Origin of the sequence: Actinopolyspora alba, from assembly GCF_900112765.1 — a bacterium.
Lineage (GTDB): Bacteria > Actinomycetota > Actinomycetes > Mycobacteriales > Pseudonocardiaceae > Actinopolyspora > Actinopolyspora alba.
Genome location: NZ_FOMZ01000006.1, coordinates 1 through 115343, shown reverse-complemented (window position 1 = coordinate 115343; position 115343 = coordinate 1). Strand labels below are relative to the sequence as shown.

At 66.3% G+C, this 115343-nt stretch carries 103 protein-coding genes, 1 tRNA gene and 3 pseudogenes (1 of these 107 running past the window's edge); 61 read left to right on the top strand and 46 right to left on the bottom strand.

From position 1 onward, the window contains the following. Nucleotides 1-186, top strand: partial view of an ESX secretion-associated protein EspG gene (locus BM150_RS10405; protein WP_092926523.1) — the end only. It extends 597 nt beyond the left edge of the window; 186 of the gene's 783 nt are visible here — the last part of the coding sequence; the start codon falls outside the window, past its left edge; its stop codon occupies nt 184-186. Between the two features lie 105 nt (nt 187-291). Here the strand turns inward: BM150_RS10405 and BM150_RS10400 are convergent, their stop codons facing one another. Further along, nucleotides 292-522, bottom strand: a complete 231-nt coding sequence (locus BM150_RS10400) for a hypothetical protein (protein WP_092926521.1) — start codon at nt 520-522, stop codon at nt 292-294. Nucleotides 523-663: 141 nt separating this feature from the next. On the opposite strand from BM150_RS10400, the gene BM150_RS10395 reads away from it, so the two are divergent. Together BM150_RS10395 and BM150_RS10390 are read left to right on the top strand one after the other, a co-directional pair. Then, nucleotides 664-1554 carry a helix-turn-helix domain-containing protein gene (locus tag BM150_RS10395; protein WP_217641532.1) on the top strand — a complete coding sequence of 297 codons (891 nt, stop codon included), beginning with the start codon at nt 664-666 and terminating at the stop codon, nt 1552-1554. Nucleotides 1555-1558: 4 nt separating this feature from the next. Next, nucleotides 1559-1750: a DUF397 domain-containing protein gene (locus BM150_RS10390; RefSeq protein ID WP_245755411.1), complete on the top strand. Its 192-nt coding sequence runs from the start codon at nt 1559-1561 to the stop codon at nt 1748-1750. Between the two features lie 127 nt (nt 1751-1877). Here BM150_RS10390 and BM150_RS10385 read toward each other — a convergent pair whose 3' ends face one another. Next, nucleotides 1878-3614 carry an MFS transporter gene (locus BM150_RS10385; RefSeq protein ID WP_092926515.1) on the bottom strand — a complete coding sequence of 579 codons (1737 nt, stop codon included), beginning with the start codon at nt 3612-3614 and terminating at the stop codon, nt 1878-1880. 105 nt (nt 3615-3719) lie between these two features. On the opposite strand from BM150_RS10385, the gene BM150_RS10380 reads away from it, so the two are divergent. Further along, the gene (locus tag BM150_RS10380) at nt 3720-4373 is read left to right on the top strand and encodes a TetR family transcriptional regulator (RefSeq protein WP_092926513.1); all 654 of its coding nucleotides are present in this window, start codon (nt 3720-3722) and stop codon (nt 4371-4373) included. 28 nt (nt 4374-4401) lie between these two features. Here BM150_RS10380 and BM150_RS10375 read toward each other — a convergent pair whose 3' ends face one another. Continuing rightward, entirely contained in the window at nt 4402-5151 is a 750-nt protein-coding gene (locus BM150_RS10375) for a MerR family transcriptional regulator (protein WP_092926511.1), read from the bottom strand. A 43-nt stretch (nt 5152-5194) separates the two neighbouring features. Here BM150_RS10375 and BM150_RS10370 point away from each other — a divergent pair, with 43 nt between their 5' ends. Continuing rightward, nucleotides 5195-5683, top strand: coding sequence for a DUF6194 family protein (locus BM150_RS10370; RefSeq protein ID WP_092926509.1), 489 nt, complete (start codon nt 5195-5197; stop codon nt 5681-5683). 134 nt (nt 5684-5817) lie between these two features. On the opposite strand, the gene selD is transcribed toward BM150_RS10370, so the two are convergent. After that, nucleotides 5818-6831 (bottom strand): selenide, water dikinase SelD, encoded by a 1014-nt coding sequence (selD, locus tag BM150_RS10365; protein WP_092926507.1) that lies wholly within the window; start codon nt 6829-6831, stop codon nt 5818-5820. Nucleotides 6832-6892: 61 nt separating this feature from the next. Between selD and BM150_RS10360 the strand changes: the two genes are divergently transcribed. Further along, nucleotides 6893-6988 (top strand) — tRNA-Sec (locus tag BM150_RS10360). Between the two features lie 338 nt (nt 6989-7326). Here BM150_RS10360 and BM150_RS25245 read toward each other — a convergent pair. Continuing rightward, nucleotides 7327-7491, bottom strand: a pseudogene (locus BM150_RS25245) (DnaJ family domain-containing protein); the annotation flags it as partial. A gap of 315 nt (nt 7492-7806) precedes the next feature. On the opposite strand from BM150_RS25245, the pseudogene BM150_RS25045 reads away from it, so the two are divergent. From BM150_RS25045 to BM150_RS10330, 5 genes and pseudogenes are all read left to right on the top strand, one after another. Next, a pseudogene (locus BM150_RS25045) lies at nt 7807-8451 on the top strand (MBL fold metallo-hydrolase); the annotation flags it as partial. Continuing rightward, the gene (gene selA, locus BM150_RS10345; protein WP_425427417.1) at nt 8351-9640 is read left to right on the top strand and encodes an L-seryl-tRNA(Sec) selenium transferase; all 1290 of its coding nucleotides are present in this window, start codon (nt 8351-8353) and stop codon (nt 9638-9640) included. The pseudogene BM150_RS25045 and the gene selA, both read left to right, overlap by 101 nt. Further along, nucleotides 9631-11394 (top strand): selenocysteine-specific translation elongation factor, encoded by a 1764-nt coding sequence (gene selB, locus BM150_RS10340; protein WP_092926505.1) that lies wholly within the window; start codon nt 9631-9633, stop codon nt 11392-11394. Before selA ends, selB begins: the two co-directional genes overlap by 10 nt. Nucleotides 11395-11601: 207 nt before the next feature. Continuing rightward, complete coding sequence (ku, locus tag BM150_RS10335) at nt 11602-12639, top strand: non-homologous end joining protein Ku (protein WP_092926503.1); 1038 nt, start codon at nt 11602-11604, stop codon at nt 12637-12639. Between the two features lie 122 nt (nt 12640-12761). After that, the gene (locus BM150_RS10330; protein ID WP_092926501.1) at nt 12762-15290 is read left to right on the top strand and encodes an ATP-dependent Clp protease ATP-binding subunit; all 2529 of its coding nucleotides are present in this window, start codon (nt 12762-12764) and stop codon (nt 15288-15290) included. A gap of 163 nt (nt 15291-15453) precedes the next feature. Here BM150_RS10330 and BM150_RS10325 read toward each other — a convergent pair whose 3' ends face one another. Continuing rightward, complete coding sequence (locus tag BM150_RS10325) at nt 15454-16341, bottom strand: universal stress protein (RefSeq protein ID WP_092926499.1); 888 nt, start codon at nt 16339-16341, stop codon at nt 15454-15456. A 216-nt stretch (nt 16342-16557) separates the two neighbouring features. Then, nucleotides 16558-17460, bottom strand: coding sequence for a non-homologous end-joining DNA ligase (gene ligD, locus BM150_RS10320; protein ID WP_175496769.1), 903 nt, complete (start codon nt 17458-17460; stop codon nt 16558-16560). Between the two features lie 464 nt (nt 17461-17924). Here ligD and BM150_RS10315 point away from each other — a divergent pair, with 464 nt between their 5' ends. Together BM150_RS10315 and BM150_RS10310 are read left to right on the top strand one after the other, a co-directional pair. Further along, nucleotides 17925-18446 carry a hypothetical protein gene (locus BM150_RS10315; protein WP_092926495.1) on the top strand — a complete coding sequence of 174 codons (522 nt, stop codon included), beginning with the start codon at nt 17925-17927 and terminating at the stop codon, nt 18444-18446. Between the two features lie 143 nt (nt 18447-18589). Continuing rightward, complete coding sequence (locus tag BM150_RS10310; RefSeq protein ID WP_092926492.1) at nt 18590-18982, top strand: gamma-glutamylcyclotransferase family protein; 393 nt, start codon at nt 18590-18592, stop codon at nt 18980-18982. 5 nt (nt 18983-18987) lie between these two features. Here BM150_RS10310 and BM150_RS10305 read toward each other — a convergent pair whose 3' ends face one another. The 6 genes from BM150_RS10305 to BM150_RS10280 all read right to left on the bottom strand — a co-directional run bounded on the left by BM150_RS10305 (nt 18988) and on the right by BM150_RS10280 (nt 24685). After that, the gene (locus BM150_RS10305; RefSeq protein WP_092926490.1) at nt 18988-20493 is read right to left on the bottom strand and encodes an SDR family oxidoreductase; all 1506 of its coding nucleotides are present in this window, start codon (nt 20491-20493) and stop codon (nt 18988-18990) included. Between the two features lie 211 nt (nt 20494-20704). Further along, nucleotides 20705-20965, bottom strand: coding sequence for a DUF3040 domain-containing protein (locus tag BM150_RS10300; RefSeq protein WP_092926488.1), 261 nt, complete (start codon nt 20963-20965; stop codon nt 20705-20707). A 302-nt stretch (nt 20966-21267) separates the two neighbouring features. Continuing rightward, nucleotides 21268-21678, bottom strand: a complete 411-nt coding sequence (locus BM150_RS10295) for a cold-shock protein (protein WP_092926486.1) — start codon at nt 21676-21678, stop codon at nt 21268-21270. 297 nt (nt 21679-21975) lie between these two features. Then, complete coding sequence (locus tag BM150_RS10290) at nt 21976-22914, bottom strand: quinone oxidoreductase family protein (RefSeq protein ID WP_092926484.1); 939 nt, start codon at nt 22912-22914, stop codon at nt 21976-21978. Nucleotides 22915-23046: 132 nt separating this feature from the next. After that, entirely contained in the window at nt 23047-24057 is a 1011-nt protein-coding gene (locus BM150_RS10285; RefSeq protein ID WP_245755409.1) for an iron-siderophore ABC transporter substrate-binding protein, read from the bottom strand. Between the two features lie 334 nt (nt 24058-24391). After that, nucleotides 24392-24685: a WhiB family transcriptional regulator gene (locus tag BM150_RS10280; protein WP_092926482.1), complete on the bottom strand. Its 294-nt coding sequence runs from the start codon at nt 24683-24685 to the stop codon at nt 24392-24394. Nucleotides 24686-25395: 710 nt separating this feature from the next. Between BM150_RS10280 and BM150_RS10275 the strand changes: the two genes are divergently transcribed. Together BM150_RS10275 and BM150_RS10270 are read left to right on the top strand one after the other, a co-directional pair. Next, complete coding sequence (locus tag BM150_RS10275) at nt 25396-26043, top strand: response regulator (RefSeq protein ID WP_092926480.1); 648 nt, start codon at nt 25396-25398, stop codon at nt 26041-26043. A 187-nt stretch (nt 26044-26230) separates the two neighbouring features. Continuing rightward, nucleotides 26231-27913 (top strand): GAF domain-containing protein, encoded by a 1683-nt coding sequence (locus tag BM150_RS10270; RefSeq protein WP_092926906.1) that lies wholly within the window; start codon nt 26231-26233, stop codon nt 27911-27913. A gap of 51 nt (nt 27914-27964) precedes the next feature. Here BM150_RS10270 and BM150_RS10265 read toward each other — a convergent pair whose 3' ends face one another. Genes BM150_RS10265 through BM150_RS10255 form a run of 3 tightly spaced genes read right to left on the bottom strand, consistent with a single transcriptional unit; the run spans nt 27965 to nt 30128 of the window. Next, nucleotides 27965-28558, bottom strand: a complete 594-nt coding sequence (locus BM150_RS10265; protein ID WP_245755407.1) for a CBS domain-containing protein — start codon at nt 28556-28558, stop codon at nt 27965-27967. A gap of 27 nt (nt 28559-28585) precedes the next feature. After that, entirely contained in the window at nt 28586-29191 is a 606-nt protein-coding gene (locus tag BM150_RS10260) for an Rv1733c family protein (protein WP_092926904.1), read from the bottom strand. A 46-nt stretch (nt 29192-29237) separates the two neighbouring features. Then, nucleotides 29238-30128: a universal stress protein gene (locus BM150_RS10255; protein ID WP_092926476.1), complete on the bottom strand. Its 891-nt coding sequence runs from the start codon at nt 30126-30128 to the stop codon at nt 29238-29240. A 170-nt stretch (nt 30129-30298) separates the two neighbouring features. Between BM150_RS10255 and BM150_RS10250 the strand changes: the two genes are divergently transcribed. Then, on the top strand, nt 30299-30724 hold the full coding sequence (locus BM150_RS10250; protein ID WP_092926475.1) for a pyridoxamine 5'-phosphate oxidase family protein: 426 nt from the start codon (nt 30299-30301) through the stop codon (nt 30722-30724). 51 nt (nt 30725-30775) lie between these two features. Here BM150_RS10250 and BM150_RS10245 read toward each other — a convergent pair whose 3' ends face one another. Together BM150_RS10245 and BM150_RS10240 are read right to left on the bottom strand one after the other, a co-directional pair. After that, on the bottom strand, nt 30776-31657 hold the full coding sequence (locus tag BM150_RS10245) for a universal stress protein (protein WP_092926473.1): 882 nt from the start codon (nt 31655-31657) through the stop codon (nt 30776-30778). Nucleotides 31658-31736: 79 nt separating this feature from the next. After that, a complete protein-coding gene (locus tag BM150_RS10240) occupies nt 31737-33170 on the bottom strand; it encodes an endoglycoceramidase I (RefSeq protein WP_092926471.1) in 1434 nt (477 codons plus the stop codon). A gap of 311 nt (nt 33171-33481) precedes the next feature. Here BM150_RS10240 and BM150_RS10235 point away from each other — a divergent pair, with 311 nt between their 5' ends. The 4 genes from BM150_RS10235 (at nt 33482) to BM150_RS10220 (ending at nt 36502) form a co-directional block, all read left to right on the top strand. Then, a complete protein-coding gene (locus BM150_RS10235; RefSeq protein ID WP_092926469.1) occupies nt 33482-34303 on the top strand; it encodes a lipase family protein in 822 nt (273 codons plus the stop codon). A 110-nt stretch (nt 34304-34413) separates the two neighbouring features. After that, nucleotides 34414-34866, top strand: coding sequence for a universal stress protein (locus BM150_RS10230; RefSeq protein WP_092926467.1), 453 nt, complete (start codon nt 34414-34416; stop codon nt 34864-34866). Nucleotides 34867-34940: 74 nt separating this feature from the next. Then, nucleotides 34941-35378, top strand: a complete 438-nt coding sequence (locus BM150_RS10225) for a universal stress protein (RefSeq protein ID WP_092926465.1) — start codon at nt 34941-34943, stop codon at nt 35376-35378. A gap of 218 nt (nt 35379-35596) precedes the next feature. Next, a complete protein-coding gene (locus BM150_RS10220) occupies nt 35597-36502 on the top strand; it encodes a universal stress protein (protein WP_092926463.1) in 906 nt (301 codons plus the stop codon). Between the two features lie 179 nt (nt 36503-36681). On the opposite strand, the gene BM150_RS10215 is transcribed toward BM150_RS10220, so the two are convergent. Continuing rightward, complete coding sequence (locus BM150_RS10215; protein WP_092926902.1) at nt 36682-36951, bottom strand: DUF1876 domain-containing protein; 270 nt, start codon at nt 36949-36951, stop codon at nt 36682-36684. Between the two features lie 234 nt (nt 36952-37185). Next, nucleotides 37186-37620, bottom strand: a complete 435-nt coding sequence (locus tag BM150_RS10210) for a DUF7144 family membrane protein (RefSeq protein ID WP_092926461.1) — start codon at nt 37618-37620, stop codon at nt 37186-37188. Nucleotides 37621-37930: 310 nt separating this feature from the next. Between BM150_RS10210 and BM150_RS10205 the strand changes: the two genes are divergently transcribed. Continuing rightward, nucleotides 37931-38197: a DUF3040 domain-containing protein gene (locus tag BM150_RS10205; RefSeq protein ID WP_092926459.1), complete on the top strand. Its 267-nt coding sequence runs from the start codon at nt 37931-37933 to the stop codon at nt 38195-38197. A gap of 63 nt (nt 38198-38260) precedes the next feature. Here BM150_RS10205 and BM150_RS10200 read toward each other — a convergent pair whose 3' ends face one another. Together BM150_RS10200 and BM150_RS10195 are read right to left on the bottom strand one after the other, a co-directional pair. Beyond that, nucleotides 38261-39553, bottom strand: a complete 1293-nt coding sequence (locus tag BM150_RS10200) for an alpha-hydroxy-acid oxidizing protein (protein WP_092926457.1) — start codon at nt 39551-39553, stop codon at nt 38261-38263. Nucleotides 39554-39757: 204 nt separating this feature from the next. After that, complete coding sequence (locus tag BM150_RS10195; RefSeq protein ID WP_092926455.1) at nt 39758-41029, bottom strand: multidrug effflux MFS transporter; 1272 nt, start codon at nt 41027-41029, stop codon at nt 39758-39760. A gap of 528 nt (nt 41030-41557) precedes the next feature. Between BM150_RS10195 and BM150_RS10190 the strand changes: the two genes are divergently transcribed. Both BM150_RS10190 and erm read left to right on the top strand, forming a co-directional pair. Next, nucleotides 41558-42265 (top strand): SDR family NAD(P)-dependent oxidoreductase, encoded by a 708-nt coding sequence (locus BM150_RS10190; protein ID WP_217641530.1) that lies wholly within the window; start codon nt 41558-41560, stop codon nt 42263-42265. Between the two features lie 243 nt (nt 42266-42508). Then, nucleotides 42509-43363 (top strand): 23S ribosomal RNA methyltransferase Erm, encoded by an 855-nt coding sequence (gene erm / locus BM150_RS10185; protein ID WP_092926451.1) that lies wholly within the window; start codon nt 42509-42511, stop codon nt 43361-43363. A 122-nt stretch (nt 43364-43485) separates the two neighbouring features. Here the strand turns inward: erm and BM150_RS10180 are convergent, their stop codons facing one another. From BM150_RS10180 to BM150_RS10165, 4 genes are all read right to left on the bottom strand, one after another. After that, nucleotides 43486-43692 (bottom strand): hypothetical protein, encoded by a 207-nt coding sequence (locus BM150_RS10180; protein ID WP_092926449.1) that lies wholly within the window; start codon nt 43690-43692, stop codon nt 43486-43488. Between the two features lie 6 nt (nt 43693-43698). After that, on the bottom strand, nt 43699-44139 hold the full coding sequence (locus BM150_RS10175; RefSeq protein WP_092926447.1) for a GNAT family N-acetyltransferase: 441 nt from the start codon (nt 44137-44139) through the stop codon (nt 43699-43701). Nucleotides 44140-44292: 153 nt separating this feature from the next. Then, entirely contained in the window at nt 44293-44511 is a 219-nt protein-coding gene (locus BM150_RS10170; RefSeq protein WP_217641529.1) for a DUF397 domain-containing protein, read from the bottom strand. Between the two features lie 2 nt (nt 44512-44513). Beyond that, nucleotides 44514-44813, bottom strand: a complete 300-nt coding sequence (locus tag BM150_RS10165; protein WP_139219506.1) for a Scr1 family TA system antitoxin-like transcriptional regulator — start codon at nt 44811-44813, stop codon at nt 44514-44516. Here BM150_RS10165 and BM150_RS10160 point away from each other — a divergent pair. Continuing rightward, the gene (locus tag BM150_RS10160) at nt 44796-45107 is read left to right on the top strand and encodes a hypothetical protein (protein ID WP_139219505.1); all 312 of its coding nucleotides are present in this window, start codon (nt 44796-44798) and stop codon (nt 45105-45107) included. The two genes, BM150_RS10165 and BM150_RS10160, sit on opposite strands and share 18 nt — an antisense overlap. 74 nt (nt 45108-45181) lie before the next feature. Here BM150_RS10160 and BM150_RS25040 read toward each other — a convergent pair whose 3' ends face one another. From BM150_RS25040 to BM150_RS10130, 6 genes are all read right to left on the bottom strand, one after another. Further along, nucleotides 45182-45820, bottom strand: coding sequence for a class F sortase (locus BM150_RS25040; RefSeq protein ID WP_092926441.1), 639 nt, complete (start codon nt 45818-45820; stop codon nt 45182-45184). Then, nucleotides 45821-46276, bottom strand: coding sequence for an excalibur calcium-binding domain-containing protein (locus BM150_RS10150; protein WP_092926439.1), 456 nt, complete (start codon nt 46274-46276; stop codon nt 45821-45823). 317 nt (nt 46277-46593) lie between these two features. Continuing rightward, on the bottom strand, nt 46594-47601 hold the full coding sequence (locus BM150_RS10145) for a glycoside hydrolase family 5 protein (protein ID WP_092926437.1): 1008 nt from the start codon (nt 47599-47601) through the stop codon (nt 46594-46596). A 159-nt stretch (nt 47602-47760) separates the two neighbouring features. Then, nucleotides 47761-49698 carry a cellulase family glycosylhydrolase gene (locus tag BM150_RS10140; RefSeq protein WP_092926435.1) on the bottom strand — a complete coding sequence of 646 codons (1938 nt, stop codon included), beginning with the start codon at nt 49696-49698 and terminating at the stop codon, nt 47761-47763. Nucleotides 49699-49866: 168 nt separating this feature from the next. Then, on the bottom strand, nt 49867-50889 hold the full coding sequence (locus BM150_RS10135; protein ID WP_092926433.1) for a LacI family DNA-binding transcriptional regulator: 1023 nt from the start codon (nt 50887-50889) through the stop codon (nt 49867-49869). A gap of 220 nt (nt 50890-51109) precedes the next feature. After that, entirely contained in the window at nt 51110-52384 is a 1275-nt protein-coding gene (locus BM150_RS10130; protein ID WP_217641527.1) for an SGNH/GDSL hydrolase family protein, read from the bottom strand. A 185-nt stretch (nt 52385-52569) separates the two neighbouring features. On the opposite strand from BM150_RS10130, the gene BM150_RS10125 reads away from it, so the two are divergent. Then, on the top strand, nt 52570-53766 hold the full coding sequence (locus BM150_RS10125) for an amidohydrolase family protein (RefSeq protein WP_092926431.1): 1197 nt from the start codon (nt 52570-52572) through the stop codon (nt 53764-53766). Between the two features lie 167 nt (nt 53767-53933). Here the strand turns inward: BM150_RS10125 and BM150_RS10120 are convergent, their stop codons facing one another. Then, complete coding sequence (locus BM150_RS10120; RefSeq protein WP_092926429.1) at nt 53934-54950, bottom strand: class I fructose-bisphosphate aldolase; 1017 nt, start codon at nt 54948-54950, stop codon at nt 53934-53936. Nucleotides 54951-55476: 526 nt separating this feature from the next. On the opposite strand from BM150_RS10120, the gene BM150_RS10115 reads away from it, so the two are divergent. After that, entirely contained in the window at nt 55477-56685 is a 1209-nt protein-coding gene (locus tag BM150_RS10115; protein ID WP_092926427.1) for an AGE family epimerase/isomerase, read from the top strand. Nucleotides 56686-56708: 23 nt separating this feature from the next. On the opposite strand, the gene BM150_RS10110 is transcribed toward BM150_RS10115, so the two are convergent. The 5 genes from BM150_RS10110 to BM150_RS10090 all read right to left on the bottom strand — a co-directional run bounded on the left by BM150_RS10110 (nt 56709) and on the right by BM150_RS10090 (nt 62556). Further along, nucleotides 56709-57803, bottom strand: coding sequence for an ABC transporter ATP-binding protein (locus BM150_RS10110; protein WP_092926425.1), 1095 nt, complete (start codon nt 57801-57803; stop codon nt 56709-56711). 129 nt (nt 57804-57932) lie between these two features. Then, nucleotides 57933-59342, bottom strand: a complete 1410-nt coding sequence (locus BM150_RS10105; protein WP_092926423.1) for a GH1 family beta-glucosidase — start codon at nt 59340-59342, stop codon at nt 57933-57935. A gap of 88 nt (nt 59343-59430) precedes the next feature. Next, nucleotides 59431-60270, bottom strand: a complete 840-nt coding sequence (locus BM150_RS10100) for a carbohydrate ABC transporter permease (RefSeq protein ID WP_092926420.1) — start codon at nt 60268-60270, stop codon at nt 59431-59433. Next, on the bottom strand, nt 60263-61234 hold the full coding sequence (locus BM150_RS10095; RefSeq protein WP_092926418.1) for a carbohydrate ABC transporter permease: 972 nt from the start codon (nt 61232-61234) through the stop codon (nt 60263-60265). Before BM150_RS10095 ends, BM150_RS10100 begins: the two co-directional genes overlap by 8 nt. Further along, entirely contained in the window at nt 61231-62556 is a 1326-nt protein-coding gene (locus BM150_RS10090; protein ID WP_217641525.1) for an ABC transporter substrate-binding protein, read from the bottom strand. The genes BM150_RS10095 and BM150_RS10090 overlap by 4 nt, the downstream gene beginning before the upstream one ends. A gap of 525 nt (nt 62557-63081) precedes the next feature. On the opposite strand from BM150_RS10090, the pseudogene BM150_RS10085 reads away from it, so the two are divergent. The 3 genes and pseudogenes from BM150_RS10085 to BM150_RS10075 all read left to right on the top strand — a co-directional run. After that, nucleotides 63082-64422, top strand: a pseudogene (locus BM150_RS10085) (glycoside hydrolase family 6 protein); the annotation flags it as partial. A 360-nt stretch (nt 64423-64782) separates the two neighbouring features. Beyond that, nucleotides 64783-65454, top strand: a complete 672-nt coding sequence (locus BM150_RS10080; protein ID WP_092926416.1) for a lytic polysaccharide monooxygenase auxiliary activity family 9 protein — start codon at nt 64783-64785, stop codon at nt 65452-65454. A gap of 185 nt (nt 65455-65639) precedes the next feature. Continuing rightward, entirely contained in the window at nt 65640-66407 is a 768-nt protein-coding gene (locus BM150_RS10075; protein WP_092926414.1) for a GH12 family glycosyl hydrolase domain-containing protein, read from the top strand. A gap of 124 nt (nt 66408-66531) precedes the next feature. On the opposite strand, the gene BM150_RS10070 is transcribed toward BM150_RS10075, so the two are convergent. Next, complete coding sequence (locus BM150_RS10070) at nt 66532-67563, bottom strand: LacI family DNA-binding transcriptional regulator (protein ID WP_092926412.1); 1032 nt, start codon at nt 67561-67563, stop codon at nt 66532-66534. Between the two features lie 311 nt (nt 67564-67874). Between BM150_RS10070 and BM150_RS10065 the strand changes: the two genes are divergently transcribed. From BM150_RS10065 to BM150_RS09985, 17 genes are all read left to right on the top strand, one after another. After that, on the top strand, nt 67875-69269 hold the full coding sequence (locus BM150_RS10065; RefSeq protein WP_092926410.1) for an MFS transporter: 1395 nt from the start codon (nt 67875-67877) through the stop codon (nt 69267-69269). A 301-nt stretch (nt 69270-69570) separates the two neighbouring features. Then, the gene (locus tag BM150_RS10060; protein ID WP_092926408.1) at nt 69571-70728 is read left to right on the top strand and encodes a uroporphyrinogen-III synthase; all 1158 of its coding nucleotides are present in this window, start codon (nt 69571-69573) and stop codon (nt 70726-70728) included. Between the two features lie 315 nt (nt 70729-71043). After that, nucleotides 71044-72243: an ROK family protein gene (locus BM150_RS10055; RefSeq protein WP_092926892.1), complete on the top strand. Its 1200-nt coding sequence runs from the start codon at nt 71044-71046 to the stop codon at nt 72241-72243. 120 nt (nt 72244-72363) lie between these two features. Beyond that, nucleotides 72364-73875, top strand: coding sequence for a sugar ABC transporter ATP-binding protein (locus BM150_RS10050; RefSeq protein ID WP_092926406.1), 1512 nt, complete (start codon nt 72364-72366; stop codon nt 73873-73875). Next, entirely contained in the window at nt 73872-74903 is a 1032-nt protein-coding gene (locus BM150_RS10045; RefSeq protein ID WP_092926404.1) for an ABC transporter permease, read from the top strand. The genes BM150_RS10050 and BM150_RS10045 overlap by 4 nt, the downstream gene beginning before the upstream one ends. Before the next feature lie 57 nt (nt 74904-74960). Beyond that, nucleotides 74961-76025 (top strand): substrate-binding domain-containing protein, encoded by a 1065-nt coding sequence (locus BM150_RS10040; RefSeq protein ID WP_092926402.1) that lies wholly within the window; start codon nt 74961-74963, stop codon nt 76023-76025. A 109-nt stretch (nt 76026-76134) separates the two neighbouring features. Then, nucleotides 76135-77298, top strand: a complete 1164-nt coding sequence (locus tag BM150_RS10035) for a Gfo/Idh/MocA family protein (RefSeq protein WP_092926400.1) — start codon at nt 76135-76137, stop codon at nt 77296-77298. A 28-nt stretch (nt 77299-77326) separates the two neighbouring features. Further along, nucleotides 77327-78196, top strand: coding sequence for a sugar phosphate isomerase/epimerase family protein (locus BM150_RS10030; protein WP_092926398.1), 870 nt, complete (start codon nt 77327-77329; stop codon nt 78194-78196). A 290-nt stretch (nt 78197-78486) separates the two neighbouring features. Then, on the top strand, nt 78487-82767 hold the full coding sequence (locus BM150_RS10025) for a ThuA domain-containing protein (RefSeq protein ID WP_245755404.1): 4281 nt from the start codon (nt 78487-78489) through the stop codon (nt 82765-82767). A 137-nt stretch (nt 82768-82904) separates the two neighbouring features. Then, complete coding sequence (locus BM150_RS10020; protein ID WP_092926890.1) at nt 82905-84089, top strand: inositol-3-phosphate synthase; 1185 nt, start codon at nt 82905-82907, stop codon at nt 84087-84089. Continuing rightward, nucleotides 84086-84976 carry an SCO3242 family prenyltransferase gene (locus tag BM150_RS10015; RefSeq protein WP_175496766.1) on the top strand — a complete coding sequence of 297 codons (891 nt, stop codon included), beginning with the start codon at nt 84086-84088 and terminating at the stop codon, nt 84974-84976. The genes BM150_RS10020 and BM150_RS10015 overlap by 4 nt, the downstream gene beginning before the upstream one ends. A 65-nt stretch (nt 84977-85041) precedes the next feature. Then, nucleotides 85042-85881: a sugar phosphate isomerase/epimerase family protein gene (locus BM150_RS10010; protein WP_342752561.1), complete on the top strand. Its 840-nt coding sequence runs from the start codon at nt 85042-85044 to the stop codon at nt 85879-85881. Next, nucleotides 85878-86549 carry an EboA domain-containing protein gene (locus tag BM150_RS10005; RefSeq protein WP_175496765.1) on the top strand — a complete coding sequence of 224 codons (672 nt, stop codon included), beginning with the start codon at nt 85878-85880 and terminating at the stop codon, nt 86547-86549. The genes BM150_RS10010 and BM150_RS10005 overlap by 4 nt, the downstream gene beginning before the upstream one ends. Beyond that, on the top strand, nt 86549-87409 hold the full coding sequence (locus BM150_RS10000) for a TatD family hydrolase (RefSeq protein ID WP_092926390.1): 861 nt from the start codon (nt 86549-86551) through the stop codon (nt 87407-87409). Before BM150_RS10005 ends, BM150_RS10000 begins: the two co-directional genes overlap by 1 nt. Before the next feature lie 2 nt (nt 87410-87411). Then, nucleotides 87412-88575 carry a metabolite traffic protein EboE gene (gene eboE, locus BM150_RS09995; protein ID WP_092926886.1) on the top strand — a complete coding sequence of 388 codons (1164 nt, stop codon included), beginning with the start codon at nt 87412-87414 and terminating at the stop codon, nt 88573-88575. Continuing rightward, nucleotides 88572-89984 (top strand): alkaline phosphatase family protein, encoded by a 1413-nt coding sequence (locus tag BM150_RS09990; RefSeq protein WP_092926388.1) that lies wholly within the window; start codon nt 88572-88574, stop codon nt 89982-89984. Before eboE ends, BM150_RS09990 begins: the two co-directional genes overlap by 4 nt. A 24-nt stretch (nt 89985-90008) precedes the next feature. Then, a complete protein-coding gene (locus BM150_RS09985; RefSeq protein ID WP_092926884.1) occupies nt 90009-91019 on the top strand; it encodes a sugar phosphate isomerase/epimerase family protein in 1011 nt (336 codons plus the stop codon). A 265-nt stretch (nt 91020-91284) separates the two neighbouring features. Here BM150_RS09985 and BM150_RS09980 read toward each other — a convergent pair whose 3' ends face one another. Then, entirely contained in the window at nt 91285-92244 is a 960-nt protein-coding gene (locus BM150_RS09980; protein WP_092926386.1) for a ScbA/BarX family gamma-butyrolactone biosynthesis protein, read from the bottom strand. 174 nt (nt 92245-92418) lie between these two features. On the opposite strand from BM150_RS09980, the gene BM150_RS09975 reads away from it, so the two are divergent. After that, nucleotides 92419-93447: an MDR family NADP-dependent oxidoreductase gene (locus tag BM150_RS09975; RefSeq protein ID WP_245755401.1), complete on the top strand. Its 1029-nt coding sequence runs from the start codon at nt 92419-92421 to the stop codon at nt 93445-93447. A 37-nt stretch (nt 93448-93484) separates the two neighbouring features. Here the strand turns inward: BM150_RS09975 and BM150_RS09970 are convergent, their stop codons facing one another. From BM150_RS09970 to BM150_RS24095, 3 genes are all read right to left on the bottom strand, one after another. Then, on the bottom strand, nt 93485-94147 hold the full coding sequence (locus tag BM150_RS09970; RefSeq protein ID WP_092926382.1) for a ScbR family autoregulator-binding transcription factor: 663 nt from the start codon (nt 94145-94147) through the stop codon (nt 93485-93487). 83 nt (nt 94148-94230) lie between these two features. Next, nucleotides 94231-94917 carry a ScbR family autoregulator-binding transcription factor gene (locus BM150_RS09965; RefSeq protein WP_092926380.1) on the bottom strand — a complete coding sequence of 229 codons (687 nt, stop codon included), beginning with the start codon at nt 94915-94917 and terminating at the stop codon, nt 94231-94233. Nucleotides 94918-95189: 272 nt separating this feature from the next. Then, nucleotides 95190-96386, bottom strand: coding sequence for a glycosyltransferase (locus tag BM150_RS24095; RefSeq protein ID WP_175496764.1), 1197 nt, complete (start codon nt 96384-96386; stop codon nt 95190-95192). A 432-nt stretch (nt 96387-96818) separates the two neighbouring features. Between BM150_RS24095 and BM150_RS09955 the strand changes: the two genes are divergently transcribed. Beyond that, the gene (locus BM150_RS09955) at nt 96819-98438 is read left to right on the top strand and encodes an ATP-binding cassette domain-containing protein (RefSeq protein ID WP_092926378.1); all 1620 of its coding nucleotides are present in this window, start codon (nt 96819-96821) and stop codon (nt 98436-98438) included. 148 nt (nt 98439-98586) lie between these two features. Here the strand turns inward: BM150_RS09955 and BM150_RS09950 are convergent, their stop codons facing one another. After that, nucleotides 98587-100017 (bottom strand): FAD-binding oxidoreductase, encoded by a 1431-nt coding sequence (locus tag BM150_RS09950; RefSeq protein WP_092926880.1) that lies wholly within the window; start codon nt 100015-100017, stop codon nt 98587-98589. A gap of 318 nt (nt 100018-100335) precedes the next feature. Here BM150_RS09950 and BM150_RS09945 point away from each other — a divergent pair, with 318 nt between their 5' ends. Both BM150_RS09945 and BM150_RS09940 read left to right on the top strand, forming a co-directional pair. Beyond that, nucleotides 100336-100572, top strand: a complete 237-nt coding sequence (locus BM150_RS09945) for a hypothetical protein (protein ID WP_092926376.1) — start codon at nt 100336-100338, stop codon at nt 100570-100572. 443 nt (nt 100573-101015) lie between these two features. Next, nucleotides 101016-101762: a formate/nitrite transporter family protein gene (locus tag BM150_RS09940; RefSeq protein ID WP_092926374.1), complete on the top strand. Its 747-nt coding sequence runs from the start codon at nt 101016-101018 to the stop codon at nt 101760-101762. A 140-nt stretch (nt 101763-101902) separates the two neighbouring features. Here the strand turns inward: BM150_RS09940 and BM150_RS09935 are convergent, their stop codons facing one another. After that, on the bottom strand, nt 101903-102790 hold the full coding sequence (locus BM150_RS09935) for a mycobacterial-type methylenetetrahydrofolate reductase (protein WP_092926372.1): 888 nt from the start codon (nt 102788-102790) through the stop codon (nt 101903-101905). A 675-nt stretch (nt 102791-103465) separates the two neighbouring features. Here BM150_RS09935 and BM150_RS09930 point away from each other — a divergent pair. From BM150_RS09930 to BM150_RS09890, 8 genes are all read left to right on the top strand, one after another. Further along, entirely contained in the window at nt 103466-104182 is a 717-nt protein-coding gene (locus tag BM150_RS09930) for a sulfite exporter TauE/SafE family protein (RefSeq protein WP_217641522.1), read from the top strand. A 69-nt stretch (nt 104183-104251) separates the two neighbouring features. Then, nucleotides 104252-104764: an O-acetyl-ADP-ribose deacetylase gene (locus BM150_RS09925; RefSeq protein ID WP_092926370.1), complete on the top strand. Its 513-nt coding sequence runs from the start codon at nt 104252-104254 to the stop codon at nt 104762-104764. 287 nt (nt 104765-105051) lie between these two features. Then, a complete protein-coding gene (locus tag BM150_RS09920) occupies nt 105052-106545 on the top strand; it encodes a SulP family inorganic anion transporter (protein WP_425427415.1) in 1494 nt (497 codons plus the stop codon). Between the two features lie 410 nt (nt 106546-106955). Beyond that, complete coding sequence (locus tag BM150_RS09910; RefSeq protein ID WP_217641518.1) at nt 106956-108173, top strand: cytochrome P450; 1218 nt, start codon at nt 106956-106958, stop codon at nt 108171-108173. Between the two features lie 207 nt (nt 108174-108380). Further along, a complete protein-coding gene (locus BM150_RS09905; RefSeq protein WP_092926874.1) occupies nt 108381-109406 on the top strand; it encodes an MBL fold metallo-hydrolase in 1026 nt (341 codons plus the stop codon). A 410-nt stretch (nt 109407-109816) separates the two neighbouring features. Then, entirely contained in the window at nt 109817-110020 is a 204-nt protein-coding gene (locus tag BM150_RS09900; RefSeq protein ID WP_092626912.1) for a cold-shock protein, read from the top strand. 308 nt (nt 110021-110328) lie between these two features. Beyond that, nucleotides 110329-111078, top strand: a complete 750-nt coding sequence (locus BM150_RS09895) for a hypothetical protein (RefSeq protein ID WP_092926364.1) — start codon at nt 110329-110331, stop codon at nt 111076-111078. A gap of 117 nt (nt 111079-111195) precedes the next feature. Next, entirely contained in the window at nt 111196-111828 is a 633-nt protein-coding gene (locus BM150_RS09890) for a hypothetical protein (protein WP_092926362.1), read from the top strand. 145 nt (nt 111829-111973) lie between these two features. On the opposite strand, the gene BM150_RS09885 is transcribed toward BM150_RS09890, so the two are convergent. Then, entirely contained in the window at nt 111974-112465 is a 492-nt protein-coding gene (locus BM150_RS09885) for an SRPBCC family protein (RefSeq protein WP_092926360.1), read from the bottom strand. A 378-nt stretch (nt 112466-112843) separates the two neighbouring features. Between BM150_RS09885 and BM150_RS09875 the strand changes: the two genes are divergently transcribed. From BM150_RS09875 to BM150_RS09865, 3 genes are all read left to right on the top strand, one after another. After that, complete coding sequence (locus BM150_RS09875) at nt 112844-113869, top strand: NAD(P)-dependent oxidoreductase (protein ID WP_092926356.1); 1026 nt, start codon at nt 112844-112846, stop codon at nt 113867-113869. Then, the gene (locus BM150_RS09870) at nt 113866-115014 is read left to right on the top strand and encodes a DUF1015 family protein (RefSeq protein ID WP_092926354.1); all 1149 of its coding nucleotides are present in this window, start codon (nt 113866-113868) and stop codon (nt 115012-115014) included. Before BM150_RS09875 ends, BM150_RS09870 begins: the two co-directional genes overlap by 4 nt. Nucleotides 115015-115101: 87 nt before the next feature. Then, nucleotides 115102-115343 (top strand): helix-turn-helix domain-containing protein (locus tag BM150_RS09865; protein ID WP_139219503.1); only part of this gene is annotated, 242 nt, incomplete at its 3' end.

The window sequence follows — 115343 nt, the reverse complement described above, 5'->3', positions numbered from 1 at the left end:
ATGGACCGGCGCGGCAACCGTTCCAGGGCACCGATGGTGACCAACTGCTTCGCCACCCCCAACGGGTGGTACCTGATGGAGGAAACCATCCGCAGCGGGCGGGCGTGGACCACCTTCGCCCCGATCGACCGGAACCGGCTGGCGGAGCGGGTACGCGAGCTGGCCGGAACCATCGTGCCGGAGTGAGCCGTCGAGCTTGCCCGCTCCGGCTCCGGTGAGGACTCGATCGGGGCGCTCTTCCCGCTGCTCCCGTTCCGGAAGTACCGTCATCGAGCCGGCGGGGAACAGCGATCAGGGCTTGCCGACAACCACCTGTTCGGACAGGTTGACGGCGGCTTCCTGCAGGCCGGCACCGTGGAGTTCGTCCAGCCAGAACAGCGTGTCCAACAGCTGTCGCAGTTGATCGCTGTCCACTCGCAGCACGCTCTCGTCCTGCCGGATCTCCAGCTCGTGCAGGCCCGGCATGCTCAGGTACACCGCTGCCGTACCGCTGCCCGCTTCGACCAACCACTGCGCGCGCATCTGCCCCTCCCGAAGGTGACGGTTACCGAATCGATCACGTCGACAGGAAGGCTCGGCGGCTCCCCAGCGGTCACGCAACGACACTTTCGCGTGATCTCACTTCCTTGACCACTGGTCAACCGGTCAGGGTGCGGGCGAACGGTGACCGGCGAGGAAGGGGCGAGCATGGAACGACGCAGCGGAATTCCGGCACGGGTCAGACGGGTCTCCGGCGAGCTGCGGGAACTGCGGGACCGCAACGGGTTCAGCGCCGCCGAGGTGTCGAGGTCGCTGGGGATCTCGATGAGCAAGCTCAGCCGGATGGAGACGGGGACTCGCGGGCTGGCCGCCGACGACGTCGCGGCGCTGCTGGGGCTCTACCGCGTACCCACTCAGCGGCGCGAGGAGATCCTGGCGTTGGTGCGCAACGGCACGGACCGCAACTGGTGGCAAGTGCAGCACGCCGCGCTGCCCGCGATGTGGCAGGACCTGATGCGGTTCGAGGCCGAGGCCACCGCGATCCACGGCTGGGAAACGCAGTTCATCCCGGGACTGCTGCAGACGGACGAGTACGCCGAGGCGGTCATCCGGGGCACCACCCACGGCCTGCCGGAGCGCGAGGTCCAACGGCTGGTCGAGGCCCGCGTCGGCAGGCAGACCGTGCTGCTCGGCAGCCGCGCGCCAGGGTTGGAGGTGCTGCTGGACGAACCGGTGCTGCGCCGCCCGACCGCCGACTCCGGCGTGATGCGGCGGCAACTGCTGCGCCTGGCGGAGAGCAACCTGCGGCCGAACGTCACCGTCCGGGTGGTCCCGCAGCGGGCGGGGATCCACCCCGGCATGGAGGGGCCGTTCGTGCTGCTGGACTTCCCGAAGCAGCCGAACCTGGTCTACCTGGAGCACCGGGGCAACAGCGCGTTCCTGGAGCAGCCCGAGCACGTCGACGCCGCGGAACGCTCCCTGTGGCGGTTGCGCGAACTCGCGCTCACCCCGGATGATTCCGGCGAGATCATCGCGCGCCTCGCCGACGAACCGGCCGAGCACGAGAAGGAGTGAGTCCGTGGCATCCGTGAAGCACTGGCGCAAGAGCAGCCGAAGCAGCAGCCAGGCGAACTGCGTGGAGGTCGCCGCCACCGAGCACGGGGTCGCCGCGCGGGACTCCAAACGCCCGCACGGCGGCTCGCTGCTGTTCCCCCGCGCCCGGTGGAACGACTTCCTGCGCAGTCTCGCCCAGGACCGCGCCGGGAGCTGAACCGGCGATTTCGCGCGAAATTCACGCCGCTGCGTGCCACAACGCCCCACGGCGCGGCGATTTCGCGCGAAATCGACACCAGACCGTGATCACCACAACCGGCAGGGCGGTCACTGAATCGGCGCGGTCACTGCTCGGTGACAGCCGTGTCGGACCTCTCGGTGGCCCTGTCCGACCTGTCATTGGCGCTATCCGACCTCTCGGTGGCGCTGTCCGGTTCCTCGGACGCGCTCCGCTCCGTCTCGGACGAGGCCCGCACCTCGGCCGTCTCGGTGCGTCGCGTCTTGCCGGGCAGGAAGAACCACGCCACCAGCGCGGCCACCGCGATCAGCCCCGCCGAGGCCAGGTACGCGGTCTGCGAGGCGTTCATCCAGGCCACCGAGACCTCGTCGGCGAGCCGCTGCCCACGTGCGCCCAACGACTCGGCGACCATCATGCCGCCGGGCAGCGATTCCTCCGCGGTCTGCCGCAGCTGCTCGGGCAGCCCGGTCAGCGAGTCCGAGATCCGGGCCGCGTAGCTGCCACCCAGCACGCTGCCGAGTACGGCGACACCCAACGACGCCCCCACCTCGCGGGTGACGTCGTTGGTGGCCGAGCCCATCCCCGCGCGCTCACGGGGCACGTTGGCCATCAGCTGATCGGTGGCAGGCGCCATCGCAAGCGACATCCCCGCCGCCGTGCACGACAGCGGCAGCAGGATCTGCCAGTAGCCGGAGTCCACGGTCAACGTGCTGAGCCCGACCATGCCCAACGCCGCCAGCAGAAGTCCGACGGCGATGGTGTTACGCGGACCGAACCTGTCCACGATCCTGGAGACCTGCGGCGCGATGAGCATCATCATCACCGACATGGGCAGCATCGCGGTGGAAGCCATCAGCGGCGAGTAGCCGAACACGAGCTGCAGGGTCTGGCTCAGCGCGAAGAACACGCCGATCATCGCGAAGAACACCAGCGTCAACGCCACCGCCGAAGCGGAGAAGCCACGGCTGCGGAACAGCCGGACGTCCAGCATCGGATCGGCCACCCGGCGCTCCCAGAGCGCGAACAACGCCAGCAGCACCAGCCCCAGAGCCACCAGGGAAAGCGTGCGCGGTGACAGCCAGCCGACGTACTGCGCCTCGATCAGCGCGTAGACGGCGATCGTGATCCCGGCGGTGGACAGCAGCGCCCCCAGCAGGTCCAGCCCGCCGTGTCCGCCCTCGGTTCCGGTGTGCGACGGGATGTAGCGGATACCGGCGATCACGCCGATCACGACCACCGGCACGTTGATCACGAACACCGATTCCCAGGAGAAGTACTGCAACAGCACACCGGCGATCACCGGTCCCGCGGCGCTGCCCGCACCGGAGACGGCGGCCCAGATCCCGACCGCCTTGGTACGCTCCCCGCTGGGGAAGACACTGGTCAGAATGGACAGCGTCACAGGCATGATCATGGCGCCGCCCACACCGAGCAGGGCCCGTGCGGCGATCATCTCGGTGCTGGATCCCACGAACAGCCACACGTAGACCGACACCAGGCCGAACAGCACCATCCCGGCCTGCAGCATCCACTTGCGCCCGTAGCGGTCCGCTATCGAGGAGGTGGTGAACAGCAGACCGGCGAACACCAGCGCGTAGGCGTCCGAGAACCACTGCTGCGCCGAGGTGGAGGCCCCCAGCGCACGAGAGAGCTGGGGTAACGCGACGCTGAGCGAGGTGTTCGCGAGCATCGTGGCCGACAACGCCAGACACAGCACGAGCAGGGTCGCCCACCTGCGGCGGTAGACCCGCACGTCGATGCCCTCGGCCAGGGCACCCTCCTCTCCTTTGTCGGGTGTCGTCGCAGCACCCGTCGCCCCGTGGCGGGCGTCACCGTCGGACATGCGTGTCTCCTTTCCCCGCCCACAGAATATGGCAGTACTGCCATTTGTCATCGGTGACAACGGGCACAGTTGACGCTGAACTGCGATTTCGAGGAACCTGATGCCATGACCAGCGTTGCGGTGGATCCGACCGACGAAACGGAGGGCCAGGGCAGGCGAGCCGTCAAGGCGGCCAGGACCCGAGCGGGCATCGAGTCCGCGGCCCTGAAACTGTTCCGCGAACAGGGCTTCGAGGCCACGACCGTGGAACAGATAGCCCGTGCCGCCGACATCGCCCCCAGGACGTTCTTCCGGTACTTCCCCAGCAAGGACGCCGTGCTGTTCGGCGACCTCGGCAACGAACTCGAATACGTGCGCGAGGCGCTGAACGCGCGCGGCTCCGGGGAACACCCGATGCGCGCACTGGCTACGTCGATGCTCGACGCGGCCGACCGCATGGAGGCCGACCGCGAACAGCACCTGATGCGCGCCGAACTGCTGCACGTGCTGGAATCCACCGGCCAGTACGAGATGTATCTGATGCGGCAGCGCTGGATGCAGGACATGACCGAGCTGGTGGCCGAGCACATCGAAGCCGATCCCAGCTGCGACCCTCGTCCCGGCGCGTGGTCGATGACCATGGTCTCGTGCTTCGGTTCCGCGATGCACGCCTGGCTGACCCGGCGCGACGGCACCACGTTGCGCGAGATCCTCGTGGACGTGCTCAACAGCACCAACGAAGGACTCTGCCAGGTCACCGGGAAGGGCTCCGCGGACTGAGCTGAGCGGCTGCCTGGGTATCCGCAGGTCAGGGGTTCTCGGCAGCTGATCGGCTCAGGAGGTCGGCGATGTCCGTGCCGGCCCGGAGCAGCGCCTCGGATCTTGCGGCGATGGTTCGCAGGCGGTTCTGGAGAGCGTCACGAGCGTCTTCCGAGCCGTCGATGCTGTACAGGGAAGTCATGACCGCCCGCACTGCCGGGATCCGATAGCCGCCGGCACGGAGTGCGGCGACGATACGAGCGTCCCTGATCGCATCGGGCGGGTAGTAGCGCTTGCCCGTTCTTGCTCTTGCTGCTCGTTCGGGGACGATCAGTCCCTGTTGTTCCCAGAAGCGCAGGGTTGAGGAGCGCACTCCGATCGCGACAGCGAGCTCGGTGATGGTCATCGAATCTCCCGGCACGGGGGCGTCTTCGTATGCGCCTTCGTCGACGATGCTGTCGAGTGCGTGGAGCGCGGCGACCGTGTTGTCACGGGAGCGGGCGAGATCGACGTGGAGCGTGACGATCCTCGCGACAGCTTCGTCATACGGGAGATCGCTTATCTCGCGCATCGTGAAGCGGGCGGCGACGGGGCCGACCGCGATCGCCAGGTCGCGGTATGCGCGCAACGCGGTCAGGTGCAGAGCGGTGAACTGACGATATCCGTTGGGTCGGCGGAGCGCCGGCGGGATCACGTGAAGGCGTTCGAGGTCGCGGACCTGCTGCACGGAGTAGCCGACCGCCGCGGCCAAGCGCCTCGTCGTGTACGCCTCAGAGCCGGACTCGCTGTTGTCGTCCACGAGGCTTAACCCTCCACAAGCACTTCAAGGTCACACTTGAATCATGTCGATGGAACGAATCCTGTCGGAAATCAGAACCTACGATGGCGTCCTCGAGCTCGCGTCTCTGCCGGGGAGCGAACACCCCGAGATCTCGTGGGGCGATCACTTCTTCTACTACGCACCCGACGGACAGGTGCCACGCAACCGTCAGCCGTACGCGACGATCGTGACGAAGAACTACCCGGATGACACGGATTCTCACCTGGACGCAGCGGATCGCTGGCGGTTGAACCTCCATGTCGGGGCACGGGCATTCACCGAACTCATCGGACACGCTCCCAACGAGACGGACGCACCACGCGTGGACCACAGCGTCGAGGACGTGTTCCGCCCGCACCCGCTGTACGGCGCTTTCGGGTGGGTCTGCGTGGTGAATCCCGGCACTTCGACCCTCGAACGTGCGCTGGAGGCTCTCCGCGACGCGCATCTGGCTGACCGGCGACGTGTCGAGCGCAGGCAAAGCCGCAACGATTCCACGCTGAACGGATGAACGGCGGCATCGGCCCACCGGGAGACGCGAACAGGGAACCGTAACGGATCATCGCCGAAGAGCTCAGCGCTGCACCTGGGCGCGCGTCCGCTGACACTCGTCACGCACTGTGGCGGTAATGGGCGCACGCGCGCTCAGCGGACCGTGATGGCGTTCTCCTCGGCGCTGATCAGCCTTCCGATCACCGGGGCGTTCGGCAGCTCCCCCGCGACGAGCAGTCCCCCCGAAGTCTGCGCGTCGGCCAGCAGCAGCGCTTCGTCCTCGTCCACGCGGGACAGATCGGTGCACTCGCCCACCCAGCGCAGATTGCGGCGTGTCCCACCGCTGACGTACCCGCCGCGAACCGCCTCGCGCGCCCCCTCCAGATAGGGAACGGCGTTCGAGTCCAACACCGCGGAAACACCGCTGGCACGGGTGAGTTCGCGCAGATGCCCGAGCAGTCCGAACCCCGTGACGTCGGTGGCGCACTCGGCACCCACCGCCAGCGCGTCCCGCGCCGCCGTGTCGTTGAGGGTCGTCATCGCCTCGATCGCCTGCGGGAAAGCCTCTCCGGTGGCCTTGTGCCGGGTGTTGAGCACCCCGATGCCGAGCGGTTTGGTCAACGACAGCGGAGCACCGGGGGTTCCGGCGTCGTCGCGCAGCAGTCGAGTGGCAGCCGCCGTACCGGTCACGGCCATGCCGTACTTCGGCTCGGGGTCGTCGAGGCTGTGTCCACCGCCCACCGGGCACCCCGCGAGTTCCGCGACGTCCGCACCACCGCGCAGCACCCGTTCGGCCAGTTCCATCGGCAACGACTCACGTGGCCAGCCGAGCAGGTTCAACGCCACCAGCGGACGCGCACCCATCGCGTAGACGTCGGAGAGCGCGTTGGCCGCAGCGATGCGGCCCCAGTCGTAAGGGTCGTCGACCACAGGAGTGAAGAAATCAGCCGTGGCCACGATCGCGGTGTCGCCGTGCAGCCGCACCACGGCCGCGTCGTCCCCGGCACCGATCAGCACCTCACCGCCCGCCGGAGCGCCGCCGGAAAGCCCGGCACCGGTGACCATGGACTCCAGTTCACCGGCGGGGATCTTGCAGGCGCAGCCGCCACCGTGCGCGTAACGTGTCAGGCGGTAGTTTTCGGTCGTGACGGTCCCGGCATCGGTCATGCCCCGAAGCTAGTCCACGGGGTGGACAACGGCATGGCGGAACACGCGGGACGGCGGCACTGGAGGCGTAAGGGTGCCTGGTGGCCCCCGCGGTCTTCAAAACCGACGTGGCCGAGCAACTCGGTCAGGCGGGTTCGATTCCCGTCCGCCTCCGCCACGCACCAGCCTGCGCCACCAGGTGCGCGGCCCGCCGGAACGGCGACCATCCCCGGTCGCGGCCGGTTCGAACGCTCCTTCGGCGTCGGCACGCTCGGCCAGCGGAGCTGACTCGGTCTCGGCCGCGGCGGCACGCCGGTCACGCCAGCGGCGCACGACCTCCTCGACGTCCACGGGTGCGACCTTGACTCGTGGACCGCTGGGAGCCCGCAGCCACTCGGCGATACGCAGGTTGAGCTCACCGACCTGCTCGCGCACCGCCTGCTCGGAACGCAGCTCGTCCAAGGTCTCCGGGAGCCGCTCGATCTCCTTGCGCAACTGCACGGCGGGCGGCAGCAGTGCCTCAGTGGACAGCCCCTCCCGCTCGACGTACTTCTTGACCCAGGACAGTTCGCTCTCGTTGCCGAGGTCCGGAAGTGGCTTGCCGGTTCCGGGCAGATCGTCGAGCTCCCCGCGCTCCCTGGCAGTGCGAATCTGACGGTCGATCCAGCTCTCGAAGTCCATCCCCGGCGGTTTCCGTTCGGTCATGACCCGATTGTGCACCGGGGTCTCTTTTCGGATCATCCGTTGGATCGGTGTCTCGTGAGTGTTTCCTGTTGTGGATTTATTTCGATCAACACTGAAACAACAGTATAATCAAACAGCGAATTCCGCGCCGCGAGATCGAGGCTTTCCCGAAGTCCACTACGAACAGCTCTGTCGCGCGTCGACAGCTCGCCCTCCTGTCGCATACGCACGAATCGCGAGCAACAGCGCTTCAGCCGCTCGTGAACGGGGAGATCGCGGACCCGTGCGCGGACTACGCTCGATCACGAGGTTCATGACGGCGAGCTCCTGGAGGGGATCGGTGCCCGGGTCATCGCCACCCCGGGCCACACCCCCGGCAGCATCGCGCTGCACCTGGAAGAAGCCGGAGTACTGTTCACCGGCGACATCGCGGCCGAGTACGAGGGGCAGGTCGTTCTCGGGCCGTTCAACAACGACAGGGAACAGGCCCGACGTTCATTCCGACGGCTGGCGGGCCTGCGTTGCGACGTGGTCTGCTTCGGGCACGGCCAGCCCCTCGTCGATGATGCCACCACTACCCTGCACGAAGCGGCCACGGCGCGCTCCGTACCCGATCCCCTCGGCTGCCCCACGACGAAGGTCCTACTCTCCCCTTTTCGTGCCGTGCGAGTCGTGGTATCGAGGTCGACGCGGCAGAGTTCGGGGAAGCGAACCGCGAAACCACCCCGGAAGCACGTACCGGAATTGTTCCGGCAGCACCGGGCCGACATGCCGTGTCGAAAAGCTCCCCCGATACTCCCCGCTGCGTATCGTCACGAACGTGGACGAGCGGCGGAACATCCCTGCCACGGACCGGGTGCTCGACGACCCCCGGATAGCCGCGGCCGTCGAGCGCTTCGGCCGGGAACGGGTGAAACGCGCCGTCCACGACGCACAGCGACGCGCGCGGGCCAGTGAGGTCCCCGCCGATCAGGTGATCGCGGAAGCGGCGGCGAACCTGCCCACCTCGACCGGCGGTCCGCGCTCGGTGCTCAACGCCACGGGCGTACTGCTGCACACCAACCTGGGCCGCGCTCCCCTCTCGGAGGCCGCGGTGCTGGCCCTGCGGGAAGCCGCGGGAACCTGCGACGTCGAACTGGACCTCCACACCGGTCAGCGTGGTCGTCGCGGGGCGAGCGTCACGCGCGGCCTGCTCGACGCGGTCCCCGAGGCGGAGAGCGCGCACGTGGTGGGCAACGGGGCGGCCGCACTCACGCTGGCCGCCACCGCCCTGGCCGCGGGCCGTGAGATCGTGCTGGCACGCGGTGAGATGGTCGAGATCGGCGCCGGATTCCGCATACCCGACCTGTTGTGCTCCACCGGCGCGGGACTGCGCGAGGTCGGCACGACCAACCGTGTCGAGCTCGCCGACTACCGAGCGGCGATCGGAGCGGAAACCGGATTCGTGCTCAAGGTGCACCCGTCGAACTTCGTGATCAGCGGCTTCACCTCCGCTGTCGAGCCGGGCGAACTCCGCGGGCTGGACGTACCGCTGGTCGTCGACATCGGATCCGGACTGCTGGAACCGCACCCCAGGCTGCCGGACGAGCCCGACGCGCGCGGCACGCTGCGGGCGGGAGCGGACTTGGTGGTGGCCAGCTGTGACAAGCTGCTCGGCGGTCCGCAGGCCGGGCTGCTGCTCGGCAGGGCAGGCATCGTGGACAAGCTCCGGAGACATCCGCTGGCCCGGGCGCTACGTCCTGACAAGCTCACCCTGGCCGCGCTGCACGCGACGTTGCACGGACCTCCCACACCGACCGCGCGTGCGCTGGAACGCTCGCGGCGGGAACTGCGCGCCCGCGCCGAACGGATCGCGGAATCGTCGCGAGCATCGGGTGTGGCGGCGACGGCGGCGGACACCACCGCGGGCATCGGTGGTGGTGGAGCACCGGGAGTGGAGCTGCCCAGCGCGGCCGTCGTGCTGCCCGAGCACTGCTCCGAACGACTGCGCCGCACCGTGCCGCCGGTGCTGACCAGGATCGAACGGGGGAACTGCCTGGTCGACCTGTTCGCGCTGGCCCCGGAGCGGGACGAGGAACTGGTCGAGGCGATTCGCCAGAGTGCGCGGACGACGGATCCGGTCGTGGGAGGCCCGTCATGCGAGTGATCGCCACGGCAGGTCATGTGGACCACGGCAAGTCCACGCTCATCAAAGCCCTGACCGGCAGCGATCCGGACAGATGGGCCGAGGAACGACGTCGCGGGCTGACCATCGACCTGGGATTCGCGTGGACGACCCTGCCCGGTGGCGAGACGATGGCGTTCGTCGACGTGCCCGGTCATCAGCGATTCGTGCGCAACATGCTGGCCGGGGTCGGCGAGGTCGCGGGCGTGCTGTTCGTGGTGGCCGCCGACGAGGGATGGATGCCGCAGTCGGACGAGCACCTCGAGGCGTTGCACGCCCTGCGCGTGCGGCGGGGGGTACTGGCGATCACGCGCGGCGATCTCGCCGACCCGCGCCCCGCGCTGGAACAGGCACGACGGCGACTGGCGGGCAGCTCGCTGGCGGGACTTCCCGAAGTGGTGGTCAGTGGAACCACCGGGGCCGGGTTGCCCGAACTCACCGGGAAGCTCGACGACCTCGCGGGCCTGCTCCCGAATCCCGACCCCACCGCCGACGTGCGGCTGTGGCTGGACCGCTGCTTCAGCGTTCGAGGCGCGGGAACGGTGGTGACCGCGACGCTGTCCGCGGGCACGCTGACCCGAGGTGACGAACTCGTGGTGGCAGGAACCGGAAAACGCGTGACTGTCCGGGGACTGCGGAGCCTCGGTGAGGAGCACGAAACGGTCCGCGCGACGGCACGGGTCGCGCTGAACCTGCGCGGGGTGCACGCGGGGGAACTCGATCGCGGGGACGCGTTGCTGACACCGGGGGCGTGGCGGAGCACCGACCGGGTGGACGTGCTGTTGCGGGACGGGGGATCCGGCGAACTGCCCCGTGAACTGGGCATGCACATCGGTGCGGCCACGAGCGAGGTGCGGCTGCGGCCGTTGGGAGCGGACACCGCGCGACTTTCGCTGCGTGTCGGGCTTCCGCTGCGGATCGGTGACAACGCGCTGCTGCGGGACGCCGGACAGCACCGGATCCCTGCCGGGGTCCACGTTCTCGACGCGCGTCCACCGGAGTTGCGTCGTCGGGGCGCTGCCGCCGCCCGCGCTCGCGAGCTGGAGCGGGCGAGAGATCAGCCCGCAGGCGCCGTGCTGCTCGCGAGGGATCGCGCGATCCGCGCCTCGGAACTCCGCGTCTTGGGAGCGGCCCCTCCCCCACATGCCCTGGTGGCCGGGGACTGGCTGCTGGATCCGACCGCCCGGGACGAGTACGCGACACAGCTCGTCGAGCTCCTCGAAGGGGTTCACGGGGAGGACCCGATGGCGGACGGTCTCTCCGAGCAGGAAGCGGTACGGCAGCTGTGCCTGCCCCACGCATCGTTGCTGCCGCTGGTGCTGAACTCGGCGGCTGCCGCCGGGATCGGAACGGGCGACGGGAGGCTGCGGCTGCGAGGCCCCGAGCTGAGCGAGCACGTACGACGGGGCGTCACCGTTATCCGTGCTCGGCTGGCCCGGCACCCCTTCGACGCACCCACCGCGGCAGAACTCCGAGAACTCGGGCTGGACAGCGAACAACTCGGCGCGGCGAACAAGGCCGGTCAGCTGCTTCGGATCGGCGAGGGAATCCACCTGCTGCCGGGGGCGTTGCGGCGGGCACGGGACGTGCTGGCCGCACTGCCGGAACCGTTCACCCCGAGCGAGGCACGGGATGCCCTGGAAACGAGCCGCCGGGTGGTCGTCCCGTTGCTGGAGCGGCTCGCCCGCGAGGGCTACACCCGACGACTTCCCGACGGAACCCACCGAGTGCGCTGAACGGTCCCGACGGGGAACAACAACCGCCCACTCGCGTCCGGTAACCGGAAAACGCCGCAACGTAGCGGACCGAGCGGAAAGCGACACGAGGAGGTTTGCCGGGACGCGTCGGCTGGGCACCCAGCGCGCAGGGACGACGCGTGTCTCGCGGAGACGTGTCCTGCGGGATCACCGGCTGCGGGCCACCGACCGGGTGAGGAGGAAACCATGCCGCACAAGATCTGGGCGGGTTCGCTCAAGTTCGGTCTGGTGACCATTCCCGTCGGGTTGTACAGCGCCACCGAGGACCACGGCATCCGCTTCAACCAGTACGAGCGCGGAACCCACGACAGGGTGCGTTACCGCAGGATCAACGAGCGAACGGGTAAAGAGCTGGAAGGCGACGAGGTCGTCAGGGGGCTGGAGGTCGACGGCACGCTGGTCACGGTCGAGCAGCGCGAGCTCGACGACATCGCACCGGAACGTTCCGGAACGATCGAGATAGCGGAGTTCGTGGCGCTGTCCGAGATCGATCCCGTGTACTTCCAGAAGGCGTACTGGGTCGCCCCCGCCGACAGGCGGAACGCAAGGGGATACAGCCTGCTGCGTCGTGCGATGGCCGAGACCGAACGGGTGGGCATAGCCACCTTCGTGTTCCGCGGCAGGGAGTACCTGACCGCGCTGCGCCCCGAGAGCGAGGCGTTGGTGCTGCACACCATGTTCTTTCTCGACGAGATACGGGACCCCGCGAACGTGCTGGAGCACGCTCCGCCGGACGACTCGTACGGCTCGCGGGAACTGCGGCTGGCCGGCGATCTGATCAGGTCGATGAGCACCGCGTGGCACCCGGAGGAACACGTCGACACGCACACCGCCCGGATCGAACGACTGCTCGCGGACAAGGCGGCGGGACGTGCTCCCCGGAGCGGGACCGAGCACGTCGAAACTACCGCGACCGTGGACCTGGCCGAGGCACTGCGCCGCAGCACCGAACGCGCCCGCGCCGAGCGGAAGCACTCCGGGAGCGGGGGTGAGCGCGCGGACCGGGACGCCGAACGGCCGGAGACCGCACCGGTGTCCACCCTGACCCGCGAGGAACTGCGGAGACGAGCACGCGAGCTCGACATCCGGGGCAGATCCAAGCTCAACCGGGCCCAGCTGGAAAAGGCCATCACCGAATCACCCGGTGTGCACGGGGGTGGGCGGGCAACCGAGGAGGACACCGGAACCAGATCGCGGGGACGCCCCCGAAAAGCAAGGAGGTAACTCACCTTGAGCCCAACGGATGCGTTAGCCTTGAGCGAAACCGACGCAGGAATGGCGAACCGCGTCGCTCATGTTGAGCGAGACGCGATCCGCAACGAAGCGTGCGAACGAAAGAGGTAGTAATGACCAACTTCTTCGGTTCCGGTGGGCCCGGTTCGAGTCCGTTCGACGACTTCCTCGCCCGGTTTCTCGGCGGTCAGGGCAATACGCCGCGGCCGGTGCAACGTGTCGACATCACCCGTCTGATGACCCACCAGGCCCAGGAACTGATGGCTGCCGCCGCGCGGTTCACGGCCGAACACGGCGGACACGACCTGGACGCGCATCACCTGTTGTGGGCGGCGACCCAGACCGAGACGACGCGTTCGATGCTCGAACGGGCAGGGGCGGACCCCGCCGCGATCGCCCAGGGAGTCGAGCAGCAGCTGCCGCAGACCGAGAGCACCGACCAGCCGCCCGCGCTGACTCCGGCGGCCAAGCGGGCACTGCTGGACGCGCACCGGGTCGCCCGCGCGGTGGGCTCGTCCTACATCGGTCCGGATCACCTGCTGCTCGCGTTGGCGGCGAATCAGGAATCCACGGCGGGCCAGATGCTGGCGGCGGCCCACGTGACCCTGGAGTCGCTGCAGAGCGGGGCGTCCGCCCGCGGCTCCGGCGGTCAGCAGACCACCGAGGCGCAGCAGCACAGCCCGACCCCCACGCTGGACGAGTACGGCCAGGACCTGACCTCACGCGCCCGTGAGGGCGGACTGGACCCGGTCATCGGTCGCGAGTCGGAGATCGAGCAGACCGTGGAGGTGCTCTCGCGCCGCACGAAGAACAACCCGGTGCTCATCGGCGAGGCCGGGGTCGGCAAGACCTCGGTCGTGGAGGGCATCGCGCAGCGCATCGTCGACGGCGAGGTTCCCGACGTACTGGCGAACAAGCGAGTGGTGCAACTCGACGTGTCCGGGGTGGTCGCCGGTACCCGCTACCGGGGCGACTTCGAGGAACGGATGAACAAGATCATCGAGGAGATCAGCCAGCAGAGCGAGCAGCTGATCATCTTCATCGACGAACTGCACACCGTCGTCGGCGCGGGCGGATCCGAGGGTGCCGTGGACGCGGGCAACATGCTCAAGCCGAGACTGGCCCGGGGCGATCTGCACGTCGTCGGGGCCACGACACTGGACGAGTACCGCAAGAACATCGAGAAGGACGCCGCGCTGGAACGTCGCTTCCAGCGCATCGACGTCGCCGAACCCAGTGTCGAGGACACGGTCCAGATCATGCGGGGGTTGCGGGACCGCTACGAGGCGCATCACCAGGTGCGGTTCAGCGACGAGGCGATCAACGCCGCAGCCGAGCTCTCCGACCGCTACGTCACGGACCGCTACCTGCCGGACAAGGCCATCGACCTGCTCGATCAGGCCGGGGCGCGCAAACGACTGCGCACCCGTACCCCCACGACCGATGTCCGCGAGCTGGAGGAACAGGCCGAACAGCTCAGCAGGGACAAGGCCCAGGCGGTCACGAACGAGAACTACGAGCAGGCTTCGCAGCTGCGGGACGAGATCAACCAGGTGCAGACGAGGATCCGGCAGCAGCGGCACAGCCCCGACGGGATCCCGGAGGTCGGTTCGACGGACATCGCGGAGGTCGTGTCCCGGGCCACCGGAATCCCGGTCACGCAGCTGACCGAGGAGGAGAAGGGCAGGCTGATGCGGCTGGAGGAACAGCTGCACCACCGGGTCGTCGGTCAGGGCGAAGCGGTTCACGCGGTCTCCCGCGCGGTACGCCGCTCACGAACCGGCATGGGAGACCCGAACCGGCCGGTCGGCACCTTCCTGTTCCTGGGGCCGACCGGGGTAGGCAAGACCGAATTGGCCCGCGCGCTGGCCGAGTCGCTGTTCGGTGACCAGGACCGGATGATCCGGCTGGACATGAGCGAGTACCAGGAGGCGCACACCGCCAGTCGGATGGTCGGCGCTCCCCCGGGCTACGTCGGTTACGGCGAGGCGGGCCAGCTCACCGAGGAGGTCCGGCGCAGGCCCTACTCCGTGGTGCTGCTCGACGAGATCGAGAAGGCGCACATCGACGTGTTCAACATCCTGCTGCAGGTCATGGAGGACGGCCGCCTCACCGACGGCCAGGGGCGCACGGTGGACTTCCGGAACACGGTGCTGATCATGACCAGCAACCTCGGTTCGGACATCATCTCCAACCGTTCCGGGGTACTCGGGTTCAGCACCAGGGAGGAGGAACAGACCACCGAGGCGGCACGGGACCGGTTGATGGTTCGACTCCGTGATTCGTTCCGCCCCGAGTTCCTCAACCGGATCGACGAGATCGTGGTGTTCCGCAAACTGGAGTCGGACCAGCTGCGCAGCATCACCGAACTGTTGTTGGAGGAGACCAGGCAACGACTGCGGGCGCAGGGAATCGACATCACGTTCGAGTCGGACGCGGTGGACTGGCTGACCGAGCACGGCCACCAACCCGACTACGGTGCCCGCCCGCTGCGGCGGACCATCCAGCGCGAAGTGGACGACTCGATCTCGGACCTGCTGCTGGACGGGGAACTCGCCCACGGCCAACGCGTGGTCGTCGGAGCCGACCAGGACCGCCTGCGGTTCTCGGTGCAACCGCAACCGGCGGAGGCCTCCGCCTGATCGGGATTCCGGTCGGGACTCTCGACGGGTGAGGCCCCATTCCGGCCCCGCGGGGCCGATACCGGGTAACGGCGGGCGGCGATTCCGATCCGGAGTCGCCGCCCGTTCCCTCGTGGCTGTTCGTCCTCGTGCGGCCACCCGGCTATCCGGTTCGGGTGAGCACTCAGCGAGCCACGAGGACCGGACAGGGCGCGTGGTGCAGCAGTGTCTGGCTGGTCGATCCCAGCAGCAGCCCCGCCAGCCCGCCGCGACCACGTGCCCCCACCACCACCAGTTGGGCGTTGTCGGCCTGTTCCAGCAGCAGCCGTGCGGGTTTGCCGTAACCGACGACTTCGTGCACCGGCACGTCGGGATAGTCCTCCCGCCAGCCCGCCAGCACTTCGGCTAGTAGCCGCTGTTCGTCGGCGCGGACGGACTCCCAGGTCTTGTCCGCCTGCGCGCGGGTCCACAACTCCCCCACCACCAGGTCGTGCCAGGCATGCACCGCCATGATCCCGGTCGAGCGGGACGAGGCCATGTCGAACGCCCACCGCAGCGCGAGCTCGCCGGGACCGGAACCGTCCACACCGACGACGACGGGGAGGTCGGTGGGCTGCGCCCCCTCGTCGGGCTCGCGAACCACCGCCACCGGACACTGCCCGTGGTGTGTCAACGCGATCGCGACCGAACCCAGTATCACCCCACTGAAGCTGCCGAGACCACGGCTACCGACCACGACCAATCGTGCCGTGCTGGACTCGTCCAGCAGCACGGTGCGGGCGGATCCGGTACGTACGGCCGTGTCCACCACGAGTTCCGGATCCTCGGCGGCCGCGATTTCCCGAGCGTCGCGCAGCCAGTCGCTGACGAACTCCCGTGCCGTCTCGTTGGTGGGCTCCGGTGTGGCGGTTCCCAGCGTGTCGGGAACATAGCCCAGGGCGGAGACGTCCGCGTGCACCAACCGCAGCGGTGCCGAACGGTGGGATGCCTCGCGAGCCGCCCAACGCACGGCTTCGAAAGCGGTGGGAGAACCGTCGATTCCGACCAGAATCGGCTTCGCGATGGTAGACATGTCTCACTCCGGTGGTCGTGGCCTCGGTCCGGGCGGAGCTGGGTGTCGGCGCGGTGTCCCGAGCCCGCCGGAGCTGCCGGGAGCAGCGCCCGGAACCAACCATGACACCTGCCGGAGCGGGCCGCAGCGATCCGAAGGACCACCGCCCCGGGGAACTTCCCCCGCGAACGCTCAACGATCCGGCGGGTTGACGTGCGGAGCACTGCCAGGTGCGGTCTACCGCATCAGGGACAGCAGGCTCCGCGCGTGCGTGGCCGACCGAGCGTGATCCGCGAACTCGTCCCACGGGTCGCCGTAGGCACGCAACCGCGCGGGCATGTCGTGGATGGTGAACGCGGCCGGACCGACCGAGTCCAACTCCGACCACCACAGCGGAGCGGCGACCGGGGCACCGGTGCGGGCCCGCACCGCGTACGGCGCTACCGCGGTCTGGGCGTAGCCGTTGCGCAGATAGTCGACGAAAACGCGTTCGCCGCGTTCCTTCTTGCGCTGCTCGACGGTCAGCATCGCGGGCCGCCGCGCGGCCAACAGCCGGGCGACGCCGAGAGCCAGTTCGTGCGACTCGTCGAACGAGAGCTCGCCGCGTATCGGGGTGACCACGTGAAACCCGCGGGATCCGGTGGTCATCGGGAAGGGGACGAGGCCGAGTTCCTCCAGTGCCTCGCCGACCAGGCGAGCAGCGGTGCGCAGTGATTCGGGCTCGTCGACCGACGGATCGAGATCGAACACCAGCCGGTCCGGCACCGCCGGACGCTCCTGGGTGGACAACCACGGGTGAGGGGTCAGGCAGGCCTGCCCGGCGAGGTAGAGCAGTGTCGGAGCGTCACCACAGACCACGAGTTCGTTGTGCCCACCGCTCTTCTTGGCCACCCGGACGCGGCGGATCCACTCGGGGAAGAAATCCGGCACGTTGTGCTGCACGATACGCTCACCGTCGATGCCGTCCGGGAACCGCTCCATGACCATCGGACGGCCGCGCAGGTGGGGCAGCATCGTCGGAGCCACCTCGCGGTAGTAGGAGACGATCCGCTGCTTGGTGATCCCGTCGATGGGAAAGAGCACCTTCCCGGCACGGGAAACGTTGACGGACCTACCGTCGACGTCGAACGAGACGTTCAAGTATCCGCTCCGGACTGCTGGGCAACGGCTTACTGGAGCTTTCCGGTCGTGCTGCCCGAGGAGGCCGCCGAGCGGTGTCTTCCTCGGGGTCCCCTCGAGGATGCGACTGTGAGGCGAAACACGCCACCGGGGGCACACGTGCTTGACCCGCGACACGCCGCACCGAACAGCCGCGGGGTCACCCGGTGGCCGGTGGGTACGATTCGGTCGGTAACCATGAATATGCGAACATTCGAAGTATCACGCGAATGGACGTTGCGTTACCGCTGCCCCACTCGGTAGGCGCGAACGCCAACGCGGGACAGTCCAGCCGGGTGTGCGTACCGTTGTCGGCATCACCGTCACGTACCTCCGGTGGGAAGTGACAACTGGTTCGTGGGCCGAGCCACAACCGCAGAGGCTCCGGTTGGACGACACGTGACCTTTCGGTTACCGGCTACGACGCCGACGAGGGAAGGACCGAGGTGGATACCGAGACCGCGCAGACCGACGACCTTCGGCTCGTTGCGCTGCAAAGCGCCGTGAACTGCACCGACATGTTCGTCCGTTTCACCCTGAGCGAGTGGTCGCTGCGCCCGATGACCGACGAGGCGACAGCGGCGGCTACCCGGCTCGTCTCCGCCGTCGTCGAGCACTCGGATTCGCAGTCACCGGGGTTCGTCTCGGTCCGGCTGCGGATTCACGGCAACAATCTGGTGATCGAGGTCGAGGACGACCAGAGTGTGCTTCCGCCCGCTGTCTCGTCGAATCTCGCGGGTGTGCACACCGGTGTGGTTTCGCCCGAGGGACGGGGCCGCATCGTCTGGTGCGAGCTGGAACTGCCGCAGGGGATGCGTGCTTCCGACGTTCCGCTTCCTCGCCGGGATCCGAAGCGTTCCAACTCCTCCGAACAGTCGGAGGACCTTCCCGACGACGTCGATCCACAGGTGATGGAGCGGCTGCTGTCCGGGCTGAGCAAGCGCGACCCCGACTCCGATTCACAGTAACTCGGTAACTCCCGCTGGCACGCGGCCCGGTGACGCACCAAGCCGGTGATCACCGGTGGGGCTCTGCCCGGGAGTTTCCCGCCGGATCCGGGGATTGTGGGGCTGGGTGACCGTTTCGAGCGAGCCGTGTGGGAACGACGAACATGACACTCCCTCGACCCGACGAACAACGACCCCGGCGGGTCGCTGTTTACGGCACGTTGCGCAGCGCCGGCTCGGCCGGCGACCTCATGAGATCCTTGGCGAGCCTGCGGGAGAGCGACACTCTGCTCGCGGGACGGCTCTACGACACCGGGCAGGGGTATCCGGCTTTCGTCCCCACGGAGGCAGCTCCCGCGCCGAACGAGGGGATTCCCGCTGAGGTCTACGTACTGCGGGAACCGGAGCGGTCACTGCCGGTTCTGGACCGCTACGAAGGTCCGGAATACCTCCGCCGCGTCCGCACGCTCCGGGACCGTCGACGGTGCTGGGTCTACGTCTGGCGTGGTTCGGTGTCCGGCATGACCGAGCTCTCCCACGGTTGGTGCGAGTCCTGACGGATTCATCCGGCCCCGTGCGTGCCGGAAGAGCCCTCCGCGGGACGGTGCCGCCCGGTCGACTGCTCCGCCTCGCGAACGATGTTGCGTGCCATGCCCCCGAAAACGGCCCCGTGGAACGGGGCGACGGCCCACCAGTAGAGATGGCCGGACAGACCTCGGGGCACGAACACGGCCCGCTGGCGGTACACGGATCCCGAACCCGTGTCCGGACGGACACCCAGTTCGAGCCAGGCACGTCCGGGAAGCTTCATCTCGGCACGCAATCGCAGCAGCCTGCCGTCGTCGAGTTGCTCCACTCGCCACCAGTCCAGCGCGTCGCCGGTTCGGAGTTCGTGCGCGTCACGACGTCCTCTCCGGAGTCCCACACCTCCCGCGAGGCGATCGACCCAGCCCCGTGCCGCCCATGCCAACGGCATGGAGTACCAACCGTTGCGCCCTCCGATGCTTTCGATGACTCGCCAGACCGTCTCCGGTGCGGCCGATGTCCGGCGGACCCGAACATCGCGATAAGCGCTCCCGCCCGCCCACCGCGGATCGGAGGGCAACGGATCCGAAGGGGTGTTCCCGGAGGCATCGGACCAGCGGGTGTCCACCTGTCCGTTACGAACCCGGGCCAGAGCCAGGCGCACGGCCTGTTCGTACGAGAGCAGTCCCTGCTCGGGTGCGGCGACGTAGTCGTCGATGTCGTGTTCGGTACACACCGCCTCGTGCACCAACGAGTCGATCAGCGGAGCTCCGATCGATTTGGGTACGGGAGTGACTATGTTGATCCAGTGCGAGCTCAACCTGGGTGAAAGCACGCTCACCGGCAGCATCACGCGGCGCGGCAGTCCCGCGACCACCGCGTAGCGCCGCATCATCTGCTCGTAGGTGAGTACCTCCGGCCCACCGATGTCGAAGGTCCGGTTGAGCGAGTCCGGAATCTCGGCGGCACGAACCAGGTAGTGCAGCAGATCCCGGATCGCGATGGGCTGGACACGATTTCGCACCCATCGTGGGGTGACCATCACCGGCAGCCGTTCGGTGAGGTAACGCAGCATCTCGAAACTTGCCGATCCGGAGCCCAGCACGACAGCGGCCTGCAGCACGACGGCGGGCACGGGGCCCGAGAGAAAGATGTCTCCGACCTCGACACGCGAACCGAGGTGTTCGGAGAGTTCGCTCCGATCGGTCGGGTGCAGACCACCGAGATACACGATCCGTGAAACGCCGGCCTCCGCGGCCACTCGACTGGTTTCGGAAGCGCCCCGGCGGTCGCGTTCGGCGAAACCGGTTCCGGACATCGAGTGCACCAGGTAGTAGAGCACGTCAACACCGTGACAGGCGGCGCGCATGCTGCTCGGATCCAGCACGTCACCACGAACGACCTCGATCTGATCGGCCCAGGGGACGTCGCGGAGCTTGTCCGGATCGCGCACGAGACAGCGGACTCGATGACCATCGGCCAGCAGACGCGGCACGAGTCGACCGCCGATGTATCCCGTGGCACCGGTTACCAGGCACAGCATGTCGACATGATGACAAGGGAAAATGGTTCACGCATTCCCGTTCCACGTTGACGGGCAGCAGCGGATTCCCCCGGAACCGGGGAGGATTCCGTCGTGATTCGTGCCGGCCGATCGCACGGCGGAACGCGCGAGAACACCGAGAACGGATCCGGTCCCACCGCGAAGACACCGCGCGCCAACGACGATCACCGCCCGACTCGAAGAAGTCGGGTCAGGAACGGCCGCGCCAGTACCAGAAGGCCGATACTCCACCCGCCAGCACAGCGGCGAGCACGGCCGACCCGAACTCGGCGAGCACGAGCAGGGTCACCGAAAGCATCATCACGACGGCGGCCAGCACGAGCAACGGCGGAAACCTGCGCCGAATGGTTTTCGGTTTCCCCTGTGCCAGTCCACGGGCCAACTCGGGATCTTCCTGGCTCAGCCGGTTCTCGATCTCTTCCAGGCTGCGACGTTCGTACTTGCCCAACATCGGCAACCTCCCGTACCTGCCTGTCCGCGTTGCCGTCCTCCGGGGTAAGTAGTGTCACACCGGACGGGGGTGAACGACCAGCCCTCGCGACAGGAGAAATCTCGAAAATTTCCCGCTCCGGAGTGGCGGTTCGTCCTCTGGGTTCACCGAGGTACTCACGCGACGAAATCTCCCGCCGGACGCGCGGGCCGGCCCGTGCAGCCGGCGGGAGAAGGTTCGTCCCGGCAACTACGTGCCGACCACACGAGCCGACGCGTACGGAGGTTCGAACGGCAGGGAGTCACGGCAGGACTCGTCGCTCGTCACCGTCCGACCCAACCGTGTTCTTCGGCCAGTTTGAGCAGCCGTTGCCGAGCCTGCAGGATCTGACCACCCGTCATCGTGGGGATCGCACCCAGCAGTGCCTCGGTTATCTCGGCGGACAACTCATCGGGCGAGAGGACGTCGGAGTCCCCCTCCGAATCGGCCGGTGGCCTCCCAGCGGAGCCGCCGGCGGCGGATCGGGCGCCACCGGCAAGACGGACGTCCGAGGCCTTCAGTCCGCGTTCCCCGTCCTCGACGTTGAACTCGACGGTTGTGCCCGGAGAAATCAACCCCTCGTCCACCAACAGGTCGTTGACGTGGACGAAAACATCCTCACCACCACTTTCCGGCGACACGAACCCGAAGCCCCGGGAACTGTCGAACCGGATCACCTCACCCTTGATACCCATTACCTCGTTTCATCAACTCTGAACAGCGTGCGGGATCCCGCTGAAACGTTCCGGGCCGTCACACCACACGCGGTGTGAAAGCCAACGGACTCGCCCGTGGTACTTCCCAGCTCGTGCTCGACGACCCGACCGGACTTTGATCCAGCTGCCAAGTCCCGGTCGGCCACCGAGCTGTTCCGAATGGGCGGACTCGAGCTCTCGATACCCGGTGAATCCCGGTCAGTAATGTATCAGCGACAACTCGGCGACGACCGGACGCGTCCAGGGGCGTCCGGTCGTTCGTCGAACGGGGCTCGTTCAGGATTGGAAGTCGAGTACGAGACGTCCTCGCACTCCACCACCTTCCAGCCTGCGATGGGCCTCGTCGGCCCGCTCCGCCGGTAGGACGCTCGCGACTCGAAGGCTGAGCACTCCGCTCTCGACCTTCGCACGCAACAGGTCCAGCGCGGCGTTGTCCCGGGCGGCGTGGACCACGAGCACCCGGTGCACACGGATGTCACGTCCGGGATCGCCATTCCAACCGCGCACCACGGCGAGACCACCACCGTCACGGATGGCCGGGGCCACCTCACCGTCGAGCACTGCCCCGTCGGCCACTCCCGCCACGCCCTCGGGCACCAGTTCACGAATTCGCTCGGCCACATCCGCACCACGGCGTACCACCGCGTCCGCACCGAGATCACGTACCAGCTGCTCGTCAGCGGTTGACGCATCGGCGATCACGTACAACCCGCGGTCCTTGGCCAACTGAATGACATAGCCGCCGAAAGCCCCCGCGGCCCCCGTGACGGCCAGGGTCTCGCCCTCGGCCAGGTCGAGCTGCTCCAGCGCCAGATGAGCGGTCAACCCGTTCATCGGCAGTGTGGCGGCAGCGGCGAAATCGACTCCCTCCGGGATGGCCGCCACGGAATCCTCGGGAACCACGATCTCGTCGGCGTAGGCACCACCCCGTTCATCCACGGGGACCACTACGGCCATGACGCGATCCCCGGGTTGCCGAGTGGTCACGTCGGGACCAACCGCACTGATCACTCCGGCAGCGTCCATACCTGGTATGTAGGGCGGTTCCAGCCCAGCTGTGCGATGACCGCCCGCGCGCAGCACGGTGTCGGTCGGGTTCACCGCCGCGGCGTGCACCCGAATCCTGACCTCGCCCTCCTCGGGTTTCGGCTGCGCGACATCCACGGCGCGCAGCTTCTCGGGTCCGCCGAACTCGGTAACTCCAATAACTCGCATACCCCGCACAACCGTGCATCTGCCGTGAATCTTCCACCTGGGTGGGGATCTCCCGGGCCTGCGTCGGTGTTCGACGCCGGCCCGGGAAAGCCACGATCCGGCTGGGACGGAACACGTACTGGCGGAAACGGTTCAGGAATCGGCCACGTGCTCGGCGAAGACCGGAGCGACCTGCTGCAGCGCGTACTCCATGCCGCTGGCGGAACCGCTGGAGAAGGCATTGACGACCTCGGGATCGTCCAGAATGACGAGACGACCTTCTCGCGCGGCGGAGGTCCGGTTCAGCAGTTGGTCCTGCCACAGTTGCCGCGGACTACCGTTGATCGCGAAAACCACTGTCAGATCGGCGCTGAGCACGTCGAGCCGTTCCCGCGAGATGTCGACGTAGAAGCTGCCGGAACCCAGCTCGTCGATCTCGGGTTTGTTCGTCATCCCCAGTTCCCGCATGAAGCGAACCCGGGAGTCGCCGGTGAGATAAGCCCCGTACTGGTCGCTGCCGTAGTAGGCGCCCACCCCGACCGTCTTGTCCCGCAGCTGGGGGTGCTGGGACAGCGTTTCGGAGAACGCCCGCTCCACCTCGGCGATGCGGGCCTGCCCCGCATCGGACTTGCCCAGCGCTTTGGAAACCAGGTCGAGTTGCTGGCGCCAACTGGTGCCGTACGGAACGGTGTCAGCGGGAGGGGCGATCGTCGGCGCGATCTTCGACAGCGTTTGGTGTTTTTCCCGGGATCCGTCCGACCGGGTGTTGAGGATGAGGTCGGGTTCGAGCGAGGCGACCTTCTCGTAGTCGACCTCGTTGGTTCCCAGCATCTCGGGGGAGGCGGTGAACTCTCCCGCCGCCCAGGGGCCCACCCCGTTTCCGCCGAAATCGAGCCAATCGCTGACCCCGACCGGTTGAACGCCCAGATCCAGCGCGGTCTCAGCGTCCGACCAACCGAGTGCGACCACCCGCTCGGGCTTTTCCGGCACGGTGACCTCGCCGAACTTGGTCGAGACGGTGACCGGGAAGGCCGCGTTGTCGGCGGCTTCCTCCGTGGACTCACCCGAGGAGCCCCCCTGACCACATGCCGAAAGCGCGGTGGCCAACAACAACACGCTCAGTAAACCGCCGAGACGGCGTACGTTTCCGAGTCCGCTCCGCAACCCTGTCCTCCCGCTGTAGCGGCCGATGGTGGCGGTGTGGACGGGCCGAGCCCGGCCACACCCAACCAGTGCGAAGGTTAGCCTAACCTAGCGAACGGGGCCATCAGCAGCGGAGCCGATCACTCGAGGTGTTCGTCGCCCACGGAAGTGTCACGACGAGACGGCCCACCCGGATATCCGACGCGAAATCTCCCCTCCGATTCCCCCGGCGAGCCGCAGCCGGGCCGGGGAAAGCGGAAAACGTCTTGGTCACGATCGAAACGTCCGGGAAGAACGGGGCCGCGGCATGACGCGGAAGGGATGTTCGAGTCCGTCCTCGTCGACTTTCCGCGAATCACCGACGAGCCGCGGACTCGCGGGAATCGGCGACCCTCGCCGCACCACGAGCACGGCGCCCCGACTCGCGACGCTCCTCCGGAGTCATCCCACCGAAAATGCCGAAATCCAGTCCGGTACGCTGCGCGTAAGCGAGGCACTCGGAGCTGACCGGGCACTGGGCGCATATTTTCTTGGCCTGCCGCACCTGCTGCGCGCCCGGCCCCACCTCGGATACCGGGAAGAACAGTTCCGGATCCTCGTCGCGGCAGCTCGCGCGGTGCTGCCAATCGGTATTCGTGTTGTCCATCATGTGGCGCCTCCTCTCTTCTCGGGCGCGGTCGTGTGCCTGCCTGGTTGATCTGTTCGGGAGTCGTGCCCACGCATGGGCGCAAGCCGTGGCTGTGAAAAGGCCGCACGGACGCTACGTGCCGTTCACGTCGACGTCACGAGGATGGCGACCAACCTCACCCGCAACGTCGCGGAAACGGCGACAGTTCCGTTCCGGTCGCGTGTGTCGGCTCACAACGCCCCGCCCGATCGCACGGGAAACCCCGTCGAGCGGAAAAACCGGCCGGCGCGCAGCACATGTTTACCCTCGATCCGAGGATCTCGGGAAAACGCGCGCGCCGTCGCACCGCGAAATAACGCGGTAGCGCCCCTTCTGTTGTTGCCGCCGCATCCACCGTGATTACTACGAGGACCGACAACGCGATCACACTCACCGGACCACAAGCTTCCGGCGTCACGGCCGAACTACCACGGTAGCCACGTTTGCCTTGTTTGACCAGCACCGCGTTTCGCGAGCTCAAACCTTGACTGGCCCCAGTCGCCCTCGCAGAGTGGTAACCACAGCCGCGTGCTACTCACTACGGAGCAGACCGTGACAGCGGGCCGTACCAATGGCGGGGCTGCCAATCAACCGTACGAATGCTCACCCGCACGAAACTGATCGACTGCATCCTACACACCATTGGGCTCCGCCGTACACCGGTGATCGCCAAATCGATGGGGTGATATCGCATGATCACGGTGTTCCTGGTCGACAACCACGAAGTCGTCCGTCGTGGGGTCGCGGATCTGCTGGAATCGGATCCGGAACTGAAAGTGGTCGGTGAAGCGGCCACTGTCGCACGAGCGCTGGCCCGCGCCCCGGCCCTGCGGCCCGATTTGGCGGTGCTGGACGTGCGGCTTCCCGACGGCAACGGGGTTGAGCTGTGTCGGGAACTGCGTTCCGAGGTTCCCGGGCTGAACTGTTTGATGCTGACTTCGTTCACCGACGAAGAAGCGATGCTGCAGGCGATTCTGGCCGGAGCCGGTGGTTACGTCATCAAGGACGTGCAGGGGTTCGAACTGCTCTCGGCCGTGCACCGGGTGGGCTCGGGACATTCGATACTCGACAGCAGGGCGACGAGAACGGTGCTGAACCAACTGCGCAGTGGCGGGGATGGCTCGGAGGAACTCCCCCAGTTGTCCGAGCGCGAGCGGACCCTGCTGGACCTCATCGGGGAAGGGCTGACCAACCGTCAGATCGCGCAACGCATGTACCTGGCCGAGAAGACGGTCAAGAACTACGTCTCCCGCCTGTTGACAAAACTGGGACTGCAGCGTCGTACCCAGGCGGCCGTGCTGGCCACCCGATTGCGCGACCAACGACGGACTCCGCACTGAGGGTCAGTGCAAGCGGCTCGCCTCACACGAGTCGCCGGGAATAGCGTGGCGCTTCACCACTACCGACCACGGAACGTGAGATTGGCGGGGTGTCGCGACCGGTGGCATCGTGGGAAACGTGTCGGGCAGTGAATCGCCACACGGAGGATTCGGCGATTTTGCGCTTCCCCCCGGAACGCGAAACGCGCTGTCGCAGTCCCGTTCACGGGAACTTCTACGCGGTGCTTGGGAGCTCATCGAACGGGACAACGGTGCCGGTGACAGGGCGGACGTCCTGCTGGAAGCGATACTGGCGGTTTCCTCCGAGCTGGAACTGGACACGACGCTCCGGCGGATCGTCCAGGCGGCTACGGGGATCGTGGGAGCGAAGTACGGCGCACTGGGGGTACTGAATCCGGACGGTGACGGGCTGGCGGAATTCATATACGAGGGTATCGACGAAGAGACCCGCCACCGAATCGGCGAGTTGCCCCGTGGAAGGGGACTGCTGGGACTGCTGATCGATCACCCCGAGCCGGTGCGGCTGACGGAACTGTCCCGGCATCCCCAATCGGTGGGTTTTCCGGCGAGTCATCCTCGGATGCGGAGCTTTCTCGGTGTACCGATCCGGCTGCGTGACGAAGTGTTCGGCAATCTCTATCTCACCGAAAAGGTCGAGGGTGACGCCTTCACCGAGGCCGACGAGACGATGGTTCGTGCCCTCGCCGCCGCGGCGGGAATCGCGGTGGAGAACGCGCGACTTTACGAGCGTGCCCGGCTGCGGCAACGCTGGCAGGAAGCGACCAGTGAGATCCGTGCCGCGCTGCTGGCGGCCACCGATCCCGTCGAGGTGCTTGACCTGATCGCGAATCGGGCGCACGAGATCAGCCATGCCGATTGCACGTTTCTGGCGCTTCCGCAGGACTCCGACCTGCCGTCCGAGGAGGTCGACAGGCTCTCGGTCTCGGTCTCGATCGGATCAGTGGGCAGCGAGCTGGTGGGCACGGACATCCCGGTGACCGCCTCGACCTGTGGAGCGGTTTTCCGCGACCGGGTTCCCCGGCAAGTGAGCAGGCTCGATCTGGGCAACGACGCGGGTTCCTTCGGTCCATCACTCATTCTGCCGCTGCGCTCCAGTCCCGAAACGGTTTCGGGAGTACTCGTAGTGGCTCGGAGCCCGAGAGCCACTTCCTTCGACGCCGAGCAGCTCAGGTTGGTGGCGGGGTTCACGGACCAGGCGGCACTGGCGCTCCGACTGGCGGACGACCAACACCGGCTGCGCGAACTGGAAATACTCGGCGACCGGGACCGGATAGCGCGTGATCTGCACGACCACGTGATCCAGCGACTTTTCGCCATCGGGCTGTCCCTGCGGAACACGCAAGGACTCGTCACCGATCACGAAGTGGGACAACGGCTGAGCACGACCACCGCGGAGCTACAGCGGGTGGTCAACGACATACGTGACACGATCTTCGATCTGCGCAACAGCACGCGCCACGGCTCCGAGCTCCGTACCCGACTGAACGAGATCGTCTCGGAGTCGATCGCCGAAACCGGGCTGGAAGCGAAGGTGAGCATGAGCGGACCGCTCAGCGCGGTCCCCGACAAGCTGGCCGAACAGGCCGAGGCCGTGATCAGGGAAGCGCTGAGCAACACCGTCCGGCACGCCGACGCGAACAGCGTGTCGGTGACCGTCTCGGTCACCGACGAGCTGACCGTCACCGTCGTCGACGACGGTGCGGGAATACCGGCCGGTATCACGCACAGTGGCCTGGAGAACCTGGAACACCGGGCACGGCGTGCGGAGGGAACGATGGAGACGACATCGCTGCCCGAGGGAGGCACCAGGTTGAGCTGGTCGGCACCACTGCTCCGTCCGAATTCGTGACGGCCAGCGACGAACCGGTCGGTGCGCGGGGCCTCCGGCAACGACGATTCCTCATCCCGTCGCCGTCGGCTCGGCCGCGCTGCACGTGGCGCGCAGCACCCCGGGCACGCTCTCGGCCAGTACGCGGGCGACGTGTCGATCCTCCGGACTGTCGAACTCGTCGACGATGACCGCCACACCTCCGGAGACCCGAATGCTCCATCGCCGGGGGCCGCCTATGAAGGAGAGCCGGTAGCGGATGTCGCGGGCCAACAGATCGTCGTCCCTGGCGAGAGTGCGAACCAGGTCCCGGCCGGTGATCATACCGACGAGTCGCTGTTCGTCGATCACCGCCACGCTGCGCACGCGTTCCTCCAGCAGCACCTTGACCAGATCGGTCACATCGGTTTCGGGTTCGATACCGGTTATGCGGGCCGAGATCAGTTCTCCCACCGTTTCCGGAGGCGCGGGCTGCTCCCGGTCCTCGTTGGAATAACGCGGATCACGCGGGAAGCGATCCCGCACGAGATCGAGCTCGGTCACCGTGCCGAGCGGGTAGTCCTCACCGTCGAGCACCGGCAGTGCGGTGATTCCGTGCTCGACGAGTAACGCGGCGGCCGTCTTGACCGGTGTGTCGGTACGCACCGTGACAGGTACCTCGCTCATCACGTCTCTTACGCGCATCTCCGCTCCTCACCCCTCACCGCTGTCCCGATAGCCACTCCAGTGGCGTTCGAAGTGTTCCCATTCGCGCTGCCAGTTACACCGGCGGAGACGATCCAGGCACCGCCGGAACAACCAGAATCCGCCCACGGCCCCGAACAGCACGGTCAGCCACAGCGTCGCCGCGGCCGCCGTCGCCTCGCGAACCGCCGCGGCCGAGGTCATCGGTGGTGGGACGGAACGTCCACTGCGATCCGTCCAGATACGTACCCGACTACGTTCGGGGGAACCGGCAGGGGCCGCCACCATGCCGGTGCGGGCGGAACCGTCGGGAGCCTGCCAAGTGGCGCGAACCTCGGCCCTGGCGCGGGAACCGGCACGTACCGCTGCCGGTGGCGGACCCGCGTCGTCCAGCAGCACCGCGGTGACCTGTTGCCGTTCCCGCGTCTGACTACGCGCCGCCCCGAGCTGTTCCCCGTAGGTCTGTGCACCACTGGCGACCGCGAACGGTGTGGCGACCAGCGGCAGCAGCAGTACCAGAGTCAGCACTCTTCCTTCGATCCGGTCGGAGGGCCGGGCCAGTGGGTTGGCGCCCGGCAGCAGCAACCGACGCAATCGCAGGAGACACTCCCCCATGGTCACCGCCTCTCTCGGGGTATCCGTGAGTACGGACGACTTCCGGTCACCACTCCTCCTGCCGAGGACGTATCACCAGTACCGGACAGTGGGAATGCTCGATCAACGCCTGGCTGGTGGAGCCGAGCAGCAGTCCACGAAAACCGCCGCGACCACGACTTCCGAGCACCACGAGACGAGCCGTCTCGGAACCGCGCAACAGCTGCTGTCGAGGACGGTCCCTTCCGACCACGCGCCGCACGGTCACGTCGGGATAGCGCTGCCGCCACCCCGCGAGACGCTCGGCCAACAACCTCTCCCCGCCTTCGGCGTAGGACTCGTCCGTGCCGTCGGAGCTCGCCGACGTGTCGTACTCGACGTCGCTCCAGGCGTGCACCGCTACCAGTTCGGTGCGCCAGTGCGCCGCGTATTCGAACGCGGCGGCCAGGGCTCGTTCGCTGATGGGGCTTCCGTCGATACCGACCACCACCGGACCTTCGACCGGGAAGTGCTCCTCCCCGGGCCGGGGACGCACTACCACAACCGGACAAGCGGCCCTGCTGAGCACCGCTGCGGCGGTCGAGCCGATCAGCATCCCGGCGAATCCGCCACATCCGGAAGCACCCAGCACGAGCAGGCCCGTGTGTTGTGTCTCCGCCAGCAGTGCGGGCACCGCTCGCCCGTGCACGCTTCGGGTGGATACCGGTAGGTCGGTGGCGATCTCGTCGGCCGCCGAGGCCGCGAACGAGAGAATGTGTTCGGCATCGTGCGGTGTCCCGGCCCCGGCGTGCTCCTCCGGCCGGTCGGCCGCCGCGACGGGGCGAAACACGTGCACCACCAACAACCGGGCGTGGTGCCACGAAGCCACCGACGCGGCCCAGCGCACCGCCTCGGTGGCGGCATCGGAACCGTCGACACCCACCACCACGGTCCTGCTCGGTCCACCGGCCGGGCTCATACTTCCTCCATCCGAACCGAGCATGACCGGCCGGTGGCATTCGCGCACGGCGACCACTGGTGACTCGCCCCGCGAAGGTGGCCCCGGATGACTTTGTGCCCTGTGATGCCACGGGGAGTTGGTGGACCGTTGGCGTCACCAACCCGACGATTACCACCGGGATACCCACGATGAACACGCACAACGAGCTTCGCTCCCTGACCACGCGAGAGAGCATCGTGCTGCTGTCCTCCGCGCAGGTGGGTCGAGTTGTGTTCACCGACGAGGCTCTGCCCGCCATCCGGCCCGTGAACTTCGTGGTGGACGGCGCGAGCGTGGTGATCCGCACCGGAAGGGAGGGAAGCCTGTCCAAACTCAACGGGAACGTGGTGGCCTTCGAGGCCGATCACATCGATCTGGCGACCCGGTCGGGGTGGAGCGTGATAGTCCACGGACGCGCCGAACGGGTTCGCGACATCGATCAGCTGGTCACACTGGCTGATCCGACCAAGTCCTCCTGGGTGCCGCTGCGGGACTACTTCCTGCGGATACCGTTCGAGATGGTAACCGGACGACGGCTGGCACTGCCGCACGTGACCAGCGAAGTCACCGGCTAGTGCCGCCCGCCCGAGGTCCGGTGTGCCGTCGCCGTGGCGGAGGGAGCCCCACTAGGCGATGGCGGTCCCGGTAGGGTCCTCGGCGCCGACCACTGCCAGTGGGCAGGGGGCGTGCACGACGAGGGAACGGCTGGTCGAGCCGAGCAACATCCCGTGGAATCCCCCGGTACCCCGGTTCCCCACCACGAGCAGCTGGGCACGGGAGGCCACCTCGAGCAGGGTGCGTACGACGTGTCCGGTGATCACGAGCTGTTCCAGCGGCACGTCGGGATAGTCCTCCTGCCATCCGGCGGTACGTTCGGAAAGCAGCGCGCGGTCCGATTCGGTTCCGGAAGACGATGAGTGGTCGTCCCTGCCGACGTGCACGGCGGTCAGCGCCACCCCGCGAGCCGAGGCGTCCCGGAAGGCGAACGCCACGGCGGCCGAGCTGGCGGGGGAACCGTCCACACCGACCACGACGGGCAGGGAGCGGTGTGCCGGATCGCGCGAATGCTCGTCCCGTACCACCACTGTGGGAACGCGCGAGTGCCCCACCAGTGCCATCGCCACCGAACCGACCAGCATCCCGCTGAACCCCCCGAGTCCGCGCGAACCGACGACGGTCAGCAGGGCGCCGTGGGACTCCCGCAACAGCGCCACGGTCGGGGGAGACTCGATTATGCGGGTCTCGACCTCGATGCCGGGGACGGCAGCGCGCACGGCTTCGCTCGTGGTGTGCAGTGCTGTCCGCGCCTGGGCTCGGAGTCCGTTTCGCAAGGCACGCGTCGGAACGAGAAAGCGTGGATAGCCCCGTTCCGGCATCGCGTACCCGTGCACCAGCCGCAGTACGGCCGAGCGACGTCGTGCTTCGTCGGCGGCCCACAGCGCGGCCCGCACCGCCGAGTCCGAGCCGTCGGTTCCCACGACGATCCTGCCGTTGCGCGAAGTGGCCATACCCGGATGGTCGGGCAACAGCGCACAGATCGCTCGCGCCGGCCGGCGGCTCGCCGGTGCGGGATCAGGCTGGTGCGGATCAGCTGTCCCCGATCCGCACCCGCACCGTCTCGGTGCCGGTCGCCTCGACCGTCACCGTTCGGGCACCCGGTTCGGAGGTGAGCCGCCCGCCGCGCACCGTCACCGAGTAGCCCGATTCGTAGTGCCGGTCCGAGACGTAGATCTCGGTGGGCTTCGGGATCGTCGGATCGGGTCGATAGGTGTACTCGAACTCCCCCGTGGTGGCGTCGAAACGCATCGATTCGGGAGTCCCCGCCGTGGCCTGTGGATAAGTCCGGACCAGTTGATCGCCTATCTCGGAGCGGAAGGGGTCATCCCCGGGATCCGGCCCGAAGATGCTGGTGTAGTGCCAGTAGTGCCAACCCACGAACCTGCTGTCGGCCCGGTCCAGCGTGTTGGCCAGCACTCGCGGATCGCTGTCGCCGAACTCGGTGACCAGGGCGGGCACGTTCGCGCGCTCGACGAACGAGTCCGCGTTTTTCCAGGTCGTATCGTGCTGTGCGGAGCACACTCCGACCAGCTGTTCGGGCAGCCCCAGGTAGATGGCGGCTTGGCTGGCTATGCAGTAGTCGTGGAACGAGAACACGACCTGCTCCGCGGCTATCCGGGGTGTCAGTGGTGGCTCGGCCATGTGGGTGGGCATCAGCTGGTTCCAGGTGGCGTTGGGTTCCCAGAACACCGGAACATCCGGATCGGCCCGACGGATCCGGGCGGTCAGCTTCTCGTGCACCTCCTGGTACCTGCGGTCGAAGGCCGGACAACCGGCCGGGAAGCAGCTCGGGAACGCGGCACCGGGCCACGGCTCGTTCAGCAGTTCGATGCCGAGCACCGCCGGTTCGTCGGAGACGCGTTCGGCCAACGCGGCCAACGCGTCACCGAGATAATCGATGGCCCCGTCGCTGTTGCTCCACACCTCGCTCCACGCCTTGTTCATGCTGGGCATCAGGTAGTACAGCGGAAAACCCGGATTCGGTTCTCCCGGGAACGGCTCGGTCTCCACCGCCCAGTCGGGGAACCCGTTTCCGCCCCAGTCGGGGCCGAGCCCGTCCTGGTGGTTGTCGAGCAGGACGTGTATTCCCTGCTCTCCCAGGGTGTCGACGACCCCGGCCACCCGGTCCAGATAGGCCTCGTCGACATCACCGCGTCGTGGCATCAGGGCGTCGAACGAGACACCGAGCCGGACGGTGTTGAAACCGTGTCCGGCGAGGAGTTCGGCGTCGCGAGCGGTGACCGTGAAACCGTCGCCCGGTCGCACGTAGGGCGCGGTCTTGTCCACGTTGTTCACACCGTGCAGCAGCATCCTGCGGCCGTGCTCGTCGACCAGCCAGCGCCCGGCAACCCGCAGTCCGCTCTGGATCTCCGAAGTGTCCTCGGATTCGGCGTGTCCGGGAACACCGCTGAGCAGCCCCACCGCCGTGGTCATCGCGAGCAGCGTCGGAATCAGTCGCCGCATGGCCTCTCCCCGAGTTTCGGCGTCAGTGGCACCCGAAACTATATGAATAAATTTCACTTATGGCGACTCAACGGCGACGATTTCACCGGATCGGTGGCAGACCGGCCCCGACCGCGGAGTCCATCGAAACGGTGCAAAATGATCACCCATTTCGGCTAGTGGAGCATCTCCGTCGACCATGTTTTGTCACAGTGGCCCGAGGTGAGGAGAACGGAAGAGCTGTTGGCCGGACTCCGGTGGCAGCAAGGTACATGCCCGTTCCGTTCCCTCGGATCCACAAGAGCCACCTTCTAACCCTTGGGAGATGTTTCGTGCCCGTTGTCGAGATCAACCACAAAACGACCGGATACACCCTCGGACACGCGTACTGGCTGGCCCGGGCGGCCAAGCTTTCCTACGAGGACGAGTCGGCGATACGCGAGACGGCCGCGGAATGGGGGTTCGACCGTTGTCGATACTTCCACAGTGAGTTGGATTCCTCACTTCCCATCGAGGACACGCAAGGATTCGTCGCCGCCAGCGCCGACATGATCATCGTGGCCTTCCGAGGGACCGAGCCGAAGCAGCTCAAGGACTGGCTGTCCGACGCCAACACACTCGTGGAATCCGGACCGGCGGGGAGGGGCAAGGTGCACCAGGGCTTCAACCAGGCCCTGGATTCGGTGTATCAGGATGTGAAAGCAGCGGTCGACGAGTTCCGGGACAACGATCAGACACTGTGGTTCACTGGTCACAGCCTCGGTGGGGCACTTGCCATGCTCGCCTCGGCACGCATGTACTTCGAGGATCCCGGGCTGCTCGCCGACGGCGTCTACACCTTCGGACAACCACGTACCTGCGACAGGGGACTGGCCGGTGACTACGACGAGGTGTTCGCCGACCGGACCTTCCGATTCGTCAACAACAACGACATCGTGACTCAGGTCCCCCCCCCGGAACCCGTTTTCCACCACGTGCGGCACGTCCGCTACTTCGATGCCGACGGCGATCTGCACGACCGGATCTCCACATTCAGCGGTCTGACCGACAACCTCGCGGGCTTCACCTCGGACGTGTCCGCTCCCGCAAGTGACGGTCTCCGTGACCACTTCGTGGACAACTACGTGGCGCTGATGGAAGCGAAGGTGAGCTGAAGCGAGACACCACAGGGCGGGCCGTTGGCGGCCCGCGACTCCGTGGCGGCTCGGAATGGGCGAAGTGCGACCTCGCCCCGGTTGGGGGACCGTGGCGGTGGAGGGACGCGATGACTGGGGAGACCACCTATCGGATCACTGTCGGGGTCGACGGCTCACCGGCCTCGAAAGCGGCGCTCCGCTGGGCGGTTCGGCAGGCCGAACTCACCGGCGGGGAGATAACGGCCGTGATCGCCTGGGACTACCCACCGATCTACGGTTGGGAAGTACCGAACGGTGCGGATCTCGACAAGGACGCGGCACGGACCCTCAGCGCCGTGCTCGCGGAGACCGTCGGCGACGAGGCATCCGTTGTCCCGCACCGCGAGGTGGTCCAGGGCCATCCGGCCAGAGCGCTGCTGGACGTGGCGAACGAGACGGCGGCCGCGCTGATCGTCGTGGGCAACAGCGGTCACGGCGGTCTCACCGGAGCGTTGCTGGGATCGGTCAGCCAGCACTGCGTGTCACATGCCCGCACACCGGTCGTGGTCGTAAGGGCTGAGCAGCACGATGGCTCCGGATGAGGCACGAGGAATCCACGGCAACCGCTTCCGCTCCTGGCCAGCTACGAACCGGTCGAAAGCACGGGAGGGAACCGATGAGTACCGAACAGGAACGAGTGGTCGTCGGGGTGGACGGATCCGCGGGCGCCGCGGAAGCGCTGTCCTGGGCACTGCGTTATGCCTCCAACAGCGGAGCGGAGGTCACCGCGTTGATCGCCTGGGCACATCCGACCTACTACGGTTTGGGCGCTCCGATTCCGGAGGAGGACTTCGACCAGCGGGCCGAACAGCAGTTGTCGCGGGCGGTCGCCGACGCCGTCAACCAGCTCGGAGTCGATGTCGGGATACAGCAACGAGTGGTGCGGGGAATTCCCGCGCGAGCCCTGCTGGACGCGGCCGAGGACGCCGATCTGCTGGTCGTGGGCAGCCGGGGGCACGGCGGTTTCACCGGAGCGTTGCTGGGATCGGTCAGTCAACACTGCGTGCACCACGCGCCGTGTCCGGTGGTCGTGGTACGCGAACGCAGCGAATAGCGGACCCTGTTGACGCGGTTGTCCGTCACGCTCGCTCGGTGGGACCTCTCGCGGATCCTCACCCCGGAGACCGGATATCGAGCAGCGGGTTCACTCACGCACGTTCGGGGCGTTCGAATGCCCGTTCACGACGAATGGGACTGCTCGATCGCTCGTGAAACGACATCATGGCCTGAGCATGAATCGTCGCCACGGGCGAATTCGAAGGGTTGGCAGCGATGAGCGCGGAGCAGACCGGCAAGGTCGTCGTCGGATTCGACGAACTCGAACACTCACGGCAGACGGTGCGTTGGGCGGCTTTCGAAGCGGCCAGCAGACAGCGGGCGCTGCTGATCGTCCGCGCCATCCCCGTACCGTTGGAACAGATCACCCGCATACACCTGCCCAGTGAGGCAGTGGAGTCCGAACCGCTGCGCACCGAATCGGAGAACGAGCTTCGGGCCATCGTGGCCGAGTGTCTCGCGGAACTTCCGCGGCTGGAAATAGACACCTCGATACGGATGGGTCACCCGGCCAAGATTCTCGGCGAGGCCGCTGAGGGAGCCGAGATGTTGGTGCTGGGACCCCCGGAGCAGACACAGCCCTGGCGTGTGCTGCTCGGCTCCACCTCTGCCGAACTGGTTCGCACCGCCGAGCTTCCCGTGGTGGTGGTGCGGGGCGAGCGGGAGAGCGAACGGATCACCAATACCCCGAACGAGTTCACCAGAGTGGTGGTGGGTGTCGACGGTTCCCGGGGCAGCCAGCGTGCCATCGAGTTCGCCTACGAGTTCGCCTTCCGCCACGACGCTGAGCTGGTTGCCCTGTTGGCGTGGAACGAGATCCGCAAGTACGCCCTGTCCGTCTCCGCCCGTCGCAAACTCAACTGGGAAGAGGTGCACGAGACCTGTCAACGGGTGCTTTCGGAATCGGTGGCCGGCCAACGTGAGAAGTATCCGGATGTCGTGCTGCGGAGCGAGGTGGTGACCAACGAGGGAGCCGCGGACGCGTTGTTCTCCGCCTCGGAGCAGGCCGATCTGTTGGTCGTGGGCAGTCACGGCAGGGGACCGATCAGATCGAGCCTGCTCGGCTCGGTCAGCTACGCCGTCGCACACTACGCACAGTGCCCGGTGGCCGTGGTGCACTGACGTTCGACCGGGGACTGGTGCGCTGACGGCAGCGGGTGCGACCGAACGACACCCCGACATCACCGCGCTCTCCGTTGTGAACGTCGCTCCCCTGTGCTCCGATCCCGTCCGGAGAGCCGGTGGGAGCCCCACCGGCCGACCACCCGCGGAAACCGAGCGGACCAAGCACCGCGGTGTTACTAGGTGTGGAAGTAGGCCGGTTCACCGGTGGACTGCTCGACGTCGGCGATGGAATCGTCGAGCAACTGGTGCGCCAGCTGTGACAGCGCACGCGAGGCGGCGAGTTCGGCACCGATCCGCGGGATGTTGCTGTCGTGTGGATTGCGGCGGGCCAAGCCGTTGGCCCGGACCTCCGACTGGTACTGCCGGTGCAGTCTGGCCTCGGCGTGTGTTCGGTCCTCGCGTTCGTCGATGTAAATCGTCACCGACCATTCCTCTGTGGCGATCATGATTTTCTCCCATTCGCCCACGAGTACTCGGAAGCGCTTCTTCCGAGCCCGCCCGGTGTTGTACGGGTCCCGATGCTGTGCGGATCTCGCATCCGGATCGCCGACGTCGTCCGGAAGGGAATCATCGGGCTCACATTCGTGCGGCTGCCCGGTGTCCCCATGATGGTGGGCACACCGTTATCACCACAAGTGATCGAGTTGTCAACGGAAAGGCCACACCAATTTTTGCGAATATTACTCACGCGCTGCCGGAAGTCCGCGCAGCTGGGTGGCCAGCGCCCAGATCACCACCACGTCCACCGCGATGATCAGTACCGACCACAACGGCTGGATCGGGACGAACAGGAAATTGCCCAGCGCGCTCAACGCGACGATCACGATACCGGTGACGCGCGCCCACCGCTGTTGCGACAGCAGTGCCGCACCTGTGGCTCCGACCAGCAGGCCCAGCGCCACGTGCACCCATCCCCAGGTCGTGATGTCGGCACCGAAGAAATAATCCCCGGCAACCACGTAGAACGAACTCCGCAGCAGTGCCGTGAGGCCGACAACGACGTGGAAAAGCCCGATGATCAGCATCAGCACGCCGGCGAACATCTCCAGGCCGCTGGCCAGGACTCCGTTGGAACGGTCGACCGGGGATCCGGTCCCGTGCTCGGCGTGTGCCATTCGCCAACACTCCCCCATCAAACGTAGCCGATGATTCGGATCCGTTCCGTCGAGCGGCACCGGCTGAACACCGCTGCGGCAGAACAACGGAATCGGGCCGATCGACGAGTTCAGCCTAGGCGGGACGTATCACGCCCCGTAGGGCACAAGGTCCCGTGGGAGCGGCGCTGCACGACCGCTGACGCTGCGGAGGACGCCAACGGCGTGTCGTGACCTCGTCAGCCGGGAACGAATGACATAAGACCCTTCGGAAGCGCCACCGGTCACGACGATGCTTGCGATGACGACACCACGGCCTGGGAGGTGGGCCATGCTCGATCGGTACGAACGGCGCAGGCTGGACGAGATCGAGCACCAGCTCAGCGGTGACGACCCCCACCTGGCCGAACTCATGAGCAACGAGGGTTCCCGTCGGTCTCGCGGGCTGCGGTTCAACCTCCGCACGGGGATAATCGTCTTCTCCTACGCGTGCGCGCTGCTGTGTCTGGTGCTCGGTCAAGGAGCGGGCTTCTTCCTGGGGGTCGCGCTCGCGACCGTGATGATCGGGCTGTACGACTGGACGATGCGTGCCGTTTGAACCGTTGCGGCCCGGTCCGAAACCGTTGCGCCCCGTTCCAACGGCACGGCCCGGTCACGGGACTCAGCTGTGAACCGGCCGCAGCAGCCCCGGTTCCAGCTCGGACGGTGCGGCGATTCCGGCCAGCGCCATGGTGATGTCGAGCTCGGCCACCAGGTGTTCGAGCACGGTTCGTACACCCTCGGCACCTCCCGCGGCCAGCCCGTAGGCATAGGGCCTGCCGATGCCCGCCGCGGTCGCGCCGAGCGCCAGGGCCTTGCACGCGTCCGCCCCGGTGCGGATCCCGCTGTCGAACAGCACGGGGATCCGGTCGTCGACTTCGGCCACGATGCCGGGCAGGGCATCCAGCGCCCCGAGAGCGCCGTCGATCTGACGGCCACCGTGATTGGACACGAGGATGCCGTCCACTCCGGCGTCGAGGGCGCGCCGCGCGTCCTCGACGTGCTGCAGCCCCTTCAACACGATCGGCAGGTTGGTCCGTTGGCGGACGAAGTCGAGCTCGTCCCAGGTCAGCGAGGACCGGGAGAACACGTCCAGGAACGTCTCGACCGCCGCTCGCGGGTACGGCGAGCGCAGGTTGGCGAGCAGCGATCCGGGGTGATTGCGGCTCATCGACCACAACGCCCGCAGCGCCTGCGGTGTGGGGGTGGGAGCGGGGGAACTCGCCGGACGCTCGGCACGTCGCCGTACCAGGGAGGCGAACACGGGGTCCGCGGTGTACTGCGCGATGCCCTGACCGTGCGCGAACGGCAGGAAACCCGCGTCGAGGTCGCGGGGGCGCCAGCCGAGCACGTGCGTGTCCAGTGTGATCACGATGGCCTCGCAGCCCGACTCCTCGGCACGGCGGAGCATGCTGGTGACGAGGTCGTCGTCACTGCTCCAGTACAGCTGGAACCAGCGGACGGCGTCCGGGGCGACCTCGGCTACCCGCTCCATCGAGTAGGAGGCCTGGGTGGACAGCGTCACGGGAACACCGGTGGCCGCGGCCGCACGGGCGACCGCGAGGTCACCGTGCCGATGGACGAGTTCCAGCACCCCGATGGGAGAGAGGAACAACGGTGCGGGGACGGCGCGGCCGAACAGCTCGATCCCGAGATTCCTGCTGGAAACGTCACGGAGCATGCTGGGGACGATCCGGTGGCGCTCGAACGCGGCCCTGTTGGCCGCGGCGGTACTTTCCGCCCCGGCCGAGCCCCGCAGGTAGTTCCAGGCCCGTCGCGAAATCGCCGAACGGGCGGCCAGGCTCAGGCGCCGCGGATCGACCGGGACCCGGGGCTTGCGGCCGTAAACCCCCTCTCGGTATATGCGCGTCTGGATAGCGCGGCCGATGTTGCCGATGTTGTCCGCCAGTGACATGCGTTTGCCTCAAAGCCGTTCAGCCAACCGACCCCTGTTCCGGGTACCGCATAAGATAGCCGCGCCGCGGCCGTCCCGACCACCCCGGAGCCCCCCGCCGTGTTCGTGGAGAACACGGCGGGGCGGTGTCGTCGGACACCGCCCCGCTCGAACTCGGAGGACGAACCGGCCGATCTCAGCCGGGAGGAACTGTCGGATTCGGACTCATGCCGCGGCCCGCGAGGCCGCCGCGTCGCGACGGTTTCCCGCCATGGTCACGGCTGTGAGGGCGATCAGCGCGATCAGCACACCCGCTGTCATGGCGATCGCCAGCGCCGAGGCGTCGTTGCCGAGCAGACCCACGACGGGGGCGGTGAACGCACCGAGGCCGAACTGTCCGGCTCCCAACAGCGCGGCGGCCGTCCCCCCGGAGTCACCGTGCCGGGAGAGCGCCAGCGCGGGGGCGTTCGGCAGTACGAAGCCGACCGAGCCCAGCACGAACAACAGCGGCACGAAGAAACCGACGATCCCGCCGAGTCCGGTGGTGGTGAACAGGGTCAGCACGATCCCGGCCGTCGTGGCCGTGGCCAACGCGCCGAACACGATCTGCTGTGAGGAGAACTTGCGCAGCAGCACGACGTTGAACTGCGTGGCACCGATGATCATGAGGGCTCCGAGCCCGAAGACCAGGCCGAACTGCTGCTGGTTGAGTCCGAACTGCTCCTGCAGCACGAACGAGGCACCGGAGATGTAGGAGAACAAGGCGGACATGCCGAGCGCCGCCACCAGGACCATGACCAGGAACTGGCCATCGGCGAACAGCTCCCGGTAGGAGCGCATCACCGGTTTTATGCCGCCCTTGTGCCTGCGTTCGGGTGGCAGGCTCTCGCGCAGTGCCAACGAGGCCAGTACCAACAGCAGGACGCCCAGCACGGCCAGCACGGCGAACACACCACGCCAGGACAACCGCAGCAGGATGATGCCGCCCAGGGTCGGCGCCAGGATCGGTGCCGCTCCGTTGACCAGCATCAGTCGGGACAACGTGGTCGCGGCGGTGCGTCCGGTGAACAGATCGCTCACCGAGGCCAGCGCGACGACCATGGCCGCGGCACCGCCCGCACCCTGCAGCACCCGAAGAATCCCCAGCACCAGGATGTTCGGGGCGAGCAAGCACAGTAATGAGGCCACGACGTGTAACGAGATTCCCACGATCAGGGGGGTCCTGCGTCCCACCGCGTCGGAGAACGGCCCCATGAACAGCTGTCCGAGTCCGAGCCCGAGCAGAGTCCCGGTCAGGGTCAGCTGTGTCTGCGAGGAACTCGCCCCCAGGCTCTCGCCGATGTCGGGCAGGGCGGGCAGGTACATGTCGATGGTCAGCGGAACCAGGGCAACCAGGGCGCCCAGCACGAGAATGATCCGGGTTCTGTCCCACCCGGTGGGTTCACTCACACCCGCCTGGTTCGGGGTGGAAGTGCTGTGCTCTGCGACTCGTTCCATCACGACCTTCCGTACAGGGTGTGAAGATGACAGGACTGCCAACTTCACAGCGAACGTGAAGGAGGTTTTATTCCCGTGGGGCGAAAAGTCTCTCGGGTTTCAGCCGGTCGTACGAACGTGATTCGAATCTCCCTGGCAAAACACACGCCACAGCCCCCGGAAGGACGCGCCGGAACGCATGTGCTCAACAGCGCACCGTGATGTTTCGCTCTTCCGGGTTCATTTCCGGTACTCCGTGGAGCGTGTTGGCCACCACAAAGCAACATGAAAAGAATTCACACCGTTTCGGGTTGCCAACCCCGGCACGCCGAAATCCCACTGACCCGTTTCCGGGCACTCGCCGCCGAGAAGAATTCCCGCCTACGAGAAACTCACGAGTACGTCAACGAATCGCCGCCGTTGGAACCAGCCCCCACCGGGACGGGTGGCGACCGTTTTCCCGCCACGCGGAGCCGTGGTGATCGCGTGGCACGACGGACTGGGCTAACGTTCTCCTGGGCAGTCACCGGCGGAAAAACCGGAGTTCACGTGCAATTGCGGAACAAGAACGTCCTGATAGTAGGCGCGAGCGGGGTGCTGGGTGGCAAACTCGCCCACAAGCTGCACGAGGCGGGCACCCGCACCTATCTGGCCGGACGCGACCGGAACGAGCTCGCCATCGTTTCCGATGAGCTCGACGGCGCGCCCTACTCGACCTTCGAAGCGATCGATACCGAGTCCTGTCGCCGAGTGGTCGACACGGCGGCCGAATCCCTGAGCGGACTGGATCTCGTGCTGATCACCACGGGCGTCGCGGCGTTCGGCCGCACCTCGGAGGCCGAGGACGCGGTGACCGAGCACCTGCTGACCATCAACACGCTCGCGCCCGTAGTGCTCGCGCGTGCGGCACTGCCCCATCTGGAGCGAAGCGGGGGAACGCTGGCCGCGATCTCCGCGATACTGGCCGACCATCCCACGGCCGAGATGGCCGACTACTCGGCCAGCAAGGCGGCACTGTCGGCGTGGCTGACCGCCACCCGGCGGGAAATGCGCAGACGGGGCGTCGACGTGTTCGACATCCGACCACCGCACATGGAAACCGGGCTGGTGGATCGCGCACTGAGCGGAACACCGCCTCGCATGCCTCCGGCCACCGACACCGACGAAGTGGTGGAAACCATCGTCTCCGGCATACGCGACAGCGCGCACGAACTGCGCTACGACCTCGAGCAGCAACGGCTACGACTGGTCTTCTGAACCGGCCGCTTCCCGCACAGTGCCCCCGATACCCCCGCACGGTGGTGGCATCTCGGCCGGTTCGGCACCGTTGCTAGAGTAATCATCGATGGGTATCAACGCGCGTGCTCCCTTCTACGTGAGGCCCCGCCGCTGACGGCGGGGAGCTGATCTTCACTTTTCGCAGCTCCGCCGCGCATCGGAGTCATCGCCGGTGCGGCTCTCGGCTGCCCGGCTCCGTTCTTCACTCCGCGGAGCACACCCATGTCTCATTCCCACCCTGGCGGGCCGCACGAGCTCGGCCAGAACTTCCTCGTCGACCGGTCCACGATCGCCACGATCGAGAACCTCGTCACCGGAACGAACGGACCGATCGTCGAACTCGCCGCCGGCGACGGTGCCGTCACCGTGCCGCTCGGCCGGTCCGGACGGCCGATCACCGCCGTGGAACTCGACCCCGGTAGAGCACGACGACTGCGGCGGCGCACACCCGAGCACGTCACCGTCGTCAACACCGACATCCTGCGTTTCACCCTGCCCGGGACTCCGCACGTGCTGGTCGGCAACCTGCCGTTCCACCTCACCACGGCGGTGCTCAAACGCGTGCTGGGAGGACACGAGTGGCGAACAGCGGTCCTGCTGGTGCAGTGGGAGGTCGCCCGCAGAAGAGCCGGTGTGGGCGGAGCCACGATGCTCACGGCCCAGTGGTGGCCCTGGTACGAGTTCAGCCTGCGACAGCGGGTACCCGCGCACGCCTTCCGGCCGGCGCCCTCCGTCGACGGCGGCCTGCTCGTGATGCGCAGGCGGGAAGTACCCCTGGTCACCACAGCGGGTGAGGAGTACCGGCGGTTCGTCAGGGACGTCTACACCGGCCGGGGACGGGGGCTGGGCGAGATCCTCGAACGAACGGGACGGATCGACCGCTCCGCCCTGCGGGAGTGGTTGCGCCTCGAGCACGTCTCGGCCCGGTCGCTGCCCAAGGAGCTCACCGCCGAGCAGTGGGCCTCGCTGTGGCGACGGATCACGGCGACCGGCGAGGGGACCGACGAGGGAACGCCGCACCACCGACCGGGTGGAACCACACGCGCCGGGCGGCGCGGCCGGAACCGCAACCGCTGAGTCGGGAGGTTCCGCCAAGCGGTCATCGACAGTGATCGGAACAGCCGGGGCCGGGCTCGCGGAAGGGAACGCGACGTGCGAGACGTCCACCTCCGTGGCCCGGCCCCGGTCCGATCGAGCGGTCACAACCAGCGGCCGAGCCTCGGAAGCTCCGCGCCGTCGTCGGTGTGCGTTCCGCGAACACTCCGTCCGGTCGCCCAACGCGCGAGGTCGGCCGTGGTTTCCAGCACGAGGTGCGGCCGCTCACCGGGAATGTTCACGCGGTACTCCGCGCGGGTGTCCAGCGGACGCGGCGGATCCACGGCGTGGATCCAGACCTCCGGGACCACCGGATCTCACACCGCGCCGGAACCGCTGTGGTACGAGGGCTGTCGCTCCAGGTACCTCGCGTTCGGTTCGGCGAACCCGAAGTCGCGGTAGAGCTCGTGCGCGTCGTCGGTGTGCAGCATCCATTTGAAGTTCTTGCCCGGACCGTTGTCGATCATCTCGTGTACCAGTCCCCTGCCGAGACCACGACCGCGGTGCGCGGTCTCGATGTAGACGTCGGCGAGGTAGGCCATGGCGACGCCGTCGGAGAACGCCCGGGCGAAACCGACGGTGTCGCCGTGCGGGTCGTAACAGCCCACCACGCGCCAGGCGTGCCGAACCTGCCGGTGGAAGTCGTCGAACTCGCGCCAGCGGCCCCAGTAGGCCTCGGTGGACAGGAAACGCCAGACGACGTCGAGGTCGATCCGGTTCGGATCGTCGTCGAACTCGTAAGGGTGATGCGGCGACACTCCTCGATCGAAGCAGACTCGGGCTGGATCTCGCCACTGCTTTTCCACGTGCTCTCGGGGCCGACGAGCTCGCCCCGACCCGGTGAGAGGCCGGGGCACCGTCGCCGTCGGGCCCGGTGTTCGGGCTCGCGCCGCAGCCGCACCCCGTGCGGCTCACTCGAATCGTCCGCCGCGCAGGGCGGTGGTGAAAGCGGTCCAGGCAGCGGGCGAGACCCCAAAAACCGGACCGCGCCTACCTAACTTGCTGTCACGAACCCCGATCGTGCTCCGACCGGAACCGACCTCGACGCAGCCATTGGCCTTGCTGTAGCTGGACTCGTACCAGTTCTCGACTGCCGCACTACTCGTACTGATGTGCGGACTGCTCGCCACGATCACAGTTCCTTCGTTATACGACTGATCAGTACTGGGGTTTCTTCAGACTGACAAGCCTGCGCTTGCAAACGTCTCATCGCCGCACGGTAAACGGCTATCTCCTCGGGCTGCTGGTAGTAGTAACCCTTGACGCGTGTATCCACATAGACGGTTCCGGGATCGTTCTCCAGTTCGGGCGGGAAACCGCGGGCACCACCGCCTCGGAGATCCTCGCCATCACCGGTGGGGAAGCCGAGAGCACTCACCTCGATCGCGGCCTTCCGGAACTGGTCGAGGGTGACGTGACGTTCCTGCGTCACCTGGTGCTGCCGGGGATGCACCGCGTGACGGTGGAAACCGAACGCGGCTCGGAGTGGTGGGCCCACGACACCGCGGACGGTTCCTGGATCCGGCTGGTCCCGCTCGGTGGCGAGACCCTGACCGTCGAGCAGTCGGGGCCACGCGAACTCTGGCCCGTGCTGACCGAGCTGGTCGAGAACTGGTGCGAACAGGGCAAACCACCGTCGAACCGCTCCGGTCTGACCGTGGAACCGGACGGAACCCACACCGTGTGGCTGGACAACCCGCAACGGCCGATCCGCACGCTGGAGTAGTGCTTACCAGTACCCCTGCACAACACCGTCCCGAAACCGAGAACCACTGCTCGTCCCGCAGACCGCATCGCGAATCAGCGAATCCGGACAGCGAAAACGATCACATTGTCGAGATAGTCACCGGAGCGGTCGTCGAAAACTCCACCGCAAGTGATAAGCCGTAACTCGGGGGCAGTTGTCGCAGCGTAAACCCTGTTCGTCGGGAAATCGGACTTGGCGTGTCGCTCGCTGCGATACGTCCGGAACACGGCAGTGGATCCGTCAGCTCGATCCACGAACACCCGGTTTCCGGGTGACAACGTGTCCAGTTCGTAGAACACGGCCGGACCGTTCCTCGAGTCGACGTGTCCCGCGATCACGGCCGGGCCCTGTTCACCGGGTTCAGGTCCCGCGCGCCACCAACCGGTTCGATTCGCCGAATCCGGAGCGGCCAGTCTCCCCTCATCGGTGAGTTCCAAGGGATCCACCGGAGCGACCAGCTCCAAAGCGGGAATCCGAACACGAACGGGCAAGGCCTGTTGTCGGGGGACGAAGCGTTGGTGGATAGCCGTGTTCGCACTGACCGCGGATCGTGCCCGGCCGGATTCAGAGCCCACGGGCGCGGCCGCTCCGGTCAACAACCACGGAAGCGTCAACAGGAGCGTAGCGGCCACGGGAACCCATGCCCCATGACCGCTACGCACTACCGACGAACCACGACCGAGGAAGCTCATTCACGCTCCGCCGGAGGAACGACGGCGGAACATCAGAAGCACTCCACCGGCGAATGCCACCCCGCCTGCCGCGCTCAACGGCAACAGCAGCTGGGAATCACCACGAGTGGCGGCACCACCGTATCCGGCATCCACCCCGCCAGAAGGAGCGGTACCGGAGTCTCCCCGCTTATCCGCGGTTCCATCTCCGTTGTCACTGCCACCACCGACGGAACCGTTGTTGTCCTCGGTGGATTCCGTGGGGCCGGAAGAAAGATCCTCACAGGCGATCCCGTCCTCGCCCGCGTCCAGCCTTTCCGGATCCTCGGGTACGGAATCGTAGGCCCGCTGAGCCTCTTGCTGCGTGGCGAAATCCTTACAGTCACGATCCCCGGGCTGCGCCGTGGCCGAGCCCGCCAGTGGTAAGGAGATTCCAACCGTGAGCGCCGTAGTGGCGGCGATCTTGCGAAGTGTCATGGCTAGCCGCTTTCCTCGACAGCAGTGACAGACGAAGAATAAGTAGTGACACTACATATCACAATTTAGAGGGAACCATACACACGGAAGCGTGAAAGTTGGACAGCGAATATCACTTTCAGTAGCAATCAACATTGCTACATCAGATAATCGAGCCACGTCCTGTGTAAAGAATGGATCGAACGGGCAACTGAACGTTTACGGCGTGCCCGTACCGCCGGCAGCAGAAGGCGGAAAGCGAAAAGATCCGGCCGCGCGGCCCGAGGGCGACCGCGCGGCCGGAGTGGTGCGACCGACTCGAACTCATGTTGGACGGGTCAGTACACCGAGGCCTCCTCGGAGGTCTCCCGGATGCCGTTGGGGCCGTTGATGATGCGCTCGCCCCACGGGGTCAGCTGGTTCGGATCGAAGTCCCGCACCATGTCGAGGTAGTCGACCCCACCGCTGTTCCCACTCCAGGACCAGCCGATGTAGCCGAGCCCGAGCGACTCGGCGGTGGCCATGACGGCGTCCTCGGCCGGGTCACCGTCGGAGTGACGGTGACCGAACTCACCGACCATGATGGGCAGCCCGGCGTCGACGAAGTGGTTCAGGTAGTTCCTGACCTTGGTGGCGGTGTCGAACACGCCGTACATGTGGACGGAGAACACGGTGTTGCGCAGCGGGTCGGCCTGGAACACCGAAGTGGCGTTGTCGCGCATCGTGTACGTCCAGTCCTGGCCCCAGTTCGGGGCGTCGGCGATCAGGGTGTGCTGGAATCCGAGATCACGCATCCGCTGGATGGCGTTCGAGGTGTCCTCGGTCCACGCCTCGTAACCGGTGTTGCCGAACGGCTCGTTGCCGAGGTTGATGAGGACGTGGTCCTCCTCCCCGATCAACGCGCTCTTGACGCTGTTCCAGTAGTCCACCGCACGCGACAGCGGCACCGCACCGGACTTCTCCGGATAGCCGATGGTGTCGTGCACCTCCAGCACGCAGACCAGCTTGTTGTGCTCGCAGTTCTCGACCACGGACGCCACGTCCGCGGTGTCGTTGCGGTTCCAGAGGTCACCGCTGCTGAGCACCACACGCACGGTGTTGGCGCCGGTGGCCTTGATGTCGGCCAGCGAGTCCGTTTCGTTCGGATACCACGTGTGGGCGTGGTTGATCCCGCGCATCACGAAATCGTTCCCGTTGGCGTCGAGCAGTCTGCCGTTGGAGACGTGGAATCCCATCGCCGCCGCGGCTTTCCCGGTCATCCCGAGCGAAAGCTGCGAAAGCGTCAGCAACACCGACATGGCCAGCACGGTGAGGACGGCGGCTGGTATTCTTAATCGTCGTTTCATTTTTCCTCCGAGAATATTCTCGAACATTCCATCGCGTCGCGCCGCCGACCACACCTCCGTTCCGCTGTCAACATCGCCGATCGAGGTGTGCTCGTTCGACGCGACTGGTCGACACGCCGACAACGTCGATCCCGCGAGCCGACCGAGACGCGGCGGCACTCATACCGCGTCGAAACCCGACATACGCAGCACTCGGACTTCGTAGGGTGGCAGTTCGAGGGTGTCCACGGGCTTCTCATCGTCCAGACCGGTGAGTTCACCCGCCGTCACTTCCGGAGTCACCCGCAGCGGCTCCGGGCTCTGGCTGGTGAGAAAGACGAAGCGCCGACCGTCACGGTGCCGCAGCACGTCCGCGCTCACCGCCGGATCGGCCACGCGCACGCTCCGCCGCACCCCGGCGAACTCGGCCAGTGCGTCGTAGAGCCCTACCGCGGCATCCGGATTGGCCCCGGGGGTCCAGTCGGCCATGTGCTCGATCGGGTAAGTACACAGCACCGTCCAACCGGAACCGACCCGATTGCGCAGCACCGCGGGCTCGCCGTCCTGATCCACGGCCACGACCTCCGCATCGGTGGCCCGCACCGGCAGCCTCGCCCGGCTGTGCTGATTCCCGGCGACCGGCAGCGACAGCTTCGTCCCCGCGGCCAGCCCACCGAAGTCCACCCGGAAGGTGAGCTCGACCTCGTCGCGTTCGATCGGATCCACCTGGCCGTACCACAACTGGTGCTTCACCCCGAAGATCCGGTCGAGCCCGGCGATCCACGGGCCGCGCTGGAACGAACCGGTGCCGTGGCAGTAGGAGAGGTAGACCGTAGCCCCCGAGGCCGCGAGTTCCTCCAACCTGCCCGTCGAGGGACCGGTCAGTTGTTTGGCCGAGGGCAGCAGATACAGCGAGCAGTCCTCGGCGATACCGTCCCGCTCCCGGCAGAGTCCGATCGGGAGGTCGGCCAGTTTCGCGCTGCTGTAAGCCTGCCGCAACGTGCTGAACGCGAACCGTGCGTCGTCGCCGTCGCTGATCGGGATGTCGCCCTCCAGGTGCTCCGGGACGATCATCGCGGCCCGCGCCGGTTCCCGCTCACAACCGAGCACGTCGATGGCGGTGAGGGTCTCGGAGAACCGTGCCATCTCGCGCAGTTGTGGCTTGGGTTCGCGCCGCGAGGTGGTCAGCCCGAAGTGGAGCTCGAACGGGTGATGCCGGTAGGGATCCTGCCCGGCCAGTTCGTCGAAATCGGTGTTGTTCCAGGCCATCCAGCCGGTTGATCCGGCGAGCAGGCTGTTGTGCAGCACCTGCCGGTAGTAGACCGCCGCGTGCTCGTCGGAGGCGAAGTCCGAGGACAACCCGAACTCCTCCAGCACCACGGGACTGCCCAACGTGGTGGTGAGCTCACAGATGAAGGCCGCCCCGAAGTGCTGGCGGACCCGGTCGTCCTCCATGCGGTAGACGTGCGGGCCGAGGAAATCGGTCAACGAGGCCAGGTCACGCACCGAGAACCCGTTGTCGGTTCCGGTGACCTCGGCACCCCAGGCACCGTCGCCGATGGAGACCGGTTGGGTGCCCCCTCCCGCCCGCACCGAGCGGACCATCAGGCCCGCCCAGGCCGTCACGCTCTCCCGGTCGGCGGGCTCGCCGTAGATCGGCATCTCGTTGCTGATCAACCAGCCCGCCACCGCGGGATGATCGGTGTAGCGCGCGGTGAGCTGTTCGACGAACCAGCTCTGCCGGTCCAACAGCCACACGTCCCGATAGAGGTCACGTCCCCCTCGCCAGGGTGGATCGAAGTTCTCACCGGACATGTGCCCCACCAGGAAGGTCGGCACGGTGCGCATGCCCGTTTCGACGTGTGCGTTCAGGAAGTCCGCGTAGGCGGCGGCACAGTTCTCGTCGATTCTGTCCGGCTCCGGCATGAAATCGGGCCAGAAAAAGAACGACCTGGTCAGTGTCAAGCCGTGTTCACGCAGCACGGCGAGCTCGGCACGGACCAGCTCGGGATCGTAACGAGTCCACATCCGCGGCCCGCCGGACGCGGACCAGAAATTGGCCCCGAACCAGCTGACCGGGCCGTCCTTCGTCTCGACGAAGGCGAAACCACGACGCATCCGTGCGCTCCCATCAACAGTGTGCGGACCGCTGCGGCTCGCGGAATCCGAGCCGCGAGTCCACACGAAACACTGAAGTGAATTGGATCACTTAAGCGATTAATAGTCAAGGTGAAACCACGTGGGACAGAAGGTCCGGACGGACGAGGTGTCTTCGGTTCCCGGGGGTCACCCCGGGTGAAATCCGATGCTGTGCCGCTCGACGAAGTCCGGATCGGAGGTGCGCCGGTCCCCGACCGTTGACCTGTTACGCAGTTCGAGCAGCATCCGCACCGCGGTGGCTCCGCGTTCGGCGATCGGTCTGCGCACCGCTGACAGCGCGGGCCGAACCAACCGGCACAGCGCGGAATCGTCCCAGGCCACCACTGAGACGTCCTCCGGAACGGACAGTCCCAGCTCCCGCACGACCCCCAGCGCGGAGACGGCCATCACGTCGTTGTCGAAGACCAGTGCGCTCGGTACCTCCGCCGAGACGAGCGCCTCACGGACGACGCGCGCGGCGGACTCGTCGGTGTAGTCGGCGTGCACGATCCGGGCACCGTCCAAACCGAGCCGTGCCGCCGCCGCGGTGAACGCGTCCGAGCGAATACCGGTGTGCACGAACTCCTCCGGCCCGGCCACCCGTGTGATCCAGCGGTGCCCGAGCGCTGCGAGCCGTTCGAGCACCTCGGTCATCACGCCCCGGTCGTCGGTCCACACGCAGGGCAGGTCCAACCGATCGACCGGATCGGCCAGCAGCACGGCTGGCAACCCGAGCTCACGCACGAGTCGTACCCGGGGATCCTCGTGACGCAGATCCACCAGCAGCACACCGTCGACCCTGCCCTCGGCGGCCCAGCGACGATAGGTCGCGAGTTCGGCTTCGGCGTTGTCGGTGACCTGCAGCAGCAGCGCGGTGGGGCCGTCGGCCAGCTCGGCCTGGATCCCGGATATCAGCTGCATGAAGTACGGCTCGACACCGATCTCGCGGGCGGGGCGGTCCACCACCAGCCCCACCGCTTCGGCCCTGCCGCCGGTCAGGGAGCGCGCGGCGCTGCTCGGGGCCCACCCCAGCTCGGCCGCGATCCGCAGAATGCGGTCGCGGGTCGCCGCGGAGACCCCGGGACGCTTGTTGAGCGCGTAGGAGACGGCGCCGGTGGAGACCCCCGCCGCTCTGGCGATGTCGGAGATCGTCGGGCGCTTCGACGGCATCACGTCCCCGGGTGCTGCTGTGGTGTACGGCAACACCCTAGTAGAGGGGCTTCGCCGACCGGTTTCCCGCTGCTTCAGCGTTTTCACGTCGGGCGGAACCTCTCGTGGACTCCCGCACGGAAGACTCGGCCGGATAGGCCCCTGTGGGGAGAAGTCCCGGTGGTCGCCGGAACCTCCCCCATGACAGCCGCGAGAACGAATCAGTGGTGCGCGGAACCCGTCACCGTGGCGGCCCGGCCCCCGCCGACACCGAGAGCAGCTCGTCGAGATCCACGGCATCCGCCATGGCGGCGGTGCCCGCATCACCGGGGTGCAGCCCGTCACCGCCGTCGTAGCTCGGCCGCAGCCGCAGCGGCGCGTCGGGGTCTGCGGTGGCCGCCGCGAAGTCGATCACCGCGTCGAACCGGCCGCTGTTCCTGATCCACTCGTTGACCCGCTGCCGGGTGTCCTCCCGCTGCTGGGTCCAGACGCTCGATCCCTTGAACGGCGTGATCGTGCCGCCCAGCACGGTCACTCCCCGATCGTGGGCCAGCTCGATCAGCCGCTCGTAGCCCGCGATCACTTCATCGGCGGTGGCGTTGTAGCCGATGTCGTTTATCCCCTCCAGCACGATCACGCTGCGCACCCCGGACTGACTCAACACGTCCCCGGCGAACCGGTCCACCCCGGCGATCCCGTAATAGGGCTGTCCGGGACGCTCGGCCAGCAGTCGGTTACCGCCGAGTCCCGCGTTGACGACCGAGAGAGTGGCGCCACTCCTGGCGTTCAACCGTCGCGCCAGATGGTCGGGCCAACGTTGATTGGCGTCGTAAGTGGTGGCGGCGGTGTCGGTGATCGAGTCCCCGAAGGCGACCACCGTGCCCTCGACCCGTGGGCTCGGGCGCACATCGACGGCATCCGCCACGACCCAGCACGGCATGGTGCCGTAGCCCGAACCGGCCGGATCGGCAGCGGTGTCACCCTGTGCCAGGTAGTTGGTCTGATTGGCGAAGGGATGATTGGTCAGCGCACCGGTGGTCTCGGGAAGGTGAGCGCTGATCAGCAGCGTGGACAGCGCCTCGACCCGCAGCTCGACCGGATCGCTGTAGCGGTACTCGCCCGCCGGGATCACGGCGGCCGCGTTCCCGCCGAACCTCAGTTCGCGCATGGTTCCGGGCACGGCGGCGGCACCGGCTGAACGCACCGCGACAGTCGCGTGGCCGATCCGAAGTGGAGCGTTCCCGTACACGTTGCTGAGTCTGATCCGGACCTCGGAACCACCGCTGCTGATGAACACGGCATCGCGCACCGTGGCGTCGTCGACCCCCTCCCCCGCCGGGCACGAGTCGGTTCCCGGAAGATCGCTGCCTCGCACCGGACTGGCGGCCCAGGCGGCCACCCATTCCTGGGCACGCGGCTCCGGCGCGGAACGAGCGGTGGCGGCCGGCGCGGTCGCGGCGACGGCGGCCAAACAGCTGAGCAGGCACAGCAACGTACGAAGGACCAAACCACGCAACGGATATCGCTCCTCGGATTCTCGACGAACTCCGATCGACAACAGCACCTGTGAGCGCTCCCAGCAACTCAACACACGATTCGCCGAACTCGCTACCGCCGATCCGGTTACGGCAGGAGAATTCGGGAGAGCACCGGGGGATCGGCACACCGGGACGAGGCGGAAATCGGAGGTTTCACGCGGGGATGCGACTACTGGTGACGGCGGAACGGATATGGACCGGAAACGACGGTCACATCGTCGAGGACGGTGCGGTGCTCGTGGACGAGGGCACGATCACCGCCGTGGGACCGCGCACCGAGCTGGCCGAATCGGCGATCGGGGCTGAAAGGTACGATTTCCCAGGACACACGCTGCTTCCTGGGCTGATCAACGCACACGTGCACCTGTCCTTCGACGCGGGCGAAGAACCGATCAACACGCTGCTGGCCACCGAGGACCACGAGCTGCTGGAAGGCATGGCCGAACGAGCTCGCGACTCCCTGGACGCGGGAACGACCACCGTTCGCGACCTCGGCGACAGGAACGGTGCGGCGCTCCGGATCAGGGACGCCGTCGCACGGTCCGAGATCGCCGGACCGCGCGTGCTCGCGGCGGGCCCGCCGTTGACCGTCCGTGAGGGACACTGCTGGTTCCTCGGCGGCGAGGTGGAACGCGATGAGGACTCGCTGCGCCGAGCGGTCGCGCATCGCGCGGAACTCGGTGCGGACGTGGTGAAGGTGATGGCATCCGGTGGGCAGATCACCCCGAACTCGCCCGCCATGTGGCAGTCACAGTTCGACGCCGCCGAACTAAGAGTCATCGTGGACGAAAGCCGGCGGCACGGACTGCCGGTCGCCGCGCACGCGCACGGATCCGATGCGATCGAGGACGCGGTCTCCGCGGGTGTGAGCACGATCGAGCACTGCACGTGGCTGGGACCGGACGGGCTGGACGAACGCGAACCGGTGATCCGCGAGATGCGGGAGCGCGGCATCAGCGTGTGTGCCGGGCAGTCCCGCAACTGGCACCGGCTCGCCGACAAGGTCGGTGCGGAACGGGCGCAGCGGTTCCAGCGACGACTCCGAACCCTGGACGAGGCAGGCGTCGATGTGATCATCGGAACCGACGCGGGGCTGCGGGACTCGGTGTTCGACGATTTCGCCGGAGCACTGGGGCTGTACGAGCACCTGGGGTTCGACAACGAACGGATCCTTCGGATGGCCACCTCCGAAGCCGCGATCGCGCTCGGCATCGGCGAACGTACCGGGCGGGTGGCGACGGGGCTGGCCGCCGACCTGGTGGTGGTGCGCGGTGATCCGCTGACGCGGTTGGATGATCTGGGTGAGGTGGCCCTGACGGTCGCGAACGGTAGACCACGCCGCCCCTCGGCGAGTGGATGAGGCACCTAAGTCCTCCGAAGTCGTCACCGGGCTTCTCCGTGACGGGCGGTGCTTCGGAGGCCGGGTTCGGCAGCGGGCGAGCGCCGCCGAACCCGGTGATCAACGAGCCTCTCCGACTCCGGGATCCGGTCGTCGCACCGGATCCCGGCAGGAACGGCCGAAACGGATCAGGCGTTTTCCAGGGCGGATTCGTAACGTCCCTCGCAGGCGGCCCCGTTCAACTTCGCCCGGTGCGCCAGTACCTGCTGGGCGCTGTCGAACTTCTCGTCACGTCCGACCCACTCCTGCAAGGCAGGGGCCAGCAGGCCGCGTCCGAACGAGAAGGTGACCTGCCACGGCAACGGACCGAGCTGGTTGATCGCGTTGAGGTTGACCGTGGCCTCCTCGTCGCTCTGTCCTCCGGAGAGGAAGGCGATGCCGGGGACCGCCGCGGGGACGGTTCGCTTGAGCGTGCGTACCGTGGCCTCGGCGACCTCGGCGGAAGCGGGTTGCGGGCTGTGATCCTTGCCCGCGACCACCATGTTCGGTTTGAGCACCATCGACTCGAGATCGACGTGCTGCTCGGCGAGTTCGGCGAAGACACGACGAAGCGCCCGGGTGCTCGCCTCCTCGGCGGCGGCCAACGAGTGGTCGCCGTCCATCAGCACCTCCGGCTCGACCATGGGAACCAGCCCCGCCTCCTGCGACAGCGCCGCGTAGCGGGCGAGCGCGTGGGCGTTGGTGTGGATCGCGTAGTCACTGGGCCTGCCGGACCCGATGTCGAGCACCGCGCGCCACTTGGTGAACTTCATGCCGAGCTGGACGTACTCGGCCAGCCTGTCCCGCAGTCCGTCCAGTCCTTCGGTGATCTTCTCACCGTCGGTCCCGGCGAGCGGCTTGGCTCCCTTGTCCACCTTGATACCGGGCAGGACGCCGTTCTGCTCCGCGATCTTGCGCAGCGGCACCCCGGAGCCGGAGTCCTGGCGGACGGTTTCGTCGTACAGGATCACACCGCTGATCGAGCTCCCCAACTCCGGCGTGGAGACGATCAGCTCGCGGTACTGGCGCCGCACTTCCTCGTTGGAGTCGAGGCCGACGGCGTGCAGCCTCTTCTCCATCGTTCCGGTGCTCTCGTCGGCGGCGAGAATGCCTTTGCCCGGTGCAACCATCTGCTGTGCGATCAACCGCATGTCGTCGCTGAACACGGTGCGCTCTCCTTAGGGACGTATCTGCCTGTCGTTGTCGGCCGGTGATCGCCGGACCGGACTCACTTCAAGCCTGACAGACTCCTGCCCGGTATTCCGAACCCAATCACCTTGAATCGAATCAGATCGGACGGAATCGAATCAGTAAAGTATCGCACGTCACCCGAGCCGGTGACCATTCATCACAGAAAGCGATATATCGATCGCCCAAAACGGGTCACCCGTTCGGCGGTAGCAATTCAGCGGTTACGACAAGTACCCATCACTCCGGAGTGACAGCAGAATTGGTACGCACAACCCGTGCGACCCCACGACGGAATCGATTCGGCCGGTCGGGAGAGGCTTCGTCGCCGTCCGGACGCTCACCGAGCGCACTCCGCCGCCCCGTGCTTCCCGTCGGGGACCGGTGCCGATAGCGTCCGACGACTGTGGGAGGAAGTACCGATTCAGTCCGCACGGGTCGCACCCATCGCGGCGGTCATCACTCGCCACCACGCATCGCATCCACCCGATAAGAGGAACGACATTGACCAATCCCGACTCCGCGGAACACCACGAGTGGCTGACGGCCGAACGGCGCAGGCTGTTCGACTTCGCTTCGGCCGCACGCGGCTCCGAAGGTGGTTTCGGATGGCTGGACGAAGCCGGAACCCCCAATCCGAGCCGACCAGTGGAAACCTGGATCACGGCCCGGATGACACACGTGTTCAGTCTCGCCCATCTGCTCGGTGAACCCGAGGCCGCGGAACTCGCCGACCACGGCATCGCCGCGCTGGTCGACCAACTGCGCGACTCCGAGCACGGCGGCTGGTTCACCAGCACGGTCGACACCACCAAGGGTGCCTACGAACACGCTTTCGTGGTACTGGCGACCAGTAGTGCCGCGGCCGCGGAACGCCCCGGCGCCGCGGAGTTGCTCACCGAGGCGCTGCGCGTCGTGGAGTCCCGCTTCTGGGACGACCAGGTGGGGCTGGGGCTGGAGAGCTGGGACAGAGCCTGGACGACCACCGAGTCCTACCGTGGTGCCAACAGCAACATGCACCTCGTGGAAGCCATGCTCGCCGCGGGCGACGTCACCGGTGAACGGATCTGGCACCAGCGAGCGCTGCGGATAGCCGGAACGCTGATCGACGAGGTCGCCCGTACCCACGGCTGGCGACTGCCGGAGCACTTCACTCCCGAGTGGGAGCCCGAACCGGATTACAACAACGATCGTCCGCACGACCCGTTCCGCCCGCACGGCACCACTGTGGGGCACTGGCTGGAATGGTCCAGACTGCTGCTGCAGCTGGAGGCATCCCTCGGGGAGGCGGAGTCACCGAACTGGCTGATCTCCGACGCTCGGAATCTGTTCGAGGCCGCCATACAGCACGGTTGGCACGCGGACGGTCACCCCGGGTTCGTCTACACCCTGGACTGGCAGGACCGCCCGCAGGTTCGCGAGCGAATGCACTGGGTCACCGCCGAGGCGGTCCTGACCGCTGCCGCGCTGCACCGACGCACCGCCGAGCCCTACTACCAGCGGTGGTATGCCACGTTCTGGGACTTCGCGCGGACGAGGCACATCGACTACGGACAGGGCAGTTGGCACCACGAGCTGACCCCGGACGGTCGCCCCTCGACAACCGTGTGGGCGGGTAAGCCCGACGCTTATCACGCGTACCAGGCCGCGCTGTTCCCGACACTTCCCCTGGCGCCCTCGGCGGCGACGGCGCTGCGACCAGCCCCGCGTTGAGGCCGGTGGCAGCGCCCGCCAACTCACGCGACGAGCCGCTGACCGGTGCTGGGGTGGAACAGGTGCACCTCCTCGTGGTCCCGCAGCACCAGGTTCAGCGTCTCCCCCGCTCCGGGAACGCCGCGGCCGTCGGTACGAACCGTGAACCGCTTGGCGGCACCCGAGACGTCCACGGAGCCGATGACCAGGGCGTCGGCCCCCAGTTCCTCGACGAGCTCCACGTCCATCCGGATTCCCTCCTCCTCGGCGGGTACCGGACGCAGCGCCTCCGGGCGCACCCCGAACATCACCTCGTCGAGCCCCTCCGCCGCGGCCTGTGCGGCGCGGGGCAGTTCGACCCGATGACCGCCGAGCAACACGCTGTCTCCCCGCGACGGGACGGTCTCCAGATTCATCGCGGGTGATCCGATGAATCCGGCGACGAACGAGTTGGCGGGGTTGTCGTAGAGCTCACGCGGGGCGGCGACCTGCTGCAGGACTCCCCCGTCCAACACCGCCACCCGGTCTCCCATGGTCATGGCCTCGACCTGATCGTGGGTGACGTAGATGGTGGTGGTGCCCAGTTTCCGCTGCAGGGCGGCGATGTTCGCGCGGGTCTCCACCCGCAGTTTGGCATCGAGGTTGGACAGGGGCTCGTCCATCAGGAACACGCTCGGATCCCGGACGATGGCCCTGCCCATCGCGACCCGCTGCCGTTGCCCACCGGACAGGGCACGTGGCTTGCGGTCGAGGAACTCGCGCAGATCCAGCATGTCGGCCGCTTCGGCGACCTTGCGGCGTATCACGTCCTTGGGGGTCTTGCGCAGTTTCAAGGCGAACCCCATGTTCTCGCCGACCGTCATGTGCGGGTACAGCGCGTAGGACTGAAACACCATCGCTATGTCGCGCGCCTTGGGAGGAGTGCCGGTGACGTCGGCGCTGCCGATCGAGATGCCGCCCTCGTCGACGTCCTCCAGCCCCGCGAGCATGCGCAGCGCCGTCGACTTCCCGGAGCCGGAAGGCCCCACCAGTACCAGGAACTCGCCGTCACCGATCTCGAGGTCCAGTGAGTCCACCGCCCGGACCGGCGGTGTGCTCGGATAAGCTCTCGTGGCGGCGCGGTATTCGACTTCTGCCATGGCGGTATTCCAATTCGTTCGGATGTGCGGGTGGAAGCCGCCCGCGGCGCTTCGGTGGACGACACCGGAGCCGCGGGCCGCGGCCCCGGCCGCGGGAGGGGCGCACCGGGGCCGGAATCGAACAGGGCGTCAGCCGGTCAGCGATCCGTCGGGTTCCCGCGAGTGCGCGACGGCGCGGCGGTACCAGTCGAAGCTGTCCTTGCGGACTCGTCGTTGGGACTCGAAGTCCACGTACACCAGGCCGAAACGCTGCTTGTACCCCTCGGCCCACTCGAAGTTGTCCAACAACGACCAGCAGTAGTAGCCGTGCACGACGACCCCGGCGCGCATCGCGCCGCGCAGTTCGCGCAGATGAGTGTCCAGATACTCGATGCGGTGCCCGTCGTGGATCTCGCCCTCGCCGTCCGGCGCGTCGAATCCACTCGTTCCGTTCTCGGTGATGTAGATCGGTGGGAGCTCGGGGTAGCGTTCCCCGAGCCACAGCAGCAGTCGGGACAGTCCCGCCGCCTCCACCGGCCAGTTCATCGTGGTCCGTCGCAGCGACTCGGGGGGATCGAGTTCGATCCCGATGTCATCGGCCGTGCGCAGCTTCGGATCGACGCTCTCGAAGGGTGCGGCCCGCACGTACGCCGGGAAGTAGTTGTTCACCCCCAGGAAGTCGAGCTCTGTGCCGATCAGTTCCAGGTCACCACCGCGCCGGAAGGAGAAGTCACTGATCTCACCCCACACCGTGCTTTCGACGTCCGGATAGCTCCCGGCCAGCACCGGATCGGAGAACGCGAGATTCTGGTAGCACTCGTAGCGCCTGGCCGCGGCCACGTCCTCGGGGGAGTCGCTGACCGGTGTCACCGGATTCAGGTTGAGCGTGATCCCGAACGACTCGTCACCGTAACGCTGCGCACGCATCGCGGCTGTCGCGGCGCCGTGGCCCAGCAGGAGGTGGTGGGCGGCGGCGAGCGCCTCGTGGCCTTCCCTGGCACCGGGCGCGTGCCTGCCCTCGGCGTAGCCGAGGAACGCGGCGCAGAACGGTTCGTTGAGCGTCGTCCACAACCGCACCCGGTCACCGAGCTCGCGGTGCACGATCGCCGCGTAGTCGGCGAACCGGCCTGCCGTGTCGCGTTCACACCATCCGCCCGCTTCCTCGAGCCGCTGGGGCAGATCCCAGTGGTACAGCGTCAGGCACGGTTCGATGCCCGCCGCGAGCAGTTCGTCGACCAACCGCGAGTAGAAGTCGAGCCCCGCACTGCTCGGCGTACCGCTGCCCTGCGGCTGTATCCGGGGCCAGGCCACCGAGAACCGATAGCTGTCGACCCCCAGCTCGCGCATCAGCGCGATGTCCTCCCCGTAACGGTGGTAGTGGTCGCAGGCCACATCGCCGGTGTCACCGTTGTCCACCGCACCGGCTCGGTGCGAGAAGGTGTCCCAGATGGACGCCCCGCGCCCGTTGACGTCCACCGCCCCTTCGATCTGATAGGCCGAGGTCGCCACTCCCCACCTGAAACCGTCGGGGAAGGTGGGAAAAGTAGATTCGCCAGTCAACTCGTTGGCTCCATTTCCGCTGTTGCGAAGTCCGGACCCGCCGTAAGGCGCCGAACGAAACGGCCGGGGACGGCTCCACTCCCCCGGCTCACTTGACGGCTCCAGCCGTCAGCCCCTGCACGAGGTAACGCTGCAGGGCCAGGAAACCCAGCACGACCGGAATGCTGACCACCAACGAGGCCGACATCACCTCGTTCCAGTAGACCGTGGACTGTGTGGAGTAATCACGCAGCCCGATCGCGAGGGTCGTGGAATCGGAATCGGTCATGATGGAGGCGAACAGGGTCTCGCCCCAGGCCGTCATGAACGCGTAGATCGACACCGCGGCTATGCCCGGTTTCGCGGCCGGGATCACGACCCGCCACAACGTCTGGACCGGGCCGGCTCCGTCGATGTAGGCCGCTTCGTCGAGATCGACCGGGATCGAGTCGAAGTAACTGACCAGCATCCAGATCGAGAAGGGGAGCGAGAAGGTCAGGTACGTGATGATCAGGCCGATGTGGCTGCCCTGGAGAACGATTCCCGTTGCCTGTCCGACAGTGGCGTAGATCAGGTACAGCGGCAGCAGGAACAGAATGCCCGGAAACATCTGGGTGGACAGCACGGTGAACCTGAAGGCGTCACGCCCCCGAAAGCGATAACGGCTGATCGCGTAGGCGGCGAACAGCGCTATCAACACCGAGAAGGCTGCCGCCCCCAGCGAGACCACGGCACTGTTGACGAAGTAGTCGGCCAGCCGCACGGTCGACCACATGTCGACGTAGGGCTCCAGCGTCAGTGCCGAGGGCAACCACTGAAACGTGTCCTGCACGTCGGACAGGGGCTTCACCGAGGTCGTCACCATGACGTAAAGCGGTATGACGGTGAACAGCGTCAGCAGGCACAGTCCTACACCGCGAACCCACTGGAACCAGCGTGGCTCACGCATTGCGGCTCCTCCTCGAAGTCAGCATCAGGTACCCGGCGGTGATGACGAGCAGGAACAGCAGCAACAGGGTCGACATGGCCGATCCGAGTCCGAAGTTCCAGGTCAAGAACGAGTTCTGATAGATGTGGATCGATATGAGATTCGCCGAGGAGGGAACCGCCTGGTTGAACAGCAGATAGGGAACGTTGAAGTCGTTGAACGTCCACAGGAACAGCACCAGGATCAGCACCTGACTGACCGGCTGCAACATCGGCACGGTGATCGTGCGTATCTGCTGCCAGAGCCCGGCGCCGTCCACCGCGGCGGCGTCGTAGATGTCGGTCGGAATGGACTGCAACCCCGCCATCAGAGCCAGGAAGGCGAACGGCCACAACCGCCATATCGCGGTCACCGTCAGACTCAGGAACGCGTTGTTGCCGAGCAGCCAGAAACGTTCACCGCCCAGCCCCAGGTCGGACAACGTCGCGTTGACCATGCCGTCACTGCGGTCGAGCATGAACTTCCAGATCATCACCGAGGTGTAGATCGGCAGTGCGTAGGGCACCAGGAACAGCCCGCGCAACAGAGTCCTGCCGGGGAAGGACCGCTGCAGGAACAGCGCCGCGGCCAGTCCCATCACCCAGGACACCCCCACGGTGATGACCGCGAAGGCGATGGTCACTGCGAAGGACTGGAACAGCTCGACCCCGGCGGCGCCGTCGAAATCCAGCGCGAAGCGGTAGTTCTGCAGCCCGGTGAACGGAGCGCTCATCCACTCACGCAGGAAGAACTGGTTGAGCCGTAGAAAGCTCATCCAGAGCCCACCGAGCATCGGCACGATGTGCACCAGCAACTCGAAGAAGAGCGCGGGCGCCAGCAGCAGGTAGGGCACGCTGCGTTTGCTGATCCTGGGACGTCTGGTTCGGGAACCGTTCGGCTCGGTGCCGGAAGGTGGTGCCGTCGAAGCGGTGCTGGTCACCGTCATCGTGTCGAACCTCCACCGCTCCGCATCTTCTGCTGGGCCTGGTCCAGTGCCTCCGCGATGTCCTCGCGGCGCACCGAGCGGTTGGTACCAGCTCTGGCGAACAGGTCACGCACCGCGGCTCCGACCGTGGTCTCGAACCGGTTCTCGTTGGGAATCATCGGAACCTGCTTCGATGACTCGGCGAGTATTCGGGAGAAAGTACGCAACGCGTCGGTGTTGAAGGCGGGATTGTCGTAGGCATCCGAGACCACGGGCAGGCTGCCGTACTTCTCGTTGAGAATGCTCTGCTCTTCAGCACTGGTCAGAAACTTGACCAACTCGATCGCGGCGTCCTTGTTCTCGCTGTTGCGGTACACCGCGATGTTGGTTCCGGCGACGTGACTGCGGACCGCCTCCCCGCCCTCGGGCAGCGGATCCGGAGTCGGGAGCGGGAACACCCCCCACTCGCTGTCCGACATACCGGCGGCCCGGATCGCGGCGATCGAGCTGTTCTGCGCCACCAGCATCCCGGCCTCACCGGTGGCGAAATTGCCCACGGCCTCGGTGGCCGAGCCGATCTCGGCATCATCGGGGTTGACCACCCGGTGTTCGCTCATCAGCTCCACGTAGCGCTGCACGCCGGAGGCCATCCGCGGTGAGGCGAACGTCGCCCTGCCGTTCGAGTCGAACAGCTGGGCCCCCTCCTGGTTCCCGAGCATGAAGGCGAAGTGCGCGTTCTCGGTGTAGCTGGCGCCTGCCAGCGTCATCCCCCATTGGTCCTGGCTCGGCCGAGTGAGGTCACGGGCGACGTCGACGAACTCCGACCAGTTCTCCGGCGGTTGTTCGATTCCCGCCTCGCGGAACATCGCCTTGTTGTAGAAGACCCCGTAGGAAAGTCCGTACAACGGAACCGAGGACGGTGGCCTACCGGACATGCCGGTGGAGCTCATGCTGGTTTCCAGGAAACGGTCGCGTCCACCCAACCGCTGCATCCGTTCCTCGGTGAACGGCACGAAGGCACCCGTGGCCTGCAACGAAGCCGCCCATGTGTTTCCGAGATTGACCACGTCCGGTCCCACTCCGGAAACAGCCGACCCCAGAATCTTGTTCAGTAGATCCCCCCAGCCGATCACCTCGACGTTCACCTCGATACCCGTACGGGCGGTGAACTTCTCGAACTCCTCGTTCAGAATCCTGCGGTCCTGTTGCGGACTGTTGCCCTGATTGCTCGCCCAGTAGGTCAGGGTCCGCTCGTCGTCCTGTTCCCGGGCGCACCCCGACAACAGGCTCGACGCCAGCACCAGGATGAGCACGATCACCCCGGATAACCTTCTGTGCCGCATTACCACTCCTTGTCGCGGCGTCGATGGAGCCGACAGCGGTGCCCGGACCGCGAAGCGCACGCCCGGACATCTTCCCCACCGGCTCACTCGTTCGTCTTGCTGGGAGCGCTCTCACTAGTCGTGAAAGACTGCTCGCGGACCCGTGGATTGTCAAGTAAGTCACACGAAAGACGAGGACAGCAGGCTGACACAGCAGCCAAATCGGACAACACAACGTGATCAACTGCGTCCGCGACCGAACCGACACCACTGGGAGGTTCAAATTCAGGGGTTTACGCAACGCGTACGAATCGCTAGCTTGGGAGCGCTCCCAGTGATCTGAATCACCGAGTGGTTCCGGGTTCGGGAGGAATGATTCGGCGTAGCTTCCTCCGCTGCGCTCAGTCGACGGTGGCCGGGCCGCCAACCGGTCACCGGCGGAACCGAAAACGGCAAGGAGCATCTCGCATGCCATCCAACTCATTACCCGAGCAGGGGCGCAGACCAGCTTGGCGTCGCGTCGTGCCGGGATTCGTCGCGTTGGCGATGACGGCGGCGGTTCCCATGCTGGCCCCGGCCTCGTCGGAGGCAGCTCCCGCCCATGTGGACAATCCCTTCGAGGGAGCCACCTCCTACGTGAATCCCGACTATGCCGAGAACGTCCAGTCGTCCATCGACCAAACACAGGACTCCGACCTCAAAGCCAAGATGCAGCGGGTCAAGTCGTACCCCACCGCGGTGTGGCTCGACCGCATCGCGGCGATCGAGGGCGGCGAGGCCAACAGTGGTCGGCTGAGTCTGCGCGAGCACCTCGACGAGGCGCTGGCGCAGCAGGGCTCCGGGCCGATCACGGCCTCGTTCGTCATCTACGACCTGCCCGGGAGGGACTGCGCCGCGCTGGCGTCGAGCGGTGAGCTGCCGCTGACGCAGCAGGGCCTGCAGCGCTACAAGAACGACTACATCGACCCCATCACCGACGTGATGGACGATCCCAAGTACAACGACATCCGGATCACCACGGTGGTCGAGCCCGACGGGCTGCCCAACCTGGTCACCAATCTGGACGATCCGGAATGCGCCGAGGCGAAGTCCAGCGGTATCCAGGTGGATGCCATGCAGTACGCCCTCAACCAGCTGCACGACATTTCGAACGTCTACACGTACATGGATTTCGCGCATTCCGGCTGGCTGGGATGGAACAACAATCTGACCCAGACGGCGCAGTTCTACACCGATGTCGTGCGGGGAACCGAGGACGGGCTACAGAGCGTCGACGGTTTCGCGACCAACACGTCGAACTACACGCCTACGGAAGAACCGTTCCTGACCGATCCCAACGCCCGAGTCGGCGGGGGCCAGGTCAGGTCCGGACAGTTCTACGAGTGGAATCCGAACTTCGACGAGTCCGATTTCGCGGCCGCTCTGCACGACGAGTTCGTCAATCGGGGTTGGCCCAGCGACATCGGTACGATCATCGACACCGGGCGTAACGGTTGGGGCGGTTCGGAACGACCCACCCAGGAGAGTTCCAGCACCGATCTGAACACCTACATCGAGGAATCTAAGGTGGACCGGCGTGTCCACCGCGGTCTGTGGTGCAACGTAAGCGGTGCCGGAATCGGCGTACCACCGCAGGCGTCCCCCTCCGGCCACCCGAACGCGAATATCGACGCGTTCGTGTGGACGAAGCCACCGGGCGAATCCGACGGCTCCAGCGAGGAGATCCCGAACGACGAAGGCAAGCAGGCCGACCCGATGTGCGACCCCGACTACGTCGCACCCGAGGCGGGCAACAACCCCACCGGAGCGCTGCCGAACTCGCCACTGGCGGGGCACTGGTTCCACGAGCAGTTCAAGATGCTGGTGCAGAACGCCCACCCGGAAATCAACACAGCCGCCTCCCGGCGGGGAACGAACTGAAGGGAACGCCCCCGACAGTTTGATCCGGCTCGATTGACACACCGCGCCATGTAGATCGGCCGGAACCAGGACCGTCCCGCCCGGACGAATTCGGGCGGGACGGTTCTTCGCGTACCGAACGACCACCTGAAGCACCTGACGATCCAAGTTTCACATCCCGGCAAGACACAGAAAAACATTCCAAAACCTCCCCGAGAAAGCGAATCGCGCCGGGGAACACCGAATAATATCGCCACAGCACACAAAATCACCCGATCGCACCATTCGTTCCCCGGGAGCGCTCACTAAAATCAGCGTCGGACCACGAAAAACCGAACGGGAGCAGAAATGCGATTACGAGGAAAAATGATCGCCCTCGGCGCCCTGGGCGCGGCGGTCGCACTGTTCACCTCGACGATGAATCCCGGCGTGGCACAGGCGCACGGCGGATTCACGTACCCGAAGACCAGAACCTACGCCTGCTACGTCAACGGGCTGGAAGGTGGCCAGGGCGGTGACCTCGCCCCCACCAACCCGGCCTGCGCAGAGGCTATCGAGCGCGGCGGCAAGACCGCGCTGTGGAACTGGTTCGGCAACCTGATCAGCGATGTGGGCGACAACCATCGTGAGAGGATCCCCGACGGGAAGCTGTGCGGGCCCACGGAGACGTTCGACGCCTACAACATGGCCCGCACGGACTGGCCGACCACCACGATGCCCGCCGGCGAGACGGTCACTCTGCGGTACAACGCCTGGGCCGCGCACCCCGGCACCTGGTACCAGTACGTGACGAAGGACAGCTGGGATCCCAGCGAACCACTCGCCTGGTCCGACCTGGAACCCGAGCCCTTCAACACGGTCACCAATCCGCCGATCAACGGCAGCGGACCGCACGGTGACGAGTACACCTGGCAGGCCGAACTGCCGGACAAGGACGGCAGGCACCTCATCTACTCGATCTGGCAGCGCTCGGACAGCCCGGAGGCCTTCTACAACTGCTCCGACGTGATCTTCGAGTGATCGTCACACGGTGACTGGCCAATCGGCTGTGGTGATGGGACACGACGACTGTGGTCCCGTGTGGTGCTCCCATCACCACTTTGACAACGGACCCGTTTCGCGGCTCGGCGGACCGCCGTGAGGCGGCGGTGGAGCCCGAGGACGGAATCCGCAGCACCCACCGGATCGGATAGGACTACGTCTCGATGTTCAACGGAAACAACCGCGGACGACGCGCCGTGCTCGCGCTCGCCGTGTCCGGACTGGCACTGAGCTCGTTGAGCACGGGTGCGGCCGCGGCACAACCCGCCACCACCATGTGCGGCAAGTACGCCTCCACCCAGGTCGAAGGTGGACGCTACATCGTGCAGAACAACGTGTGGGGCGCCGACACCCAGCAGTGCATCAGCGTCAACGGCAGCTCGTTCACGGTGACCACGGCCAACCACGACAAGGCCACCAACGGCTCACCGGCGAGCTACCCCTCCATCTACGCGGGATGCCACTACGACAACTGCACGACGAACACCGGGCTGCCCGTGCGGGCCGACCGGATGACCGAGGCGACCACCAGTTGGGACATCACCACTCCGGATACCGGAACGTACAACGCCGCCTATGACCTGTGGTTCGATCCGCAGCCGAGCAAGTCGGGTCAGAACGCCGCGGAACTGATGATCTGGGTCGATCACCGGGGTGACATCCAACCGATCGGTTCACCGGTGGGCACCGTGACGATAGACGGCGCCCAGTGGGAGGTCTGGACCGGTAACGCCGGCTGGAACGTGATCAGTTACGTCCGGACGGAAACGACCGATTCCGTGGACCTGGACCTGACCGCCTTCAGCGCCGACGCGGTCGAACGGGGTTCGGTCGAACCGAGTTGGTACCTCAACAGCGTGCAGGCGGGATTCGAACCGTGGATCAACGGCACCGGTCTCGCGACGAACGACTTCTCGGTCAACGTCGGTTGATCCGTCACTGCCGGGCGGGCGGGCACGAACTCGTGCCCGCCCGCTCCGCTGCCGCGTGAACGACCGATGCGAACGGGAGGGATCGCACCACGAGCCGAAGAACGCCGCGGCGAGTCTCGCTACGTCAGGCCGAACCGCGGCGGACCAGCTCGGTCGGCAGGATCACCGGATCCAGGCTGCGCCCCGGCTCCTCCAACTGCGTGATCAGCAATTTCGCCAATTCGGTTCCCATCCGCTGCACCGGCTGCGCGACACTGGTCATGGCCGGTTCGGTGTTGCGAGCGACGTCGGAATCGTCGAAACCGATCACGGCGACGTCCTCGGGAACGCGTTTGCCCGCTTCGCGCAGCACCCGCATCGCGCCCGCCGCCATGAGGTCACTGGCCGCGAAGACGGCATCCACTTCGCTGTCACGTTCGAGCACGTCACGCATGGCCTGCTCACCACTGACCTGTCCGAAGTCGCCCTGCGCGACGACTCGTGTCACGCCGCGCCGCGACTTGAGAGCACTCCGGTACCCCGCCAGCCGGTCTATACCGGCGGCCATGTCCTGCGGACCCGCCAGGGCGGCGATACGACGTCTGCCTGATTGGTAGAGGTACTCGGTGGCGCTCTTCGCGCCCGCCAGGTTGTCGGCGTCGACGAACGGTACCGCGACCTCCGAGGAGAACGGGCGCCCGTTCAACGCGACCGGCGCTCCCACCTCCACGAGCTTGCGCGGCAGGGGATCGTCGCCGTGCAGTGAAATCAGCACCGCACCGTCGACGTGGCCGTTACCGACCAGCTGCTCCACTCTGTCCCGTTGCCGGGCACCACTGGCCATCATCAGGTTGAGCTGCAAATTCGTCTTCGCCAGCTCCTGCCCGAGCCCACGCACGACTCCCGCGAAGAAGGGCTCGTCGAAAACTCGTGCCTCGGATTCGGAAACCACGAGCAGCACGGTGTCGGTTCGCCTGGTCACCAGGCTGCGTGCCGCGTGGTTGGGCACGTAACCGAGCTTGTCGATGGCGTCCTGCACCGCGCGCAACGTGGTGGTACTGACTTCGAGCGAGCCGTTGACCACTCGCGACACGGTGCCTCGCGACACACCCGCCTCCGCGGCCACCTGTTCGAGCGTCGGCCGCCCCGTCGTCCGCACACGCCCAAGACTCGTCATACGGCCTCCAGCTCGCCCCACATATCCCCGTACCCCAGCCATAATACTGGGAACGCTCACGCAAGAAACGCCTACGCTGACCTGATGGTATTACACAGCGCGTCTGAACAGTGACGTTTGATTATCACGATCGTGTGGCATCCGGACGACGCACACCGACCGGAGGGTTAAGCGCCGGTGACGGGTGGGACGCACAGCGACCGACGTCGGGCGTGCGCGAAATTTCGCCCACCGTTTATTACACGTTGACGATCGGAAATCACGGCATGTTCGAATGCTTTCAGCATGATCGACCATCGGGAGGCGCGCGGATGACAATCGAGAATGTCGAGAGAAATACGACCGGAGCGGAACAAACGGCGACAGCTCGTTGGATCGACCACTGGGAACCGGAGGACGCCGGATTCTGGCACCGGACCGGGAAGCGGGTGGCCTGGCGCAATCTGTGGTTGTCGGTACTGGCCGAACACCTGGGATTCAACGTCTGGACGTTGATGAGCATAGTCGTGGTCAGCCTGGACGACGTCGGTTACACGTTCACCGTGGGGCAGACCTTCTGGCTGTTGATTCTGCCGAATCTGGTCGGAGCGGCGCTGCGCATTCCTTACACCTTCGCCATACCACGATTCGGCGGCAGGGGCTGGACCACCACGAGCGCTTCGCTGTTGCTCGTTCCGTGCGCGATGCTCGCCGGCGCCGTTACCGCGGAGGGAACTCCCTACTGGTTCTTCCTCCTCACCGCCGCGATCATGGGCGTGGGTGGTGGGAATTTCTCGTCCTCGATGACCAATATCTCCTTCTTCTTCCCGGAACACCGCAAGGGACTGGCACTGGGGATCAACGCGGCGGGCGGCAACATCGGCGTGGCCGTGAGCCAGTTGCTCGTGCCGTTCGCGATACATCTGGGCACCGGAGTCAACCTCTCCTATGCCGCCCTGATGTGGATGCCCGTGATCGTCGTATCATCGGCCTGTTCGTGGTTCTTCATGAACAGCCTGACGGCGGCCAAGCCGGACAACACCTCCTATCGCGAAGCGCTGACCAGCAAACACACTCCGGTGATGGCGCTGCTCTACGTCGGGACGTTCGGATCTTTCATCGGTTTCTCGTTCGCTTTTCCCTCGCTTATCGGGATCGCTTTCAGCGATTTCTCGCGATTCGCCGGAATCGCGTTCATCGGAGCACTGATCGGATCGGTCGCACGGCCGATCGGTGGTTGGCTCTCCGATCGCCTGGGCGGGGCTCGAATAACGTTGTGGAACTTCGTGGGACTGGCCTTGGGAACGGTGGGCGTACTTCTCGGCGTACGAGCGGACAACTTCGCGCTGTTCTTCGGCTCGTTCGTTCTCCTGTTCGTTTTCACCGGGATAGGGAATGGTTCCACCTATCGTATGATTCCGTTGATATTCCGGACCGAGACGAGTGCACGGGTGGCGAGAACCGGCGAGGACATGGACGCCGCACAGAAGGCGGCCAAGCGCCAGGCCGGCGCCGTCGTGGGGGTCGTCGGCTCCGTCGGAGCTTTCGGCGGTGTGGTCATCAACCTGGCTTTCAAGTTCTCGTTGCAGGCCGGCGGAACGCTGATCCCGGCACTGCTCGCTATCCTCGTGCTCTTCCTGGCCTGTGTCCTCGTCACCTGGTGGTTCTACGTGCGGAGCACTTTCGCCATCGAGCGTGCCCCCAACCTCTCCTACGCCCGCATTTGATCGGAGTTTTCGTGTCGGGTCGGGGGCGCTCGCTTGGCGGAACCACCCGCCGGCCTCTCGCTCCGGGAGGCCCGACCTCGCTCAGCGACCAGCGCGCCCCGGAGCAGGGCTCACAGCACACCACGCACCACGGCGAGAACTCCGTAACAGCCGGGAAACCACTTCGAACCAGGAGTGACATCAACGACTACGAGCATGCCAGGACAGCACCCGATCGAGGAGGTGCACGTGCCGCGCACTGCCGACAGCGCCGCGCGGTTCCTCCCCTCCGACAGCCACGTGAGCGCGAACCGAGCGCGGGATGACAGCACAACGACAGGAAACACTACGGCAGACAGGACCACTCACCGGTTTCACCGTGGGGGTGACCGCGGCACGACGGGCCGAGGAACTGGCGACCATGCTGCGCCGTCGAGGCGCGGAGGTGCAGCACGGCCCAGCCATCCGCATCCTTCCGCTCGCCGATGACCGGGAACTGTTCGAGGCCAGTCGGAATCTGGCGGATCGGCCGGTGGACAAGGTCGTGGTCACCACGGGTATCGGATTCCGAGGCTGGCTGGAAGCGGCGGAGGGTTGGGGCCTGGCAGCGGAACTGGCCCGACACCTGAGCGAAGCCAGGTTGCTCACCAGAGGGCCTAAGTCCACCGGAGCACTGCGGGCCGCTGGTTTTCACGAGACCTGGTGTCCCGATTCGGAGAGCAACTCGGAAATACTGCACGGACTACTGGAGGAAGGGGTCCGCGGGCAACGGATCGCGGTACAGCTGCACGGTCGGCGGATGCCGGAGTTCACCGAAGAGTTGCGTGCGGCCGGGGCGGAGGTCATCGAGATACCGGTGTACCGGTGGGCGGCACCGCTGGACATCGGCCCGCTCGACGGACTGGTGGACGCCGCGGTGAACCGGCGTATCGATGCGCTCGCCTTCACCAGCGCCCCCGCCGTGACCAGCATGTTGGAGCTGGCCAGGCACACCGGCCGGTGGGAGGGACTGCTCACGGCGTTCCGGGAACACGTTGTGGCGGCCTGTGTGGGACCGGTCTGCGCACAACCGTTGCGAGAGATCGACGTGACGGTGACGTTCCCGGAACGGGCCAGGCTCGGATCATTGGTGCGTTCGCTTTCGCATTCCCTGCCACAGCGGGGCGAGTACCTGCGAATCGGCGGCCGGGAAGTAGAGCTGCGCGGACAGGGGGTGCTCGTCGACGGCGAGCTGCGCCCCGTCTCCCCGGTCCCGATGGCGCTGCTGCGCAAACTCGCCGAGCGCCCCGGAAGAGTGGTGTCTCGCGAGGAGCTGGTGGCGGCGTTGCCCAACGGGGGTGAGGAGCACGCAGTCGAGACAGCGATCGGCAGGTTGAGAACCGCGCTGGGGGCGAGGCGATTGGTGCAGACCGTGGTCAAACGGGGCTACCGGCTCGGGATGGACAGCTCGGAGATGCTCGGGGCACGCCCGCCGTCCTGAAGCGGGTATCACGACGCACCACCTGCTCCATGGGGAACACCCCTCACCGCCCGGGAGTGAGGCAGACCGGCTCGTCGCGCCTGGGACTCGGAACGCCACAGTAGATACGGGAACGGAGATCACTCCGATCGATCGACCCGTTCATTACTGCGAACGGAGCAATCCATACCCCCGAAAAGCGGGCGAACTTTGTTCTCAACACAGCAAAAGTTTGTTCAACATCGGCACTAGTATTGCCACATCCCGTGAAACGTGATTAACGTCTCACCTCACCTGGAGAGCAATCCGGACACGGGAGGAGAAACGGTGCCGCGTATCGCATCACGCCCGGAAACCCCCCAGCAGGGACGACTGCTGCGGCTGCTGCGGGACAGCGGGCCGCACTCCCGAGCGGAACTGGGCGAGGCACTCAAGCTCTCCCGGTCGAAACTGGCCCACGAGGTCGACCGGCTCACGGAACTGGAATTCGTGGAGAGCGGCGGATTCGCCGCGTCCCGAGGCGGACGCCGTTCCTCGATCGTCCGGCTGTCGAAACATCTGCGATTCGTCGGTGTGGACATCGGCGCGACCTCCGTCGATGTCGCCATCACCGACGGGCAGCTCGATGTTCTCGGGCACGGCAATGCCGAGATCGGAGTCCACAACGGCCCCGACACCGTGTTGGACACCGCGCTCGACCTGCTGAGCAAGCTACGTGCCGACGGCACCGCCCCGGACATCCACGGTGCCGGTGTCGGTATCCCCGGACCGGTGAGTTTTCGCGACGGAGCTCCGGTGGCCCCACCGATCATGCCGGGCTGGGACCAGTACCCGGTGCGCGAGACGATGAGCCAGGCTCTCGGCGTGCCGGTACAGGTGGACAACGACGTCAACCTGATGGCTCTCGGTGAGCTGCACGCGGGCGTGGCCCGCTCCGTCGACGACTTCCTGCTGGTCAAGATAGGAACCGGCATCGGATGCGGCATCGTCGTCGGTGGTGAGCTGCATCGGGGTGTCTCGGGCAGCGCGGGCGACATCGGTCATATCCAGATCGAGGAGAACGGGCCACCCTGCGCCTGCGGGAACAGCGGCTGTCTGGAGGCCTACGCGAGCGGAGCGGCGCTGGCCCGGGACGCGATGGCCGCCGCACGGGCCGGTAAGTCCCCACGGCTGGCCGAGCTGTTCGAGAAGTCGGGGGCACTCTCGGCCGCCGACGTCACCGACGCCGTCTCGGTGGGCGATCCCGCAGCGGTACAGCTGCTGCGCAGTGGTGGGCACCGCGTGGGACAGGTGCTGGCCAGCCTGGTCAGCTTCTTCAATCCCGGGCTGGTGGTCGTGGCCGGCGGTGTGGCGGGTGCGGGCCACTCCCTGCTGGCCGAGATGCGCAGCGCTGTCTATCGCAGGTCGTTACCACTGGCCACGGGCAACCTGCCGATCGTGTTGTCCGAACTGGCCGCGGCAGCCGGAGTGGTCGGCGGTGCGAGGTTGATCAGCGACCAGGTCCTGTCCGTACCGCGTGGCATCGAGGAACGTTAGGGGCACTGTGACGATGATCAGCTTCACCGGGTGTTGTGCACCACCTCCCGCCGGAGCCGTCACTCGGTTCGGCATCACCTCGCGTCTCCCCGACGCGCGACGGTTCGAGGAGTACAGCGAATGAGTACGACCCTGCTTCAAATGCGCGGAATCGTGAAAACTTTTCCCGGCGTGCGTGCGCTGGACGGGGTGGACCTCGAGGTGCGAACCGGCGAGGTGCACTGCCTGCTCGGACAGAACGGCGCCGGTAAATCGACCTTGATCAAAGTGCTCGCGGGAGCGCAACGGCCCGACGAGGGAACCATCGAGTGGGGTGGCAACACGGTCTCGCTCCGGAGTCCCGCCGCGGCGATGAAACTCGGTATCGCCACGATCTACCAGGAACTGGACCTGGTCGACGGCCTGTCGGTCGCCGAGAACATCTTCCTCGGTCACGAGCCGACCACTGTCGGCTTCGCACGACGCGCCGAGATGCGGCGAAACGCTCGGCGGCTGCTCGAAAGACTGGGTCACGGCGAGATCGACCCGGCACGAGAGGTCGGTGAGCTGTCGTCGGCCAGCAAACAACTCGTCAGCATGGCACGCGCGCTCTCCCTCGACGCGAGGTTGATCGTCATGGACGAGCCGTCGGCCGTGCTCGCCCACGACGAGATCTCGGGCCTGTTCCGGGTGATCGAGGAACTCACCAGGCAGGGAATCGCGATCGTCTACATCTCACACCGGCTGGACGAGATCCGCGAGATCGGCGACCGCATCACCGTGCTCAAGGACGGCCGGACGGTGGCCGAGGACCTTCCCGCCGCCGGCACACCCACGGAGCGGGTCGTGTCGCTGATGACGGGGCGGAGCATGGTCTCCGCCTTCCCGGAACGTAATCCCGTGAGCGCTCCCGACCGGCAGAGCGAACTGCTCCGGGTGGCGGAGCTGAGCCGCACCGGCGAGTTCGAGGACATCTCGTTCACGGTGCGCGGTGGCGAGATCGTGGGAATAGCCGGACTCGTGGGCTCGGGCCGTTCGGAAATCCTGCAGACCGTCTACGGGGCGCGCAAACCCCGTGACGGAGGGGTGGAACTCGACGGTGGACGTCTCCCACCGGGCAACGTGCGAGCCGCCGTACGTGCCGGGATGGGGCTTGCTCCGGAAGAACGCAAGAGTCAGGCCCTGGTTCCGTACGAGTCGATCGCGCACAACGTCTCACTTGCCGCCCTGGGGCGTTACACCCGGCTGGGCTGGGTGGACAGAACCGGGGAACAGGCCGCTGCCGAGGAAGTAACCACCGCGCTGCGCCTCCAGCCATCGGACACGAAACAACCGGTGCGGGTGTTGTCGGGGGGAAACCAGCAAAAAGCCGTCGTGGCTCGATGGTTGCTGACCGACTGCAGGGTGCTGTTGCTGGACGAACCCACCCGAGGTGTCGACGTGGGTGCCAAGGCCGAGATCTACGCGTTGGTGCGTGAGCTGGCCGACTCCGGAGTCGGGGTGCTGCTGGTTTCCAGTGAGATACCCGAGGTTCTCGGTCTTTCGGATCGCGTCCTGGTCCTTCGCGAGGGACGAATCGTTCGGGAATCCCCCGCCCACGAGGTCGACGAGGCCGAAGTGCTCGATCTGTTCATCGAAGGGAGTGCCGCGTGACGGAGCAATCGCAGGCCGACACGGTGCCGGCGTCGGAATCACGGTCCGCCACAGCCGCGGCGCCGAGAACGAGAAGCGCTCGCGCGAGATTCTCGGACGGTAATCAGCGGCAGATTCTCGGGCTGTTGGGCGTACTGGTGATTCTGATCGCGGTGGGCAGTTTCACCACGGACAACTTCTTCGAGGTGTCCAATCTGGTGCTGCTGCTGAGTCAGGCGTCGATCATCGGCGTGCTGTCGATCGGGATGACCTTCGTGATCATCAGCGGTGGTATCGACCTGTCGGTGGGCGCGATCATCGCCCTGGCCTCGGTGTGGGCCACGACGGGAGCCACCCAGGAGTTCGGGCTGTGGGGGATGCTGTTCACCGCGCTCGTCGTGGCCGGGGTGTGCGGTCTCATCAACGGTGTGCTGATCGCCTACGGCGGTCTCGTGTCGCTGATCGTGACGATCGCGGGCCTGGCCAGCTACCGCGGCATGGCCACCCTCATCTCGGGAGGACAGCCGCAGGTCGTGCGAGTGGACGGATTCGGTGCCATCGCCACGACGGAGTTCCTGGGCATCCCGCTGCTCGTCTACATGTTCGCCGCCACCGTGGTCGTCGGATGGTTACTGCTGAACCGGACGACGTTCGGGAGGCACGTGTTCGCCGTCGGTGGTAACGCCGAGGCGGCCAGGCTCGCCGGTATCGATGTGCGTCGAACTCGCACGATCGTGTTCGTACTGTCCGGGCTGTGCTGCGCCGTCGCGGCGATCATGCTCACGGCCCGCACCGCCACCGGAGCCAGCACCCACGGCAATCTATACGAACTCGACGCCATCGCGGCGGTGATTCTCGGCGGCACGCTGCTTTCCGGCGGCCGCGGCACACTGATCGGTTCGATTCTGGGGGTGGTCGTGTTCACCACCGTCAACAACATCTTCGTGCTGAACAACCTGTCCACTCCGATCCAGCAGATAGCCAAGGGCGTGATCATCGTGATCGCCGTGCTGCTGCAACGCCGTGCCAACAAGGAATCGACCGGCTGAAACCGGAGCGATTCCTGACCAGACCGTGCAGTACCCCGTCGTCGAAGGAGTATCGACATGTCGAAGTGGGACAGTTCAGCGACGCAACGCCGCCGTTTCCTGATGGGAGGAGCCGCCGTGGGAGCGGGCGCGCTGCTCACCGCCTGCACCGGAAGCGGCAGCGGCGAGTCCGACGGCGCCAACCAGCTCGTCGGCCAGCAACAGGGCGACAACTCGCAACCCGGCAAAACCGTCACGATCGGACTGTCCATTCCCTCCGACGATCACGGTTGGATGGGTGCCATCGGCGAGAACGCCACCGCCCAGGCCGAGAGCTTCGAGGACGTCAAGCTGGAGGCCACGGAAGGCACCAACGATGTGAACCGTCAGATATCCCAGGTCAAGACGCTGATCAACAAAAAGGTCGATGTACTGGCGATCCTGCCGTTCAACGGTGAATCGCTGACCCAGGTGGCGGAACAGGCGATGCGGGCGAACATCCCGGTGGTCAACATCGACCGCGTCTTCGCGTCGAAGCTGGCCTATCGCACCTGGATCGGCGGGGACAACTACGGCATGGGGGTCAACGCGGCCAACTTCATCGCCGATCGTCTCGAGCAGCAGGGAGTCGAGAACCCGGTGATCGTCGAGATCGCGGGCATCGACAACCTGGAGCTGACCCGCGAGCGCAGCAGGGGGTTCGCGGAAGCGCTCAAGTCACGGGGGCTGAGCGTGACGATGAGTCAGAGCGCCGAGTTCACCCCGCAGTCCGGTCGCCAGGTCATGGGAAACGTGCTGCAGGCCAGGAACAACATAGACGCGGTCTGGAACCACGACGACAACCAGGGGGTCGGGGTACTGGCCGCGATCGAGCAGGCCAACCGGGGCGACGAGTTCTTCATGGTGGGCGGCGCCGGTTCGAAGGTGATGATGGAACACATCAAGGCAGGTGACGGCCCCATGGCCGCCACCGTGTCGTACCCACCGACCATGTCCGCCTCGGCCGTCAACATGGCCAGGCTCATCGCACAGCAGCGCAGCGTGTCGGGTCTCGTGGAAAGCGCCGTGCCCAGTGAGATCACGCTGCACTCGGCGACCGTCACCAAGGACAACGTCGACGAATACCTGAAAACGGCGTTCTGAGCGAGCCGAGAACAGCCTCGAGCAGCGGACGCACCTTCCGGGGCACCGAGCGAGGAGGTGTTCCCCGTGAAGCGGGACGAGCCACTACACAGAAAGGTGACCGTGACCGATGACGGAAAACGACCGACTGGGCGTCGGGATGGTGGGGTACTCGTTCATGGGAGCGGCCCACTCACAGGCCTGGCGTACCGTCGGCCGGGTCTTCGACACGCGCGTACAGCCCGTGATGGCCGCGTTGTGCGGCCGTCGAGCGGACAACACGGCAGCGGCCGCCGAACGCCTCGGATGGGCCGCGGTCGAAACCGACTGGGAGAAACTGATCGAACGTCGGGACGTGGCACTGGTCGACATCTGCACCCCTGGTGACACCCACCCCGAGATAGCGATCGCCGCGTTGGAAGCGGGCAAACACGTACTCTGCGAGAAACCGCTGGCGAACTCCGTCGCGGAAGCGAGCGCGATGACCGATGCCGCCCGAAGGGCGCGGGAACGCGGTGTACGCAGCATGGTGGGGTTCAACTACCGCAGGGTTCCGGCGCTGGCCCTGGCTCGGCGGATGGTGGCCGACGGCCGAATCGGCACGATTCGGCATGTACGCGCCCAGTATCTGCAGGACTTCATCGTGGACCCGGAATCTCCCATGATGTGGCGCCTCGACCGGGAGCGGGCCGGCTCGGGTGCGCTGGGTGACATCGGTGCCCACATTGTCGACCTGACCCGGTTCGTCACGGGGCAGAACATCACTGGCGTCTCCGGAATGACGCAGACCTTCGTGCCCGAACGTCCGCTCGACGACGGCAGCGGGTCCTACGGAGAGGTCACCGTGGACGACGCGGCGGCGTTCATCGCACGGCTGGACGGCGGCGGAATGGCCACCTTCGAGGCCACCCGGTTCGCGACCGGGCGCAAGAACGCCATGCGGCTGGAACTCAACGGTTCCGCGGGCAGTCTGGCCTTCGACTTCGAGTCGATGAACGAGCTGCTGTTCCACGATCACACCGAGGACGAGTCCACAGCCGGATTCCGCAGGATACTGGCCACCGAACCGGACCACCCCTACATGCAAGCGTGGTGGCCACCGGGTCACGGACTCGGGTACGAGCACACCTTCACGCATCAGATGCGGGACCTGCTCGAAGCCGTCGGCACCGACGGCGATCCCGAGCCTTCGTTCGCCGACGGCCTCGCGGTGCAACACGTGCTGGCGGCCGTCGAGCACAGCTCGAGCAATCAGAGCGTGTGGACGGAGGTCCCCCGGCAGAACGAGTTGTGAATCACCTTCGAGCACGAAAGGATCGGTCATGCGGGAGTTCACGAACAACGGCAGACGTGCTTTTCTCCGCGGTGCGGGTGCGGCGGCACTGGCGGTGGGAGCCTCGACCGTGGGAGCGCGAACGGCGCTCGCGAGAGCGGAGTGGGGCCACGGGCCGCACATACCGCGGAGCAGGATCGGAATCCAGCTCTACACCCTGCGCGACATGATGAGCGAGTCGGTGTCCGACACGCTCTCGTTCCTGGCCGAGGTCGGCTACTCGGAGGTGGAGTTCGCCGGACTGTACGACTACACACCGGAACAAGCGCGCGATCTGTTGCGAGAGCTGCGACTCCGGAGTCCCGCCGCCCACGAGGACATCCCCACCGAACGGGACGAGCTGGAACGACTACTGGATCGGGCCAGGATGCTGGGACAGCGCTGGATAGTACTTCCCTGGTTCTCCGCCGATGACCTGGCCTCGTACCACCGGCTGGCCGAACGGCTGAACTGGGCCGGTGATCTGGCACGCAGGCACGGCGTCCGGATCGGATACCACAACCACGCCCACGAGTTCGAGAAGTTGGAGGGCAGACGTCCGTACGACGTCCTGCTGGAGGAGACCGACCGGCATCTGGTCGACTTCGAAGTGGACCTCTACTGGGTGATCAAGGCGGGCGTCGACCCACTGGAACTGTTCGAGCGGGCCCCTCGCAGATTTCCACTCGCACACATCAAGGGAATGGCCCAGGACGGTTCGTTCGCCGATCTGGGCGAGGGTGTCATCGACTACGAACGCATCCTGGCGGAACGTACACGTGCCGGAATTCGTCACTTCTTCGTGGAACGTGACGACCAGCCGCACCCGAGGGAAACCGCGAGGGAGGGATACCACTACCTTCGACGTCTCGGATGCTGAGCACGGTCCGGGATTCCGATCGATCTCTCGATCGAGTTGTTCCGTCGGACCCGTCATACCCGTGAAGCCGGTCAGCCGGATTCCCCGCTTCCCGCGGCGGCCCGGAACCGCCCCGGAACGGGAATCGGAAACCGGCCGTATCGGAGATGCCGAGTCCGGGAAAGAAAACCTGTCGCGCAACCAGTATTCGAAACCGAAGCAGCATGCTGTCTACAGAGGGAGACACCGTGCCACCGTTATTACGTAGAGCGTTAGCGGCGACATTCAGCACCATACTTCTCGTCGGAACCATGATCGCGTTCGGCGCGCCCGCCGCCGCCAGGTCCGACGATTCCACGACCGCCACGAACAACACCGACTCCGCGGCGGATGTCACCCCGAAGCACCAGGAGTTCGACGTACTGGTCTTCTCGAAGACCGCCGGTTACCGACACGGTTCCATCCCGGCCGGCATCGAGGCGGTGAAACAGCTCGGCGACGAGCACCACTTCGGAGTGACCGCTACCGAGGACGCATCGGCCTTCACCTACGACAACCTCAAGCAGTACGAGGCGGTCGTGTGGTTGTCCACCACCGGTGACGTGCTCAACACGGCGCAACAGGCGGCCTTCGAGAAATACATCAACAACGGCGGCGGTTACGCCGGTGTGCACGCGGCGGCGGACACCGAGTACGACTGGTCGTTCTACGGCGACCTCGTCGGGGCCTACTTCGACTCGCACCCGGCCGTTCAGGAAGCCACCGTCAACGTCACCGACTCCGAGCACCCCTCGACGTCCTCGCTGCCGAAGGAGTGGACTCGCACCGACGAGTGGTACAACTACTCGCCCAATCCGCGCGAGGACGTGCACGTGTTGAGCACGCTGGACGAGTCCACCTACGACGGCGGCTCGATGGGCGAGGACCACCCGATCAGCTGGTGCCAGCCCTATCAGGGTGGCCGTTCCTGGTACACGGGAATGGGACACACCACCGCGTCCTTCTCGAACCAGAACTTCCTGAACCATCTCGCGGGCGGCATTCGAACCGCGGCGGGCGCTGTCTCGGCCGACTGCGGCGAGGCCGCGGCGGAGGGGACTCTCAACCAGGTGACACTGGCGAAAACGGCCGACGAGGTCGGCGAGCCCATGGGCATGGCGGTACTGCCGAACGGCGATGTGCTGCACAGCGAGCGCCAGGGCACGCTGTACTACACGACCTCGTCCGGCAACACCTCAGTGGCTGCCGACATCCCCGTCTACACCCACGACGAGGAAGGTCTGCAGTCGCTGGAGATCGATCCGAACTTCGAGCAGAACCGGTGGGTCTACCTCTACTACGCGCCCCCGTTGAACACTCCCTCGGGAGATGCCCCCGCCACTGCCGACGATCCGGCGACGTTCGAGGAGTGGCAGGGCTACAACCAGCTCTCGCGCTTCAAGCTCGCCCAGGACGGCACCCTCGACATGAGCAGCGAGCAGCGGATCATGCGGGTGGACGCCACCCGCGGCATGTGCTGCCACGTGGGTGGGGACATCGCCTTCGGCCCCGAGGGCTCGCTGTATCTGTCCACCGGGGACGACTCGAACCCCTTCCAGTCGAGCGGGTACACCCCGATCGACGAACGCGGCAACCGCAACCCGGCCTTCGACGCGCAGCGCACCGCGGGCAACACCAATGACCTGCGCGGCAAGGTACTGCGGATCGATGTCGCCTCGGACGGTTCCTACAGCGTCCCGCAGGACAACCTGTTCGCCGGGGACAACAGTGACAAGACCCGCGACGAGATCTACGCGATGGGTTTCCGCAACCCCTACCGGATCTCGGTCGATCAGCGGACCGGCACGGTCTACGTGGGCAACTACGGTCCCGACGCCGCGACCGCCGATCCGCAGCGCGGCCCGGCCGGCATCGTGGAGTACGAACGGGTCACCGAGCCCGGCTTCCACGGTTGGCCCTACTGCGTGGGCGACAACAAGGCCTACCACGACTACGACTTCGCCACCGGTAACTCCAACGGCGAGTTCGACTGCGCCAATCCGGTCAACGAGTCCCCCAACAACGACGGGCTCACGCAGCTGCCCACCGCGAAGCCCGCGTGGTTGCCCTACAACGACGGCTCGGTTCCCGAGCTCGGCTCGGGCAGCGAGTCGCCCATGGGTGGACCGGTCTACCACTACGACGCCGACAATCCCTCCGCAACGAAGCTGCCGTCCTCCTACGACGGGAAGTTCTTCGCCTACGAGTGGGGGCGCGGCTGGATCAAGACGATCACTCCGGACTCGAACGGTCAGCCGTCGCGGATCGAGGACTTCTTCCCCTCGATGACGTTGACCCGTCCGATGGACATCGAGTTCGGCCCGAACGGTTCGCTGTACGTACTCGACTACGGCAGTGGTTACTTCGGCGGCGCCGAGGACTCGGCCGTGTACCGGATCGACTACACCCGTGACGGACGAGCCCCCACCGCGCAGATCTCGGCCGAACCGACGAACGGTCAGGCACCGTTGGAGGTCGACTTCTCGTCGAAGGGATCCTCGGATCCGGATCAGGGTGACTCGCTGAGCTACGCGTGGGACTTCGACGGGGACGGGCAGACCGACAGCACCGAATCCGCCCCCACGCACACCTACACCTCGGACGGCGAGCACACCGCCACGCTGACCGTCACCGACCAGACCGGCAAAACCGGTTCGGCCAGTGAAACCGTGGTGGTGGGCAACACCGCTCCCAGCGTGACGTTCCAACGGCCCGCGGCGGGCAAGGTGTTCGAGTTCGGGGACACGATCAACTACGAGATCTCGGTCACCGACCCGGACGGCACGGCGGTCGACTGCTCGAAGGTGCACGTGGAGTACATCCTGGGACACTCCACCGGCAACGACTCGCACGGGCACCCGTTGAGCGAGGCCGACGGCTGCAGCGGGACCATCGAAACCTCCAACACGGACGGTCACCAGGGCGCCGACATCTACGGTGTGCTCAACGCCAGCTACACCGACACCTCGCCCACCGAGCAGGCGCCCGCTCTGACCGGCTCCGCCGAGATCATCATGCAGCCGGCGAGCAAGCAGGCGGAGTTCTTCGACGACAGCAACGGCGTGCAGCTCGTGGAGGACAGTGCGGGTGCCGAGGCCGGTGCCAGGGTCGGGCACATCCAGTCGGGTGACTGGATCTCGTTCACTCCGTACAACCTCGATGGGATCCGATCGGCCACGTTCCGAGTCTCCTCGGGTGGTCCGGGCGGTACGATCGAGGTGCGCTCCGGTGCGCCGGACGGCCCGGTGGTGGCCACCGCCGATGTGCCCAACACCGGCGGTTGGGGCACCTACACCGAGGTCGGCCCCGTGCCGGTGACCGATCCGGGTGGCTCGGACGAGCTGTTCCTGGTGTTCACGGGCAGCGGTTCGGGTGGCCTGTTCGACGTGGACTCGATGCACCTGAGCAGCTCCGAAGCCGCGCCGAACTGCGAACCGGTGCGACCCGAACAGGGCTACACCAGCCTGTTCGACGGCACCGCGGCCAGCATGAACGGTTGGAACCAGGCCGGTCCCGGCGGATTCGAGCACACCCAGGAATGCACGCTGCGTTCGACCGGCGGCATGGGGCTGTACTGGTTGGGCGACCGGCAGTTCACGGCACCCTACTCGTTGAAGCTCGACTGGAAGCTGTCCGACCAGGACAACTCCGGGGTGTTCGTCGGCTTCCCCGACCCGGGAAACGATCCCTGGTCGGCTGTCAACAACGGTGAGGAGATCCAGATAGACCCCACCGACGACCCGGCGAACCAGACCGGGGCGATCTACGACGAACAGGCTCCCGACCAGGCGAAACGCGACGCCGCGTTGAACCCTGCCGGTGAGTGGAACACCTACGAGATCGTCGTGACCGAACAGTCGATCACGGTCCACCTCAACGGTGCGCGGATCACCCACTGGGTCGACGACGACCAGAACGTCGACCTGAGCAACGGCCACATCGGGCTGCAGAACCACGGTGACGAGGACACGGTCGCCTTCCGCAACGTCCGTGTCGACGAGAGCATCGACGTGACCGCGCCGAAGGTCTCGGCCGTCCCCTCCCCCGCCGAGCCCAACGGTGATCCGCACGGCGAGTACGCGGGAACCTACAACACTCCCGTGAGCGTCACCCTGGAGTCCTCGGACAGCGGGTCCGGAGTGGCCGGCGTGGAGTACCGCGTGGACGAGAAGGGCTGGACCGACTACGCGGAACCGGTGACCGTGCGGGGCGCGGGCGAGCACACCGTGCGGTACCGGGCCACGGACGAGGCGGGCAACACCTCGAAGGTGGGCACGTTCGCCTTCGAGATCAAGCCCGACTCCTGTCCTGGTTCGGACCTGCGGAAAACCGTGATGATCGGCTCCGACGACACCGGCGTCACCAACCGTGATTCCGGGAACGGTTGCACGATCAACGACCTGATCGACGAGCAGGCCGGTTACGGCGACCACGGGAAGTTCGTGTCCCACGTGGATCGGGTGACGAACGATCTGCTGGCGGACGATGTCATCTCCGGACGTGACAAGGGTCGGATCATGAGCGCCGCCGGGCGTTCCGACATCGGCAAGTGAGTCCCGGTCCCGGTTTCGCACCGCGCGGGACCGGGACCGTGCCACCTGGCGAGTTCCGCCGCCGGACGGATGTTGCCGCACCCGTCCGGCGGTCGGGGCGTGCCGAACGGATCGAGGCGAACGAGGAGGGCCGTCCATTGACGAGTCCCGACAGCGACGGACGTACCGGAGTCTGGCTCATCGGCGCCCGGGGATCGGTCGCGACCACGGCGATCACGGGCGCGGCGGCACTGCGCGACCGGCTGATTCCCCCCACCGGCTGCGTCACCGAATCACCGGAACTCATGGACCCCGGGATGCCCGGATTCGACCGACTGGTGTTCGCCGGGCACGACATCACCGACACGCCACTACCGAAGCGGGCCGAGCAGCTCGAGGCGGGGGGCGTACTGCCGCGCGGACTGCGCGAACTGGTTCACACCGATCTCACGGCCGCGGACAACCGGATCCGGCCCGGTATCGGCACCGCGGACGAACGCCACGACCAGCTGGAAGCGGCCGAACAGCTGACCCAACAGCTGTGTTCCTTCCGGGAGTTGTACGGGCTGTCCCGCGTCGTGGTGATCAATGTGGCAGCCACCGAAGCACACCCACCGCCCCGGCGTGAACACGCCGACCTCGAAGAGCTGGAGAACGGGCTGCGGCATCCCGATCCGTCCGAAGGAGGACCACTTCCACCGAGCTCGCTCTACGCCTACGCGGCCCTGCGAGCGGGTTGTCCGTACGCCGACTTCACGCCCTCCGTCGGAGCTCGGTTACCAGCGCTGGACCAACTGGCCACGGAACAACGGGTGCCATACGCGGGCAGCGACGGCAAAACCGGCGAGACGCTGGTCAAAAGCGCGCTGCTGCCGATGTTCTCCAGCCGCGCGCTACACGTCCGGTCCTGGTCCGGCACCAATCTGCTCGGCGGTGGTGACGGACGCAACCTCGCCGACCCGAACAACGTGACCAGCAAAACCACCTCGAAGCAACGTGCCATCGACGAGTCGCTGGGGCATTCGGTCGACGGGGACGTGCACATCGACTACGTCCCCGCCCTCGGAGAATGGAAAACCGCCTGGGACCACATCTCCTTCGAGGGGTTTCTGGGTAACGGCATGAGCATGCAGTTCACCTGGCAGGGCCGCGACTCCGCCCTGGCAGCACCACTGGTACTCGACCTGGCCAGGCTGCTGGCACGGGCACACGAACGCGGGCACTCCGGTCCGCTTCCCCAGCTCGGCTTCTTCTTCAAGGATCCGGTGTCCTCTGAAGAGCATCGGTTGGTGGCCCAGTTCGAAGCGCTGCGTTCCTTCGTCGAACGGCTCAAGGAGGGATGACAGTGCGAATTCGGACACTGGTGGAACTCGTACGCGCTCCGGCCGCGCTGTCCGTGCCCGGTGACGTAGCGGCCGGATCCGCCGCACGACACCCGTCCCGGCAGACGACGATGCTGATGTTGTCCTCGTGCTTGTTGTACTGGGCGGGCATGGCGCTCAACGACTACGCCGACCGGGAGGTCGACGCGGCTGAGCGACCGGCGAGGCCGATCCCGTCCGGCCGGGTTCCGCCCGGGCTCGCGCTGGGCCTGGCGATCTCGTTCACGGGCTTGGCCACGACGATCGCCGCGCTCTCCTGCGGCAGGCGGACCCTGCGCGTCACCGTACCGCTGGCGGGCACGGTCTGGGGCTACAACCTGGGATTGAAGCGGACTCCGGCCGGTCCCGCCACGATGGCCGCCGCGCGCGCACTCGACGTGCTGCACGGCGCCGGACCCGGTGGTTTCCGCGACGCGGCACCGGCGGCCGCCGCCATCGGTGCGCACACCTTCGGCGTCAGCACGGTGGGGCGTGCGGAGGTCAGCGGAGCGTCTCGACGGGTTCCCGGGGTCGCGCTGACGGTGACGAGCACGATCGTCGCAGCGCTTCTCCCGCGAGCGATCCGGATGACCGCGGTAGGGAGTCCGGAATCGCGGCACGACCTCGCCGGGGCCACGATGTCGGCGGCGCTGGCCGTCTACGCGAGTACGACCGGAACCGCTCAGCTGCAAGCTCTCCGCGACCCGAGCCCGGCACGACTGCGACAAGCCACCAGCGCCGGAATTCTCGGGATGATCCCGCTGCAAGCGACGCTGACCGCGGGGAGAGGAGCTCCACGGCGGGCGGCCACCGTCCTGACGCTTTTCCCGATCGCGCGACGACTCTTCGGACGGGTGTCACCGACATGAGCGAAATCGGTTCCTTCCCCACAAACGCGACGGCGCTGCCGAAGCGCTCCGGCTCCGATCGGACACTGCGTTTCGGATACGGCACGAACGGATTCGACAACCACCGGCTGACGGATTCGCTGGAGATCCTGGCCGAGCAGGGATACGACGGAGTCGCGGTAACGCTCGATCACGACCATCTCGATCCGTTTCACCCGGACGTGGCCGAACACACCGCACGGTTAAGACGAGATCTGGAACGACTGGAACTCGACGCGGTGGTGGAAACGGGCGCACGCTATCTGCTCGATCCGCGACACAAGCACCATCCGACGCTGCTGTCGGAACCCGGCCGAGCACTGCGTCTCGACCTGCTGCACCGCGCGGTACACATCGCGGCACAACTGCGAGCCGGGGTCGTCTCGTTCTGGAGCGGCACGAAGCCCGACCACCTCGACGACGAAACGGCGTGGTCGCTGCTGGTCGAAGGTTGTTCGGAGGTTCTCGACACCGCCGCCGAGTACGGCGTGAAGCTGGGTTTCGAGCCGGAGCCCGGCATGTTCGTCCAGGACCTGGACGGTTTCGAACAGCTGGCGGCGAAGTTGAACCACCCCGAGCTGTTCGGGGTGACGCTGGACATCGGGCACTGCCGCTGTCTGGAACCCGTGGACGTACCGGCGTGCGTACGCCGTGCCGGCCCGGACCTGGTCAACGTCCAGATCGACGACATGCGACGTGGCGTGCACGAACACCTGGAGTTCGGCGAGGGCGACATCGATTTCCCACCGGTGATGGCCGCGCTGCGCGAGGTGGGCTACCGCGGTCTGGTCTCCGTGGAACTACCCAGACACAGCCACGCCGCGCCCGCCGTGGCACAGCGCTCGCTGCGTTTTCTTCGACAGGCAGCCACGGAGGTGACAGCATGACCGCTCCGAATCCGGCCGAACTGCGTGCCGCGCTCGACGAGCGGATCGACGAGACCGCGGGACGCTGGTTGGACGAGGCACTGACGGACATCGCCACGGGGGCGCGTGCGATCGGCACTCTCTTTCCCGCGGCCGGCAGGAAATGCGGTCGTGGCCCGCTCGTCGACGATGCGGCCGAGTCCGGAACACTGCGGACCTGGAGCAGCGAGGACGCGGTGCGTGCGTTGCTGCTGACGGCGCTGCCGTCGACTGGTTCCGAGCTGGGAACGGAGATCAGCGCGCTGTACCGGTACGGCGATGCCGCGGAGAAACGCGGCGTACTGCGAGGTGCGGGTGTGCTCCGGGAGGAAGCGGAGCTGGTGGATGCCGGACTGCCGTTGGTACGGGACGCGTTGCGCAGCAACGACACCGGTTTGATCGCAGCGGGAATGGCCGAGTTCGGCGCCCGTCATCTCGACGCACCCGCTTACCGGCAGGGCGTGCTCAAGTGCGTGTTCCTCGGAATTCCACTACGGGACGTCTCCGGAGTGCCGGAACGTGCCGACGCCGAGCTGGCACGCATGCTCACCGACTACGCCAGGGAGCGCAGCGCGGCCGGACGGGAGATCCCCAACGACGTGTGGCTGGTCGTGGACCCGGCACAACTCCACCCCGCCGAGGAGGCATGATGCGCATTTTCGATCCGCACATCCACATGAGCTCGCGGACCACGAACGACTATGACGCGATGTACCGGGCAGGAGTGAGGGCCCTGGTCGAGCCTTCCTTCTGGGTGGGGCAGCCACGCACCTCGGTGGGAACCTTCGTGGACTACTTCGACGGTCTGATCGGATGGGAACCGTTCCGAGCTTCGCAGTACGGTATCGCGCATCACTGCACCATCGGTCTCAATCCGAAGGAGGCCAACGACCCCAGATGCCGTGACGTACTGGAGGTACTGCCCCGTTACCTGGCCAAGGACGGCGTGGTGGCGGTGGGCGAGCTCGGTTACGACGCCATGACCACCGAGGAGGACGACGCCTTCGCCGCTCAGCTGGAACTGGCAGCCGAGCACGAGTTACCGGTGCTCGTACACACCCCGCACCGGGACAAGGAGGCCGGGACGCGGCGCAGCCTCGATGTGATCCGGGAGTCCGGCATCCCCGTCGAACGTGTCGTCGTCGATCACCTCAACGAGGTAACCGTCGAAGCCGTGGCGGAATCGGGCTGCTGGATGGGGTTTTCGATCTATCCGGACACCAAGATGGACGAGGACCGGATGGTTCGGATAATGCGCGGGTACGGCGTGGAACGGATGCTGGTCAATTCGGCGGCCGACTGGGGCAAGAGCGATCCGCTGAAAACGAGCAAAACCGCGCACGCGATGCTGGCCGCCGGTTTCGAACCGGCCGCGGTTGACACTGTTTTCTGGTCGAACCCGGTCGGATTCTACGGGCAGAGTGGTCGACTGCGCACGGAGACATCCGCGCTCGGGGACGGTGACGGCACCACTTTCGCGGGAAACTCCATCGAACGCGGGAAACGGTGATCATGCGATTTCGTCATCGTGACGGATCAACCGTACACCTGGCCTACTGCACCAACGTGCATCCAGCGGAAGATCTCGACGGCATCATCGCTCAGTTCGACCGCTACGCCGTACCGATACGCCGACGGCTGGGCGTCGAACGGCTCGGTCTGGGACTGTGGTTGGCACGGGACGTGGCCACCGCGTTGGTCGAGGACGACACCGCGCTGGCCCGACTGCGCACCGAGCTGGTGGCACGGGGCTTGGAAGTGGTGACGCTGAACGGTTTCCCCTATCGGGGGTTCCAACGAGCGGTGGTCAAACACGCGGTGTACCGGCCCGACTGGTCCGAGCGCGCGAGACTGGACTACACACTCGACTTGGCGAAACTACTGTCCCAACTGCTACCCGAAGACGTCACCAGCGGCAGCGTCTCCACGCTACCGTTGGGATGGGGCGCGTGGTGGTCGGAACACCACCACAACCGAGCCCTGACGCATCTGACCGAACTGACCGACGGGCTCGCTCGACTAGCCGCGCGAGAGGGACGTTCGGTGCGGGTCGGGTTGGAGCCCGAGCCGGGATGCGTGCTGGAGACGACCGATCAGCTCGTTTCCGCGCTGTCCGGAACGGACACCGAGCACCTCGGGATCTGTCTGGACACCTGCCACGTGGCCGTGGCGTTCGAAAACCCGCACCGAGCGCTGCGACGGCTGCGCGAAGCCGGCCTGCCGGTGGTCAAAGCGCAGGCGTCCTCCGCGCTTCGGGTGGACAACCCCGGCGACCCGGCGCAACGTGCGGAGCTGAACTCCTTCGTGGAACCCAGGTTCCTGCATCAGACCCAGCAGAGCGGTGACGGGGTCCGGCGTGCCGTCGATGATCTGGATTCGGCGCTGGCAGGCGAACTCTCGGGGGATCAACCGTGGCGGGTGCACTTCCACACTCCGCTGCACACCGACCCGAGTGCCTCGCTGCGCGGGACGCATGACGTGCTCGGCGAGACACTCCGCTCGTTGCTCGGCGGCAACACGGCACACACCCGACACGTGGAGGTGGAGACCTACACCTGGGACGTACTCCCGGGCTCGGGAGATCACTCCGCGAGCATCGGTTCCGGGATCGCGGCCGAACTCGATTGGGCCCGGCGCCGACTGCTCGAACTCGGACTCACGGAGGAAGGTCGATGAATCACACAGCCGAAGCACGTACTCCGGTACTGCTGCTGGACGTGGTGGGTTTGACCCCCCGACTTCTCGAACACATGCCCAACCTGGACCGAATAGCGCGCCGTGGTTTTCGAGCCGAGTTGAAAACCGTGTTCCCCGCCGTCACCTGTCCGGTGCAGTCCAGTCTGCTCACCGGACGACATCCCGGTGACCACGGCATAGTCGGTAACGGCTGGTTCTTCCGTGACATCGGTGAGGTCTTCTTCTGGCGCCAGTACAACGGGCTGGTGCGCGGCGAAAAGATCTGGCAAGCGGCACGCGAGCGAGATCCCGGCTACCGGGTCAGCAACGTCTGCTGGTGGTACGCGATGGGGATGGACGTCGACGAGACCGTGACCCCTCGTCCCGTTTACCATGCGGACGGACGCAAGTCGCCGGACTGCTACACCTATCCAACGGCGCTGCGTGACGAGCTCACCGACAAGTTCGGGACCTTTCCGCTGTTCAACTACTGGGGACCGACCGCTTCGATCGAGTCCAGCCGTTGGATCGCCGAGGCGACCGGCCACCTGCTGTCCACCCGCGGCTCGGACCTGACGATGGCCTACATCCCACACCTCGATTACGACCTGCAACGCTACGGCCCGGACAGTCCCCGAGCCGCGGCGGCGGCACGGGAGGTGGACAGGGCGTTGGCTCCGTTGCTGAACCGTGCGGAAGCGCGAGGAGTCACGGTGTTGGCCCTGTCGGAGTACGGCATGACAGAGGTGAGCCGACCGATCGACATCAATCGCGCACTGCGGCGAGAACGACTGCTGCACGTACACACCCAGGCGGGCATGGAGTACCTCGATCCGTGGACTTCCCGTGCCTTCGCCGTCGCTGATCATCAGGCGGCGCACATATACGTTCGGGACGCTGATGATCTCGCCAGGGTACGTGACGTCGTCGGCGCGCTGCCCGGTGTCGACGAAGTTCTCGACACCCCGGGCAAGAAACGGTACGGCATCGATCACGAACGGGCCGGTGACCTGGTGGCGGTAGCCGAGCCCGACTCGTGGTTCACCTACTACTACTGGTTGGACGACGCACGGGCCCCCGATTTCGCCACGCACGTGGAGATCCACCGCAAGCCCGGCTACGACCCGGCGGAACTGTTCATGGATCCCCGGGACCGGCTGGTCAGGTTGCGCGCGGCGACAGCGGTGGCCCGGAAGAAACTGGGACTGCGGTACCGGATGAACGTGGTACCGCTCGATCCGACCCCGGTTCGCGGCAGTCACGGCAGGCTCGCGGACAGCCCCTCCCACGGACCGGTGCTGTTGTGCTCCGATGAACGCTTCGGTCGGGAGAGTTACCACGCCACGGAAGTCAAGGACCTGTTGCTCGAACTCTCCGGACTTCGCGAACCGCGACGGACAACGCGTTGAACACCACCACGGGAAAGGATGATCATGCCCCGACCGATCACACTGTTCACCGGCCAGTGGGCCGACCTGCCGTTCGAGGACGTGGCCAGGCTCGCCTCGGAATGGGGATACGACGGCCTGGAGATCGCCTGCTGGGGTGATCACTTCGAAGTGGACAGGGCACTCGCGGAAAAGGACTACGTGCGGCGGAAACGAGAGGTGTTGGAAAAGCACGACCTGAACTGCTGGGTGCTGTCGAACCACCTGCTCGGACAGGCCACCTGCGATTATCCGATCGACGAACGACACCGCAACATCCTTCCCCCGGAGATCTGGGGGGACGGTGACCCCGAAGGTGTTCGACAACGTGCCGCGGAACGGATGCGGGACACGGCGAGAGCCGCGGCCGAGTTCGGTGTGGACAAAGTCGTCGGTTTCACCGGCTCTCCGATCTGGTACACGGTGGCGATGTTCCCGCCGACTCCCGACGAAATGGTGCAGCGTGGCTACCAGGAGTTCGCCGACCGCTGGAACCCCATTCTCGACGTGTTCGACGAGTGTGGTGTCCGGTTCGCGTTGGAGGTCCATCCCACCGAGATCGCCTACGACTACTGGACCACGGTTCGCACCCTCGAAGCGGTGGACCACCGGCCCGCACTCGGACTGAACTTCGACCCCTCGCATTACGTTTGGCAGGGCTTCGATCCGGTGACTTTTCTGTGGGACTTTCAGGACCGAATCCTGCACGTCGACTGCAAGGAGGCCCGTGTCAGGAGCAATGACGGCCGCAGTGGAGTGCTCGGCTCACACCTCCCCTGGGGAGACCCCAGGCGTGGCTGGGATTTCGTGTCCACCGGGCACGGCCACGTCCCCTGGGAGGACTGCTTCCGCACGCTCAACGCGATCGGCTACGACGGTCCGATTTCCATCGAATGGGAGGACGCGGGCATGGATCGGCTACGGGGCGCTCCCGAAGCGCTGGAATTCGTGCGGAACCTGAACTTCACTCCGCCTGCGACGTCTTTCGATGCCGCTTTCGGTTCCGAGCAGCAGTAGGGCCCTCGATTTCACTTGGCGAAAACTGTCAGTCGCCACTTCCGGTAAAACCAGCCCCAAAACCGACTTGGCAAACCGACTGCGCGGTTTGCCAAGTCTTTCCCGGACAACTCCGCCACACGGCCGCTGCTGAGCGCGCCCGTGAGTTCTTCCCGCCGCATCGAAGGACGCTCCCGCGCCCTCGACGCGACAAGGCAGGACCGCGACGGGGTGGGCGGCGCACCCGACCACCCGAACGAACTCTGCCGCGGAGCCTTGCGATCGATCATCGCCTCGTTTCGTCGGACAATCGCCGGACCAGTACGGTCGAGTCCACCGCGACCCGCCCTTCCTGTTCCAGAGTCACCCGCACGGTGTCCCCCGCGATCGGCTCGTCGTGGACCCGCACGAAACACGACCGTCCCAACTCGATGTAATTGTGGAAGCGGGTTCGCATACCCACCGGCAGCACCGTGTCCGGGCAGAATTCGGAACGTACGGCTTGGCGCGCCGCTTCCAGAGCGGTCATTCCCGGAACATGATCGACCGGGTGATCGAACAGCACCGGATGCGTACGTCCGTCCCGCAGCAACCAGGTACGTTCGTGAGACGTCGGCGCCAGCAGCACGTCGGAAGGACAATCACGACCCACCCGCCACGGCGGAACGGGCTCCGGAAGTTCCGCCTGATCCGCCGTATCGGTGAAGTCGTCACAGCCTGCCCGAATTCGCGCGTAAGCCGCGGGGGATATGCAACTGTACGGCAGCGTGACCCTCCCGACGAACACCCCGTCACGATATCCGTGCACGTGCATATTCGCCCCGGCGAATGTCTTACCACGCCGTTTGACGTTTTCGCAGTGAATTTCCAGTACGATCTGGGCGGGAGTATCGGCGAGACGAAGCGCTTCCGGCTCCACCTCGTAATCCAATGTGTCCATTATGAACTGGTGCCCGTAGGGAACACCGAAGCCGACGTGTCCCACGACCAACCCTGCCTGCCGCGCCGCCTCCGCGAACAGGAGAGGATCGTGACCACCCGCGACCGGCCCGTAAAGGGCGTGTGCACGAGGTAACTGTGCCCCCAGCACGAAATCGTTCTCGCCGCGTTCACCGAAACTGGTAACCAGAACCTCGGTGTTCGCGGCACGATGGACCCAGCGACGTGGCAGACTCTGCTCGAACGAGACGGTTGGTTGCTCACGGGACTCTTCGGTGACGGTGTCGGCGACGATACTGCTGGTCATAAGGCCCTCCACAGCATTAAAGATACCTACCGTGCGGTTTGAAATCCCCCTTGCTGAGCATAGAGACCGGTTAGTCGGTTTTTCAAGAGTGTAGTGAGTAGTCTTGGAGGGAAACTTCGGTCAGCCGGCTCGCCGTTCGGACTCGCCGGTTCGACTATGATTGGTGGTGTTGCGGTGACTTCCGAACCAACGCTCGTGCCCGCGGAACCGAACCGGGAAGTACATCTCGGCGATGCGACGGGAATGCCACTCACCTCGGAGCATTTCCGCGTGATCACCACGGCGGTGCCTCGCCCCGGGCCCGGCGAAGTTCTGGTGCGCAACAGGCTCATGGCGGTGACGGCGGCGATGTGCACCATGATGGTCGCCGAGGAACTCCCGGTACCTTCCTATCGGCGGGGGAGTCCACTGTGGGGTGCCGCCATCGGCGAGGTCGTGACCGCGGGACCGGCGAGCGGTATCGAGCCCGGTGCCCTGGTAAAGCACGGACTGGGTTGGCGCGACTACGCACTGCTGGAAACGACGGCGGTCGAGTCGATCGAACTCACCGACGCACACGACCCGGGCGCGCTGCTCTCGCACGGTGCTCCCGCCTGGGCCGCGTTGCGCAGGGTCGCGCGGGTCGGAAGCGGGGACACGGTCTTCGTGAGCGGGGCGGCCGGTGGCCTCGGAACTCTGGCCGGACAGATCGCGCGACACCTCGGCGCGAAACGAGTACTGGGAAGCACCGGCTCACCGGAGAAGGCCGACCGACTGCGTCGAGAACTCGGTTACGACGAACTCGTAATGCGGAACGAGGCCACTGTCACGGATCAACTGCGACTGGCCGCACCGGAGGGTCTGGATGTCGTCTGCGACACCGTGGGCGGCGAACAGCTCGAAGCCGCGGTGGAAAACGCCAACACCGGGGCACGTGTGGCATTGCTGGGAGCACTGTCGGGCCAACTCGGTGGGGACGGACTCAGCGCACCGACCCGCTTGGACTCCGCGCTGCTGATCAGGCGGAGGATGGAAATCCGGGGTGTCTCGCTACGGGATCACGAGGACGCGGAACGGGAGTGGACCCGCGTGTTCGTGGACGGTCTCGCCGAAGGGGTTTTCAGCTTTCCGCACACCAGACTGCACGGACTCGAACGAGCCCCCGAAGCACTTCGTGAACTCGTAGCCGGCGAACACATGGGGACCGTACTGGTGGAGCTCTGAGAACTCCGCCGCGGGAAGGCGCTCAGGAACAGAGGGATCACGAGGACGCGATGTCGGTGGCCTCGTGCTGCTGGGGAATACCACCGAAGTCGTCGAGATCACCGACACCGTCCGGTTCGATTCGTGCCAGCACCCCCGGGGTCGCGATTCCGGGCAGCAGATGACGCCACAACGTGGCGACCCGTTCACACACGTCCTCGCGGTTGGTGGCGGCCTGTGAGAACAGCTGAACGCCCAAGTAGGAGGCGACGAACATCTCCGCGGTCTCCACCGGGTCGACGGAGGGCAGCACTTCCCCGATCTCCTTGGCGGAGGAGAACATCGAACGGAACACACTGGTCCACTGCTGGTACGGAACGATCGGTTCCTCGGCGAACCCCGTCTCCACGGCGATTCGCGTACCCGCCTGCAGCAACGGATCGGACTGCAACGCCCGGGCCACGCGCTGCGAGAGATCGACCGCGTCCTGCAACCGCGAACTCGTCACCGGCACGGTCGATATGTTGGTCTGCTCCTCGATCACGGCCTCGGCCAACGCCTGCTTGGACGGGAAGTGGAAATACATCGCCCCCTTGGTCACCCCGGCGTGATCGAGGATCTCCGCGATCGTAGCCCCTTCGTAACCACGTGCGGCGATCACCTCGGCCCCGGCCCGCAGCACCAGGGCCCTCGTCCGCACCGCGCGTTCCTGCTTAACCAAGCTCTCCTCCAGTACGTTGCCGGACCACCGACATCCCGTGTCAACGACCGGGACACGTCGGATTCACTGTTTCGGTCAACATATCAATCCAACCGGGCGGTACTTTTCAGTGCTGAGCCACTGTGCGCCTCGGAACCGAGCCACCACTGGGACAGCACTTCCTCCGAAGAGTCAGTGACCGCGACCGCCTGCTCGCGCACATGCAACAGCATGTGCCAGATGCGGTCCACACTCCCCTCGTTCCACCATGCGGGATTGTTTCGCGCCAGGATCTCCAGGCCCACCGTGGCCGAGACCAACAGACCGGCCCCCGCCTCGAGGTCCATACCGCTGGGCACCTCGCGCTGGTTACGAGCTCGCACCAACAAGCGATACACGACCAGCCACCAGTGGTGGTACGGATCACCCGACAACCGGCTACTGACATCCGTCTCCCGCGCCAGTCTGATCATCGCACGGGCAACGACGTCACGGCGGAGAGTACGCACGAGGGCGCCACACAACAGAGCCAGCGTGTCCAGCGCCGAGTGGTACCAGCGATAGTTCTCGGCCACCACTTTCCCGAGTCTCGCGATCCCGGCCTCGTAAACGGCGTCCGCGAGCTGCTCCTTGGTGTCGAAATGGAAGTACAGTGCCCCCTTCGAGACGCCGGCAACCGCCACGATGCGAGTCAGTGTCGCGTCCCGCACACCGTCGCGTTCGACCACCTCGGCAGCGGCGTGCACCACCCGACAGCGGGTCTGCTCGGCCCGCTCCTGCCTCATCGCCATCACGACATGCTCCCTGTCTCGTCTCTAATAAAACCAACTAAGCGGTTTAAATATTTTCACTGTACTGCCGACGGATAGGAAGAACCAACGGCCGAACAGGCACAGGCGAGGTGAACACTCTCCGTGTCCGCGCGTGATACGGGCAGAACGCGCCCACGAGGTGGGCCACGACACCGACTGACAACGAGCGAAAACGTGCGATGAGTTTCATCACACGGGTTCGTCCCGCCTTCGAGTCCGTACTGAACCGAACCGCGAGGTCCCCGCTCGCCTCAGCCGTACGTCTCGGAAAGTCGTTCCACCACAGCGGCGGAATCCGGCGCCGCGGCCATTTCGGCCGCCAGGTAACGCGCCGCCCTCACCGCGGTCGAATCGCCGAGCAGCTCCTCCACCGCCGTGACCACCGTCCGCCCACGGTTGTCCTCGGGCATTATGCTGCGTCCCGCACCAGCGGTTACGACGCTCGCGGCGTTGTCGAACTGATCAGCACCCTGCGGCAGCAGCAACTGCGGAACCGCGGCGGCGAACGCGGTCAGTGTGGTGCCCGCGCCACCGTGATGCACCGCCAGATCCAGCCAAGGAATCAGATGGGCCTGCGGGAACCAGGAACCGACCGTGACGTTGTCCGGCAGACCTTGGAGCGTCTCGGTACGCACCCTGGGGCCTGTGGAGACGAGCAGGTCCACGTCGAACTCGGCGATCGCTCGCGCGGTCGTGCGCAACACGTCGGCACTGCCGAAAGCGGTTCCCAGCGTCAGATAGACGAGCGGACGATCACGCGGTCGTGCGGTTACCGCTTCGGGTAGTTCACCGGGTTCGGCGAAGGGGTTCGCTCGTACACCGACACGTTGGGGAAGCGCGAGAACCGCCGGATCCTGCAGGGACGGTGGGAAAACGTCCAGATAAGTGTTCCCGAGGGTTCCGAGGTCGTCGGCGGGAACGGAAACCCCCAGTTCATCGGCCAGCTCCAGCAACGGGCCCCCGAACGTGGCCGCGAAGCCCCCCGCCAGTTCCCTACCGAATCCGTGGCAAACAGCCGGTACCCCCTCGAGCTCCGCGGCCAGCGCGGCCCCCGGGTTACCGGTTTCGTAAACGACGAGGTCGAATCGACGGGAGCGCAGCAGAGTGCGGATGTCCGAGACGAAACGACGCGGCAGCACACTGCCGAACAGCTGTCCCACGACCCGATCACGTTGCTGTTCCGGGAGAGCGCCGGGGGTGGCTGAGTCGCCGAGGATGGCTGGGTCATCGGTCGCGACGCGGTCGTCACTGGCCACGACCGACTCGAGAGCGTCGAAGACGGGTAAACCGGCCTCGACGAACTCGGCACCCGCCGCGTGAACGGCTGCTCGTAGCTCGACGCCGGTGGCCACGACCACTTCGTGTTCTGCCTCGCGTGCCGCCGCGGCGAGAGGCAACAACGGAAAACAATGCCCGTGCGCCGCTATGGCGGAAAACAGGATGCGCACACTGCCAAAACTAGTAGCCGAAGAACGATGTCGCCATCTTTTCACACGAGAATGGACTTTTCGAGTGGAGAACCAACACTCGGATGCGGGGGCCGCGAAGCACGACAGGACAGCCAGAAGCGTGTTTCCTCGCGGATTCCGCGTCAGCACGGCCGTGCGCCACACCCGAGTCGATCGAAGTGCCGGATCGGGTTGTCCACACGGCGAGCGACGACGTATGATCCGGGCGGTTCTGCTGCCGTCGCGGGGAGGGAAAGTGCGCCGCTGAGGTCTCGAGACATCGCGTTCCCCTCGGGTACGCAGTGACGTGACCTCTGATCGTGTGCCATCCCGAATCCAGTTGCGGTCCTCTTTCCGGCCGTCCCGTTGTGTGGTGGCGCGGTGTCTCCAAGCGCCGGCTGATCGAGTCGAAATCTCTCTGGAGGCAGAACCATGTCCACACGCGACCGGACTCTCGTCAGATGCGCCGCCGTTTCCTTCGAGTGGCCGGACGGCACAGTAGTACTGCGCGATCTCGACTGGGCTGTGGCAGCGGGACGAACCGGAGTCGTCGGTTCGAACGGAACCGGCAAGTCCACCCTGCTGGAACTGATCACCGGCGGGTTGTCCCCTCGATCCGGAACCGTACGAACGTCCGGTGAGCTCGGCTATCTGCCGCAACGATTCACTTTCGACGAAACGGCACGTGTGGCGGACGCTCTCGGCGTCACCGCCCGCCTGGCGGCACTGCGAGCCATCGAGTCCGGGGAAGCCCGGGAGGAGCATTTCACCGCGCTCGGTGAGGAGTGGGACATCGAGGAACGCTGTCTGGGAATGCTGGACGGATTCGGTCTCGGGCATCTCCGGCTCGGCAGCGTGCTCGGCGAACTGTCCGGCGGGGAGCTCGTCCTGCTGCACTTGGCGGCCCTGTTGTTGCGACGGCCGGAAGTACTGCTGCTGGACGAACCGACCAACGATCTCGACCGAAAGGCACGGCACCTGCTCTACGAAGCGGTTCGCTACTACGAGGGTGCGCTGGTCGTGGTCAGTCACGACCGTGAGTTGCTCGGGCTGATGGATCGAATCGTGGAACTGCGTGACGCGACCGTGCACAGTTACAACGGGAACCTGGCCGACTACGAGGCAGCGGTAGCCGCCGAGCGGGAAGCGGTCGAACGCTCGGTGCGCTCGGCCGAGGCCGACGTGAAACGGCAAAAGCGCGAACTGGTCGAGGCACGCGAGAAAACGGACAAACGACGTTCGCGGGGTGAACGGAGCGCCGCCGAGAACCGCATGCCCCGGATCGTGGCGGGGCAACGAAAACGGGACGCGCAGGTATCGGCGGGGAGGCATCGGATCCTGCACGAACAACGGCTCGAACAGGCTCGGCGACAGCTGGCGGATGCTCGGGAACAGGTCCGCGAGGAGGAGAACATTCGGGTGGATCTCCCCGCCACCGCCGTACCCAACGGCCGTCGAGTGCTCTCGGTCCGGCAGGCCGAGCTGCGCAACGGGGTCTCGATTCCGGAACTGGAGCTGCGTGGCCCGGAGCGGGTGGCGCTGACCGGGCCGAACGGCGCGGGTAAATCCACCCTGTTGCACACCGTGGCCGAGCTGTTGCCGGTGGAGCACGGTGCTGTCGAGGTCGGCGTGCCGCTGCGCTACCTGCCGCAGCGCCACGAGGTGCTCGACGAATCGCTTTCGGCAGCGGCCAACGTCGCACGGCTGGCTCCCGAAGCGACGGACAACGAGATCCGGGCCCGGCTGGCACGTTTCCTGTTCAAGCAACAGCGGGCGGATCAACCGGTACGCACTCTTTCCGGCGGGGAACGGGTCCGTGCCGCACTGGCCGCACTGCTGCTGGCGCAACCGGCTCCGCAACTGCTGTTGCTGGACGAACCGACCAACAACCTCGACATGACCAGTACCCGCGAATTGGCCGAGTCGCTCGCGGGCTACGAGGGCGCGCTCGTGGTGGCCAGCCACGACTCGGCATTCCTGCGTGAGCTAGGTATCACCAGGTGGTTGTGGTTGGCGGGCGAACTGACGGATAAGGATCCCGACCTGCTGTGACGCCGAGCGCACCGAGTGCGGATCCGGTTCGGGTGGTCAACGGTTCCTGTCGACCCGCTTCCGGACCGCACTCGCCCGACGGAACCTCCCGCCCGCCACCGGCCGCGGGGAGGCCCGACCTCGGGTGAACTCGCCTGCGGGCTCCCGGTCATTCCGGTGGAATGTTGGAATTCGAGCGGAACAGGTTGTCGGGATCGTATTCGGTCTTGAGCCGGGTCAACCGACGCAGATTCGTCCCGAACGCGGCCCGGCGCATCGAGTCGTCGACCTCCGTGTCACCGCTGAAGTTCAGATAGGTTCCCGCCGCCGCGGGCAGTGCGGCCGCTTCGGCGACGGTGTCCCTCACCCATTCGGTAACCCGCTCACTGTCCGACGGATCGAACCAGTTCCCGTCCACGCTGAGCATGTAGTCAGCATGCCGGTCCCCGAAGGCAGTGTCCTCGGCATCGACACGCTTCATGGCACCACCGAGCAGCGGAAGGTGCACCATCGTCCACGGATGCGGCCGTCGCATCGCACGACGCAGTACCAGTTCGACGGCGTCGTCGGTCAGTTCGTCGAGGTATATCGACTTCCAGTAGCTGAGCAACTCCCCCCTGGGGAAGAACACGTCGAACGAGGACTGCGCGAGCCGGTACGGTGTGGGGCCGCTGAGATCGGCCACCGGTGTACCGAACCGCGCGATCGGGTCGAGTACCCGCTGCCCGCTCTCCACATCGCCCGCGTACAACGCCGCGAGGATGAGCACGTCCCTGTCGTGCAGCTCCGGAGGCAACGTCGGGTCGGCGGGCATGGTCCAGAACAGCGCTCTCGTCGTCACCTCGTCCGGAACCGTATCCGCCCAGTCCCGCCATCGCCGGAACAGCGCATCGGCATCGCCCGCGTCGTAGATCACGGTGGAGTCCATCACCGTGGGGCCCAGCGGGTGAGCGTCGAACTCGAAGGCGGTGACGATCCCGAAATTGCCCCCACCACCGCGCAGCCCCCACATCAGCTCGGGGTAATGCTCGTCGTCGGCGTGCACCACTCGGCCGTCGGCGGTGACGAGTTCGACCGCCCGAAGGTTGTCGCAGGTGAGGCCGTACGCGCGGTGCAGCCAACCGATCCCGCCACCGAGGGTGAGTCCTCCCACCCCGGTGGTGGACACGATTCCACCGGGCACCGCCAGCCCGAACAGCTGCGATTCCCGGTCGACGTCGCCCCAGGTGGCACCCCCCTGGGCACGCACCACTCCGCGCCGTGGGTCCACCGACACGGCACGCATCCCGGAGAGATCGATCAGCAGACCTCCCGCACAACTGCTGTGACCGGCCACACTGTGCCCACCTCCCCGAACCGCGACCAACAACCGACTCCGGCGGGCCAGCTCCACGGCGTCGACGACGTCGGCCGTTCCGTGACAGCGCAGCACGAGGCCGGGCTCGCGACGAAACGCACCGTTCTGCACCACGCAGGCCTGCTCGTACTCACTGTCCAGGGGACCGATCACCGAGCCACGGAAATCGGCCCGGAAGTCACGCAACGTCTCGTCCGAGAGGGTGGTCGGTTCCGGTGTGAGTGTTCGCAGTTGTGTGGACATGATTTTCTCCGAGGATCCCGAGGAATCGATTTCCACGACTGCCCGCGCGAAGCCACGACCGCTTGGCGGTCCTCGATCCGGTCGTACTCCGACTCCGCCGCGCGCGTGCGCCGCGTCCTGCCGTCGCCAGTCTGCGCTCACCGCCGGTACGGCCGATACGGACGAATGACACTCGGGAGTCATCGCCGAACGGCCCGCTCGTCTCCCCGAGGGAGGCATGTGCGACGGCGTCTCGCCGCGCTGGGTGGGCTCCTCAGCGGCCCCGACCTCACGTATGCTGCGCAATCGCGATTGCAACCGCCGTCCGAGCGAGGTTCGATGAATTCCCGAAGGTTGACCTTCGTGCTCGTGCGTACCGGAGTCTTCCTGGTCGCCGGGCTGGTGCTGTTCACCGTCATCGGTTGGTCACCCTTCGCGGCTACCGCTGTGGTTCTGATCGCCGCGGCGATGGCGGTACAGCTCGGCGGCGTAGTGTGGCTGCGCCGCACCGAACGGGCGGCGGGGAGCTCACCGGCCGAGCGGACGGAAAACCGCCGCACCGGATCGAACGACTGATTCCGCCACACCTCCAACGCGGCAGTGCTCGTTCGTGGGCCTGAAAGCCGCGGGGCAGTACCCGCTCGGCGGATACCGGCGGCGTCCAGACGGGTGGAACGACACCTGCCCGCACGGATCCACCGGGGTCGCGGCTCCCTAACACCGCCCCTCGGCATGGGTTTTCCCACCGGGGTTACGCCCGGAATATCGGCTTTGCGACACTTGCGGGTCGCGGCTCGAACAACGGACTTCTTCCCCGGACAGCAAGCGTCTCTTCCGCTGGCGGGCAACACATGACGTTCGGGAACGCGCGGCGGCCGAGGCCGATACACCCGGAAATTGGCCCTTACACCTTCGAATACGAACACAGGTAGGTCGTGGTTACCAAGCAGATTGAGCAGCCTAGTCACGTAGTCACCCCCCACGCGCCGGAAAGTCGACAACGACCGCGCGAGAACGAGGTGGACCGTGCCATCGATCGGATCATCGAGAAGGGGCGTCCCCGTCTCTACCGAACGTGGCCGCAATTGTTGGCGACCGCTCTGGTCGCCGGTGTGGAAGTGGCACTGGGCGTGCTCGCTCTGCTGACCGTGTACCAGACCACCGGGAGTCCGCTGCTGGCGGGCATGGCGTTCTCGGTCGCGCTGATCGCGCTGCTGCTCGGCCACGCCGAACTGTTCACCGAGGGCTTTCTCGTACCCATCGTGGTGGTGGCGGCTCGCCAGGCCACCTGGCGACGACTGGCACGCTTCTGGGGCGGCACCCTGGCCGGAAATCTGCTCGGCGGATGGGCGCTGATGTTCGTGGTGATCACCGCGTTTCCCGGTCTGCACACCACGGCCGTGGAAATGGGAGGCAAGTTCGCCAACGCCGCGCTGTCACCGCAGAACCTGTGTCTGGCGGTGCTGGCCGGTAGTGCGATCACGCTGATGACCAGGATGCACAACGGCACCGACAACGACATGGCGAAGCTCACCGCCAGCGCCGTCACCGGATTCCTGATCGTCGGAACAGGTATGCACCACTCGATACTGGATTCGCTGCTGATATTCGGCGGAATCCACGCCGGGGCCGACTACGGTTACCTGGAATGGATCACGTGGTTCAGCTGGACCCTGCTGGGCAACATCATCGGTGGAGTCGGCATCACAACGGCGCTGCGCCTGATCCGGGGCTATGCCCGAATCCGGGAGTGGCGACACGCGTGACAGGTCCGTCCCCGAGCGGGGGGTGATCGGCCGTCCGGGCGAACGTTTCCGAAACCGGCGGTCGGAAAGCACATGCGGGCGGCGAAACGACAACCGGTTTCGCCGCCCGCATCCGCTCCGTCAGCTCTGGCTCCGCTCCGTCAGCTCTGGCGGGGCGACCAGTAGTCCAGCATCTCCGCGAAGGTCTCGAAAGCGGGCTTGGAGTTACCGTAGGGCGCCTCCAGGTGAATGCTCAGCGGGAAGCCGAGGTCACGCACCCCGTCCACGACCCGCTTGTACAGGTCCACGAGTTGACGCTTGCGTTCCTCGAAGGACTTCTCCGCCAGTCTGGCGACGAACTCCTGTTCCTGTTCCACAACCGGATTGCCCGGATCCTGGATGAGCCAGTCGATGAGCTTGGCCTTGCTCTCGGCGCCCGGCACGAAACCGAACGAGAGCAGGATTTCCGGACGGTGGGGTGTCTGCTGCGCGAACTCCTTGAGGAAGCCGACGATGGCATCCGAGTACAGCAGCTGGGTCATGCCGTAGGTGGCGCCCCGCTCGCACTTGAAGTTGAACCGGCCGTGCTCCCCCTCACGGGTGGGAATGAGAATGACGCCCCGGTTGGGGACGGTTCCCTTGAACTCGGCCAACGCATCGGTAGGAGCCATCCCCGGCCCCTCACCGTCGCTCATGTTTCGCGGCACACCGACGAAGGCGATGCCTTCCATACCGGCGCTGCGAAGATCACCGATACGGTCGGTCAGTTGCTGCTTGTCGTGGAATGCCGTGACCTGGGTACACAGCCCCTTCACATCGCCGATCTCGGGACGAACGGCATGCCAGAAATCGAGCGTGTCCATCTTCTGCTTGATCTCGACCGGACGATCGTCGTCCTCGGCGATCAAGCCGGGGATCATCAGGTGCTGGATGCGGTCCCCGAGCCCGGACGTGCGGCAGCTCTCGGCCACCTTGCGGCCTTCCTCAACTGCGCTCTCCACACCGCCGTCCTGATCGGGCGGCACCAGTTCGAGTGCGATCGTTTCCATGTCGGCCTCAGGTTTTCCTTCTGTCGACGTCGGTCACGGCGGATCGCGGCTGCCGATGGCGGCAAGCCCGCACCACCGCGAGCACGATTCGTGCCACGAGCGAACAACGTACGGCCGTCAATCATCGGTAAATACCTCCGGACAGAGTAGTGCCGCTACTCCGAACGGAGTAGTGAAGGGTGTTCCGGGAACGGGCATATTCACCGAATCAGCAGGTCAACCGGCATAGCGGAGGTCGGCTACCACCGGGGTTGCGCCATCCCGGTGACATCTGTCGCACCGATCGCGGCACTAGGTGTGCCGGACGACCGGAGGTCGAGCACCCGAAACCGAACGGACGACATCGACGATCAAGCCCGTGAACTGCTACTTCCCCGAACAGAGACCGCCTCGCGGGCGAGCTCAACCCCGTGCCGGGAGGTTTCCCGGCTCGAGCGGGGCACGCGAAACGGCCACGGTCTCCGATTCGCCACTTCGCGAGGGGAAACAGCACCGACCGGACAGGCGGAAACACCACCGGAGCGATCGCGGGCACATCCCTGAGACCCATCCGACAGCCGCTTTCGACGCCGGGCTATGAAGTCGAACACATCGACGGGTCCCCGCACTCGTGCCACTTCCGCCGCGGGGGTTGACTCGGTGCACCGAGCATGCCCGAAACGATCGAGGGAACACTTGAGCATCTGGATGCTGCTACTGGCGGGGACGATCGTGCTTGGCGGAGCGGTCGTGCAGGGAGCGGTGGGGTTCGGCATGAACCTGATCGCCGCACCGCTGCTGGCCATCGCCCACCCGGCGCTGGTGCCGGTCCCGTTGTTGCTGACCGCCTCCGCCTTCGCGATCCTCCCCCTGCTCCGCGAAAGAGGCCGGGCCGACTGGCGCGGGGTCCGGTGGGGGCTGCTCGGCCGAGTGCCCGGAACCGTGCTCGGGGTCACCGCGCTGGCGCTGCTGCCGAATCGGTGGCTGGCGGTACTGATCGGCCTGGTGGTGCTGGTCTCCGTGGTGCTGTCCCTGGTCGCGTGGCGCCCCAGACCGGTGCCGGGGACGCTCTTCACCGCCGGAATGTTCAGCGGCGTCTTCGGAACCGCCGCCGCGATCGGTGGCCCACCGATCGCACTGGTGTACCAGCACAACGCGGGACCGACGGTACGCACCACGCTCAGCGCCTACTTCGCGCTGGGCTCGGCGCTGTCCCTGGTCGCGCTGGTCGCCTCCGGACAGGTACACGGTGAACAGCTGCTGGCGGCCGGCGTGCTGTTTCCGTTCGCGCTGCTGGGGTTCGTGCTTTCGGGCCCGTTGCGCCGGGTACTCGACAACGGGCGCACGCGTCCGGTGCTGCTCGCGGTGGCGAGTCTGAGCGCGGCCGTGCTGCTCGGCAAGGCACTGCTCTGAGTCCGTCACACGCGGATCGTCGAACACGCCCGCTGGTGGAACAGCCGGTACGAGCCCGAGAATACGACCATGCACATCACGGCGATACAGGGCGACATCACCGAACAGCGGGTGGACGCCGTGGTCAACGCGGCCAACTCCTCGCTCCTGGGCGGAGGCGGTGTCGACGGTGCGATCCATCGACGCGGCGGCCGGGAAATACTGGAGGCGTGTAAGCAGCTGCGTGCCTCCGAGCACACCGACGGGCTGCCGGTGGGGCACGCCGTGGCCACCACGGCGGGCGAACTCCCCGCCCGGTGGGTGATACACACCGTCGGCCCGACCTACTCGGCCTCGCGGGACCGCTCGGACCTGCTGGCCTCGTGCTACCTGGAATCGTTGCGGACCGCCGATTCGCTGCCCGCTGCCAGCATCGCCTTTCCCGCCATATCCACGGGGGTGTACCGCTACCCGGTCGAGCAGGCGGCACGCGTGGCGATCCGGGCCGTGCGCGAGGCCGACACCGGTGTGGAACTCGTGCGGTTCGTACTTTTCGACGAACAGACCTACCGGACCTTCGCAACCGAGCTCGGCCAACACTGACCGACACGGTGACGCGTCGCCGGAAGCGACGCCCCGAGGCGGGATCAACGTTTTCAGCCAGGTGTCGCCGACACCTCCGAGCAGCCGTGTCGAGTGGTTTCGCCCGGGAGTCTTCGGATTCCCGGGACGACGAGGATTTCCGTGGATCACACGCCGACATATGTCACACTCCGGCCATCATTGCCGTTACGTAACGGTAGAGTTCGTTGTGATCGCGTGAGCCCCACAGGTGTGGCTCCGCTCCGATCGGTCTTCCACCCGCGGTTCTCCTCGTACGAAAGAAGATGATGTCGTTTCCTGCTGTGTTAAGTGACCGGATGTCTCGCCCGGACTGGTTGTCCCCACGGGTGCTGCGGACCGAGGTGTTGGCCGGTCTCGTGGTGGCGTTGGCACTGATTCCGGAGGCCATCTCGTTCTCCATCATCGCCGGCGTCGATCCTCGGGTCGGGCTGTTCGCCTCGTTCACCATGGCGGTGACGATCTCGCTGACCGGCGGACGGCGCGCCATGATCTCGGCGGCGACCGGGGCTATCGCGCTGGTGTTGGCACCGGTGGCACAGCAGTACGGAGTGGATTACCTGGTGGCCACCGTGATCCTGGGCGGCGTGTTCCAGGCTCTGCTGGGGATGCTCGGGGTGGCGCGGCTGATGCGGTTCCTGCCCCGAAGCGTGATGGTCGGTTTCGTCAACGCGTTGGCGATTCTGATCTTCACCGCCCAATTGCCGTACCTGACCGGTGTTCCCTGGAGCGTTTACGCGCTCGTGGCGGTGGGACTGGCAGTCATGATCGGCCTACCGAGGCTGACCACCGCGATTCCCGCACCGCTGGTGGCCATCGTCGCGCTGACCGTGTTCACCGTGGCGGCGGGGATCGCCGTACCCACCGTCGGTGACCAGGGTGAACTCCCCAGCAGTCTGCCCGTGCCCGGACTGCCGTCGGTGCCCGCCACTCTCGAGACGCTACGAATCATCGCACCGTACGCGATCGCCATGGCTCTGGTCGGGCTGATGGAGTCGTTGATGACCGCCAAGCTGGTCGACGACATCACCGACGAGCACTCGGACAAGACCCGCGAGTCCTGGGGACAGGGGATCGCCAACGTCGTCACCGGTTTCTTCGGTGGCATGGGCGGCTGCGCGATGATCGGCCAAACCATGATCAACGTGAAATCCAGCGGCGCGAGGACCCGGTTGTCCACCTTCCTGGCCGGAGTGTTCCTGCTGATCCTGATCGTGGCACTGGGACCGGTGGTGGCCATGATCCCCATGGCGGCTCTGGTCGGGGTCATGATCATGGTTTCGGTGGGCACGTTCGACTGGCACAGCGTTCACCCGAGAACACTGCGCATTATGCCCAAGAGCGAGACGACCGTGATGCTGGCGACCGTGGCCGTCACGGTCGCCACCCACAACCTCGCGATCGGCGTCGTGGTGGGGGTCGTCGTGGCCACGGTGTTGTTCGCACGGCGCGTGGCGCATCTGGTCAACATCGACAGCGTGCTCGATCCGGAGGGCGGTACCAAGATCTACCGGGTCACCGGACAGCTGTTCTTCGCCTCCAGCAACGACCTCGTGTTCCAGTTCGACTACGCGGGTGATCCCGGCAATGTGATCATCGACCTCTCCGGAGCCAACATCTGGGACGCCTCCACCGTGGCCGCGCTCGACGCCGTCGAAACGAAGTACCGGCAACGCGGCAGCACGGTATCGATCACCGGTATGAACGAATCCAGCGAGCGACGGCACGCCGCACTGGCGGGCAGACTGGGTGGCGAGCACTGAGCCGACCACGAAGGTCCGCGGCGAAACCCGCCACGGTGGAAGTGCCACCGACTTCGGAATCGCCGCGGACCGCCGACTGTCGCCCGGACCGTTCACCGGTTCGCGGCCAACCTCCGCTCGCGGTGCCTCCTCCGCCGAAGCCCCGCGCTCCGCCGTCGCCCGCCTCGTGGACCCCGCCCGCCGGAAACTCCTTCCGGGGGAAGCGGGCGGACTCATCTTGGCGCAACGCGATCGAACGATCGGAACACGACGACACGCCGAAACCGCAAACTCACCCGAAAATCCCAGCAGCATAATGTTGTATCGTCTCGAACCCCGGAAATAGACTGAAAACAATTACACTCGGGTAATCAATTATTTCCGGGTGGGCGGGAATGCCCCCGACTTGACGGTCCTGCCGGGAGGAAGCCGTGCAGTCAGCACGAACAGAGATACCGGACTTTCCGTTCGACGATTCATCGACGAACGACATCGACGACGTCTACGCTCGACTGCGGACAGAGAATCCGGTGAGCAGGGTCGCCCTCTCAGGCGTACCGGTATGGTTGGTCACGCGGAACGAGGATGTGCGATTCGTCCTCACGGACAACCGCTTCAGCCTGGCCCACAGTATCGACGAGGGAGTCCCGCGCCTCGGCACGTTCGCGCCGCAGCCCGGTTCACTGCTGGCTTCCGACCCGCCGGAACACACCCGACTCCGCAAGTTGGCGGCCAAGGCGTTCACGGTCCGCCGAATCGAACAGCTGCGTCCGTACGTGCGGCGGACTTCGGAGGAACTCCTGGAGCGGTTAGCACGACACCACGACAGCCCCGTGGATCTGATCGAGAATTTCACCGCTCCGCTACCGATCAGAGTAATATGCCACATCCTCGGCGTTCCCGAGACGGATCAACCGCTGTTCCGCGAGTGGACCGAGAAAATAGCCAGCGTGAGCGGCACACCCGCCGAAGAGGTACAAGCCGGTTGGCGAAGCATGGAAGACTACATAGCCGGCCTGGTGAACGAAAAACGTCACGATCCCACCGACGATCTGCTCAGCGTACTGGTGTCGGCTCGGGACGAGGACGACAAGTTGAGCGAGCGGGAGCTGGTGCAGTTCGGAATAACGTTGCTCGCCGCCGGTCACGAGACGACCAAGAACCAGATCACCAATTCCGTTCTCGTGCTGCTGCGTGACTATCCGGAACAGTGGCGGCGACTGTGCGCGGACACCGAGTTGATACCCGGCGCTGTGGAGGAGCTACTGCGCTACGTGCCGTTGTTCGGTTTCGACGTCACCTTCCCACGGGTGGCGCTCGAGGAGGTCACCGTCAACGGGGTGACCGTCGGAGCGGGCGAGACGGTACTGGTGGCGCTCACCTCGGCGAACCGGGACGGCGATACGTTCGACGCTCCGGGCACTCTGGACATCGAACGTGTGGACAACCACCACCTGGCGTTCGGCAGCGGAGTGCACCGTTGCCTGGGAGCGCAACTGGCCAAGATCGAACTGGAGGTCGCCCTGGAAGGACTGGTGCGCCACTTCCCCCAGCTGGAAACGGCGCTGGACGGCACGACCCCGGAATGGAACACGGGTAGTTTCATCCGTTCCCTGCGGAACCTCCCCGTGCGGTGGACAACGACCTGATACCGCTTCGGGCCGACGCCGAGTCGTGGACGTGCCGGGAACAAGCCGGCCAGCCACCGAGTCCGACTGGCGTTCGCCGCCACGGCAGTCGTGTCGTCGGCCCACTCGCCCACCTCACGAGTTGGTGAGCTGTGTCGCACCCACTCGATCGATTACCGACCGCGTGGTATGCCTGCCCGATCACAGGTTGGCGTCGTGGAGGTGAGCATGTCGAGTGCGGATTGGACGGAGCCGGGGGCACACGAAGTCGCCCCGGGAGTACACCGGATTCCCCTGCCGATGCCCGGCGACGGGCTGCGCGCGGTCAACGTCTACGCGATTCGTGACACCTCCGCCGTCACCCTGATCGACGGTGGTTGGGCACTGGACGAGTCCCGGAACCAACTCGCCGAAGCGCTCGGCACGTTGGGGGCGGAACTCAGCGACATAACCCGCGTTCTCGTCACCCACGTCCATCGGGACCACTACACCCAGGCGGTGACGCTGCGGGACGAGACCGGCTGTCGAGTCGCTCTCGGAGCAGCCGAACGACCCAACCTGCGATGCCTGATGGCTCCCGATCACGTCCCGATGCACAGACAGCGGGAACAGCTGTTGGAGTGCGGGGCCAAGAACGTCGTCGACGCGCTGGAAGCCGAGTTCGGCACGCCGGACGCCCTTCCGCCGGAAGGAACCTGGCAGGAACCGGACGAGTGGCTCGACGAGTCGATCCCGATCGATCTGGAGCGGCGAACGCTACGCGTGGTGCCGACCCCCGGCCACACCCGCGGTCACGTGATGTTCCTCGACGAGGCCGAGGGGCTGATGTTCACCGGCGATCACGTGCTGCCACACATCACCCCTTCCGTCGCGTTGGAGCAGGCCCCCGGGCCGGTGCCGCTGCGGGACTTCCTCGACTCACTGCGGTTGACCCGCTCATTGCCGGACACGCGGATGCTGCCCGCTCACGGCCCCGCGGGGTCGAGCGTGCACTCCCGGGTCGACGAGCTGCTGCGGCACCACGAACGGCGGCTGACGACCATGACCACCGCGGTAGCCGAGGGGGCCGAAACCGCGTATCAGGCGGCGCGGACGCTGACCTGGACCCGGCACGGGTACGCGTTGGACGAGCTCGACACGTTCAACCGCACGTTGGCGATACTCGAAACGGCTGCGCACCTGAAGCTGCTCACGGAGTGGGGACGACTCGATGTCGAGCTGGTGGAAGGCGTGGCCCACTACACCGCGAACTGAGCCCTGGACGAGACGAGCGGAACCACGCCGTCCCGGCGAGGTGGGCGCGGAGGCCGTCCCGGGATGGCCAATGAGGACGAAACCGTCGGGAACCCTGGCAGCGTCGATCGGTCCGCCCGACCACGACACCGGCTGCAGGCCCCGCGATCCGGGCTCATCGCCGCACCCGAGTCGACCACACGGGCTTTTCGATCAGTTGCCACGTGAGTGCTGCACCCCGCGGCCTAGGCGTGTATGATGAGCCTCGGTCGTTTTTCTGGAGTCGTGTTAGAGCACGTTCGCAGATAGTTGGTGCGGGCGAGCAGCTGTCTTTGGTGTAGCTGGAGTAGGCGCCGTCTGAGATCCACGACCATTGGTGACCGTACGGGACGGTCACCGGTGACCTAATCAGCTCCCGAAAGGAGACAGCCATGCCACAGGGAACCGTCAAGTGGTTCAGCTCGGAAAAGGGCTTCGGCTTCATCGCTCCCGACGACGGCGGGCCGGACGTCTTCGTGCACTACTCCGCGATCGACGCACCGGGCTTCCGCACGTTGGACGAGGCGCAGCAGGTGGAGTACACGGTCAGCCAGGGCGCCAAGGGCCCGCAGGCCGATACCGTCCGCGCGCTCTGATCTCGAGCTTTCGAGCCCGCGAATAATACATACGACGGTGCCCGCTCCCCCGGAGGTGAGCGGGCACCGTTCGTTTTCGACCTCGGCACGGGGCGGTGCAACGCCGACCGCCCGGAGCTGACTCACGAAACGTGAGAGTCGGTGCCGGTGCCTTCGCTCGGCCGAGAGCGGATGCCGTCATTCGGTGCAGCTCACCGTGAACCGCTCCCAGTATCTGAAAAGCTCGTCACATCTCAGGCTCTGAACCCCACTGAATGTGACGGCGATCGCAGCGTGTGCGGGTGCTCGGCTGCCAGGGTGGACGGCCGATGACCGTTCCCCACCTGCTTCCCCGATCCGCAGCGGTCGAACCGTTCGCCGAGAGCGACTACCCCGAGCATCCCTACCCCGGAACGCGCCCCGACTGTTCCTTCGTTCATCTCGACGGGGTGGGATACCCGCTGCTGCCCGATTCCACCGCCGATTCTGGATGGCGAGTACGCACCGGAGCGCGGACGGAACCCTGCCTGGACCGGTGGCTGGCCGAGCACGGTGCCGAACCACTGCGGCAACGGCGACCGGTACTCGCCTACGGATCCAACGCCTGCCCGGAGAAGATCGGGTGGCTGCGCCGGAATCTGTCACTGACCGGCCCGGCGGTCGTGCTGCGCGCGGAGTGCGACGGGATGGCAGCGGTCTGGTCCTCGGGACTGCGTCCCCGCGACGGCCAACGGCCCGCCGTACTCGCCGCGGCCTCGGGGGTCACCGAGCAGCACACGATCTGGTACGCCACCGCGGAACAGCGCCGAGTGCTCGACCGGTGCGAAGGACGCGGCAAGCGTTACCGCCTGGTACGACTACACGACTCCACCTCGATCGAGCTGGAGAACGGTCGAAGCCCCGAGCGTGTGCTCGCTTACACGGCTGCCGCACGAGAGATGGCTCCGCTGCTGGTGAACGGCTCCGTCGTGCGCTGCGAGGAGCTCGAACAACGACAGGCACTCGGCCTCAGCGGCTCACCGGCCGTTGGTGACGGGCTGGCCTGCTCAGAGATCGTGGGGGAACCGCTGCCTGCCTGAAGAACGTCCCGCTGCTACAGCGGAGTGAGTTCGGCGCGTCCCGCGGGAGGCACGATCGGATAACACCGCCGCTCGCACGCTTCCGGAGGAGATCGACGCTGGACTATCTTTCCCGAGATGTCGCGCTCTCGCCTGCTGCCGCTGTTGCTGCTCGTCCTGACTATGACGGGGTGTTCGGCACCATCGGCCCAGACGGGCGAATCAGCCGGAGCCGAGTCATCCGCGAACACCTCCACACCGCGTTCCGCCACACAGCGTTCGGCGGACTCCCCCGTGAGCGGGACCGAACTGCAGTCACGTTGGTGGGGCTGGGTGAGTTCGGCCCCGGCCGGTCAGGATCCGGTGCGGGACACGACCGGCCGGTTCTGTGCCGTGAATCAGCCGGAGCGGACCTGGTTCGTGGCGGGCACCTACGGCGGCGAGGTACGGCGCTCCTGCCGTGTTCCCGGGAACACACCGATCGTGGGACCGGCTGTCAACCGGGTGACCAGTACCGCGTCGGCTTGCGAGAAATTCCTGGCCAAGTCCGAGGGCACGGCAACGGTGGACGGCGCCGAACAGTCGTTGCGGCGGATCGAACCGACCCGAATCGCCTACGAGTCGCCGTCGGGCCCGGTCGCGAGATACGGCTGCGGCCTGTGGTTGCGCGTGCCGCCGCTGTCCCCGGGAGAGCATACGCTGACGCTGCGCGGCAGCAGCGGTGAGTTCCGGACCGAAGCCAGTTACCAGCTCATCGTCACGTCCGAGTGAGGCGAGTTGAGCGAGGGACCGTGCCGCGAGACCTCGTGCGGACCGTGCTCCGGAACACCGAGAGGTGACGGCGACGACTCACGGAGCGCTCCGCTTGATCGACCGGGCAACGTGGCGTGGGCGGTTTTCCCGGAACAGGGACGAGTCACCACTCGGCACGCTCCCGCAACACCCTGATCACCTCCGCCAACCGGCTCATCCCTTCCCTGGCGCCCTCTTCCATACCGCTCTGCACCATCCCGTCGCGGTCGGCCACGGACTGAAACACCGAGGTCCCCACGTAACGGGTCGTTCCCGCGCCGTCCTCCCAGAGGGTGACGGTCTCGAGTGACACGTGTCCGGGCATCCCCTCGTACTCGAAGGTGGCCACTATCCGATGCGGTGGGGTGATGTCGTGGTACACGCCGTGGAAGCGGTACTCGACCCCCTCCTCATCACGACTGATGTAGTACCAGCTTCCACCGGTGGTGACGTCGTCACGCTCCACCGTGGTGTTGTAGTGCCGGGGTCCCCACCAGCGGGGCACCAACGTCGGCTCGGTGCAAGCGCGGAAGACGATGTCGCGCGGCGCATCGAACACCCTGCTCAGCACGATGTCCTGCCTGCCCGGCATCACGGTGATCTCGGTATCCGACATGGTCGATCTCCTCGCACGGCCTGGTTCTAATCTCCTCACCCCCGGAATGCCCGATCGGCGACATGATCGCACTGCGTGATGGGAGTGAATCGCGGCCGCCGCTCCGGGAGCCGCACAGGGCGATCGCCGGGACATTCCGGGACCGCGAGCGGCACGTGATCTTCACGCTGTCGAGCGAGTTGTGCGCACAGCCCGGCGGACAGGTGTTGACGGTAACCCCCCGAAAGGCCAACATTGCGTTATAAGCAATTCGGTGCGCAATAAGCAACAAGGTGCTATCGTTCGTGACACTGCGCTGTTGAGGTGCCACTGGTGCGGTTGCCCTCGGTGAAACCGGGGAACCACCGGGGCGGTCCACCGATCGCAAGGGAGCCATCGATGCGGATTCTCGTCGCAGACACCTTCCCGGAAACCTCCCTGGCCGAGCTCTCACGACTCGGGCACGAGTGCGTGTACCAGCCCGATCTCGACTCCGAACAGCTGCGTGAGACGTTGGGCGGCGCCGAGGTCCTCGTCGTGCGCAGCACTCCGGTCACCGCCGAAACCCTGGAAGCGGGCGACGCGCTCCGAATGGTGATCCGGGCCGGCTCCGGCACCAACACGATCGACAGCGCGGCCGCCGCGGGACTGGGGATTCACGTCTGCAACGTCCCGGGACGCAACGCGGTGGCGGTCGCCGAGCTGGCATTCGGCCTGCTGCTGGCGCTGGACCGCAACATCGCCGACAACGTCGCCGATCTGCGCGCCGGTCACTGGGACAAACGACGCTACTCGCGTGCGCGGGGAATCCACGGACGCCGCGTGGGCGTGCTGGGGCTCGGGCGCATCGGTCTGCGGTTCGCGGAGCGGGCCGTGGCGTTCGGTACCCAGGTGTACGCCCTGGACAACCCGGAACGGGACCGGCAGACGAGGGAGCGTGTCGAGGAGCTCGGGATCGAACTCGTCGCCGACCCGCACGAACTCGCGCAGACCTGTGACGTGCTGTCCCTGCACCTGCCGTTGACGGAGGCGACCCACCACATCGTCGATCGCGATCTGCTCGCCCGAATGCGATCGGACGCGATCCTGTTGAACACCTCCCGTGGCGAGCTGGTCGACGAGGACGCGTTGATCGAGGCCATGGAAAGCCGAGGAATCCGGGCGGGCATCGACGTGTTCCGCGACGAGCCTGAGGGCGGAACGGGAAACATCACGTCGCGGCTGGCAGCTCACCCCAACGTGTACGGCACCCATCACATCGGGGCCTCCACCGAGCAGGCGCAGCAAGCCGTGGCCGACGAAGTGGTACACATGATCGGGGCTTTCCGGGCGGGAACCGCACTGCACTGTGTCAACGAACAGCACTCACCGCCCGAGCGGGCCGGAGCCGCGGCGGTGTCGGCACGTTCCGGTGGTGTCTCATGAACGCCCCGCGCATCCAGCACACCCCTACCGTCTCCCGAAACAGCGATCACCATCCCGGTGGAATCACGGTACGCCACCCGCGGCTGCTGGTGCTCGACCAGCGAGGTGCCGCACCACTGGACGGCTCCATCGAGCCCGAACGGGTGAGGCGACTGCTCGACGGTGGCGGCTACACCCGCCCACCACGGCCCGCCGTGGTGGTCTACCGGCTGCGGGCGGGCAGGCACCAACAGACCGGCGTGGTCGTCGAGGTCTCGCTCGACGACTACCGGGCGGGCAGGATCCGCCGCCACGAGGCCACCAGGCCCGAGCGGGAACACCGCATCGAACAGCTCACCGAGGCAAGCGGCGTCGAACAGATGCCGGTGACGCTCACGCATCCGGACCGGCCGTATCTGAGCGAGCTCCTCGACGGAGTGACCGAACGGGAGCCCGATCTCCAGGCGGACGCCACCGGCGGGGTTCGGCACAGCGTGTGGCTGCGGCAGGACACCGTGCTGGCCAGGACAGTGCGGGAGGAGCTGGCGAGTGTTCCGGCGGTCTACATCGCGGACGGCCACCACCGGATGGCGGTCGCCGAGCGGAACGGCCGATCACACCGGCACTCCACGGAGGAGGATCCGCGCGCGTTCACGTTGGCCGCGTTGTTTCCCAGCAGCCAGATGCGCATTCTCGGTTACCACCGTTGTCTGCCGGCACACGGTGAGCTGTCCACGGCGTGGGTGCTCGAACGACTGGCGGCGCTGCCGGTGGTCACACGAGTCGAGGAATGCACCTCGACCGCAACGACCAATCCGGCACCGGGAGTGGTGTTGCTCCGCCTCAACGACCGGTGCTTCCGGCTTTGGCTGCGCTCATCCATCGGGCCGAACCAGGTGCGGGCGGGGCTGGACGCGGTGCTGCTCGACGAGCAGTTGTTGCCCGCCGTCTCCCGTATCGTCGATCCGAACGGACACCACGGTGAGAGTTCCGACGGCGGGGGAAAGTGCTGGTGCTCCTCCCGGAACGCGATCTGCCTGGTGCCACACCCACCAACGGTGGAACAGGTCATGGCGGTATCCGACTCGGGATCGGTGATGCCACCGAAATCGACCTGGTTCGACCCGAAGGCCGTTGCCGGGCTCTTCGCTCGCGAACTGCGCTAGTGGCTCGTCCAAGATCGTTGGCCGGGTAATTGTTCTTTGTGGTGATGGGGCAGGCTGGTTCTCACGTGTCGTGTGTGGGAGGTGGCGATGGCTCGTCGTCCGGAGGTGTTTGTCCGGTCGTTGTCGATGGAGGAAGGCCGCAAGGTCCAGCGGATCAGCCGTACGGCGAAGGACCCGGTCAAGCTGCGCCGGGCGATCGTGGTGCTGATGTCGGCTCAGGGCCAATCAGTACCCGACATCACGTCGTTGATGCAGGTCAGCGATGACTATGTGCGGGATGTGATCCACGCGTTCAATGAGCGGGGGTTCGATGCGCTGGACCCAAAATG

Excerpts from the sequence above, each read along its gene's own strand:
- BM150_RS10075 (WP_092926414.1), top strand. The coding sequence starts at position 65,640 with ATGTTCAACGGAAACAACCGCGGACGACGCGCCGTGCTCGCGCTCGCC.
- BM150_RS10125 (WP_092926431.1), top strand. The coding sequence starts at position 52,570 with ATGCGACTACTGGTGACGGCGGAACGGATATGGACCGGAAACGACGGT.
- BM150_RS10060 (WP_092926408.1), top strand. The coding sequence starts at position 69,571 with ATGACAGCACAACGACAGGAAACACTACGGCAGACAGGACCACTCACC.
- BM150_RS10215 (WP_092926902.1), bottom strand. The coding sequence starts at position 36,951 with ATGATCGCCACAGAGGAATGGTCGGTGACGATTTACATCGACGAACGC.
- BM150_RS10135 (WP_092926433.1), bottom strand. The coding sequence starts at position 50,889 with ATGCCGTCGAAGCGCCCGACGATCTCCGACATCGCCAGAGCGGCGGGG.
- BM150_RS09900 (WP_092626912.1), top strand. The coding sequence starts at position 109,817 with ATGCCACAGGGAACCGTCAAGTGGTTCAGCTCGGAAAAGGGCTTCGGC.
- BM150_RS09875 (WP_092926356.1), top strand. The coding sequence starts at position 112,844 with ATGCGGATTCTCGTCGCAGACACCTTCCCGGAAACCTCCCTGGCCGAG.
- BM150_RS09890 (WP_092926362.1), top strand. The coding sequence starts at position 111,196 with ATGTCGCGCTCTCGCCTGCTGCCGCTGTTGCTGCTCGTCCTGACTATG.
- BM150_RS10100 (WP_092926420.1), bottom strand. The coding sequence starts at position 60,270 with ATGCGTGAGCCACGCTGGTTCCAGTGGGTTCGCGGTGTAGGACTGTGC.
- BM150_RS10095 (WP_092926418.1), bottom strand. The coding sequence starts at position 61,234 with ATGACGGTGACCAGCACCGCTTCGACGGCACCACCTTCCGGCACCGAG.
- BM150_RS10080 (WP_092926416.1), top strand. The coding sequence starts at position 64,783 with ATGCGATTACGAGGAAAAATGATCGCCCTCGGCGCCCTGGGCGCGGCG.
- BM150_RS10030 (WP_092926398.1), top strand. The coding sequence starts at position 77,327 with ATGCGGGAGTTCACGAACAACGGCAGACGTGCTTTTCTCCGCGGTGCG.
- selB (WP_092926505.1), top strand. The coding sequence starts at position 9,631 with ATGCGAGTGATCGCCACGGCAGGTCATGTGGACCACGGCAAGTCCACG.
- BM150_RS09985 (WP_092926884.1), top strand. The coding sequence starts at position 90,009 with ATGCCCCGACCGATCACACTGTTCACCGGCCAGTGGGCCGACCTGCCG.
- BM150_RS10265 (WP_245755407.1), bottom strand. The coding sequence starts at position 28,558 with ATGAGCGAGGTACCTGTCACGGTGCGTACCGACACACCGGTCAAGACG.
- BM150_RS25040 (WP_092926441.1), bottom strand. The coding sequence starts at position 45,820 with ATGAGCTTCCTCGGTCGTGGTTCGTCGGTAGTGCGTAGCGGTCATGGG.
- BM150_RS10200 (WP_092926457.1), bottom strand. The coding sequence starts at position 39,553 with ATGTCACTGGCGGACAACATCGGCAACATCGGCCGCGCTATCCAGACG.
- BM150_RS09905 (WP_092926874.1), top strand. The coding sequence starts at position 108,381 with ATGTCGAGTGCGGATTGGACGGAGCCGGGGGCACACGAAGTCGCCCCG.
- BM150_RS10065 (WP_092926410.1), top strand. The coding sequence starts at position 67,875 with ATGACAATCGAGAATGTCGAGAGAAATACGACCGGAGCGGAACAAACG.
- BM150_RS10070 (WP_092926412.1), bottom strand. The coding sequence starts at position 67,563 with ATGACGAGTCTTGGGCGTGTGCGGACGACGGGGCGGCCGACGCTCGAA.
- BM150_RS10385 (WP_092926515.1), bottom strand. The coding sequence starts at position 3,614 with ATGTCCGACGGTGACGCCCGCCACGGGGCGACGGGTGCTGCGACGACA.
- BM150_RS10230 (WP_092926467.1), top strand. The coding sequence starts at position 34,414 with ATGACTGGGGAGACCACCTATCGGATCACTGTCGGGGTCGACGGCTCA.
- BM150_RS10145 (WP_092926437.1), bottom strand. The coding sequence starts at position 47,601 with ATGAAACGACGATTAAGAATACCAGCCGCCGTCCTCACCGTGCTGGCC.
- BM150_RS10000 (WP_092926390.1), top strand. The coding sequence starts at position 86,549 with ATGCGCATTTTCGATCCGCACATCCACATGAGCTCGCGGACCACGAAC.
- BM150_RS10140 (WP_092926435.1), bottom strand. The coding sequence starts at position 49,698 with ATGCGTCGTGGTTTCGCCTTCGTCGAGACGAAGGACGGCCCGGTCAGC.
- BM150_RS10295 (WP_092926486.1), bottom strand. The coding sequence starts at position 21,678 with ATGGGTATCAAGGGTGAGGTGATCCGGTTCGACAGTTCCCGGGGCTTC.
- BM150_RS10210 (WP_092926461.1), bottom strand. The coding sequence starts at position 37,620 with ATGGCACACGCCGAGCACGGGACCGGATCCCCGGTCGACCGTTCCAAC.
- BM150_RS10330 (WP_092926501.1), top strand. The coding sequence starts at position 12,762 with ATGACCAACTTCTTCGGTTCCGGTGGGCCCGGTTCGAGTCCGTTCGAC.
- BM150_RS10325 (WP_092926499.1), bottom strand. The coding sequence starts at position 16,341 with ATGTCTACCATCGCGAAGCCGATTCTGGTCGGAATCGACGGTTCTCCC.
- BM150_RS10380 (WP_092926513.1), top strand. The coding sequence starts at position 3,720 with ATGACCAGCGTTGCGGTGGATCCGACCGACGAAACGGAGGGCCAGGGC.
- BM150_RS10290 (WP_092926484.1), bottom strand. The coding sequence starts at position 22,914 with ATGCGAGTTATTGGAGTTACCGAGTTCGGCGGACCCGAGAAGCTGCGC.
- BM150_RS09885 (WP_092926360.1), bottom strand. The coding sequence starts at position 112,465 with ATGTCGGATACCGAGATCACCGTGATGCCGGGCAGGCAGGACATCGTG.
- BM150_RS10300 (WP_092926488.1), bottom strand. The coding sequence starts at position 20,965 with ATGTTGGGCAAGTACGAACGTCGCAGCCTGGAAGAGATCGAGAACCGG.
- eboE (WP_092926886.1), top strand. The coding sequence starts at position 87,412 with ATGCGATTTCGTCATCGTGACGGATCAACCGTACACCTGGCCTACTGC.
- BM150_RS10035 (WP_092926400.1), top strand. The coding sequence starts at position 76,135 with ATGACGGAAAACGACCGACTGGGCGTCGGGATGGTGGGGTACTCGTTC.
- BM150_RS10250 (WP_092926475.1), top strand. The coding sequence starts at position 30,299 with ATGAACACGCACAACGAGCTTCGCTCCCTGACCACGCGAGAGAGCATC.
- BM150_RS10255 (WP_092926476.1), bottom strand. The coding sequence starts at position 30,128 with ATGAGCCCGGCCGGTGGACCGAGCAGGACCGTGGTGGTGGGTGTCGAC.
- BM150_RS09990 (WP_092926388.1), top strand. The coding sequence starts at position 88,572 with ATGAATCACACAGCCGAAGCACGTACTCCGGTACTGCTGCTGGACGTG.
- BM150_RS09870 (WP_092926354.1), top strand. The coding sequence starts at position 113,866 with ATGAACGCCCCGCGCATCCAGCACACCCCTACCGTCTCCCGAAACAGC.
- BM150_RS10005 (WP_175496765.1), top strand. The coding sequence starts at position 85,878 with ATGACCGCTCCGAATCCGGCCGAACTGCGTGCCGCGCTCGACGAGCGG.
- BM150_RS09965 (WP_092926380.1), bottom strand. The coding sequence starts at position 94,917 with ATGGCGATGAGGCAGGAGCGGGCCGAGCAGACCCGCTGTCGGGTGGTG.
- BM150_RS10220 (WP_092926463.1), top strand. The coding sequence starts at position 35,597 with ATGAGCGCGGAGCAGACCGGCAAGGTCGTCGTCGGATTCGACGAACTC.
- BM150_RS10240 (WP_092926471.1), bottom strand. The coding sequence starts at position 33,170 with ATGCGGCGACTGATTCCGACGCTGCTCGCGATGACCACGGCGGTGGGG.
- BM150_RS10275 (WP_092926480.1), top strand. The coding sequence starts at position 25,396 with ATGATCACGGTGTTCCTGGTCGACAACCACGAAGTCGTCCGTCGTGGG.
- BM150_RS10370 (WP_092926509.1), top strand. The coding sequence starts at position 5,195 with ATGTCGATGGAACGAATCCTGTCGGAAATCAGAACCTACGATGGCGTC.
- BM150_RS10015 (WP_175496766.1), top strand. The coding sequence starts at position 84,086 with ATGACAGTGCGAATTCGGACACTGGTGGAACTCGTACGCGCTCCGGCC.
- BM150_RS10025 (WP_245755404.1), top strand. The coding sequence starts at position 78,487 with ATGATCGCGTTCGGCGCGCCCGCCGCCGCCAGGTCCGACGATTCCACG.
- BM150_RS10205 (WP_092926459.1), top strand. The coding sequence starts at position 37,931 with ATGCTCGATCGGTACGAACGGCGCAGGCTGGACGAGATCGAGCACCAG.
- BM150_RS09945 (WP_092926376.1), top strand. The coding sequence starts at position 100,336 with ATGAATTCCCGAAGGTTGACCTTCGTGCTCGTGCGTACCGGAGTCTTC.
- BM150_RS10280 (WP_092926482.1), bottom strand. The coding sequence starts at position 24,685 with ATGATGGACAACACGAATACCGATTGGCAGCACCGCGCGAGCTGCCGC.
- BM150_RS10245 (WP_092926473.1), bottom strand. The coding sequence starts at position 31,657 with ATGGCCACTTCGCGCAACGGCAGGATCGTCGTGGGAACCGACGGCTCG.
- BM150_RS10040 (WP_092926402.1), top strand. The coding sequence starts at position 74,961 with ATGTCGAAGTGGGACAGTTCAGCGACGCAACGCCGCCGTTTCCTGATG.
- BM150_RS10195 (WP_092926455.1), bottom strand. The coding sequence starts at position 41,029 with ATGGAACGAGTCGCAGAGCACAGCACTTCCACCCCGAACCAGGCGGGT.
- BM150_RS10225 (WP_092926465.1), top strand. The coding sequence starts at position 34,941 with ATGAGTACCGAACAGGAACGAGTGGTCGTCGGGGTGGACGGATCCGCG.
- BM150_RS09935 (WP_092926372.1), bottom strand. The coding sequence starts at position 102,790 with ATGGAAACGATCGCACTCGAACTGGTGCCGCCCGATCAGGACGGCGGT.
- BM150_RS10260 (WP_092926904.1), bottom strand. The coding sequence starts at position 29,191 with ATGGGGGAGTGTCTCCTGCGATTGCGTCGGTTGCTGCTGCCGGGCGCC.
- BM150_RS10305 (WP_092926490.1), bottom strand. The coding sequence starts at position 20,493 with ATGCTGTGCCTGGTAACCGGTGCCACGGGATACATCGGCGGTCGACTC.
- BM150_RS10050 (WP_092926406.1), top strand. The coding sequence starts at position 72,364 with ATGAGTACGACCCTGCTTCAAATGCGCGGAATCGTGAAAACTTTTCCC.
- ku (WP_092926503.1), top strand. The coding sequence starts at position 11,602 with ATGCCGCACAAGATCTGGGCGGGTTCGCTCAAGTTCGGTCTGGTGACC.
- BM150_RS10110 (WP_092926425.1), bottom strand. The coding sequence starts at position 57,803 with ATGGCAGAAGTCGAATACCGCGCCGCCACGAGAGCTTATCCGAGCACA.
- BM150_RS10310 (WP_092926492.1), top strand. The coding sequence starts at position 18,590 with ATGACACTCCCTCGACCCGACGAACAACGACCCCGGCGGGTCGCTGTT.
- BM150_RS09920 (WP_425427415.1), top strand. The coding sequence starts at position 105,052 with ATGTCGTTTCCTGCTGTGTTAAGTGACCGGATGTCTCGCCCGGACTGG.
- BM150_RS09895 (WP_092926364.1), top strand. The coding sequence starts at position 110,329 with ATGACCGTTCCCCACCTGCTTCCCCGATCCGCAGCGGTCGAACCGTTC.
- BM150_RS10400 (WP_092926521.1), bottom strand. The coding sequence starts at position 522 with ATGCGCGCGCAGTGGTTGGTCGAAGCGGGCAGCGGTACGGCAGCGGTG.
- erm (WP_092926451.1), top strand. The coding sequence starts at position 42,509 with ATGTCTCATTCCCACCCTGGCGGGCCGCACGAGCTCGGCCAGAACTTC.
- BM150_RS10090 (WP_217641525.1), bottom strand. The coding sequence starts at position 62,556 with ATGCGGCACAGAAGGTTATCCGGGGTGATCGTGCTCATCCTGGTGCTG.
- BM150_RS10150 (WP_092926439.1), bottom strand. The coding sequence starts at position 46,276 with ATGACACTTCGCAAGATCGCCGCCACTACGGCGCTCACGGTTGGAATC.
- BM150_RS09980 (WP_092926386.1), bottom strand. The coding sequence starts at position 92,244 with ATGACCAGCAGTATCGTCGCCGACACCGTCACCGAAGAGTCCCGTGAG.
- BM150_RS09925 (WP_092926370.1), top strand. The coding sequence starts at position 104,252 with ATGCACATCACGGCGATACAGGGCGACATCACCGAACAGCGGGTGGAC.
- BM150_RS09950 (WP_092926880.1), bottom strand. The coding sequence starts at position 100,017 with ATGTCCACACAACTGCGAACACTCACACCGGAACCGACCACCCTCTCG.
- BM150_RS09955 (WP_092926378.1), top strand. The coding sequence starts at position 96,819 with ATGTCCACACGCGACCGGACTCTCGTCAGATGCGCCGCCGTTTCCTTC.
- selD (WP_092926507.1), bottom strand. The coding sequence starts at position 6,831 with ATGACCGATGCCGGGACCGTCACGACCGAAAACTACCGCCTGACACGT.